Raw genomic sequence first — 115,343 nt, forward strand, 5'->3', positions numbered from 1 at the left:
AAGTTTATGCAATGCAAGTGGGTTTTGCGGTTCGATTTCCAGGAACCAAGCGATGCAAAATCGTCGGTTGCGGAGTCGTGATGAAGCATATGCACAATGGAATTGAGTACAGAGGAAGCGGGATTTTCAATTTTCAAGACAGGAAAGTCGGGCAGTGGTACTAAAGTCTTGATTATCCTCTTTGGTCTTTGTAATCTCTTTTCAAAACCAGTCTGTTTTTACTATCTTGCAGCCTTAATCGACCCCGTGAATAGCATTATATGGCTCAAGGAGAAAACGAGAACATCATACCCATTAATATTGAAGAGGAAATGCGTGGTGCCTACATCGATTATTCGATGTCGGTTATTGTTTCCAGAGCACTTCCTGATGTCCGTGACGGACTGAAGCCAGTTCACCGCAGAATCCTTTTTGGAATGCAGGAACTGGGAGTATTACATAACAAATCACATAAGAAATCTGCCAGAATTGTCGGTGAAGTACTTGGTAAGTATCACCCACACGGTGATTCTGCCGTGTACGAAACGATGGTTCGTATGGCGCAGCCTTGGTCTTTGAGATATCCTTTGGTGGATGGTCAGGGTAACTTTGGTTCTGTCGATGGAGATAATCCTGCAGCGATGCGATATACCGAAGCTAGACTGAAGCGTATCGCAGAGGAGCTTTTGGTGGATATCAATAAGGAGACTGTGGATTTCCAATTCAACTTCGATGATTCCCTCAAGGAGCCGATCGTATTGCCCGCCAAAGTACCAGCACTTCTATTGAATGGAGCTTCAGGAATTGCGGTAGGTATGGCTACAAATATGGCACCGCACAATCTGGGTGAAGTTATTGACGGTATTGTTGCATACATTGACAATAACGAAATCACTATTGCCGAATTGATGGAGCACATCATAGCTCCTGATTTCCCAACTGGCGGTATCATCTATGGTTATAATGGAGTGAAAGCTGCCTTTGAAACCGGTAGAGGTAGAGTGGTGATGCGCGGTAAAGCCAACGTGGAAATCAAAGATGGGGGTAGCAAGGAGATGATTATCATCACCGAGATTCCATATATGGTGAACAAGGCCAATATGGTAGAGAAAACCGCCGCGTTGATCAATGAAAAGAAAATCGATGGTATCTCTGCCATTCGCGATGAGTCTGATCGCTCAGGAATGCGGATTGTATATGAATTGAAGCGTGACGCTATATCCAGCGTAGTCTTAAATAACCTGTATAAGCATACTCAGCTACAGACTTCATTCTCTGTAAATAATGTGGCACTTGTCAAAGGCAGACCACAGACGCTGAATCTGAAGGATATGATCGTTCACTATGTCAATCACCGCCATGAAGTAGTGATTCGAAGAACGGAGTATGAATTAAGAGAAGCAGAAAAGAGAGCGCATATCCTCCAAGGTTATTTGATCGCATTGGATCATTTAGATGAAGTGATTTCTTTGATTAGAAGTTCTGCTGATCCGGAGACCGCTAGAAATGGTTTGATGGAGCGGTTTGAATTAAGTGAAATTCAGGCAAGAGCCATCCTCGACATGAGGTTGCAGCGATTGACTGGAATGGAGCGAGACAAAATTATCAATGAATATCAAGAGATCATGGCCTTGATCGAAGAGCTCAAAGAAATACTCGGCAACGAAGAGAAAAGAATGGAAATCATCAAAGAAGAGCTTTCAGAAATGAGAACTCGCTATGCTGATGACCGAAGAACTGAGATCGAGCATAATGCGGAAGATTTCAGCTATGAAGATATGATTCCAAATGAGGAGGTGATTATCACCGTATCTCATGAAGGATATGTTAAGCGTACTGCGCTTACAGAATATAGGACACAAGGTAGAGGTGGAATAGGGTCGCGCGGTGTGAGTACCAAGCAGGATGATTTCACAGAATATTTGTTTACTGCGTCCACCCATAATTACCTGTTGATATTTACAGATAAAGGGAAGTTATTTTGGTTGAAAACCTATGCTATTCCAGAAGGATCCAAGACTTCTAAAGGAAGACCGATTCAGAACTTAATTAGCATTGAACAGGATGATAGAATCCGTTCTATTATTCAGGTGGCAGATTTGAATGATCAGGATTATCTGAACAATCATTTCTTGGTGATGGTGACCAAGCAAGGCGTTATCAAAAAGACTACACTAGAACAGTATAGCCGTCCAAGAACCAATGGTATCATCGCCTTGAACATCCGGGAGGATGACCAATTGGTCAATGTGGAAATGACAAATGGCAGTCAGCATATAGTGATAGCGGCTAAATCCGGCAGAGCTATTCACTTCAATGAAACAGCAGTAAGGCCAATGGGGCGAACTGCTACAGGGGTGCGAGCTATCAGGTTAAATGATGATAAGGATTATGTGATTGGCATGGTATGTGCATCCGAGGAGAATGCAACGTTGCTGGTAGTTTCCGAAAAAGGTTACGGGAAGCGCTCTAAACTCGACGAATACAGAATCACCAATCGTGGAGGCAAAGGAGTAAAAGCAATGAGCGTGACTGAGAAAACAGGTCCGCTGGTCGCCATCAAAGAAGTAGTAGAAACAGACGATTTGATGATCATCAACAGGTCAGGAATCACCATTCGTATTTCTGTGGATGGGCTTCGTATCATGGGAAGAGCTACTCAAGGAGTAAGATTGATTAAAATCGGGGATCATGACGAGATTTCCTCCGTCGAGAAAATATCAAAAGAAGAAGTGGAAGCATTGGAAGATGCAACACTTGATACGGGTGAAAATCCTGAAATAACTACTGATGAATCCAAAACTGACGAAGCTGAGGATTCTTCAGATGAGTCAAATGAAATTAACGAATAACCAACCAAACACGAAAAATACGCTAAAATGAAGAAGCTAATTCTATCAATGGCCTTGATCGGTGCAACGACCTTGGCTTTTGGACAAAAAAAAGTAGTTCGCTCTGCAGAGAGGAACTTCAAGTCTGGAGACTTACCTGCAGCGATGGCTGATATAGTAGCTGCGAGCACTGATCCAGACACAGGAAGTGATCCAGCCACCTATCTTTTGAAAGCCCAAATTGAAACCAAGTTGTTTGGTTCAGACTCTTCTAATACAGCTGCTACTGTGGAAACAGGATATGCTGCATTAGCTACCTACAACAAGGCTTTTGAAATGGCCGGTAGCAATAAGCAAGATGGCGTAGGAGAAGAGGTTTATACCGAAGATTTGCCAGGCGTCCCTGATAATCTAAGACCATATTCTATTTTCACCCTTAAAAACTTTTCCTACGACAAAGCACTTGAAAGATACAATGCGGAGGACCAAGAAATGGCGTACGAGTTCTTTAATTTGGCAGGAGAAATAGACCTTACAGATACTACAGCTCATTACAATGCTGGTTTCATAGCACAAGAATTAGGTAATTTCGAAGATGCGAAAAAGCATTATGGATATTTACTTGATGTAGAGGAATACAATAAGTTGACTGTTTACTACTTAATGGTCCAGATCCTAAGTGGCGAGGATCAAAATCCTGAAGCAGCATACGATATAATCATGCAAGGTAGAGAGGACTATCCGGATGATAAAATACTTGCTGAGTATGAGATTCAATTGTTACTTCAACTGAATAAAATGGATGAAGCAATGGCATCTATCCAGGAAGCATTGAAAAATGACCCGAATAATGCCGGGATTCTATTGAGATCAGGCTACCTAAAGGAGCAAGCAGGCGATATACAAGGTGCTCTGGAAGATTACAAAAAGTCTGTGGTAGCAGATTCTGAATTCTATGATGGCAACTATTACACCGGGGCTCTTTTATTGGAAAAATCAAGGGAAATTCTTGCTGAATTAAATTCGCTTTCTGATGAAGAATGGGAAGCCAAATCAGAATCAATGGGTAAGCAGGCAAATCTTCACTACGCAGAAGCCGTACCTTATTTTGAGAAAGCATTGGAGATCAGACCTGAAAACACGAATCTAATGGCGATCTTATTTCGAGTTCATGCTCGCTTGAAAAACACTGCTGAAACTGAAAAATACAATAAAAGACTGATCGAATTGGAAGGGCCTAACTGGCAGGAAAAAGAATTTTAATACCTGATAGATCGGATTGAAAGCCTCTGAATTTGAATTCAGAGGCTTTTTTGTGACTTTAGCTTATCTGTCATAAAGTAATTAGTGAACTGACAAAATGAATAGAGTTTCCCTATTGGTTGGCTGGTTTTTACAATATTTCTATCTTTCCCTCCAGAAACCCCCAGGAATGATGCGATTGAAGCTAGTGCTGATTTTAGCTTATGTCTGTTTTAACTTATTGCCTTATCAAGTAGAGGCGCAATCGAAAAAATTCATTGAAGTTTCTTACGATAAAGGCCCCATCATTAGCAACAACAACGATTGGGCGAATGAACTAATTAATAAAATCGCCTATTCTGGTGTGGATGTTAGGTTTGGCTGGAGAAGTAGCAAGAATACCTACTACAATTACGTCAATAGGTATCCTAGCTATGGATTAGGCTTTACTTCTGCGGTTAATTATTACGAAGAAATTGGACGGCCAATGGGGATTTACGCGTTTGGAGAATTTCCAATTGGCAAGAATGATTTTGACAGGAAATTCAAGTTCAGTTACTATACTCAGATTGGTGTGGGATTCAATATGAACCCCTATGACTCAGAAACAAATGCGATTAATGGTTTCGTAGGTACGGCGGTCAATGCTCATATCCATTTTGGCTTAAAAGCTACCTATCAAATTTCTAATTCAATGGCTGTATTCACTTCTGTAGGCACCAAGCATTATTCCAATGGATCGATCAAAAAGCCCAATTCAGGGATCAATATTATTCCTGTTGCTATTGGCCTGCGAATCAATCTAGATCAAGAAGAATTCAATCCTGACATTAAACCTTTTTTTCCGCCCTTAGAGAAAAGAGGCTTTTGGAATATAGCAGCATATACCGGACTGAAAAGCTATGAGATAGGGGACAAAGCCTTTTTTAGAGGAGGGTTAGGTGTAAATTATCTTTGGGAACTTTCTTATAAATACCGAGCAGGGATAGGGCTGGATTGGTTTTATGGTGCCGGGGCAACCAAGCGTTATCCTGACCAAAGTATAACCTTTACAGATATCAACTCATTTGCTGTGGTGGGCTCATGGGAATGGAAATTAACGGAGAAGGTGTTTATGCCCATAGCTATCGGAATGTACTTGAGTAAAGCGGATTATAATCAGGAAATCACTAGGTTCTATGAGCGAATAGGTGTTCGCTACAGGATTAATAATAAGCTGTTTGCAGGAGTGCAGATCAAAGCTCACCTGGCAAAAGCTGATTTTTTTGAGTTTACTGTAGGATACACCATTCCTGGCAAAGTGAGAATAAATGCCAGTCGCTAAGCAGTTCTCCATCCATTAATCAAAAAATGTTTTTATTTCCATTGTGCTTGTTCTAGCTTGTAGAGATAAATTCCCCCAGTTATGACCAAGCTTATTTTGCTCAGATGTTTAGCATTTCTTTACCTTACGCTGAACAGTTTGATCTGTGTCTCACAATCACTTCCTTCCTCAGAGATTTACCACCGGCTACTTCAGCTCAAGGAGACCAAAAGAGTCCTCTATATTGCTGCCCACCCAGACGATGAAAATACGCAACTAATTGCCGCCTTAGGCAATGGTGAACATGCGCAGGTTGCTTATCTGAGTCTCACACGAGGTGATGGGGGGCAGAATTTACTCGGAAAAGAACTCGGGATTGAATTGGGTCAGATCCGAACTCAGGAATTACTTCGCGCCCGTGAGATAGATGGCGGAAGGCAGTTTTTTACCCGAGCAATAGATTTTGGCTATTCAAAGAATCCTGATGAAACCCTGCAAAATTGGGATAAACAAAAGGTGCTTTCTGATGTGGTGTGGGTGGTTAGAAATTTCAAGCCAGATATAATCATTACGCGATTCAATACCATACCTGGAGGTAATCATGGGCATCATACGACCTCAGCAATTTTGGCTCAAGAAGCATTTGACTTGGCTGCTGACGCAACAGCATTTCCAGAACAACTGAACTACGTAGAAACCTGGCAGCCTAGAAGAATCTTTTGGAACTCTTACAATTTCGGAGGTGAATTTAAACCAAAAGAAAATGAGAAATATGCAGTCTTTCCAGTAGGAGAGTACAATAGCTTGCTTGGAAAAACCTACAGTCAAATAGCAGCAAATAGCCGTACCATGCACAAATCTCAGGGTTTCGGTGCTACGCCAAGAGTAGGTGCTGCTGTCGATCATTTGCAATTTATCAAAGGAGAGCCTTTTGAAAATTCAGCTTTCGAGGGAATACCTGATCGCTGGACGGAGGTAGATGGTGGTCAGGAATTAGAGTCTATGATTCAAAGTGCCATCGAAAAATTCAACTTTCAAGATCCTGTAATCAACCTAAAGTCGTTGATGCAGATTCGGGTTAAACTTATGGCGCTTGACTCAAAAGCTTCTTGGCTTACTGAAAAAGCCCAGAAGTTGGATGAGCTGATTTTTGCACTATTAGGATTGAAAATGGAGCTTGTGACTAATCAAGAGCTAGGCTATGCAGGGCAAGAGATCAAAGCATACCTAGTGGTCAATAACCCCTCCGCTGTTTTGCTTACAGACATTTCATTGAAGCTTTATGACAGATACTATACCCCAGATAAAAAGGTAGTTGTTAATAATGAGCCAGTCCAAATCCCAGTGGATTTTCAGGTTCCTAAAAATGCTCCTCTGTCACAACCCTACTGGCTAGCAAATCCAGTTGTGGATGCGATCTACGATGTACGAGATCAGCAAATGATCGGTAAGCCATTCAATGATATGAAAGTGGGAGGTGACTTGACCTTTAAAATCAATGGGCAGGAAATCAAATCCTTCCTTCCCTTACAATATAAATACAACGATCAGGTGGATGGTGAAGTAAAGCAGCCCTTTACAATTGTTCCGGAAATCGACCTTGAAGTATCGGATCAAAATGTGTTTTTGATACCAGGCGTGAATCCGATTGTACGGGTTACAGTCAATTTCAAAGGTGAAGTGAAAGAAGGAGAATTGTCGTTTAAAAATCTTAAAAAGGCTGAATTTGAAATAGAGGGAGTAGAAAATAATTTAATTCAAAGAAAAAGAATATACCGGGTTTCTTTCCATCTGGATAAAAACGAAAAGAGAGAAGTGGTGGCTCAGTTTACCACTGAAGATGGAAAAAGATTTGACCAAGTAACCCATAGAATATCCTACAAGCATATTCCGAATTTGACATATTTTTCCCCGGTGGCCATGAATTTGATCCAGGAAGTCTGGAAAGTGTCTGGGGCTAAAATCGGGTATATCATGGGTGCAGGGGACGATGTGCCAGCGGTTCTTTCATCCTTAGGTTATCAAGTCACCGAAATCACCGATTATTCTTTAGCAAACCTGTCTCAATACAAAAGCATCGTGGTGGGAATCAGGGCATACAATACCAATTCAGATCTTGCCGCCAACCAACAAAACGTAATGGCGTATGTAGAAAACGGAGGTACTGTGGTGATGCAGTACAATGTGAGCCGACCACTACTTATTGACAATCTAGGGCCCTATCCTTTTGCTATAAGTAGAGACCGTGTGACAGTGGAAGATTCCCCGTTTACGGCCGATTGGGATCATCCGATTTTGGCAGGACCAAATAGGATAACTACAGCCGATTTTGATGGTTGGATTCAGGAAAGAGGTTTATATTTTGAGTCTGATATAGCTCCGGAATATTCCACTCCGCTCACTTTCCAGGACCCGAATGAAGACCCGCTGAACGGCTCATTAATTTATGCGAAATATGGTAAAGGGACATACATTTATACCGGAATCTCGTTCTTCAGAGAGCTGCCTGCTGGAGTTCCTGGTGCTACTAAATTATTCATCAACTTGATCGAGCAATAATTTTGGAGGAGAAACGTATTCGTTGGAAATACCTGTATGCAGGATTGATTGCATTTCTATTTTTGCTAATAGCCTTATTTTATTGGCTTAAAGTAGCCTACGCATGAGTACATTAGATTGGGTAGTACTCTTTGGTACCTTGGCACTCATAGCGACTTATGGGGTTTATAAAACTTACGGGCCAAAGAGTTTGGATTCCTATCTGCGGGGTAAAAATTCAATGAACTGGTGGTCAATAGGGTTGTCCATAATGGCCACCCAAGCTTCGGCTATCACCTTCTTGAGTACCCCAGGACAGGCTTATGAAGACGGAATGAGGTTCATTCAGTTTTACTTTGGTCTGCCGCTTGCGATGATTATCATCTCGGTGGTTTTTATTCCGATTTATTATCGACTGAAAGTTTACACGGCCTACGAGTTTCTCGAAAATCGCTTTGATCTCAAAACCCGGACACTTGCTGCGCTGCTTTTTATCATACAAAGGGGATTGGCCGCTGGTATTACCATCTATGCCCCAGCAATTATTCTATCCACGCTATTAGGCTGGAATTTGACATTCACTAATGTGCTGATAGGCTCGGTGGTGATTCTCTATACCGTCTCGGGCGGGACGGAAGCGGTGTCCATCACGCAAAAGCAGCAAATGGCTGTGATGATGGGAGGGATGATTTTGGCAGGAATTATAGTCATACAAATGCTCCCTATTTCCTTTCAAGAGGCCATGCATGTGGCAGGAAAGATGGATAAGCTGAATATGATCAACTTTGAGTTTGATATCTCCGATCGATACAATGTCTGGTCTGGAATGACTGCCGCAGTATTTCTTTTCCTTTCTTATTTTGGCACGGATCAAAGTCAGGTGCAGCGCTATCTATCAGGACAGACGCTTTCCCAAAGCCGCATGGGATTGATTATGAATGGTTTCCTGAAGATTCCAATGCAGTTCGTTATTCTCTTTATTGGAGTGATGGTTTTTGTGTTTTACCAATTTTTCCTTCCACCCGTAGTTTTCAACAAAGTGCAAACCGACAAACTTCGCCAAAGTGAATATGCGGGTGAATTTGAAGGATTGGAAGCGGAATATGCAGAAAATTTTGAGCTAAGTAAAACTTCCTATCTCGATATGCTCAATGCAATAGATCAGAAAGATCATGGTCGTGAAACTGAAATTCGCGAGAAATTAGCCGGCTTAAAAACTGAGCAGAAAGCTATTCGGGATGAGGTGAAGGAATTAATTGTAGTTAATGATCCAGCGGCTGAGACCAGGGATACGGATTACGTATTTATGCGCTTTGTGATGGATCATCTTCCGAAGGGCATCATAGGTTTGCTCTTCGCAGTGATTTTCTCAGCGGCCATGTCATCTACGGCTTCTGAGTTGAATGCCTTGGGTTCCACCACCACCATAGATTTATATAAGCGTTCGATCAAGAAACAAGGGAGCGATAAGCATTACCTGAGATCATCCAAGTTGTTTACAGCTTTCTGGGGACTAGGAGCCATTCTTTTTGCTACGTACGCCTCGTTGTTTGAGAATTTGATCCAAGCTGTCAATCTGTTGGGTTCACTATTTTACGGAACTATTCTTGGGATATTTTTAGTCGCTTTCTTTATGAAGTGGGTGAAAGGCCGGGCAGTTTTTATTGGTGCTTTGCTTTCTCAGGCACTGGTTTTATTTGTGCATTTCAGCAATGGTGATGCATTGGATGGCAAGCTTTGGGACATTGGATTTTTATGGTATAATCCTATTGGATGCCTAGCCGTAATGCTTTTTGCATCTTTGATTCAGCTTGTGATTCCACCGAGAAACTCCTAAGCAAACCAAACAAGAGAAGCCTCCCAGATCAGGAGGCTTCATTTGTTATGAAAATTTATAACCACGGAGTATTCGCAGAGAACTCAATTAATTATTTGATTTGTATGTTCACAAAAGTATCACGTGATCTGCTGTATTCAAGCATTTAGGCCACTTGGGTCTCTGATTTTCTGTCTTCACTGCCTACCGGAAAAGGCAGGCTTCCATCAAAACAAACAAAATAAGGTAACTGGCATTTTCGGACAATCATATTATTTCAGCGACTTTATCAGTCTTTCATTCAAACCTACATAATCCTGATTTCCAGCTTCTTCAGCCAGCTCAATAGCCTCTTCAGCTGATTCTACTGCCTCAGTTTTTTTGCCTAAAGCAGCTGCTATCTTAGCTTTAAGGTGCATTGTCCAATATTTAGGGTCACCTTCCACAGATTCGTTTATCCAGTCATACGCTTGGTTCATGTCCTTGCTGTTGGTGTAATAATAGCTCGCTGCAGAATATAATAGGCTGGGATCTGTACTTTCAGATTCGATTACGTATTCTTTGATCTGAGCCATTACCAGCGGATCTACTTCAGTTTCTATTCTGAAATCTACTTTTGTTTTTTCCCATTTTAAGGAAAGGTCTGAACCCGTATCCGTCATATTAGCAAAGCTGATTTCGAAGGTTTCGTTTCTCTTGCTAAGTTTTGCCGGCTGAGTGGTGAATCGTAATACATCCTCACTTGGATCGTAACCGATAGCTCCCCAAAGCTTGGTGTTTTTAGAAAGGATCATGGTCCATTCTGATTTGCCCGGAATTGCGTAAAGTGCGTATTGACCGGCAGGAATATTCTTGCCATCTATGAGCACATCTGTTGAAAAAGAAAGAACGGTAGCGCCATTTGCACCAGTTCTCCATACCTGTCCGTAAGGAACCAGTTCTCCAAAAATCTTTCTGTCCTTGGTGCTTGGCCTGCTGTAGTCCACCGTCACATCAGTCAAACCTACTTTCTGGGCAATCCTAGCCGATGGAGATGCCTGTGGCATTTGGATTTGCTGTGCAGTAGAAAAAAGACTACACAGTAATAAGGCTAAAGTGAATGCGATTTTTTGTTTCATTGAAATTGAATTTATAATTTGGTTTAAAGATACTTAAGCGTAAAATTTGATACTATGTTTTGAAATGATCTGCAATTTGATACTAATTAAGGCAATAGTATGAAGTGTATGACTGATTTTTTTGCAGAGACAATAACGTTTTCTAGTGTTTTTCATCTTCAATTAATATCCTCCGTATAGAACAATATGAGTTTAGCTATCATTAGTCCCGGCAAGAAACCGGATGTATGGATCAAAGAATTTAAAGTGTTGGCTCCTGAGCTTGCAATTGAAGTTTATCCTGAGATCACAGAGCCGGAGAAAGTAGAGTTCGTCTTTCTTTGGCAGCATCCGGAAGGAATTCTTTCAGACTTCCCTAATCTAAAATTGATTAGTTCCATGGGAGCGGGAGTCGATCATATTTTACGGGATAACTCGATTCCCCCCGCCATACCCATCGTGAGAATAGTGGATGAAAAGCTTACGTATTCTATGACCAACTATGTGGTGATGGCTGTGCTGAATTTTCACAGGCAGACAGCTCGCTATCAAATAAACCAGACAAGGAAAATTTGGGACATGAGTGTGCCGGAATTGGATGTAACCGTGGGAGTGATGGGAGTAGGAGCCTTAGGAAAAGATGTGATGGAAAAGCTCAATTCTATGGGTTTCCCAGTGGTAGGCTTTGGCTACTCAGAAAAAACTGATTTTCAATACCCGTATTATACCAAAGATGAATTGGACGAGTTTCTACGGGAAGTGAATGTGTTGGTTTGCTTGCTGCCACTTACTCCAGACACCGAAAATATTCTGAACGCAGGGCTGTTTGCAAAATGTAATCCAAATACTTATCTAATCAATGTAGCTAGGGGCAAGCATTTGGTAGAAGATGATTTGATTGAGGCTTTGGAAAGTGGCCAGCTATCCGGTGCCATGCTGGATGTGTACAGGCAAGAGCCTCTGCCGAAAAATCATCCTTTTTGGGAGAATCGAAAAATAACAATGACCCCGCACATAGCGAGTGTGACCAATCCACAAGCTGCAGCTCCACAGGTAATAGAAAATATCAAGCTGATCCGGGAAAACAGAGAGTTGATTAATGTTGTTAATCGAACCAGAGGTTACTGATACTATATATGGAACCAACTTTTAAAATATTGTGCCCCACGGATTTTTCTGAATGCTCATTGAATGCAATTGAGTATGCAACCAGATTAGGGGAAAAGTACAAGGCGGATCTTATACTCTTTCACGTGCTCAACCGAGCCGATTATGAAAAACTGTCTCCTACAGATGCCAGTGGAAAGTATCAAATGGACTTTATACTCGAAAAGCTGCATAATTTACAGAGCGCGGTCATCAAAGAAGGAATTCAGAATGGACTGGAAAGTTGTATTGCCGTGGTGAGAGAAGGTAGTATCGTCAAAGAAACCTTGACATACGCTGGGGAAATCAATGCTGGCCTGATCGTGGTTGGAACTGAGGGAGTGAATGATTTCAGAGAAAATATCATTGGCTCTCGTGCAAGTAGAATCGTGGAGCAATCAGACCGTGATATCCTCGTGGTTCCCCGAAAGGTTTATTTCAAAATTCCCCGCAAGCTTGTCTATGCGAGTGATTACCTAGAAGAGGATAAAATTGCCATCCGGAAAATCGTGGAAGTGGCCAAGTTTTTTAATTCTGAGATAGATGTAGTACACGTCAGCACCTCACACAAAGCCCTTGACAAATCTCTGCACCTGACGATGATAGAAGAGATAGAACCATTCATTAAATATGATAAAGTTAATTATGTACTGAAATCCTTCCGTGATGATATTGCACTGGGTTTGGAGAATTACTTACAGACTGCCAAGGGTGATATCTTGATTACGCTCAGTGAAAAGAAGTCATTCTTTGATCAGATTTTTTCGAAAAGTATCTCAAAAAAAATGGCCTATTTCATCAATAAGCCACTTTGGGTGATTAAGTCTTTTTAACAGCAAAGGGCACGGAGAAAGGCACAAAGTGCGCTGCTGATTTTCTTCAAGAGCAAGTCCGCGAAGTTGTCAAACCATGAATAGCCCCCAGTGAAACTGAGGGGCGCATAATGAAGATGAGTTTTATACAACTGCGAAGCTGTCGAACAAGAAATTATTCAACCCTTTCAGGGTTGGGGTGTGCTGTTTAATTCGTTTTTCTACGGGTTTCACCCATAATTATTCATGGTTAGTTCCCTTCAGGATCTTTGACCTAGGATAAATCCACCTTGCTAAAGGCATTTCGGTGTTATTTGTTTTTCTCTCCAAATATGCCTCTTAAATAACCGCCGAACTCTTTTCTTGCCTTAGCATCAGTGAAAACAGCTCCAAGTGTATTCATAAAATGGCCAAAGCTCATTTCTTTCTTTTGAGCTAGGATTACAGGTCTAGCTTTAACTTTTGAATCGATCTTAGGAAATTCTGAGCTTTCTTCCGCAGGCTTTGGACTGGGTGGTGCAGCTTCATTTGGTTTGTGACCGACCAAATCATCCGCTTTTTCAAAGCTTTTCTTGGACTTTTGCTGATAACCCAGTTTTTCCTCCACCATTCCTTTATTGTTATGAGAAACAGCATCCTCTGGATCTAGCTCTATGGCTTTCTCATAGTCTGCAATTGCCCCCTCCAAATCTCCGATTCTATCTTTTAAATAAGCCCGACTGCTGTAACGATAGGGATTTTTGGGATCGAGATTAGCTGCTCTGTTGAGTTCGGAGAGGGCTTCCTCATTTCTTTGGAGTAAGTGCAATACCACCGCTCGATCGGCAATAAAGTCTGTATTGTAAGGTTCCAGAGTGATAATCAGGTCAAATTCCACCAACGCCTCTGCAGTCCTTCCTAGTCTGGAAAGTATGCGCCCGCGACTAAGATGAAACTGCGGCTGATCTGGAGTAGCTTTCACCAATCCATCAAAAATGACCAAGGCCTCCTCAAATTTCCCTGATTTATATAATTCAATTCCTTTTTCGAAGCTCATAATATTTTTTTTTACCGCAGAGTACACAGAGGTCACGCAAAGGTCGCTGTGCATTTTTTAACCCCAAATGGAACATAGAAGTTTATTCAGAGGCCACTTTCAATAATTTTGTTGTTGTTTTTACCATTGCCCCGGCGGGGCTATCTATTGGAAGATATAATTTGTTGAGATGTGCTGCTGTGCCTTTAGGTACAGCTCTTATGATAATTTGATAAACTAGAGAGCAGAACCAAAAAGCACGGATTCACTACTTCCAACTTTTCACCTCTCACCACTTTCCAACCTTCCTACTTACAAAGACAAAGTTAAGCCTTGAATAGTTTAGCAAAGAATCTTTCCTTGGTTTTTGTAGGCAAATGGATAGGCCTGTTATCTTTATGGCCAGAGATTACTCCGAATTTATGCCCCAACAACCACAAGCTGTACTTAAAGATCTGAAAGCGAAAAAGTTTGCGCCCATCTACTTTTTGGATGGGGAAGAACCCTATTTTATTGATCAGATTACAGAATTCATAGAGAAGAATGCGATCGCCGAACACGAACGAGGATTTAATCAGGTGGTGCTTTATGGTAAAGATTCCAATGTCGGGGTAATCCTTAACAACGCCAGGAAATTTCCGATGATGGCTGATCGTCAGGTCGTGATCATCAAGGAAGCTCAAAGTCTTGCCGACTTGGGGAAGGAGGATATGCAAAAGCTCCTCATCAGCTACGTGCAAAACCCACTTCCGAGTACGATTTTGGTTTTTGCGCATAAGTATAAGAAGCTGGATGGCAGAACTGCCCTATACAAGGAACTTGATAAGAAGACAGTCTATGTGCGCTCAGACAAGGTCAAGGATTACAAGCTGACAGATTGGATAGAGGGATTTATCAAAGAAACTGAGCACTCCATTGACAATCGTGCAGCACAGCTTCTGGCAGATTCTATCGGGAATAACCTGGAAGTGCTATCGAATGAAATAGGGAAGATGCTGATCAATTTTCAGAAACCCACGAAGATCACCAACGAGCACATTTCCAAGTATATCGGCATCAATAAGGAGTACAACAACTTTGAGTTTCTGAAAGCAATAGGCTTCAAAGATGTAGTGAAGGCAAATAAGATCATTCATTACTTCATCCAAAATCCCAAGGCTAACCCGGTGATTCCTATGTTTTCGCTGATGTTCAACTATTTTACCAGAATCGCGCTGATTCATCAGGCGAAGAAATCAGGAGCAACAGAACAACAACTCGCCAGCCTTTTAGGACTACCTCCTTTTGTAGTCAAAGAATATCTGGTAGCATCCCGAAACTACAATTTGGGCAAGGTAATTGATGTGTTCGCATGCATCAAAGAGGCAGATCTTCGTTACAAAGGAGTTGACTCCGGAAGTCTAAGCGAAGCCGAAAACCTCCGAGAGCTTGTTTACAAGATTTTGCACTGATTTCCTAAGCACTCTATGAAATCGAGTATGACCGTAAGCTTCACACAGGTGGGTGTTTAATGCATGCGAGATTCCATCCCGTTTCCTACGTTACGGGACAGGTTATGGCCTTTGAAAGAAAATTATAAACACATGAAATATCACCTTGTGCTCCTTGCGAGCCTTGGACTTAGTTTGGAGGCGTATTCTCAGTCTAGCCTCTACCAGAGCAGTCCACAACAGAAGCTAGATCACAATCTGGAGCTTTTTGAGAAGCAGCTTTTTTCTGCAAGTATCTACGACAATACAAGGCTGCTAGAAAAACCTGTGAATTCAGGTCAAGCAAAAAATGCCGAGTTGAATCGTGCCATGGCTGCTTTACAGCTTGAAAGTCCTGATGGCGCAGGCTTGATGAAAAAGTACATTTATGAGCATGGGAATGATCCTTCGGTGACCACTGCAGGATTGTATCTGGGAGATCATTTTTTCTTCAAAAGGAATTTCGCAGAAGCAATCGATAGCTATAAATTAGTAAATACCGGTAAACTACCTATTGAAAGTCAAGCCGAAGTGCTTTTCAAGCAAGGCTATTCTCATTTTCAGCTCAATCAGTATGCGGAAGCAGCCCCCTTTTTTGATACAGGCAAAGCCCTAAACCAGCAGGCGAGTTTTGATTCATATTATTACAGTGGCTTTATCGCCATGGAAAGTGGGAACACTGCCAAAGCCATTTCAGATCTTCAGACTGCCTCACAATCTCCCTACTATGCCAACAAGGTTCCTTATCTATTGGCAGCCCTTTATTACAAGCAAGGCAGTTACGATCAGTTGATCAGTTTTGCTGAGCCAAAGTTATCCAATGGGCAAAATCTAGAGAAAAGAGAAGTAATCTATCTGTACCTAGCGGAAGCTTATTATGCGAATAAGAACTTTCCAAAAGCGGCAGAAAACTACGATGCTTACATCAACTCCCGCAAAGGGGAATTGGGAAGAGAGGAAATCTACAAGGCGGGTATTTCTCAGTTTGAAATCAAGAACTACCAACGAGCTACTGATTACCTAAAGGTGTCCGCATCAGCTACTGATGAGATCGGGCAAGCGTCCAGTTATTACTTAGCTCAGGCCTATCTGAAGCTGGAGAATTATCAGTTTGCTTCTACAAGTTTCCAGTCAGCAGCCAAATCTGACTTTAATCCAGCCATCAAGGAAGAATCCATATTCAATTATGCTAAGGTAAATCTTCAGAAAGGTAGTTTTCAGTCTGCCATTACTGCTTTGGATGAATATGTGGAAACTTATCCCTCTGGAAAATACAGGTCAGAAGCTGAGAACTTACTTTCAGAAGCCCTAGTAAATACCAACGATTACCTGCGTGCCATAGAGCAGATGGATAAAATCTCCAATAAGTCACCTAGAATTCAAGACGCTTATCAGAAAGTGGCTTTCTACCAGGCTATGGTGTATTACCGTGATCAAAAATGGAATCCTGCATTAGCTTATCTAGATAAATCGCTAATATACCCGGTTGACAAAAGCTTGGTTTTAGATTCATACTTCTGGAAAGGGGAAATCAATTCAGCTGCTGATAATTTGCCGCAGGCGATCAAAGCCTACGAATCAGTACTGAGCAATCGCCCTTCAGGCACCAATGGCACTGTCACAAAAACCCATTACGGACTTGGCTACGCATACTTCAACTCCCAGCAATATCCAAAAGCTGAGGAGCAATTCAGAAAATTTACCGAAAACAGACAGATCATTGCCAATAAGCAGCAATACGACGATGCGATTTTGCGATTAGGGGATTGCTATTATGTGCAGAAAAGATTTAGTGAAGCAGCTTCTACTTTCCAGCGAGCAATTAACGAGGGGAATTCGGGAGTAGATTATGCTTACTACAGATTGGCCGTGGTGCAGAATTTCCAGTCCAGAAATCAGGAAGCATTAGGCCAATTGGATGTGCTGATTTCACGGTATCCGAGCAGTTTGTATTTGGAAGATGCGCTTTATCAGCGTGGGCAGATCTATATGGAAGAGACTAGCTATCAGGCTGCTTCTGTTTCGTTCTCTGATCTGCTAAACACCAAACCCAATAGTCCATTCGTGCCCTATGCACTAGAAGGCAGAGCTGTGGCAAATTTCTCGCTTCAAAATTACGACCAAACAATTCAAGATTACAGTACGATCTTAAATAACCACCCGAATTCGGAAAACTCAGAGACTGCATTAAAAGGCCTCCAAGAAACACTTGCTCTTCAGGGAAGATCGGGTGAGTTTTCTGACTATTTGACCAAATATAAAGGATCCAATCCGAGCAGCGGAAGCGTGCAGTCCTTGGAGTTTGAGGCAGCAAAAGGGACCTATTTTGATAAGAATTTTACGCAGGCAATACGAGGGTTCGAAAATTACCTGAAGAATTACCCGCAGTCAGCACAACGGGCAGATGCACTTTATTTCCTGGGAGATAGCTACATGCAAGCCGGTGATACGGAAAAAGCCTTGGCACAATTCAAGACACTGGAAAGAGAGCCCGCTTCTCCACAGAGACTTCGTGCCATGCAGAAAATAGGCGTGATAGAATTAGAAAGAGGCAACTTTGCCCAAGCCATTCCTTACTTAGAAACCTCTGTGCAAAATGCCCGCAGCAAACCTGAGGAAGCAGAGGCTGTACAGGGATTGATGATTGCAAATTTTGAAACTAGGAAATATCAGCAGGCGATCACACAGGCTGAGCGTTTGGCTAGGCTGGATGGCGTTATTCCTGAATCTTCTCCCAAAGCCTTGCTTATCAAAGCAAAAGCTCAAGGTGAGTTGAATCAAAAGCCACAATCTGAATTGACTTTGACTGCTTTAGTGGCTGACTACAAAACTGTGCAGGGAGCCGAAGGGCTATACTTGTTGGCATTTGCCTTACAGGAAAAAGGTGAAGTGACTCAATCAAATGAGCTCATATTTGATCAGTCGGGGCCATTTGTCAATTACGACTATTGGTATGGGAGGATCTTTTTGCTTTTGGCAGACAACTACTTGAAAAGCGGGGAAGAATTCCAAGCTAAAGCAACTTTAGAATCTATCGTCGAGAATTCTACCAATGCTGAAATCAAAGAAATGGCACAATCCAAACTTCAAACCCTTAATTAAACCATGAAAAAGTTAGCTAAAACTATCCTTTTGACAGGGATTATCGGTTTGACATCCGGTTGGGCTTTTGCCCAAACCCAGCAGAGAGGAGCTGTCACCGATCAGGAATTTGTGATCCGAAAAGATCGCGTACTTACAGTACCGGTTCAGCCGAGGATGTATGAGAAATTGCCCGTGCTACCCAAGCCCACAGGGTTGAATGAATATAGCTATTTAGTGACGAGCTATCCTTTGAATCTGAAACCCTTGGATCTGAAAGCTGAGCCTTCACAGAAAGTCTATTCATCTGAGCGACTAGAGCTATATCCAGGTTATGTTCGAGTAGGTTATGGTAATTTTGCCTCTCCACTTTTGGAGGCTAGATACATGGGGACAGAGATCGCTGACTTCAATTATTCATTGCAGTTAAATCATCAGAGTTTTGGTAAAGGCCCTGTTTTAGCAGAGGAATCCAAGGAATCTCACACGAATCTTGGGTTTGACGGCAGCTACTTTACTGATTTTTTCGAGGTCTTTGGTGGAATTAAATGGGATCAGGATAGTTACCAGTTCTACGGTCTCGACCCAAAATTTGCAACAGATGAGAATGGAGAGTTTGCCGGATTTGATGGTAATGTGTTTCAGGCAATTGAGGTGAAAGCAGGAATTCGTGAACTTGAGAAAGTTGGGCCTTTTTCATATGAAGGCCAGTTGAGTTTTAGGAATTTTACGGACAGCTACTTAGCCAAAGAAAATCAACTTGGTGCGGAAGCAAGCTTGACATTCAGACCTACACAAGACTGGGCTGGAAAAGTTGGGTTGTCTTATTTTTCTACAAAGCCTGAGGATATGACATATTCTTTGGATAGAACTTATTTTGGTATCCGTCCTACGATTTCTTACAAATACGAAGCATTTAATTTCACAGCTGGTGTAAACCTTGTTTCAGAAAATGACTCATTAGAGAATAAATCAAGTGATTTCCATGTCTTCCCGGTGCTCAAAGCAAGCTATCAATTCGCTGAAGAGTTTGGCTTTTTTGGAGAGTTTTCCGGTGATGTGCAGCGCCATACTTATTACAGTTTTGTGAATGAAAATCCTTATTTGGGACCAAGTGAGCAATTGCTAAATACGGTTCAGAATTACAAAATAGAAGGTGGGATAGAAGGCCAGTTTCAAGGAGCATTCAGCTATCGTGCTGCTGCCAATGTGAGTCGATACAATCAGATGCACTTCTTTGTAAATAAGTACACCAATAATCTGGTGACTACTGATTCAGCAAGATTTAGCCTGGTATATGATGATAAGACCACGGTCTATAATATTAATGCTGAGCTCGGCTATAAGCTTTCCGACGTATTTTCACTTAACAGTAGATTAGATTTGTACCAATATGATCTGAGCACTCAGGCTGAAGCTTGGAATAGACCAATCTGGGAACTGAGCGTAAATAATCAGGTGACGCCTTTGGAGCGATTGATTGTGCAGGCAAATTTGAATTTGATGGGAGGGATAAAAGCCCGTGGTCATGACTTGAACGATATCCTTGGATACACTGGGCCTTATCCTGGACCTTATGAGGTAGTTAAATTAAAAACTATAGCTGAATTGCAATTGAAAGCAGATTACGGAATCACGGATAGAATCTCCATTTTTGCCGAAGGCAATAATCTCTTGAATGGTAAAAATATGCGTTGGCTGAATTATCCGGTAAGAGGTATTCAGTTTATAGGCGGAGCTTCTTTTAAATTCTAAGATTGTTTGAAGTGATGGGTTGGGGTTTAGGCTCAATTCATTTAGTTTCGTAACATTCCCCGAAAGCTATGACTGGTAAAACCACAGATAATAAGCATTGGACTGATTCTAAGGATTATGGGCTTCCATATGTAGAAATTGTTCCTTTCGCGCAGGCTGAACCCCCTAAGAAAGAAGAGGAAAAGACTGTTCCAATAGACGTAGCTGAAGTTAAAAGGAGGACTATACAGGCAACAAAACCTAAAATAGCCGAAGCGGAAAAGATTGTTTCTTCAAAACCTACATCCGAGGCTAAGAAATCCAGTAATTCCTGGGTTTGGCTTGTGGCGATGCTAGCTTTGGCGGTGGTCATAGTGATTATTTGGCAAATGAATAAATCGGTAGTTCCAAGGCAGGATTCTGGTGTGGTTATTTCTAAATCCACAGAAGACTTGCCAAGTGCGGAAACCGATAAAGTAGCCATCAATTCTACCCCAAGTGAAGAAACACAAATACCTGATGATCAGACAACTATTACAGATTCTATAAGTTCTGTTTCTTCTTCTCCTGAATCAGCCCAAACTGGTACAACTATTGCGTCTAAGGAGTCTGGGACTTTGGTTCGAGTTACAGAGAAAGCGGATCGACCTCAATTCTATATTGTAGTGGGAAGCCTTCCCAACGAAGCTCTGGCATTGGAGGAAGCAGAAAAATATAAGAATAGGGTGGAGACCATTTACCTGATTTTGCCATACGAAGATGTCACTAATTATCGTTTGGCTATAGGGACTTCAAGAGGCTGGACGGCCATCAATGAAGAACTTACTCGTGTCAAAGACCAGTACACGGAAGATTTATGGATTTTGAAATATTAATATGATTCTACTTCAAACGCTCTCTACAGATACACTTTCTGTAGCAGACAGCCTGGCGATGGGTGCCACCAAAGATAACATTGGACTTCTTGATCTTTTAATCAAAGGCGGATACATGATGGTTCCGCTTTATTTATTGTTCATTCTGGCAATTTTTATCTTTGTAGAACGATTGATCACGCTCAATAAGGCTTCTAAAACTTCCTCTTATCTAATGGATCAAGTGAAAGTATTGGTTCAAAGTGGTCAGACTGAAAAGGCGAAAATCCTTTGTGCCGGCGAGCATACACCTGTGGCTAATATGATTGCCAAAGGAGTAGATCGCATAGGTTCTCCGCTAAAGAATATAGAAGTGGCTATCGAGAACGTAGGTAAAATTGAGATTTATAAGTTGGAGAAAAACTTGAATCTCTTGGCAACTGTGTCTGGTGCAGCGCCTATGATTGGGTTTTTAGGAACCGTTGCAGGTATGATTCAGGCGTTTATAGCTATAGCCCAAGAGGAAGGGATGGTTTCGCCAAAGCTTCTTTCCGAAGGTATCTATGAAGCGATGATCACTACTGCCGCAGGTTTGGTGGTAGGTATTATTGCGTACTTAGGTTACAACTATTTAGTATCGAAGGTATCGAAGCTTGTTCATAATATGGAATATTCTTCGATAGAATTTATAGACTTGCTTCAAGACTAATACCATGGGACTTCAGGCTAAAAATAAAGTAGATCCGGCATTTAGCATGTCATCGATGACAGATATTATATTTCTGTTGTTGATATTCTTTATGCTAACTTCTTCCTTCATTACCCCTTCAGGTTTGCCTGTAAACCTACCTTCCAGCGAGACTTCGGACATCATTATGCAGGAAGTTAGCGTTACAATCACCAAGGATCTTAAGTATTCTGTCAATGACAAGATAGTCCCAAGGGAACAAATCAAGGGAGAATTGACTTCTTTACTTAAGGATAAGAAAGGTCAGGTAGTGTTGCACATTGATAAAGATGTTCCCGTAGAGTATTTAGTGGAGATCGGAGGAATTGCAGCAGGACTTGAGGCAAATGTATCTATAGCTACAAAACCATTCTAAGAAGAAATCGAGCATATCTCAAGCCTCAAACACTGGGATGGTCATAATGTGAGATTCCATTTGGCATTTAAAAGACAAATAATAATCAAATGAAATGGAATACTGGAATGCAGAGAAAATAGAGAGCGAAAGCAAAAAGAAATCGTGGATAATCACCATTATCTTTAACGTGTTGCTTTTGATTGCGCTCTATTTTATTGTGGTTTGGAAGCAACCCGTTCCTCCTTTACCTACATTTGGTTTGGAGCTTAATCTTGGTTTTACTCCGACTGGGTCTGGTGAAAGGAATAGTCCCGTAGCTCCTTCAGAAGTCATAACTCCAGTAGTGGAAGCAGCGGCTCCGGGAGAAATAGCCCCAGAAGTGACTAAGCCAGCCACTCCTGCACCAAGCCCAAAGACAGAGACAGCTAAACCTACCGCACAACCAAAGCCTTCCGTCAATAAAGCTGTAACTACCAAACCATCACCGATCAGAGGTGAGGAAACGGCTACAGAACAGACTAAAAAACCTGAACCAGTAAAGAAAGAAGTGGCCAAACCGGTAGAAACTCCAGCAAAAGCTGAAGAAAAAGAAACCGTACAGAAAGCACCTGAAAAGCCAAAAATTGATCAGAGAGCAATATTTGGAGCAGGCGGGACTTCAGGAAAAGGAACTACACCGGCCTCAGGCGGAGCCCAAGGTACTTCCAATGAAAAAGGTGACGAAGGCGACCCTAAAGGCACGGTAGATGGAAGAGCTATTATGGGTGTGGGCTCTGGAAAAGGAGCCAACTCCGGTGATGGATATAGTCTGGATCTTGCAGGTTGGGATTTTGCGCAGCGACCAAATATAAATGATAGAGTCTCTACCCGAAATGGTAAAATTGTTTTTAAAATCACCATTGATGATCTGGGGAGAGTGGTGCAGGCAGTTCCTTTGGAATATAATGTTTCGAATGATGTATTGGCTTATTATCGTCAGGTAGTAAACCAGATATCTTTTAAGAAACAAGGTGGCGCTGCCGCTGAGTTTTCAACAGGCAAAATCACGTTCGTCATTAAGGTAGATTAAGCAATGGTTTACCAGGAGACGCTGGAATATTTGTTTAATTCCCTTCCCATGTTTCAACGCGTGGGAGCTTCAGCTTTCAGGAAAGATCTCCGAAGTACTATTTTACTTTGTGATCATTTGGGAAACCCAGAGCGTAAATTCAAATCAATTCATGTGGCAGGAACCAATGGTAAAGGAAGTTCTTCCCATAGTTTAGCGGCTATTTTTCAAAGTGCTGGATATAAAACCGGACTTTACACCTCACCACATCTCAAATCATTTACAGAGAGAATCCGAATTAACGGACAGGAAATCAGCCCTGACCTGGTAGTTCAATTTGTGGCAGAAAATAAAAGCTTTTTGGATGAATTGAAACCTAGTTTCTTTGAAATGACGGTTGGTATGGCTTTTTGGCATTTTGTACAGGAGGAAGTGGATATGGCGATAGTGGAAGTAGGAATGGGCGGTAATTTTGATAGCACCAATATTATCACTCCCGAACTTTCATTGATCACCAATATCGGCTTGGATCATGTCCAATTTCTTGGAGATACTTTGCCAATGATCGCAGGGGAAAAAGCAGGCATCATCAAGGCGGATACTCCTGTGGTGATCAGCGAAACCCAAGAAGAAACCAGAGCCGTTTTCATCGAGAAGGCTAAAAAGATGAATGCCCCTATTACTTTTGCGGCTGAAATCTGGAAGGCTCATAAAGAATCTGAGGAAGACGGGAAAGCGAGTTTTAGCATTCAATCATTCAATCAATCAGATGGATTAAAGTGGTCTGTGAAGACACAGACCACGGCACACAATTCCTTTAAACTGACTTTTGGACTAAATGGAAATTATCAGAAATATAATCTCCCGGGCATTCTGGAATCAATTGCTCAAATGAGGAAAATGGGTTGGGATTTGCCACAGGAGGCTGTTTTAAAAGGATTATCGGACGTATCTGAATTGACAGGACTGAAAGGGAGATGGCAAACACTATCTTCAAATCCGACTGTAATCTGTGACACGGGCCACAATGAAGCTGGATTTCGTGAAATCCTTTCCCAACTGGAAACTTATACATTTTCAAGACTTTGGCTTGTGCTGGGGATGGTTCAGGATAAAGATATATCCAAAGTGCTGTCCATGCTTCCAAAATCCGCACACTATGTTTTTTGCGAAGCTAAACTTCCTAGAGCTTTGCCCGCAGATCAACTCGCGGAAAAAGCACGATTTTTCAATCTGAAATATGAAGTAATTCCTGATATAAATGAAGCTTTAGCATTTGCTAGAAAAAATGCAAGGGAAGATGACTTGATTTTTGTGGGAGGGAGTACTTTTGTAGTTGCAGAAATCGAAGAGCTTTAGATGAGTAGAAAGAAACTGGTTCGCTTCCAAGAAAACGAAGAGAACCCAAATGTAGTCCAGGCCGGCAAGCCAATTTTTGAAACAATCAAAGGAAACTGGAATGAAGTACAGTTTCAGAATCGAAACCCTATCGTTGTGGAACTGGCCTGCGGAAGAGGTGAATTCACAGTGGGCTTGGCACGTAATTTCCCTAACCAAAACTTCGTTGGAGTTGATATCAAAGGAAGTAGAATCTGGAAAGGCAGCTCAACGTCAACAGCCGAGGGAATTCACAATGTGGCATTTCTTAGAACGCAGATTGAGCTTTTGGATAAATACTTTGCTGAAGATGAAATCTCTGAATTATGGATCACATTTCCAGACCCATTTCCCAGAGAAGGAGACGAAAAGCGCAGATTGACCTCCCCACGCTTTTTGGATATGTACAAACCCATGCTTAAAAATGATGGTGTTTTACACTTTAAAACGGACAATACAGATCTTTTCAATTATTCGCTGGAGCTTTTTCAAACTAGGGAGGATATAGAAGTAATTGGGTTCACACATAATTTCTATCAAAGCGACTGGAAGGATAATCACTTTGGGATACTGACTCGCTACGAAAAGATGTTTTCTGATAAAGGAGAAAAAATCAAATACCTCAAGTGCAGGTTTATTTAAGATTGAGTAGATTTCCCGCAGAGTTTCGCAGATAAATTCCGCAGATTAGCCCAAATGACTCTGTGAATTCAACTTGATAGCGATGGAAAAATCTGCGATTATCAGCGATCCTTTTCAGCGTTGATCTGCGGGAAATTCAGGAGATTCAATAGTGTTGACTTTAAATTTCAAACATCCTAAATCCCAATAAATCATGAGCAAAAACAAGCATTTGGTAGTTCTCAGTGGTGCGGGGATTTCTGCTGAGAGTGGAATCAAGACTTTTAGGGACTCGGGCGGACTTTGGGAAGGACATGAGGTGATGGAAGTGGCCTCACCAGAGGGCTGGAGAAGAAATCGTCAACTCGTGCAGAATTTTTATAATCAGCGGAGAAAGCAATTACTTGAATGTGAGCCGAATAAGGCTCATTTAATTTTAGCTGGGATGGAAAAGGACTTTGATGTGTCTATCATCACTCAAAATGTCGATGATTTGCATGAGCGTGCAGGTTCTACCCACGTAATCCATCTTCATGGGGAATTGAAAAAGGCACAGAGTTCTGTAGATCCAAGCTTGGTTTATGACTTGAATCACTGGGAGATAAAAGAGGGCGATCTGTGCGAAAAAGGGAGCCAGCTTCGCCCGCATATCGTATGGTTTGGGGAGCAGGTTCCTATGATGGAAAAGGCTATGGAGATAGTTACTTCAGCTGATGTTTTGGTAGTGATTGGGACTTCCCTACAAGTTTATCCTGCTGCAGGTTTAGTGGATTTTGTTGCTGATGAAACCAGGATATATGTAATTGATCCAAAAAAACCAGAAGTAAATTTCAGAAAAAAGGTGTTTAATATCCTTGAAAACGCCACAAATGGGATGAAGACTTTGGAGAATTTATTAAAGTCTGAAATTTAATTTTTGTTCAGCGTGGAAAACCTATAAATTGAAAGATAAACTTTTATTTATGGCACCTAAAAAGAATTCTTGGCCTGTATTTCAATTCGAAGACAATAAGGACACCATTTATCTTTTGCATCAATGGGCACAGATTGTTGGTAAAGTTCGGCTCAAAAAATCACCGTGGCAAAATCATTCTTGGCATGTAGCACTTTATGTAGATTCTCATGGACTTACAACTGGTTTGATCCCCTATGAAAATGGAGTTTTTGATATCAAATTTGACTTCATTCATCATGAATTGAGAATAAAAACCAGTAATGGAGCCCGGGATAGATTTACTTTAGGTGGTCAAACTGTCGCCAGCTTCTATGAGCAATTGATGGAAAAGTTGAAGTTTTTGGGTATTGATTTGAAAATCCATTCGAGACCCAATGAAGTTCCTGACCCTATTCCGTTTGCTAAGAATAAGAAGCGCTTGATATATCAAGCCAATGCAGCTCAAAGCTTTTGGAAAGCACTGGTTCAAATCCAAAATGTATTTGGGGTTTTTAGAACGAAGTTTACTGGGAAAAATAGCCCTATACATTTCTTTTGGGGATCTTTTGATTTGGCATATACGCGCTTTTCAGGAAATAGAGCACCGCAATTCTCTGGTCAAGTCCCTAATATACCCGCTGCGGTCATGCAAGAGGCTTATTCTCATGAGGTATTCAGCGTAGGGTTTTGGCCTGGAAGTGAGGCATTCAAAACACCTGTTTTTTATGCTTATTGCTACCCCAATTATCCTGATTTTAAAAATGCCAAAATTTCTCCTGATAAAGCCTATTGGAACAATGACATGGGGGAATTTATGTTAAACTACGAGGAAGTTTGGAAGTCCTCAGCTCCCAATGAAATGCTGCTTGAATTTCTGCAGAGTGCCTATGAAGCTACTGCCACTACGGGAAATTGGAACCGGGAAAAACTGGATAGCGATTTTTCACATATGGATATTAGGTATGTTAAAATGAATAGGTTCTAATGCCATGGCAGTACCTAACTCTTGTTTTTATTCGATAATTCTTTGAAACAAAGACTAATTTGACTTTAAGTAGCTACATATATGAACAAGAAAATCAAAATTTTATTGACTGTTTTGGTTTTCTGGGTAGCAGTTTTTATAGGCTGGGAATGGTGGCATAGTTATCCCAAAGTCCGTTTTAATCCTATCACAGAAGCAACTTCGGAAAGCCTAGGCATTGATTCCATTTTACACCAAGCCTTGTCAACCTATTTATTACCAGGCATTTCTGTTGCCCTAGTAAAGAATGGCAAGGTGTCCTATTTGAATGCTTTTGGCTATGAAAACATGGAGACTAAGGACTCATTATCTATAGAAAGTAAAATCTTAGTTGCTTCTGTTTCCAAAATATTTACAGCTATAGGAGTGGCAAATGCTTTTCTGGCTAAAGGAATAAAGGCTAATGATTCTTTGTATTCACTTGGGTTGGGGGAGAATTTCAATTCATCTACTCTTGCCAAGATCCGCTTAGAAAGTCTTTTATCACATCAATCAGGTTTTCGGGATAAGAGTTTTACTGAAATGATTTTCTCTTTTTCAAAATCCAAAAAGTTGAATCAATGGGGAGCAGAGTTTTTGAGAAATCCCGCTACCTATCATTCAGATTCTACCAGCTATCACTATTCGGATTCTAATTTCGACTTCTTAGGGTTTTTGCTCAGCCAATCTGAAAACCTTGATTTCCAAACACTTATTCAAAGCCATGTATTAGAGTCTTCCGGTATGACAAGTTCTGAGTTTGTCACTTCCTGGCCTACGGATGAACATCGAATTACCGGATATCAGAAAACCTTTCTATGGAAAAGGATTGAGCCAAAAAGAATCAAATTTTCAATTCTTCCTTCTCCTTCCTCGGGTCTGATTACTACTACCAAAGACATGAGTTTGGCCTTGGTCCACTTGCTGCGAGGAGATTTGGGAGTATATCAACAGGCACTTGATTGGCTGGGAAATGAAGGTGATGTAGCTCCTCTTGGGTTTCAAAGGACTTCAATAAATGGCAATGAGTGGGTAGGACATTTTGGAGGACAGGCTGGATATTCTAGTCTTTTGTTTTATTCCAAAGAAGAGGAAACTGGAATTTTTCTATTTGCTAACTCAAGAGATAAAGTTGATTTTCGAATTAATATTGCTCGCCAGATAATATCCTATATTTCCCATAAACCTTATTTTTTTAAATGAAATTATCCTTCCCACATCCGATAATTATTCTTTTAGGGTTTATCCTTTTGGCAGCTTTGTCAAGCTATTTTGTACAATCAGGCAAGTATGATCGAGTATTAGATGCCGATACGGGAAGAGAAATAATTGTTCCGGGAAGCTTTCAGGTCATAGAAGATCAAAATGCTACTATCTATGATGTAGCCTTATCTATACCTGAAGGATTCATTCTCGGGGCTGATATTGTCGTGGTGATTTTGCTATTGGGAGGCGCTTTTTATGTTGTTGAGAAAACGGGTGCCCTTCAAGAAGGTATTGAAGCCCTTATTTATAATTTCAGGAATAGGCAATATTTGCTTTTATATTTTATAGGATTTGTCTTTGCTTTTTGCGGAAGTACCATTGCCATGCAGGAGGAACTCATTGCAATGGCTCCAGTTTTGGTGCTTTTAGCAAAGAAAATTAATTATGATGTGCGATCTATAATTGCGTTAGCCTTAGGTTCTGCCATTGTTGGAGCTAGTTTCTCACCTGTCAATCCATTTGGCTCCTTATTATCACAAACGATAGCCGAACTTGATTTCAATGAGGGTTTTGCCTATAGATTAGTGTTTTTAGTCTTGGCTGTAGTCTTCTGGTGCGGTTATCATATTAGGTACGGCAAGCTGAAAAAACCATCTTTGGAAACGTATGAAATGAAACCTGTGAAGATTTCATTTGAACATGCTTTGATCCTATTTTTGACTTTTGGTGGTGTGGCTGTGATGGCTTGGGGTATAATCTTTCATGATTGGGGCTATAATGAAATGAGTGCCTTGTTTTTTGTAGTAGGTATTAGCTGCGGTCTGATTGGAAAATTGGGTCTAAATGGCACAGCAAGAGCATATACTGCCGGTTTTAGTGAAATGATATTTGCTGGAGTGATCGTGGGGTTAGCGCGCAGTGTCTATTTGATTTTGCAGAATACAGCTATTATTGACCCGCTTATTCAAGCGATGTTTAAGCCACTGGAAAGTATGCCTGTACAATTTGCTGCTGTTGGGCTGTATATAAGCCAGGCCATCATTCACATTCCTGTTCCAAGTACTTCCGGGCAGGCGGTATTGACGACTCCTCTGGCAGTTCCTTTGATGGATTTGCTAGGAATCTCTCGACAAGTGGCCGTGCTGACGTATCAGTATGCCGGTGGATTAATGGATCTTATTACACCAACTAACGGTGGGATGATGGCGGTGATTGCCGCTGCAGGGATTAAATTTAATAACTGGATCGCCTATCTATGGAAAAGTTACCTACTTCTTATGGGGTTAGGTTTGATATCAGTTTTAATCGCTCTAATTTGGTTTGCTTAATCATACACTCAAACCTAAAAAAATGGATATCAACGATCATTCCCCACTTTTACCCTATCAGCCTGCCTCAGATCGCTATCATCAGATGAAGTACCGCAGATGTGGTAATAGTGGCTTAGTTTTACCCGAAATCAGTCTTGGGCTTTGGCACAATTTCGGTCACAATGCTGACTTTACTCTAGGCCGATCCATTCTCCGAAGAGCTTTTGACCTTGGAATTTGTCATTTTGACTTGGCAAATAACTATGGGCCTCCGTTTGGGTCTGCAGAAGAGAATTTTGGTAGAATAATGAAAAAAGACTTCTCCAACCTGCGAGATGAATTGATTATTTCTTCCAAAGCCGGCTGGGATATGTGGCCTGGACCTTATGGGAATTATGGTTCTAAAAAGTACTTGGTTGCCAGCTGTGACCAAAGCCTGAAGCGCATGGGATTGGACTATGTGGATATTTTCTATCATCATAGACCAGATCCAGATACTCCGCTAGAGGAGACAATGGGAGCACTTGATCTATTAGTAAGGCAAGGCAAAACATTATATGTGGGTATTTCTCAGTATTCTGCTGAAGATACTGCGAAAGCATACGCAATTTTAGAACGCTTGGGTACACCACTTTTGATCCACCAGCCGCGATACTCTATGATCGACCGCTGGGCAGAAGACGGCTTGATGGATGTGTTGGGCCAAAAAGGAGTAGGAAGTATTGCCTTCTCTCCATTGGAGCAAGGATTGCTTACTGATAAGTATCTGAAAGGAATTCCAAAAGATTCCCGTGCAGCTAAGGATGGTAGATACCTGAAGGCTGAGCAGATTTCTGATGAGAAGATCAGTATGATCTCAAAACTGAATGACATTGCTTTCGGTAGAGGGCAGACACTTGCTCAGATGGCAATAGCTTGGCTACTGAAGGATCAGCGAATTACTTCTGTGTTAGTCGGAGTCTCTAAACCAGCGCAATTGGATGATAATGTGGGCGCAGTGAAGAATTCTGTTTTCAGTGCTGAAGAAGTAACGACTATCCGCCGAATATTAGGAGCTTGAAAACTCAATTAACATCGCGAAGTGCCCTGATTTTGATCGTCATTGCTCAATTTTTTGGCACTTCGCTTTGGTTTGCAGGGAATGCAGTAGTCCCTGAAATCAGTCAACTCCTCCAAATACCTGGGATTTTAGCCAGTATCACTACGGTAGTTCAGTTGGGTTTTATATTGGGAACTTTGATTTTTGCTATTTTTTCTATTCCAGATCGATTTTCACCAAGCGATGTTTTCTTCTTTAGTTCTATTCTGGCGGCTTGTTTCAATCTATTGATTGTTATTCTGCCTATGCATTTGACCATGGTATTAGTTTGTCGGTTTATGGTTGGCTTTTTCCTCGCTGGAATATATCCTGTAGGAATGAAGATTGCTGCTGATTACTTTCAGAAAGGACTGGGTGCCGCCTTAGGTTTTTTGGTGGGCGCACTGGTTTTTGGGACAGCTTTTCCGCATCTGTTAAAAGGTCTTGATTTAAACTTCTCTTGGAAGCTAGTGCTATGGTGTACCTCTGGGTTAGCCATTTTAGGAGGGTTTATTATAGGGTTTTTTGTTCCAAATGGCCCCTTTCATAAAGTAAATTCCAAATTTGATCTCAGTTTATTGCCAAAACTAGCTAAGATAAGAGCGCTGAAAAGTGCGTCTGCGGGATATTTTGGGCATATGTGGGAGCTTTATACTTTTTGGGCTTTTGTCCCGATTTTGATTGTTTTTTTCAAAGGAAATGAGGCGATGCAATCCCATGACAGTTTACTTACTTTTTTTGTAATAAGCATAGGAGGAGTCTCTTGCGCTGTGGGTGGTGTGATAGCCAGGCGACTCGGGAGTAAGAAGGTTGCACAAGTGGCTCTAGCGGGTTCTGGGATTTGTTGTCTAGTGGTCTTGTTTGTTGGCGGCTTATCAAGCTGGATTTGGATAGGATTGCTGCTCGTTTGGGGGATATTTATTACCGCTGATTCTCCCCAGTTTTCTACGCTTGTCGCTCAGAGTGTTCCTGCAGAATATAGAGGTACTGCGTTGACTTTGGTTAATTCATTGGGCTTCACTCTTTCGATTATAAGTATTCAGCTTGCGCAATATTTACTCAATTGGATTCAAATCAACCAAGTGTTGGCATTGCTATTTATTGGTCCAGTGGTAGGACTGCTGCTTTTTAGGTTCTATGATCGATGGTTAGCTTTTTAACCCGCATTATACATTAGCAATTCTATGCCACGGCCCACAAGTTATTGCGGTCTTTAATTGCTTCAAAATCAGCCACTAAGTTACTGTTTTCGACTTCTCCATATCCGCCGCGGCGGACTGAGTCTCCAAGCAGCCTGATTTTCTTGCAATTACATATCTCATTATGAAACTTATTACATAATTCGAGTTTAGCCACAAAGATAGAATGTGTAATAAATGCCAATAAAAAACTGGAAAGTGACCTTTTCGATTATAAAACAAAAAAAGAGGCTTCCCTCGAAGCCTCTCCACGTATGTTGCAACCGGACTATCGAACTACGTTTTCTAATGTTGCCAGATAAACCCATTTTTGGTCTCTAGAGTTTAACCCTTCATTTACAGCTTCTCGCTGAGCGGCTGTTTGATTCATGTCTTCATAGGATTGAGCATTGAAAAACTGCATATAATCTTTGTAAACATTCATGGTCAAGTGTGTGGATTTGGCTTCTGATCCCAAAGGCAGTGCAGTTCTCAACAAACTCCAATGTCCCATCATGCCTTGATCTACAAATTTTTGGTGAATAGGCTTGAAAACCTCTGATTCAGCTTTTTCATAGATGTCAAACTGACCTTCATTTGCTTTCATCAAATCAAAAGAAGCCAATACACCAGGTTTCATCTGAAAATTGTCATTAGTTTCTGCAATTTCCTTCATATACAACCTCATAGGCATATCACGCATCTTAAGAGACTCTTGGAATAGTTTGCCTACTTGAATACTATTGAGATGTGGATAGGCGATTTTGGTGTACTCTATCATTGATTTCTGATCCAGGCCATTCATCATTTGGACTGGATCATTGTAGTAGGTGACCATGATGTACTGGAAGTCGGAGTGATCTCCACCAGATTGCAAAGACCAAAAGTCCCAGCCTTTGATTCGCTGATCGTTAAGTGCTTGCCTGTACACTTTCTCCATTAGATCTTTGAACTCGATATAATCGAAAAGCTGTTCGTTTTCAACTTTGACAAATTCGAATACCATGTACTGCGTTTGCTGAGCCTTGAGACTGCTTACCCAAAGCATCCCACAAACCAAGAAAAATAATAGCTTTTTCATGAATATTAGGGTTTAGGGTTAATTTTCGCTTTTGTTTAATTTAAAAAAATATTTTGTTGATATCGATATTTAAGAGAGATAATTTTAAATTTTTAGGAATAACCTGATAAAAGCTAATTTTAATAAAGGGTTGAATAAAATGCTGTTTTTACAAGTCAAGGGCAAAAAGCTTAGCGTTTTGTCAAATAAACAGATGAATAATCAAAGGATTTGCAAGATACTTGGTGCTAAAATAGTATGTATTTTAGCTTTACTTTTAGTGATAAAGTTTGATTTCAGTTATGTTTTGAATAAAAGATGATGATAGATAGGGATTTACTTTTGGAAAATGATAGGATACTGCTCCGAGCGATCACCAAGGAGGATTTGCCAAGTTTAATGCTTTTGACAAATGACTCCAGTCTCTGGAAATATTTCACCTATGATCTGAGCATTCCAGATGAGTTCAAAGAATGGGCAAAGCCAGCGCTAGCGAGCCAGCGCTTACAATTCGTAGTTTGGGACAAAAGGATAAACCAAGTAGTAGGAAGCACTGCTTTCGGGAATTACTCAACGAGAGATGAGCGTATAGAAATAGGTTGGACATGGCTTGGAAGACAGTTTCACGGCAAAGGCATCAATCAGTCGATGAAGCTACTGATGCTGAAGTATTGCTTTGAGACGCTTAAGTTGAAGCGGGTAGAATTCAAAACAGATGTGCTGAATATACCAGCCCGAAAAGCTCTGTTGAAATTTGGTGCGGTGGAAGAGGGGATTTTGAGAAGTCACACCTTGCTTACCCACGGAAGACGACGTGATACTATCTATTATAGTGTGCTAGAGAATGAGTGGGGGGCAATTCATAGAGAAATATAAAATTTTACTTTTATTCAATATACTAATATTAGTAGCTGATCGAATATGCCTGCACTTGATCAAGAGCCTAGGGTAGAGTAAATGCAACTGTCCTGTATTTATTCTAACTAATCTCATTATAGTGCGAGTTTTAAAAATTGAAATTTCAGGTGATTATAATTTGTTTCTTATAGGTCACAACCTGTCCCGTGACGAAGGAAACGGGATGGAATCTCGCATATTTGATAATCATCCCTCTACGTGATGCTTGAGTCATGCTCGATTTCATATCGAGACATTCATATCGAGACAACGGAGGCTTATTTCCAATAGCAAGTATTAGATCTTTATCCTTTAAACCTTTTATTTCCATTTCAGACATTAATGAACTCAGGTGGGCAAATAGCGTAGTGCTGCTTTTCGTGTTTTCAGGTTAAAAACATACCTTTTTAAAGGTTGCATTTTTAATCAATCTCTGAAGGTAGAAGCCAAACTGTTCTTTAAATAACTTTCTGAAATGCGTGGTACTGCTAAAGTCTACTTCAAAGGCAGCTTAAGCTACACCTATTTGCTCATCTTTTATCAGTGAAGCCGCTTTGACTACTTTGGCCGTGCGTATGTACTGGTTGATATTTTGGCCGGTAAGTGCTTTTAAATGTTCCAAACCTAAAGTTACTGGTTGCCTATTCCTAGATCTGAAATATTGGCTTCCAATAATCAACTGGAACAAAATCCAGGTTATTGATGAATTATAAGGGAAAATTTTAAGTTTCCCTTATTTTAGAAACCTTTGTTAGTAAGAAGCAAAATAATCACCATGCAAAAGCCCATTTACAAATCAATTCTTTTTGCACTGAGCGGATTGCTCATTGCCTGCCAGAGCTCAGGGCAGGTAAAACAACTAGATCAACCAGTGACTGAAATAATAAAAGTCAATGCCCTCAGCAATGAATCCCATCAGGTTATAGCACATTTTGGGGCTTCCGACGCTTGGTCTACACAGTTTGTTGGGCTTTGGCCAGATCAAAAGAAAAATGCAATCGCCGAGCTGCTTTTTAGCAGTGAAGCTAACGAAGACGGAAACCCTAAAGGAATAGGATTGTCCTTATGGAGATTTAATGTTGGCGCGGGAAGTGCTGAGCAAGGTGAGGAGAGCGGCATTCGGGATGAGTGGAGACGGGCTGAGTCTTTTTTATCTCCTGATGGAACCTATGACTGGAGCAAACAGGCAGGGCAGATATGGTTTGCCAAAGCTGCAAAGAAGTTTGGAGTGGAAAAACTGTTGATTTTCCCAAATAGCCCCCCGGTATCCATTACCAAAACAGGAAAGGCATATGCCGCTAATGGGAAGTCAAATCTCGCTGAAGGCAACTTTGATGCATTTGGTGGGTACCTCTCTGAAGTTATCAAAGGACTAGAAGTAAAAGGACTTAGGGTGGATTATGTCAGCCCTGTAAATGAACCTCAGTGGGATTGGTCAGATGGAGGACAGGAGGGAACACCTTTTTGGAATGATGAAATTTCCAGCATAATAAAAGCGGTGGACCAAGCATTGGATAAAAATAACCTAACCACAAAGATAGATGTAGCTGAAGCAGGAAAGATCAATTACCTCTATGAGCAGGCAGATAAAGAGGGGAGAGGGAGACAGGTTAATGAATTCTTCAATCCGGAATCCTCAAACTATATTGGTGATCTGTCGCATGTCAGCCCAACCATTTCTGCACATAGTTATTTTACCACATCCCCGTATGAATCAGCTGTACAACAGCGGGCAAGTCTTTTTTCAGAAATTAAGTCTGTGGAAGGCTTAAGTTATTGGATGAGTGAATACTGTATCTTGGGTGATAACGGAGGTGAAATAAACGGAAGTGGCAGAGACTTGGGAATTGACCCGGCACTTTATATGGCGCGAGTGATCCACAATGACCTTACCGTATCCAATGCAAGTGCTTGGCATTGGTGGTTGGCTATTTCACCTTATGATTACAAGGATGGCCTTATTTATATTGATAAGAACAAGGAAGACGGTAATCTATATGAAAGCAAAATGCTTTGGGCTTTGGGCAATTACAGTAGATTTATCAGACCGGGTTACCAACGTATAGCTGTAGAGATTGACAAACAAAGACAACAGACACCGGATATTTTGGTTTCTGCATACCAGTCAACAGACAAGCAAGAACTAGTATATGTCCTTGTCAATTCCGGAATTAAAGAGGTGATGGTGAGTTTGAGTGAAAACGATCTTCTTAACGCTATCCAGGGAGTTTATTCAACCTCCAAGGATACGAATCTGGAATCTGTTGCAGTTGAATCTACCGATTCTACTTTCCAGGTTCCCGCAAGGTCTATTGTCACCGTGGTGACCAAACGCTAAAGGCTATGTTGAGCCTATGTTTTGTCTATTAGTTATTTCTCAGGAAGTTTTGAGTAAGAATTGAACGGCATATGTGCTGGATGTTAGCTTTTATCGCGGAAATTTACTGAATTTAAAATCGATTAATTTGATTGCAAATTGCATTCAAATGGAATTTAGCCCGTACAATTTTCTTAGCAGCAGTGATTCAGAAGCAGTAAGCCGGGTTGTTACAACCTTTGAGGTTGATAAAATTATATCTTACAAGCCTCCTCAACGGGTTACACCCATATATGAAATTGTGAAAGGTGCAGTCAGAATCGGGACTTATTCTTCCAGTGGAAATGAAGTGTACTATGATATTCTAAGGCTGGAGAATTCTTTGGAAATCTCCGATATCTAATCCACCTCCGAAACTACCGATAAATTAAAAGCATAACTGTACTTGTGCAGGGCTCGCTTAACATACTTACTCTCTCTTGTTCTTCGTTCTAAACATTACGTATTTTATAACGCTATTTCAGGACGGGACACCTATTATAGAAAAAACCCGGAGGAGGCTCCGGGTTTTTTGTTACTGGTTGAATCCTCTCAGTTTGATCTGAGTAAGTTTCCGTTTGGTATCCAGAGGAAAATCACCTCGCATCATCCAATCGTAGAATCCAGGCTCATCTTTGAGCACCTTAGTGACTGGAGTCCCTTTTTGCTTTCCGAAGTTGAATACTTCTACACCCTCATTATTGAACACAAACCTGCCCGCCAGATCTACCATTTTTTCATTGAGCATATCATGAAGCTTTTTCATATCATTTTCGAAGACTCCCATTTTATTCCCTTGAAGATCTTCCATTTCCTCACCCAGATAGCGCTCTACCTGTGCTTTAAACACATCTAGCGTAGCAAAAGTGTCCGCCTCTGCACTATGTGCATTTTCCAGATTTTTTCCGCAATAGAACTTATAAGCTGCAGTTAGGTTGCGCTTTTCCATCATGAAAAATATCTTCTGAGCATCCAGTAAGTTGCGCTTATCCAGGTCAAACTCAATTCCTGCCCGCAGAAATTCCTCTACTAATAAGGGGATATCATATTTCAAGACGTTGAATCCTGCCAAGTCGGACTGACCGATAAATTGGAAAATATCCTTTGCCAAATCCTTAAATGTATTCTCTTCTTTGACATCCTTGTCATAGATGCCATGAATTAGGGAAGATTCCAGCGGAATAGGGATGGTAGGATTGATTTTTTTGGTATAGATGTCTTGACCTCCATCAGGATGCACTTTTACGATGGAAATCTCCACGATTCGGTCTGTTGAGATATTGATGCCAGTAGCTTCCAGATCAAAAAAGGCAATAGAATTCTTTAAGTTTAATTTCATGTGATTATAATTGTTTTTCAAAGATCATAACCTGTCCCGTGACGTAGGAAACGGGATGGAATCTCGCATGTGTTTTTATCATCCCTCTGTGTGACGCTTTCGTCATGCTCGATTTCATAGTTATTTAAATTTAGCTTTAATCGGCTCTAGATCCATTTTGTCATAGGATCCCGAACTCATCAAAAGTAAGTTGGAATTGGTATAGTCTTGGGCCAAAAGGAATTCCTTCAGCCTATTGCTATCCGTAAATAATTTTAAATCGGGTCTTTGAAAGCCTGCTCTCAAAGTTTCTTCATCCATCAGCGCTAATTTTTTCAGCGCTACGGCATGAGGATCAAGGTACACAATCGCTAGATCCGCAGCTTCCATTGTCTTGGCATAATTTGGTAAAAACTCCTTGTTCAGAGATGAATAAGTGTGCAATTCCTGTACCGCTATTAGTTTTCTGTTTGGGAATTGAGTTTTGACAGCGGATACAGTCGCCTTTAATTTGGATGGAGCGTGAGCAAAATCCCTAAATAGACTGGAATTTTCAGTTTGAGCCAAAAGCTCCTGACGTTTAGCTGCGCCTTTGAAAGTCTGTATGCTTTCATAAAACTGCTCTTTTGTTAAGCCTAGTGACAAGCAAATATCCATAGCACCCTGTAGGTTTTGCAGATTATGCTCTCCAAATATGTAAATAGGAATAAAGCCATTTTCAGTCTCTAGAAATGTCTTTCCATCCTTAATAATGGCCGGATGAGCTTTGTATGGAGTTTTCTTTGCAGCAATCTTACTTTTCTCAGCGGCTTCTTTTACCAAAGGATCTGCTTCGCAGTAGATCAATTCACCTGAGTCTGGAGTCAAATTCATCAAATTGCTAAACTGCGCTTTGTATTCCTCAAAGTCTGGGAAAACGTTGTAATGATCCCAGGCGATCCCACTGATCAAGGCGATATCATGCTTGTAATGGAAGAATTTCGGAGTTCTGTCCAGAGGAGAAGTCAGGTATTCGTCCCCTTCGATGATGATCACTGGAGCGTCGGACAGCTTTACCATCAACTCAAAACCTTCAATCTGTGCACCTACCAGGTAATCAAAATCCACCGCCTGGTCTTTCAGCACATGTAAAATCACCGAAGTAATGGAAGTCTTGCCATGGGAACCTGCGACAATTACCCGCTTCTTATTCTGGCTTTGATTGAAAATAAATTCTGGAAAGGAGTAAACTGGAATTCCCAATTCCTGAGCTCTGACGAGTTCGGGGTTATCAATTCTGGCATGCATTCCCAGGATAATTCCATCCAGATCCTTGGTTATTTTCCCAGGATACCAACCATAGTCAGCTGGCAAAATCCCGGCTTTTTCCAATCTCGTTCGAGATGGTTCGTATATTTCATCGTCAGAACCGGTTACCTGATAGCCTTTTTCTACTAGAGCCAAAGCCAGATTGTGCATCACAGCTCCTCCGACGGCTATAAAGTGATATTTGTTCATGTGGATTATTAAAACAGTTGGAAATCTGCTTCAAACTTAAAAATAATAATCGGCTGCTTGGAATCCAGACGATTCTAATTCAAAATATTTTTCAGGGAGGCATAATTTATCTTTCCCATTCAAAGCAATTTTGTGGCTCATAACTCTAAATAGGCAACTTTCTGAGAAGCTTTGGTAAGTTGATAGCTTAGGGTTTGCAGCGTAGTTTCAGTAAAATAAATGGAGTTAGTTTGTACTTGATTTTCCTTTCAGGCTTGGTTATTGACCCCTTTCAAATGTTGATAACTTTGGCAAAAGTTGTTTAAAACTCTTGCCTTTTTCCCAATACATTTGTTCTATGACCGAGAAAAGTAGCAATCCCCGAATCACCCGGAACAAGCCCACGCATCAAAATACCAGTATGCTTGGTAAAATGCCTCCTCAAGCCATTGATCTTGAAGAAGCTGTGCTAGGCGCCTTGATGCTGGAGAAAGATGCGCTGACGAATGTGATTGATATTTTGAAGGTGGAGAGCTTTTACAAGGATTCTCATCAGGTTATTTTCCAGGCTATCCTGGACCTTTTTACAGAAAGCCAGCCTATAGACTTGCTTACTGTCACTGCTCAGCTGCGCAAAAGTGGAGATTTGGAGATTGCCGGTGGTGCTTTCTATGTAACCGAACTTACATCTAAAGTGGCTTCTGCTGCGAATATTGAATACCATACAAGGATCATTACTGAGCAATCTATCAAGCGAGAGATGATCAAAATAGCGTCTGATATTCAAAAAGATGCTTACGAGGAAACCACTGACGTATTCGAGTTATTGGATAAAATGGAGCAGAATCTTTTTGAGATATCTGAAAAGAATATCCGGAAGAATTATTCCGATATGAAGTCCATTATGCGGGAAGCAATTATTGAATTGGAAGCCAGAAAAGGCCAAAAAGACGGATTGACTGGAGTTCCCTCTGGACTGACTGCCTTGGATCGAGTGACCTCAGGTTGGCAAAAATCAGACTTGGTAATTATTGCGGCTAGACCTGCGATGGGTAAGACGGCATTTGTGCTTTCTGTCTTACGAAATGCAGCTGTGGATCATAACAGACCAGTGGCTATTTTCTCGTTGGAGATGTCTTCCATTCAGCTGGTGAATCGATTGATTTCTGCGGAAGCTGAACTTGACTCTGAGAAAATCAAAAAAGGAACACTTGCAGAGCACGAATGGGCTCAACTAGTACATAAGACTGCGAAGCTTTCAAAAGCACCGCTCTTCGTAGATGATACTCCCGCACTGTCTATTTTGGAGCTCCGGGCAAAATGTAGAAAACTTAAGGCTCAGCACGATATTCAAATGATAGTGGTTGATTACTTGCAGCTGATGTCTGGGGACTCTAAAAATGGAGGAGGTGGAAACCGAGAGCAGGAAATTGCGAGTATTTCCAGGGCCTTGAAGAAAATTGCTAAGGAACTGGAAGTTCCGGTAATTGCGCTTTCTCAGCTTTCCAGAGCAGTGGAGACTAGGGGTGGAGATAAACGGCCACAGCTTTCTGATTTGAGAGAATCAGGAGCCATCGAGCAAGATGCTGATATGGTTATGTTCCTTTACCGTCCTGAATATTATGGAATCACCGAAGATGAGGATGGTAATTCTACTCAAGGAGTAGGAGAAGTGATTATTGCCAAGCACAGAAATGGTTCATTAGATAATGTGAAGCTACGTTTTATCGGCAGATACACTAAGTTTCAGGATTTGGATGGCTTCGGGAATATGCAAGATCCTCAGGGTGGAAATGCCCTTTATAGACCAACATTTGCAGCACAATCGAGTGGCGTATCTGAGTTTGATTCTGGTAATACGATCAAGCTACAAAGCAAAGCCAATAGCGATGATGGAGATGATCTATTGAATAGAAATGATTCAGAAGACGCTTTTTAATAAGTATGAGAGCAATCACATTAAATAGAAATAGAGAATCCAAACTGCTTCTGACTGATGTTCAATCGCGGACTTTACTTCCAGGGGAAGTAAGAGTTTTGATTAAAGCTGCTGCTTTGAATCACCGTGATGAATGGTGTAGGCAAGGTCTTTATCCAACTAGTAAAGACGGGGTAGTTCTAGGTTCTGATGGAGCTGGAGTAGTCACAGAGATAGGAGAGGGAGTGGATTATGATTGGTTGCAAAAGGAAGTGATCATCAATCCCGCATTAAACTGGGGAGAAAATCAAAAAGTGCAAAGTGCTTCTTTTGAGATATTAGGAATGCCTCGAAATGGTACCCTTGCTGAGTCAGTGATAATACCCGCGGATAGACTTCATGCTAAGCCCCTTCACATGACTTGGGAGGAAGCTGCGGCTTTGCCACTTGCTGGTTTGACGGCATTTCGGGCGCTAACTTATCAGGGGAATATCCAATCGGGAGAAAATCTGCTGGTCACCGGGTTTGGTGGAGGTGTAGCTCAATTTGCAGTCCAATTCGGTATGGCGCTAGGTGCTAAGGTATCCACAAGTAGTAGTAGTCCTGAGAAGTTGAAAATAGCTAAAGCATTGGGTGTGTCCCATACGTTTAATTATTTGGATCACAATTGGATATCAACTTCAGTAGAAGAAACCAATGGGTTTGATTTGATCCTTGATGGTGCTGTAGGTGATACGTTAAATCACCTGATTCAAGTAGTAAAACCTGGAGGGAAGATAGTGTTCTATGGAGCTACTCTTGGTAATCCCAGCAAACTAGAAGCGCGAAAAATCTTTTGGAATCAGTTGAAAATAATGGGTACTACCATGGGTTCTGACTTGGACTTTAAGGATATGGTTTCTTTAGTCTGTGGACATAAAATCACACCCGTTTTAGATCAGGTTTTCAAATTTGAAGATGCAGAAAAGGCTTTTGATAGAATGCGTGATGGAAAGCAAACAGGCAAAATTATATTGGTGCCTTAGATTTCCACATAGGTTTCACCAAACTCCTTTTTGGCAATTCTATAGATTTCATCTTTTTCAGGAGGAACGACCAGCATGTCACCGGGTTTTACGATCATGGTATCCTTCCATGGTGCCTGGAATTCCAATATTTCTGTTGAACCAAGGGCTTCTAAGTGGGTTTTATTCACTCTTAGTCCTGATGTTTCACCTTTTGGTTGATAGCAACCCCAGCCCTTTTCCAGGGATTGAACCAGCGAATATTTCTTCAGAAAAGTCTCGGCTTTTACCAAGTATTGCTCACTACTACTGGTTTGATTTTCTACCAGCCAATCTCCAGGCTCTGCTGTATTTTTCGTCTCATCTCCATCGGACGTCTTGGTCACTACCACTAGTCCTGGCTGAGCTTTTTTGGCGCGAACCATAGTTTTCTTTTTATAGCGTTTGCCGCTTTTTTCTAAAATTGGAAGAAAATGAGCCAGCATTTCTTTTTGGGTGATCATAGAAGAAATAGATTATTGCAATGAGAGATTAGGATGGTTAAGTTAAGAAATACATGGTATCAAGTAGTTTAGAACTTCAGGATTTTTAGCCTTATTTATTGACCGTCAGGCGAATCAATCCAGATCATTTTCGAAGAGAAAATTCTGATAGGCATTCTGTAATTCTTGCAAAGCTTTCATATCTTTTTGTTCGCGTGCCAATGAAATGCCATTTTCAAAAATCGCTTTGGATTGGCCTATTTCACCCATTTCTGCATATAAATGAGCAGCTGGGAAGTAGGTCGCGAGGTAAGTAGGATGTTCGCTCAGTAATTTAGCAAAGAGACTATATGCTTCCTCTTGATCTGATTCTCGAAATTCTATTGCCAAAGCATACCAATTGAAGGGATTTCCCGGTTCTTCTTGGGTAAATTGTCTTAGTAGCTGAATCCTTTCCAGATTGCTCATCAATAGTTTTTTTAATTAAGTGCTTACTGTTATTTTCACGAGAAATAAATCTAAACTAATCTAATTCTAAACCAATGAAGATTCTTGTTTGTATCACCCACGTACCCGATACTACCTCCAAGATTCAGTTTACAGCCGACAATACCAAGTTTGATTCTACGGGAGTTCAATATATTATTGGCCCCTACGATGATTATGCCTTGGCTAGAGCTGTAGAACTTAGAGATGAAGCGAGTGGAAAGTTAACTGTTTTGAATGTAGGAGAGGCGGATTCAGAGCCGACTTTAAGAAAAGCTCTAGCAATAGGTGCTGATGAAGCTATAAGAGTAAATGCAGCGCCTAAGGATTCCTATTTTGTAGCTCAGCAAATTGCGCATTATGCAAAAGAAGGCGCTTATGATTTGGTTTTGATGGGCAGAGAATCCATTGATTTCAATGGTGGAATGGTTCATGGCATGGTAGGAGAATTGTTGGGAATTCCTTCCTTTTCACCTGTGATGAGACTTGACGTAAAAGGATCTACAGTGAAAATGGCTAGAGAAATCGAAGGAGGCAAGGAAATGCTGGAAGCAAGTCTTCCACTGATTGCTGGCTGCCAGGAGCCTATCGCAGAATGGAAAATCCCGAATATGCGTGGAATCATGTCTGCAAGAACGAAACCGTTGAATGTAGTAGAACCAATTTCCCAGGAAACTCAAGCTGAAGCAAGTAAATATGAACTTCCTCCGGCTAAAGGTGCTGTGAAATTAGTGGATAAAGATAATGTGGCAGAGCTGGTAAAGCTTTTGAAAAACGAAGCTAAGGTGCTTTAATAAATCTAAATAACTTATTATAAATCAAGATATTATGTCAATTTTAGTATATATAGAACAGTCCGAAGGTAAGGTGAAAAAGACTAGTCTTGAGGCGGTCTCTTTTGCAAATGCCTTAGCCGCACAGACTGGGGAGGGAGATGTGGTTGCAGTAGCTCTTGGTACCATCGGTAAGGAAGAATTAGCAGCAATAGGAAAAGCTGGTGCAGCAAAAGTACTTCATTGCTCAAACAGCAAATTAGATGCAGGAGTAATACAAGCGCATGCTTCCGCTGTAGCTCAGGCTTTCAATCTTATCGGAGCTAAAACTTTAGTATTGGCAAAATCTTCCTTAGGAGATGCGGTAGCCGCTAGGTTAGCCATCAAATTGAAGGCTGGTTTGGTTTCCAATGTGGTTGAATTACCGAAAACTGATGCTGAGTATCTAGTGAAGAGAAGCATCTATACAGGAAAGGCATTTGCAGAAACTATTGTAACTACTGAAAATAAAATTCTCGCAATCAAAAAGAATGCGATTGATTTGAAGTTGGATGGAGTAGATGCACAAGTTGAAGAATTCGATGTAGCACTGGAAGAAGCAGATTTTGCATCTAAGATCACTTCCACTGAACGTGCTACCGGAGATGTCTTGCTACCTGAGGCAGATATCGTCGTGTCAGGCGGTAGAGGCTTGAAAGGCCCAGAAAATTGGGGAATGCTAGAAGAAATGGCGAAAATTCTGGGAGCTGCTACGGCATGTTCTAAACCAGTTTCTGATCTTGGATGGAGACCTCATCATGAGCACGTAGGACAAACAGGTATTAAAGTTGCCCCAACTTTGTACCTAGCGATAGGAATTTCAGGAGCTATTCAACATCTTGCAGGGGTCAACTCTTCAAAGTGTATCGTGGTCATCAATAAAGACCCAGATGCGCCTTTTTTCAAAGCTGCGGATTACGGAATTGTAGGCGATGCTTTCGAGGTTGTACCCAAATTAAACGAAGCATTAAAAGCTGAATTATAAATTTTTGTGGAAAAACTCATAGAACTTGAGATTTTAGGACTTTCGTCCAATCATTCCCAGTCAGGGTCATTTACCTTGGTGCTAGGGGAAGTTGGTGGAGCTAGACGTTTGCCGATCGTGATCGGTATGTTTGAAGCCCAGGCGATAGCTCTAGAAATCGAAAAGATTATTCCTAATCGTCCCATGACACATGATTTGTTTAAATCATTTGCTGCCGGGTTCAATTTTGACATAGAAAAAATCGTAATCACAGATATGAAAGAAGGAGTCTATTATGCTAAAATTCAGTGTAAAGGCGACCAATTAGAATCTGATGTAGATGCGCGCCCTTCTGATGCCATAGCGATTGCGATACGATTTGGAAGTCCTGTTTTTTGTACTGAAAAGGCTATGTCCGAAGGGGCAGTCGAGCATTATGAAGTAGAAAAGAAGGATGATAAAAAGGATCCGAAACCTTCTACACAAAAATTCACGACTAAAAAAGAGCCTTCATTGAAGGATTTTAGTTTGGATAAACTCAATCAAATGCTTGATAAAGCGATAACAAATGAGGATTATGAGCGAGCTGCGCGGATTCGTGACGAAATCAATAAAAGAAACTGATACAATTTAAGGCCCGAGCTATCTTGGGCTTTTTTTATGCTTTTTTTCCGCGGTGGTCGCAGAGTTTTTTGCAGAGGACGCAGCTGAATTGGTTTATCGTTTGAGTCAGAATGCTGTCTATTTTTGCGGCTGAGCACTGACCTACTTTCCTGAATTTAAATGATTTCGATATTCAGGAACTGCGACTGAACACTGATCACTTTTTAACTTATTATTTGCCCTCTAACTCTCATTTTCTCTTTCATCCTCTTAATTCATGATTGCTTTATGAGCATGCGTTCCTTATTTTTAGACCTAATTCTGCACTAATTATTGAATGGATTACTTAAGAGGAGTTTTTGGTCTAGCAGTCATCGTTTTGGTGGCTTTTATTTTTTCAAGCAATAGAAAGAAAATTGACTGGAGATTAGTTGGAATTGGAATTTTGCTTCAACTGGTATTTGGTTTTTTGATCACTCAAGTTCCCTTTGTAGAAAGTGCCTTCGCAATGGTTAGTAGAGGCTTTGTGAAGTTTCTGAGCTTTAGCCGAGATGGAGCTGCGTTTATATTTGGAGATTTGGCAGGAGACAGCTATGGTTTCATTTTCGCTTTCCAAGTGCTTCCTACAATTATCTTCTTCTCTACAGTTTCTGCCGGATTATATTATTTAGGAGTTCTTCAGAAAGTAGTTTTTGGTATTGCCTGGGTGATGGCAAGAACTATGAGGCTTTCAGGTCCAGAAAGTTTGTCAGCTGCTGGAAATATCTTTCTCGGCCAGACTGAAGCACCATTGCTAGTCAGACCTTTTATTCCCCAGATGAGTAAATCCGAGCTGATGTGCCTCATGACTGGGGGAATGGCGACCATTGCAGGTGGAGTTTTGGCGGGGTATGTGGCATTTCTAGGAGGGGATAGTCTGGAGGAGCAAAGTAGATTTGCAGCATATCTTCTGGGAGCCAGTATTATGAATGCTCCAGCTGCCATAGTAATGTCCAAGATGTTTATTCCTGAAGTAGAAAAAGAGCGATTAGATAATAAGCTTGAAGTGAATGAAGAAGCAATGGGAGTAAACCTTATTGATGCAATGTCAATCGGAGCTTCAGAAGGTTTGAAGCTGGCGCTAAATGTTGGTGCCATGCTTTTGGCATTTATAGCGGTGATTGCCGCGTGTAACTACCTATTGATGGGTATTTTTGGAGAATTTACAGGACTCAATGAATTTGTAATAAATAGCACAGGGGGGCAGTTTGAGGGCTTTTCTTTAGAGTATCTATTTGGACAAGTCTTCCGGGTATTTGCCTGGGTGATAGGAGTGGATTGGGTGGATACACTTCAGGTCGGAAGTTTGCTGGGGCAGAAAACCGTTATCAATGAGTTTGTAGCTTACCTGAGTCTATCTGAAATGAAGGAAATGGGGAGTCTTAGTCCCAAGTCAATTGTGATTGCAACGTACGCTTTGTGCGGTTTCTCTAACTTCAGTTCTATCGCAATTCAGCTAGGGGGTATCGCCATTATTGCTCCAAATCAACAAGCAAATATTAGCAGATTGGGTCTTAAGTCACTATTAGCTGCTTCCCTTGCTTGTCTGATGACGGCTACGATTGCCGGGATGTTATTTGGGTGATTTTAGAGTAGCAAGTACCAAGTATTTAGACACAAGATAGTAGAATCGAGAGCCAGGTAGCATCAAGATACTTTCTAGTTTCTTCATTTTTATATCCTTCTACACATTTAGGGCATTCAGAGATATCTACCATATTTTGGACAGCCAGAATCCTGCTATGTAGATCTAATCAAAAAAAACTAAACCGAAATAAGCTTAAAATGATAGTTGGATTCTTCTTTCTTGTTCCAGGTGATTTCTTTGCTTAAGTGATAAAATGCCTCAAGTAGGGTAGCATTGGTCATTTTTCCTGCGTCAATGGCTTTGAAACCAATTAGCTCAATTAACCTTTTTACACGAATTTTTTCCAGATTTGCATCGCCGCAGAAATATGTTTCCTTCACTATTCCCAAAACATCAGAATTAGGATAGTCCAAACCAAGGTTATTGAAAGCTTTAAAAATCAATGCATTTGGTGCAGATTTTCGAATAAGTAGCGAATTGCAGTTACTTAGTTTATTATCATAATTACTGTTGGTGCAATCGATGATTATCTTGTCTTCTAGGTCTGTCTCTTTAAGAGATTGGCATATTTTGCGCAAATGATCATTTTCGCAACAAATTAAAATAATCTCGGCTTGATTGATAGCGGATTCATAAGGACAAAGCCGATCATAGAAGCGATTTAAAACTTTCCATTCTGCTTCATCAACATTGAAGTCTGGGCAAACTCCAAAAACCACCGAAAGTCCTGCCTCAATGTATTTTTTACCTAAAGACTTGGCAAGGTTTGTTCCTCCTAAAATTCCTAGCTTCATATAGTTTAATTTTAATTTTCGCAAGTGATTTTTATGCCTTGGTTCTACACAAGCACTTTATACTTGGATCAGTATATCATGGATATCAAGTTCATTTCCGAATGTTTTTATTTAGTGAAATGCTTCGAAAATTTCCATCTGCTACTTTCCTTTAATTGACGGAGGAATAGTAATTATTCTCTGATAATCAGCAGGAACTGTTGGAAACTAATCTAAAGGTCTTAATAATCAAAATATTATTTTGATAATAATTCAAAAACAATACACGTTCCAAAAGTGGCTATTTGAAAGTCAAAAAAGTGAATTTGAAAATTCTACCGTTTGGGAATATTTTGTCCCATCTTCTCAGTTTTGAAGTGTACAGAATAGTTTAGAAGTTGTTTAGTTTAGTGTTTTGGATTGAAAAATTAGATTCTTTAGGCCAAATCGTACGACTTACCTAATTCACTCCTTATCCCCGTAAAGAGCCTTTCCCGCTTCTTCATATTTATCACCGGCGATCCAGATAGGTTGATTTGCAGCGTTTGCAATTTTCTGGGCAGCTAGGATATAGGATTTCCAGAAAAGTGTCACATAATCCAAATCAACAGAATCTATTTCATCTGCTGCCTTATGATAATATTTATTGATCTCGTCATCAAACGCTGTAAATCCAAGACTAAAAGTAGGAGCGGGAATTCCTACTTTGGCGAAGTTTACATTGTCGGATCTATCGTAAAGTCCCTGCTCAGGAGCTGGATCTGCCAAAGCTTTCAAGCCGAAATCTTCTACTGCTTCAATCACCAAATCATCACCTGTTGTTCTTCCCAGACCAATCACCGTAATAATTGAAGTGTCATTGTAACCTGCTCCGTCGATATTCAGATTGTAAATGATCTGACTGAGCGGTATCAATGGATTCTCTGCAAAATACCTACTACCTAGAAGTCCTTTTTCCTCTGCTGTCCACAGGGCGATTAGTATAGACCTTTTAGGAGGGTTGTTGGCAAAAAACTTGGCCGCATTCATCACAGCCACAGTTCCTATGGCATTGTCGCGCGTTCCGTTATATATAGAATCACCAGTTTCATCCGGGCGACCGATTCCCACGTGATCATAGTGAGCTGAAAGCATCACATATTCATTTTTCAAATCTTTGTCCGTTCCCTCAATCCAGGCAATTACATTTCTCCCATCAATTGGAGTGGTGGTTTTCCCCTCGATTTCCAAAGCCGCCGATTTAGCCGCTCCAACCGCTATTTCTTTGGCCAGCGTATTCGATAGATCTTTCACCCAGATATAAGGCAATTTGCTGGATTCACCTTTGTCAATAGCCATTTGAGAGCGATTCAGGTAGTTAGCAATCAATTGCCACGGAATAGATGGGATGTTAAACCTTTCGATCAAAGCTATTGCTCCTTGTTTTTTAGCATTAGCGGTTTTTTCGCTACCAAGCGAAAATAGATCAGCAGGACCCATTTTATCCGGTGCGCCCACACTGCTTACAGCGATCTTTCCGGTCAGATCTTTTCCTTCAAAATCTTCAGGAGTACCAAATCCCACATCAACCAATTCATAGGTTCCGCTGAGTGATTCACCATCTAGTACAAGTAAGTTTACACCTTGACTAAAGGTAGAATCACCGATAGTTAAGTTTCCTTTGGATGGAGGTATTGAAAGACGGAAAGGGATATTCTGAAAATAGCCATCAGCACCTGCTACTTGTTTAGCGCCAGCATCTTCGAGTTGCAACGCAATGTAATTGTAGGCCATTGCCATTTCTGGGGTAGCAGGATCTCTGCCTTTAAGCGCATCTGATGCTAAGAAAGTTAGATCAGCAACGGCTGCTATCTCATCAAATTTTTTATCAATTTTCTTCTTTTGTGCTTCAGCTACAAAAGTGATAGACACAAACAGGCTCAGGACTAAAAGTGATTTTTTCATCTGTTTATATTTTTTTTAATGGTCACGCCGATTAGTCGGGGCAGGCTATGGAATCTCGCATTACGGATAATCATTCCTCTGTGTGTCGCCTACGACATGCTTGATTTCATAAGGGTTTCTAAATTGTACTTTCTAAAGTAATTCAAATTTAGTAAAAGGATACGCTTATTCCTTTAAATGAAATTCAGACCAACCGAGATCATTAATTGTCTTTTGAAAATGAGATGGAAGTGGAGCCAAAACCACGATGGTTTTGGTTGATATCGGGTGGGTAAACTCAAGTTGCCGTGCATGCAAAAGCAAATTATTCAATCGAAACTGACGTTCAAAAAACTGGTTTTGCTTATTGTCTCCGTGTTTTTTGTCTCCTAGGATATAATGCCTCAAATGTGCCAAATGCCTTCTTATTTGATGTGTACGGCCTGTTTCCGGTTTCAATTCCAGCAAACTATACCGACTGGTAGGATATCTTCCTGTGGTATCAAATGGAATTTCCGCTTCGGCAAGTACCTGATAAGAGGTTTGGGCTTCCTGCATTCTTCCAGAACGCTCACTTCTCAATGGGTGATCAATCAGATCTGATTTGATTTCTGGTATTCCCCGCACGATAGCCAGATAAGTTTTTTGAACAGATCGATCAGCAAACTGCCCTTTTAGCAAGGGTAGAATTTCTTCTTTTTTGGAGAAAAGCAAAACACCACTTGTTGGTCTGTCCAAGCGGTGAACGGGAGATACATGCTGGCCAATCTGATCTCTGAGCAGTTGCAAAGCAAAGACTGTTTCATCTGCTGCTATGGAAGTGCGGTGAACAAGCAAGCCAGAAGGCTTATTTATACCAATAAGGTATTCATCTTCGAAAAGGATATCTAAAAACAATTTAAAATGATTGAATTGAAAATTCAGAATGTCTGTCTCTAGTGAAAGAGGCTAATAAATATGAAGGTTTTATGGTTTATAAGGCTTGTAAATCGTAAAATCGAAGTTCTCAAATCCTTAAAATATCGTTCCCGAACCAATACATTCCTCTCCATCGTACCATGCTACAAATTGTCCTGAAGCCACACCTTTTTGAGGTTGATCAAAGATGACGTAGAGGCCATTTTCTCTCTGGATCAGTGTAGCTCCGCTGAGCGGTTGACGATATCGGATACGGGCTTCGTATCTGGCCGCCTCACCCATAGCAAGTTTTAAGTCTTCACGAATCCAGTGGATTTCTTCTGTTTTGACAAATAGTCCGTCACGTAGTAGTCCAGGATGTGTTTCTCCCAAACCTGTATAAATCACATTTTCAGTAGTATCGGTAGAAATCACAAATAATGGTTTTCCTGTGCCACCTACATGAAGACCTTTTCTTTGTCCTACGGTAAAGTAATGCGCGCCATTATGCTCTCCCAGTACATTTCCCTGATCTTGAGAATAATGAGTGGGTAGTGAAATGGCATCTAATGTCTCTTGATCGTAATCTTCCGGAGCTATTCCAGCTGGGATTAGGAGTTTTTGGTAAATTGGAAGCTCTTCGGAAATTTGGATGATTTTTCCTTTCTTAGGCTTTAGCTGTTGCTGTAGAAATTCCGGAAGTCTCACTTTCCCAATAAAGCATAACCCCTGACTGTCTTTTTTATCTGCAGTAATTAGGTTCATTTCTTTTGCTTTTTTCCTTACATCGGGCTTTTGCATGTGACCGATTGGGAAAAGCGCTTTGCTCAACTGACTTTGATTCAATTGACATAGGAAATAACTTTGGTCCTTGTTTGGATCAGCTCCTGCAAGCAATCGATAGGATGTTTTTTCATCAGACCCCACAGTTTCGCCTTTCTGGCAATAATGTCCTGTAGCCACAAAATCTGCTTTTAGCTTTTCCGCTGCTTTCAGGAAAATATCAAATTTGATTTCTCTATTGCAAAGAATATCCGGATTGGGAGTTCTGCCTGCTTTGTATTCAGCAAACATATAATCCACGATTCTATCCTTGTATTCCTCACTGAGGTCAATCGCCTGAAAGGGAATGCCTAATTTCTCTGCCACCAGCATCGCATCGGTGGAATCTTCCATCCATGGACACTCATTGGAAATCGTGACGGATTCATCGTGCCAGTTCTTCATGAACATCCCGATGACTTCGTAGCCTTGCTCGATAAGTAGGTGAGCGGCCACGGAACTATCGACCCCTCCGGAGAGGCCGACTACTACTCTTGGTCTTGTCTTCATGTGCTGTAATATGTAATGGATTCAAGGTCCATTAGGTTACAATGTGCTCAGAACAGTAATTCTTGTGAAATTGGTTCTGAATGGGACAAAGTTAAAAGAAATCTAGTTGGATTCTGCTGGCTGGTATTTGCCATATACTGCATCCTTAAACTTTTGGTGAAGCTTAATTTGATCGTAAGGAAAAAGCTGGACAAAGAGTACTGCACTGATCTCATTCACGGGATCTACCCAGAATAATGTACTGGCGGCTCCATCCCAAAAGAATTCTCCAACTACACCATTCATCTCTTCGGAACTTGAAGGCGGAGCAACTCGCACTGCGAAATCAATCCCAAACCCAACATTTCCTTTACTTGGAAGCCAAGATCTTTCGGTTACTGAATCAGGAAGCTGGTTGGTGCTCATAAGGTCTACAGTTTCTGGCTTGAGAATTCTTGCTCCTCCAAATTCCCCCTTGTGCACCAGCATTCTGGCAAAAGTCATATAATCATCCAAAGTCGAGGTCAGTCCGAAACCACCAGGAGTCAAAGGATATTCATTAATATTGAAATCATGAGCTTCTTCATTTGGGATTTTTTCCAGCTGTCCTTCTCCAGTTCTTCTATAGGAGGATGCCATACGTGCTCTGTCAGCTTCGGGTACGAAATACCTGGTTTCATTCATTTTCAAAGGATCCAGTACATGTTCTTGCATATATTCCTTATAGGGTATTCCAGCTATTCTTTCCACCAAAAAAGCTTGCACATCCACGGATTGAGCATATTCCCACTGCGTTCCCGGCTGAAACCAAAGTGGAATCTCTCCAATTCGTTTGGCCATTTCGGATAAGGTAATCTTAAAACTTCTTGGATCTTTTTCTTCTAGAATTTCGCTCAATCTCGGAATATCAGCCCTATTGGGAAAGCCAGCTGTATGACGGGTAAGGTCTCGAATGGTGACAGGCCGGTCAGCATCTACGAGTTTGATATTACCGGTTTCATCTACCCCATCATAAACTCTCATATTGGCAAATTCAGGGGCATATTTTGCCAAAGAATCATCCAATTGAAATTTTCCGTCTTCATATAGTGTCATCAAAGCAACACCTGTAATGGGTTTGGTCATGGAATAAATCTGCACAATCGTATTTCTATCCATTTTGACCTGATTTTCCCGATCAGCATAGCCAAAAGCATTGTAATACACTTCCTGGTCCTTTTCAAAAATCAATGCTGAAACTCCGGCAATATTTCCGCTTTCCACAAAGCTTGAAAGTGTAGAGTCAATTCTTGCCCTAACTACATCATTTACTAAGAGGGTTTCAGCGGTCTCTTGCTTTTCTTGGCAGCTACTTGAAAAGACAAGTATCGCTAAAGCATACAGAAATGGTCGTAGCATAGGTATGCAATTTGGGTGGAGGAAACTAAGTTGATCTCTAAATTCAATCAGACTTGAGAACTACATGAAAATATTAGATTGATTATGTCTAAAGAATTAGATTTTAAAATCTTCCTCCCAGAATCGGAATCCTCCCTTGAAGGCATTTTGATTGGTGCCTAATCTACATCCTTCTGGAAGTTCAGTCAGTAATTTTGAGTTTCCCCCTCCAAGTAAGATGTCATCTGGTTGGAAAGCTGCTCTAAAGTACTCTACTGCTTTCAGTATATTCTTTTCCCATCTTTTCGAACCGCTTTTAGCCAGGTATTCCTTCCCCACATATTCTTCAAATGTTTTCTTTTTGAAGGGGAGATGTCCACCTTCTATCGGAACAATTGTATTGTGAAGCACCATGGCTGTTCCAAGTCCGGTTCCTATTCCAAGAAAAAGCAACTTTTTTCCTTCATACCCGCCCAATGCCTGCATGGCAGCGTCATTTATAATTTTAAGTGGCATATTGAAGGCTGAATGGAAGTCGAATTCATTCCAGCCTGATCCTAGATTCACTGGCTCAGTGATTATTTTATTGTTTTTTACTACCCCAGGAAAGCCCATTGTAATCATGTCATATTCCCAATCAGAAGCATTTTCTTTCACTAGATCCACCATCTGCCCGGGAGAAAAATCAGATCCAGAGGGTATTTTTATTCTTTCTTCAGCTCCTGTAGCCAGGATTTTCACATTTGAACCCCCGATATCGATTACAAGGATTTTCTTTTTGTTTTTTTCCATCCATTGAAACTAAATAGAAATGTTTACTTACTGAAACATAAATGTATCATTTATGATATTTTGATTAAATAAGGCATGCGCCTATTGCTTCATTAAATGTGAAGGGAGGAGATTTTTCTTTGGACAAATGCTGTAATCTCACGTTACTTACTTTAAATTACAAAGTAAACTCGCAACCCAAATACCCCAAATCCTTATTTTCCAGGTAATGATTTGATCCTTTTTGAAACAGAATTTTCAACCTAGCTTATGTCTATTAAAGTTGCTATACGGCACTATACCAAGTATGATTACGATCACCACATTAGTTTGGGTCCTCAAGTGATTCGATTGCGTCCTGCTCCGCACTCGCGCACCCATGTCAAGGGCTATTCACTTAACATCAAACCTGAAAATCACTTTATCAATTGGCAGCAAGATCCATTTGGTAATTACCTCGCCCGGGTAGTTTTTCCAGAGAAAATCAAGTTTTTTGAGATTGACGTGGAAGTAATCGCCGATATGGTGGTGATCAATCCTTTTGATTTTTTTGTGGAGGACTATGCAGATATATTTCCCTTTAATTACGACGAGAGCGTAGAGAAGCAGCTTAGTCCCTATTTAGAAATCAAGGAAGCAGATCCTTTGCTGATGAATTTGGTCGAAAAGGCTAAATCTTTGATTACAGAAGGTATTCTCACAGTTGATTACCTGGTGGCGATCAATGCCATGATCAATCAGGAGCTACGCTATAATTTGCGGATGGAGCCTGGTGTTCAATCTTGCGAGGAGACACTCACCATAGGATCTGGCTCTTGTCGCGACTTTGCCTGGCTGATGGTGCAGGTTTTACGGCATGTAGGACTTGCCTCAAGATTCGCCTCTGGATATTTGGTTCAATTGAAATCTGATGAAAAATCTCTGGATGGACCATCTGGGCCTGAAGAAGACTTTACGGATTTGCATGCATGGACAGAGGTTTATGTACCGGGAGCCGGCTGGATAGGTTTGGATTCTACTTCAGGTTTGTTTGCGGGCGAAGGTCACATTCCTCTAGCATGCACACCTAGTCCACAGGACGCTGCACCTATTACTGGAACGTCTGAACCTGCCGAGACCGAGTTTTTCTTTATCAATGAAGTGACCAGAATAGAAGAAACACCTCGGGTGACCAAACCCTATTCTGAAGAACAGTGGGAGAAAATTCTGGCTGTAGGCGACCTTGTTGATGTGGATTTAGTAGCCAATGATGTGAGACTGACCATGGGAGGAGAGCCTACTTTTGTATCTGTGGACAATCAAGATGCGCCTGAGTGGAATACCGACGCTGACGGTGAGCATAAGCGAAGTCTCTCCAATACGCTTTTTCATAAACTAAAAGGAGAATTTGGCTCCGGTGCGCTCATGCAATATGGCCAAGGAAAATGGTATCCGGGCGAACAATTACCACGATGGAAATTAGCTTGTTTCTGGAGAAAAGACGGGAGGCCAATTTGGCACAATGATGCCTTAATGGCTGATTTATCCAAGGATTATGGAATGGGCGACAAGGATGCTGAAAAGTTTATGTCGGAATTGGTCTCGCAGCTCAATCTTGACAAAACTAATCTGACACCCTTATATGAAGATCCCTTCTATTTTATTTGGCAGGAAGGGAAAGTTCCAATAAACATCGATCCCTATAAATATGATCTCAAATCGCCTCTTGAGCGTCAAAAACTTGCTAAGTTGCTTAATGAAGGTCTGGATAAACCAGTTGCATTTTCGATTCCACTAGAATGGGATTTGGAAGATAGAGTATGGCAAAGTTGTCGTTGGAAATTTAGAAGAAAGGATTTGTTTTTGATGCCTGGAAATTCTCCAGCTGGTTTAAGATTACCGCTCGACTCCATAGAGTTTACGCCGCCGGAAGAAGAGCCTATGAATCTAGAAACGGACCTATTTTCTGAAGTACCAGCCTTACCGGATTCAAAACTTAAATCAACAGTATTTACACATCCGCCGAAGAATTCTGAGCGAATTTTCAAGACTTCCTTAGTAGTGGAAGTAAGAGAAGGGAAGTTGTTTGTCTTTTTTCCTCCGCTCAATCTCATTGAGAATTACCTGGATTTGGTGAGTGCGGTAGAACGTACTGCGGAAAAATTGGAATTGCCGATTTTAATAGAAGGATATGATCCACCTGCAGATAAGCGTATAGAAAAGATGATGATTACGCCTGACCCAGGTGTGATTGAAGTTAACATTCAGCCGGCAAAAAGCTGGAAGGAAATCACCACTAATTATAAAATACTTTATGAAAAAGCCCGTGAATCCCGTCTGATCAGTGAGAAGTTTAATGTGGATGGAAAGCATACCGGGACAGGTGGTGGAAATCATATTACCCTAGGTGGCTCCTCACCCGAAAATAGCCCTTTGCTAAGAAGACCTGACGTCTTAAAGAGTTTTATCACCTATTGGCAGCATCACCCTGCTTTGTCTTATTTGTTTTCTACACAATTCATCGGGCCAACCAGTCAAGCCCCTAGAGTGGATGAGGGAAGAGATGATATGCTGTATGAACTGGAATTGGCGTTTCAGCAGGTTCCAAATGGTAAGGAAAATGAGATTCCATTTTGGATGGTCGATCGTATCTTCAGGAACTTGCTAGTTGATATTACTGGCAATACACATAGAGCTGAGTTTTGTATCGATAAGCTTTACTCACCGGATTCCAGCAGTGGACGCTTGGGGATTCTGGAATTCCGTGGCTTTGACATGCCACCTCATTATAGAATGAGCATGGTTCAGCTCCTGTTAATTCGGGCATTGATGAGTTGGTTTTGGAAAAAGCCTTATGATCATAACCTCGTACGGTGGGGAACTTCCTTGCATGATAAGTTCTTGCTTCCGCATTATTGTGAAAAAGACATGCTCGAAGTGGTAAATGACTTGAAAGGGGTAGGGTATGATTTTGATTTAGCCTGGTTTGATCCTTTTTTCTCTTTCCGTTTTCCTTTTATAGGTGAGCTACAAGTAGATGATATTCATATTGATATGAAAATGGCAATTGAGCCATGGCATGTATTGGGTGAAGAAATTTCTAGTACCGGAACGGCTCGTTATGTAGATTCTTCCTTAGAGAGACTTCAGGTGAAAATCTCCGGATTGACAGATTCCCGTTATCATTTGCTATGCAATGAACATAGGATTCCATTGAAGAATACTGGAGTGCAGGGTGAGTATGTAGCGGGTATTCGATATAGGGCTTGGCAGCCTTATTCTGCTTTGCATCCTACTATCGGTACTGATACGCCTTTGGTGATTGATTTGTATGATACTTGGACCAAGAGATCGGTAGCAGCATGCCAATATCATGTCGTTCACCCGGGTGGCAGGAGCTATGATAGTTTCCCAATTAATAGCAATGAAGCTGAGTCCCGTAGGATTTCACGGTTTTTTGACTTTGGCCACACGATAACTCCTTCCGCTAGTGCAACTAAAACTGTGCAGGATGAGCAAAAATCAGGTAGATATATCACTAAGGTGAATGTAAAAACCACTTATAATGACACGCCTGAGATGCTGAACCCTGAGTTTCCCTATACCATGGACCTTAGACGATATAAAAAATGATGATTCTATATTATTTCAAGGTTATTTAGTTCAATTTTGAGCTATGATTGAGTCTTATCTTATTGACAAAATGTTCAATAATGCGCCGTTTCTGGATGAAATGGCCACCGACCAAGGTAAAATACATCCGCACTGGGAAAAATTGGCCAAATACTACGAGCAGATAGGCTCAGATCGTATGGGGCAATTTCATGAGGAGGTAGGTCGGCAATTGCGTGAAAATGGAGTGACTTACAATGTCTATGGCGATCCCAATGGGATGAATAGACCTTGGATTTTAGATCCTGTTCCGATGGTTTTTAGTAGCGGAGAATGGGAGGGGATTGAGCAAGGCTTGCTTCAGCGAACGGAGTTGTTGAATCTGATTTTAAGTGATCTATATGGAGAGCAGACCTTGATCAAAGAGGGTCACATTCCATTTGAATTGATTTACAATCACCGAGGGTTTCTCAGACAAGCCCACAATATCAAGTTGGATGGAGATCAGCAGCTGATTCAATACTCTTCCGATTTGGCACGCGGCCCAAATGGGAAAATGTGGGTGCTCCATGATCGCACCGATGCTCCATCCGGAGCCGGCTATACATTCGAAAATAGAGCTGCGATGACGCGGGTGTTTCCCGAGTTGATCCGTGAGAATCACGCCCGTAAAATCACTTCTTATTATCAGACTTTTAAAAGCACACTAAGCAACCTAACTACTAACAACAAGGAAAATCCAAGGGTGGTCTTACTTTCTCCCGGCCCAACGAATGAGACCTTTTTTGAGCATGCCTACATCTCTTCTTTTATGGGATTTACGCTGGCTTTTGGGGAAGATCTCACCGTAAGTGACGGGTATGTTTGGCTGAAAACCATCAAAGGACTTGCAAAAGTAGATGTGATTATTCGTCGGGTAGATGATGTCTTTTGTGATCCATTGGAATATAAAAACGATTCACATCTAGGTGTGGTAGGTCTGATGGAAGCAGTGAGGCAACGGAAAGTACTGGTAATTAACCCGTTGGGATGCAGGGTATTAGAGAATCCGGGTTTAATGGCTTTTTTGCCTAAAATCAGCAAGCACTTTCTAGGTGAAGATTTGATTCTCCCTTCTGTAGCTACTTGGTGGTGCGGTCAGCCTAATGAAATGAAATATGTTTTTGAGAATATTGACTCCTTAGTGATCCGCAATATCTATCGTGGTACACAAAAGAAATCGGTTTTTGGAGGAGATTTATCAAAAACTGAAATAGAGGCCTTGAAGCGGGAGATTCGTCGAAGCCCTTACATGTATGTAGGTCAGGAAATGGTAGAATTTTCGACTACGCCTTCCTGGATCAATAATAAACTGGAGGCTAGAAATGCTGTATTCAGAAGCTATGTAGTCGCTGATTCGGAAAATAAAAGCTATAAAGTAATGCCTGGTGGATTATCGAGAAGCTCTCCTGAGAAGGGGGCTTTCTTAGTGTCAAATCAAACCGGTGGCATTAGCAAGGATACTTGGGTTCTTGGCAAGGGAAAAGATGTTTCATCAATTGTTACTAAACCCGCAAAAATTCAGCCTCTGGTGCGAAATGTGCTTCCTAGCCGGACCGGAGAGCGTTTATTTTGGTTGGGAAGGTATCTGGAGCGATCGGCATATGCAGTGCGTCTGATGAGGATGACTTTGCTTTCTTACAATGAAGCGGACGAGGATATACATATTCATGAAAATGCTGTATTAAGCACTTTACTGCAGACGCTGACAGTGATGACAGGGACTTTGCCGGGGTTTACGGTGAAGAAGAATCTGAAAAATCCAGAAGTTGAATTGCTTGCATTGGTTCATAATGTAGCTAAAACCGGTAGTTTAGCTTATTCCATACAGTCCTTTTTGACCAATGCTTATTCTGTTCGCGATAGATTAAGCTTGGATACCTGGAGGATTTTGGACAGTATTTCTGAGGAACTCGCGAGAATGAGGAAATCCGATACCACGCTGATGCAAGCGTATCAAAGCTTAGATAATATGGTGGTGAAATTGATGGCTTTTTATGGGCTGAATATTGACAACATGACTCGTGAGCCTACTTGGCATTTGTTGAATATTGGAAGGTTTATTGAATCCGCATCTAACAATTGTTTGATTTTGAAAGGAATGCTTAGTAAGTCATTTGATGCTGAGTCCAATAAGGAGCTGATGGAAGATACCTTACGATGCAATGAAAGCTTGGTTACTTATCGCTATCGCTATCGATCCAATCTGGAGATGCACGGTGTATTGAGCTTATTGATATTGCACGAAGACAATCCTAGATCGCTGATTTTCCAAATATTGGAGATTGATAATCATTTGAAAACACTCCCCAACCAAGATGAAAAGGAGTTTTTCAGTGTAGAGCGTAAGAAATTGCTGGAAGCTATCACCAAAATCAGGTTATGCGATATTGATGTGATTTCAATTCCAAATGTGCTCACTAATGAATTTGATGAATTGACATCACTTTTGGATCAAATTATTGGGCTTTTACATGAGACTTCCGATTCGATTTATGAGAAATATTTTAGTCATACTGATTCAAGATATAGCATGATTCAATCCTCTGTAATTCCTGAGATATGACATCGAGCATGACGAGAACGTTACACAAGGGGAAGATTATTTACAATGCGATATTCTCCCGATCCGCCGCGGCGGACGGGACAGGCTATCCCGTTTCCTTCGTCACGGGACAGGTTATGACCTTTGAAAATCAAAATATAAACTCATGAAATACAAAGTCACGCATATCACAGATTATATCTATGAGTTTCCAGCGACATTATGTCACAATTTGATGTTTCAGATTCCGCCGAATTTACCATTTCAAAATGTGGAGGAATACACTTGCGAAATTAGTCCTAAACCAAGTTCTGAGATTGAACGGACTGATTTTTTCGGAAATAAGTACCTGTACTTTTCCATAGAAAGATCGCATAAGAACTTGACTGTGAGCTCTAAAAGTGTTGTACAACTTACTGTTCCGCCGTGGATTTCGGTGAAACCTTCCGAAACAATTCCTTGGGAGAAAGTTGTTGATTTGCTTCATTCTACGAAGACTTCCACTGATATCCGGCAATTTTACTTGGAGTCGAATCATGTTCAATTTGTGGATGGAATAAGTGCCTATGCATTGAAATCTTTTACTCCTGGCCGTCCGATCATGGCAGCAATGCTTGATTTGAATACCCGGATTTTCAAAGATTTCACATTTACACCGGGCTTCACAGATATCAGTACTCCGCTAGAGAAAGTTTTCCAGCACAGAAAAGGTGTCTGTCAGGACTTTGCACATTTTTCACTTGCTTGTTTAAGAGTAATCGGCTTGGCTGCACGATATGTGAGTGGTTATCTGGAGACTTTGCCGCCTCCAGGCAAGCCAAAAATGATAGGAGCAGATGCTTCTCATGCATGGATTGCTATATATATTCCAGGGCATGATTGGGTGGAGTTTGATGCTACGAATAATCTACTGGTGAATGATAAACATATCCGAGTAGCCGTAGGGCGTGATTTTGCTGATGTGACGCCTTTGAAAGGAATCGTTTATAGCGGAAGCGAGCAGGAGATGAAGGTAAGTGTGGATGTGAGGGATTTGGAGCTAGATTAAACCTGCATTATGCATTAGCAAATCTACTACGGCTTCAAACCGCTTCAAAATCAGTCGCTATGCTTCACTTTTCGCTCTCACCGTAGCGGTGCTACGACTCGATCTCCAAAGTGACTGATTTTCTTGCAGTTTGAACCCTCGTTACGAATCCTAATGCATAGTCCGGGTTAAAGGAAATGTTCAAGGTGAACTAGCTAGTCCCTCAATCTTACATTCATTTCAATAAAATAATCATTACCGACCCAGCGATCATAATAACAGAACCTATGATTTTTTTACGAATATCTTTTTCCTGAAAAATTCTGTACCCCAATAGTACACTGACTATGATGGAGAGTTGAAAAAGTGAGAGTGCATATCCTACGGCCATTTTTTCAAATACATAATTTGTGGTAAGCTGCATAGTGCCAATGCAGACCAGTAATAAAATCAACTTGCCCAAAATGTCTATCCTTAGATTTGAAAGTTCACGCTTCAAACTGACTCGAAAGGCTAGTAGGATTATAAATGAAAAGATGGTTCCAAAAATACACCAGGAAATGAAGGCAATGGCAGGAGAGGAGGCAAGAATTACTTTCTTCACAAAAACTGCTTCAATCGCTGTGAGCATCATTGCCCCGATTCGAAATTGAATGTCCTTGTTTCTCAGTAGTGCCGGAGTAAAGCGCTCTTCTGTCGTATCAAGTACCAAATAGCTCCCATAGATGATAATCCCAATTCCAATAATTCCCCATAGGTTTGGGATTTCTCCCAACAGAAATACCCCGAAAATCACCCCAACTATTGATTTGAAAGAGTTAATTGGGCCAAGTATCGAAAGATTGCCTTTTTGGAGTGCCTTGATCAGAAGCGCATTTCCCATGGCACTGAAAATACCGCCAATAATAGAGTAGAACCAAAAGTCTTTACCTAGCTCTCTAATTTCTAAGAAACTTAGTCCTAAAAGACAAATACAAGCAAGAAGAAAGTAAGTGAGAAAATTGACCCAAAGTGGGTGTAAACCTTGAAGGGTTAATTGCTTTTGGAAGACATTTCCCAGGGGATTTGACATCACTCGAAGCAAAACGGCAAAGGAAATAAATAGAATCTCGTTCAAAAAACAACAGTTTAAATTAAGTTCTCAGATTTCTATTTTAAAATGAGGAGGCTCTGATCCAAGCTCTGAAAATTTGTATTTAAGATCAGGTTTCTCAATAGGTCTATATCTTCCCGTAAAGGGTGTTCAGGTAGGTTTAGGAATGCTGTGGCCTGAGCATTTAATTTCATCGAGCTAACCAATTAGAAATAGTAAGTTGATAATAATCGACATCGATGGCACTTCATCCACCAGACTTCTTTGCCTTATATCCGGCTGTATGAAGTACCTGAACTACTTTGTCCCGGTGATCACCTTGGATCAAAATTTCACCATTTTTTGCCGATCCACCTACACCGCATTTATTCTTTAGCAATTTTCCCAATTCTTTAAGATCATCGTCGCTTCCGACGAAACCTTCTATTAGGGTTACCTTCTTGCCTGCACGGGCTTTTTTGTCCAGCATTACTTTTAGGTTTTGCTGATTGGTAGCTAAAGTTTCTTCATTTTCCTCATTCCCAGTTTGATAGTCAAAATCATTGCTCGTGGAAAACACCACTCCATCCCGCTTTTTCCAATCGTTGTTTTTTTTTGCCATGATTAAAATGAAAAAGCCTACTCAAAAGAGTAGGCGTGGTTATTCTATTAGTAGATTTATTTAGTCTTAAATGTCCAAACAGGACGTTTTGCATGATTTACGACATCCTCCGCGATAGATCCTGTAAACAGGTGAACTAAACCTGTTCTGCCATGTGTAGCCATCGCTATCAGATCTGCTTTAATATCTTCTGCAAACTCCACAATTCCAGCTTCCTCAGAATTTGAATTGTAAATCTCAGCAACGGCATGTTTGATTTGATACTTATTAACGAACAATTTGATTCTGTTGGCTGATTCCCGTGTAGTTTCAAAAGTTCCTGGCGTATTGATGATCACTAGGTAAAGATCTGCATCAAACCATTTTTGAAGGGTTTTTACTCGATTAGCCAGCTCGTCTTGGCCTTCACGGAAATCACTTGCAAATACGATTTTCTTGAATTTACGTGGATCTGTGTATGCCTTGACCGTGACCACTGGGCAACTAGCCGTACGTACTACTTTTTCAGTATTGCTTCCGACCAAGATCTCCTCGATACCGCTGGTTCCTTTGGATCCCATGATCACCAAATCAGGGCCTTCTTCTTCGATCGCAGATGAAATACTTTGGAAGGCATTACCCAAAACTATTTTTGTGCTGAATGCATAGCTATTTCCGGCATACTTACTTTCCATTTCTTTGAACTGTTCCTTGCGGCGGTTAATCAGTTCGATGATAAAGATCTGGTCATCCATAGCAGGCATTACATCGCCTCCACCCATAGTGCCCATTCCAGAACTAGAAGGGATTTCTACCACGTTTAAAACGGAAATTTCTACAGTGTCAAAGCTACTGGCAAGGGCAATTGCGAAGTCAAGTGCATTTTGAGCTTGCTCAGAGAAATCGAAGGGGACGAGTACTTTAGTCATAATTGCTGTATAATGGTTTATGCCAAATTACCCCTATTTACATGATTAGTAAAGGAATATTTTCAGCTTTTTCCTAAAAAAACCAAACCGATTCCAAAAAGAACAACCCAAATTAAGGTACTTATTGCCATTTTTTTCAGATTAGGATCAATAGCCTGGGAATCTTTGCCTTTTTGTACACTTATTCCAATTTGGACCATGAATGGAAAATTGGCCAAGGCAAGTAGCGATGTCCATTCTTCAGTAAGAAAAGCAAAGATGACCAAACAATAATTTCCTCCCAAAATCAAAAACCAGTTGTAACCAATCGCTGCCTTCTTCCCAATTCTCACGGGGATAGACTTCTTTCCCGCAAATTGATCGGATTCTATATCTCGGATGTTATTAATGTTCAGCACAGCAGCGCTGAAAAGACCTAAGGCAATTCCTATCCAAATGACTGAATTATCCCAAGTTAAACTGTGCAGGTAGTATGTGCCATATACACCGAGTAAACCAAAGAAGATAAACACGGAAATATCACCAAAACCTGCATAGCCATATGGATTACTCCCGGAAGTATAGGAAATAGAAGCCCAAATAGCTGCCAGACCTAAGCCTAAAAATAGTCCAAAAAGAGCCCAATCCTGAATGGCCAAATAGAGTAGGGACAAACCGGCGATTAGCGCCAAAATACCAAAAAGATACATTGCCCTTTTCATTTCAGGCAAAGAAATCAACCCTGATTGTACGGCTCTCATGGGGCCTTGGCGGTCAGAGTGATCAGCCCCATTGACGGTGTCACCATAGTCATTGGAGAGGTTGGAGAGTATTTGTAGAAATATAGTGGTAAATGATGCCAGTAATAAGATTTCCCATCGGAAAACGTCTTTGTATGCTGCCAAAAAAGATCCTGCAAAAATGCTTGCCAGCGCCAGTGGTAACGTACGAAGCCTGACCGCATGCAGCCAGGCTTCGTTTTTTGATTGAATAGTTTGTTTCACTCAGTCGAAAAGGTTCTGATTAAGCGTTGATGATATCGATGATTTCTTTGTCTAGAGGATCTACCTTGGAAGGAAAAAATTTAATCAATTCACCTTTTTCATCTAAAATATATTTGCAGAAGTTCCAGGCAGGTTCCTCATTGTTCCATCCGTTCAATTCTGCATCTGAAAGCCATCTGTAGATTGGGTGCTTGTCGAAGCCTTTTACAGATATCTTCTCAAACATAGGGAAGGTTACCCCATAATTTTCTGAACAGAAGGACTTGATTTCGTCATTTGAACCCGGTTCCTGTCCTCCGAAATTGTTGGCAGGAAAGCCTAAAATGACAAGATTTTTACTATTTTCAGAATATAGCTTTTGCAAAGCTTCATACTGAGGAGTGTAGCCGCATTTGGAAGCTACATTTACCACCATGATTTTTTTACCTTTGAAAGAACTGAAGTCAACGTCTTTTCCTTCCAGGTCTTTCATGGTGAATTCGTAGAAAGATTTTTCCATGGTGTTTTCAGCTATAGAAGTAGCTTTTGACTTATGAGTTTTGCTTATGGTGTATGCGCTTACGAGTAAGAGAAGACAGCCTAGAAATAATAAGTTTTTCATCTGTTTATAATTTGTTTTTTATAGGCCACATAGCCTGTCCCGAACTCGATTCGGGAGAATCTCGCATGGTTGATAATGATCTCACTGGGTGATGGATACATGCTTGATTTCATGATTACATTCGTTCAGGTACAGTGATTCCTAGTAGTCGCATTCCTTTTTTGAGAGTTTTGGCGGTGTGTGCCGAAAGCGCTACGCGGAAAGAAAGAACAGTTGGGTCATTTTCCAGAAATATAGGAAGATCTGCATAGAATCTATTGTATTCCTTAGCTAAATCGAAAAGGTATTGTGCTAATATAGCAGGGGAATAATCCAACCCAGCTTGAGATATTTTTTTTTCAAAATCATTAAGCAAGTAAATCAGGCTCGACTCTGATTCTTCAATTTTGGTAAGCTTGTAAAAATCAGCTTGCTTATAATCCACTCCGATTTGCTCTGCTTTTCTCAAAATAGAGGCGATGCGAGCATGTGAATATTGGATAAAGGGTCCTGTGTTTCCCTGAAATTCGATAGATTCCTGAGGATTGAAAAGCATACGTTTTTTGGGATCTACTTTCAGCAAGAAGTATTTCAAAGCGCCCATTCCAAGTATCTCGTAAAGCTCTGTGGCTTGTACTTCAGTAAACCCATCGATTTTGCCAAGCTCTTTAGTATGCTGAGCCGCAGTATCTATCATCTCCTGCATCAGCTCATCTGCATCTACCACTGTTCCCTCACGTGATTTCATTTTCCCAGTCGGCAAATCTACCATGCCATAAGACAAATGGGAAAGTCCTTCTCCGTAAGGTCTGCCCAGTTTTCGCATGATCTTAAATAAAACATCAAAGTGGTAATCCTGCTCATTTCCAACTACATATACTGATTTGCTGATCCCGAAATCATCGTATTTCAAATCAGCAGTTCCCATATCTTGGGTGATGTAAACGGAGGTGCCATCACCCCGTAGTACAAGCTTTTCATCCAGTCCCTCATTAGTGAGATCCACCCAAACTGAGCCATTTTCTTTCTTAAAGAAAACTTCTTTTTCCAGGCCTTCAGCTACAATATCCTTCCCTAATAAATAAGTGCCTGATTCGTAGTAAAACTTGTCAAAACTAACCCCCATACGTTGGTAGGTTTTTTCAAACCCAGCATATACCCACTCATTCATTTGCTTCCACAGAGTGACAACTTCCTCATCATTTGCTTCCCATTTGCGAAGCATTTCTTGTGCTTCCATCAACAATGGAGCATTCTTTTTTGCTTTATCTTCGGTCTGCCCTTTTTCTTTCAGTTCAGCAATTTGCTTTTTGTACTCCTGATCAAAAATCACATAGTATTTGCCCGCCAGGTGATCGCCTTTCAGGCCGGAAGTTTCCGGAGTTTCTCCATTTCCAAAGTGCTGATAGGCTACCATGGATTTACAAATGTGGATTCCTCGGTCGTTGACAAGATTAGCTTTGATGACTTCATAGCCATTTGCTTCTAGGATGTTTGCCACAGAGAAGCCCAAGAAGTTATTTCTCAGGTGTCCAAGATGTAGCGGTTTGTTAGTGTTGGGGGAGGAATATTCCACCATCACTTTTTGACCGTTGGATGGAAGCTGACCTATATTTTCATTGGTAAAAAGCTTTTGAAATACGCCCACCCAGATCATGTTGTCCAGTTCCAAATTCAGAAAACCCTTCACCACATTGAATCCTGCCACTTTATCGACATTTTTTTTGAGATATTCACCGATCAGATTGGCGGTAGCCTCAGGCGTTGCTTTGGAAACTTTCAGATAAGGAAAAACAACAAAAGTGTAAGTGCCTTCAAATTCCTTTCGCGTAGGAGCGAGGCTGATTTGATCCAGCGACAGGTCGTGATTGAAGATATTCTGAAAGGCAAGCTGAATGCCGTGGTGTATTGATTCTTGTATGTTCATGATTTTTTTAACCGCAGTGGGCACAGAGGTTTCGCAGAGGGCGCTGTGAATTTATAATTGCAATTATTTAGTACTAATTACTCTTCTAATCCCAAGCTTGAGTCTGGGCACATTGAAATTTATTAAGAGTCCTAATCTGAATTTACCAAGCTTGACGTAATTGAGTGTTTGGGCAAAATGAATATCTGTAGTTCTTTCAACAGCTTTCAGTTCCAAAACTAGCTTTCTTTCCACTAAAATATCAATGCAATAGCCATTTTCTAATTCTACTCCGTCAATAAGCAATGGCATTTTTTTTTCTACTTCGATAGCAAACCCCGCATTTTTGAGTTTGAAAGCTAAGGCTTGTTTGTAAGCATTTTCTAATAAACCAGGCCCTAATTGTGTGGGAACTTCCATAGCGATTCCTATCACTTTGGTGGCGAGGTCATTTTCGAAAGCCAAATTATAGCTGTCCCTCATTTGAGCTGAAATTTTTAAATAATCAGTAAATTTTTACTAGGAAAGTTAGGTATAATTATTCATTGCGCTCTCCGTGCTACCCTCTGTGGTCTCTGTAGTTTCAAACTTAGAAATTATCCACCAAGCTTTTTACAGTTGCTTCGAGAACTTCGAAAGCATTCTCTGCCATCAAATTCTCTGAATCAAGCGTTGGGTTTACTTCCACAATTTCCCAGCAGCAGACACGCTTGTCTTGGATGAGTTTCACGTTTAATTCAATGGCTTCCTGCACACTCAGTCCATCTGCAACCGGAGTACCTGTTCCTACAGAAATGGAACTATCCAGACTATCCACATCAAATGAAATATAGAGTTGATCGCAGTCTTTCAATGTTTCTAAAGCTTCTGTGGCAATCTGCTCTATTCCCCTTGACCGAACATCTCGGGTGCTAAAGTTTTTTATTCCGTAATTTTTGATTAAATGATCCTCCGGAGCTTCAGTGTCTCGTACTGTGATAAAAACGATGTTTCTTGGGTCAATTTTAGGAAAGTCGCCACCAAGGGTTTTTATCTTTTTCCAAATAGCCATAGTCTCCTCAGATGGCTCGTTCACTTGACAATCCAAGTTGTCAAGCTGAGATACCATCGCCAATGGCATTCCGTGCATATTTCCTGAAGGAGTAGTGAAAGGAGTATGCAAATCTGCATGGGCGTCTATCCAGATTACACCTAATCTCTTGTCAGGGTCTGCCGCTTTTATGCCCATTATTGTTCCCGCTGCGGTACTGTGATCACCTGCCAAAACGATTGGGAATTTCTTCTCCTTCCTCAATGATTCGATGGTGGAATAGACATTTTTCAGAACCTGATATACTCCATCAATGTACTTGGCATGAGGGAAACTATTGCCTTTCCAGAGGTAACTATTGGCATCAGGTACGTTGATCGGATCAAACTGTGTGAAGAAATTAGACTTCTTATCCAAACTAGCAATCTTCAAGGCATCAATTCCCATGCTTGCCCCACGGGTGCCAGCGGCTATTTCTGAACGTACTTCTACTAATGTTATATCACGCATTCTTGGGAGGAGTTTTAAGTTATATTGGGTAGCATAAAGCGTCGCAAAAGTAGTCAAAAATGCCTTTAAATGGTCAATTTTCAATGAGCAACCCTCAAAAATGTAAAAGAGAAAAATATTTTAAATTTAAATTTTCCCGCTGATGGTTGCAGATGACTATTGCAGATTTTTGCAGATCCGATAATCCATTTTGAAAAGAAACTCTACTTAAAAAATCAGCGTCTATCTGAGAACTTTTTCAGTGGAGATTTGCGGGAAATGAAGATTTTTCCTCACTTAATTATAATGCTTGTATTACGATTCATGTCTCAAAATCAATAGTTTTGAACTATGTCTATTTCATCCAAACTTCCCAATGTTGGGACGACGATTTTCACGGTTATGTCGAAACTCGCAACTGATTGTGGGGCAATTAATCTCTCTCAGGGTTTTCCTGGTTTTGATTCTGATCCTGCATTGCTCGATTTGGTGACTAAGTACCTGAAAGCAGGATTCAATCAATATGCACCGATGAGCGGAGTACTGGTTTTGCGTGAGAGGATTGCAGAGAAGACCAAATTGGTTTATGGCGTAGAACTAGATTCAGAAAGCGAAGTAACAGTAGTCTCTGGAGCTACAGAGGCATTGTATGCTGCCGTGACAGCCGTGGTGACAGCTGGTGATGAAGTTATCCTCTTTGATCCAGCGTATGATTCTTATGCTCCCGCTATAGAATTAAATGGAGGAAGGCCAATTTTTATTCCCTTAGAATTGCCTCACTTTTCTGTGAATTGGGAAAAAGTGAAAGCTGCCATCACTGACAAAACACGGCTGATCATGGTGAATACCCCACACAACCCAAGCGGGTATGTGTGGACTCAAAATGATCTAAAAACACTGGCAGAACTGATTCATAACAAAGATATTTTTGTTGTGAGTGATGAAGTTTATGAGCACATCACCTTTGATGGGCGTGCGCATCTATCCCTGTTGACTCATCCGGTTTTAAGAGAACGAACATTTATTTGCTGCTCATTTGGCAAGACTTTTCATGTGACTGGATGGAAAATTGGCTATTGTTTAGCTCCGCCCAAGCTCACAGAAGAATTCAGAAAAATTCATCAATTTTTGACATTCAGTACGGCTACTCCCTTGCAATATGCTTTGGCAGATTATCTCTCAGATCCTTCGCGTTATTTAGCTCTTCCTGATTTCTATCAGAAGAAAAGAGATCTATTCTGTGAAGGACTTAGAGCTACTCCTTTTGAATTCATCCCTGCCCAAGGAAGTTTCTTTCAGATGGTATCCTATGCACATCTTTCTCAGGAATCAGATTATAAGCTGGCCGTACGTTTGACAGAGGAAATGGGGGTTGCGAGTATTCCAATTTCAGTTTTTTTCTCTGATAAAAGGGATCATAAGATTCTTAGATTTTGCTTTGCTAAGAATGATTTAGAATTATATAAAGCTTTAGAAAAACTTAATGGTGTAAATCTATAGATCTGAAAAACAGTACTTTAAATAAGTATTCCTAATTTTCGCTTCAATTACCCTATTAAAATTATAGGGAATATGGGATTATAATAAAAACTCTTTTACATTTGACACGTTGTTACTTATAAATCTCAAATAAAAAATGAGCGCATTATCGCATACAGATCCTTCATCCATTGATTCGGAGAATAGTTTAGCCATTGGCATTTCTAAAGTTTCCGTTAACCAGCAGGAGATCGTAAAGATTTTTAATCAGAAATCTGATAGAGTTATGCAGGGGATGTGCAAGTTTGAAGAAAAGTTCGATTTTCTTTATCCACTGTTCAGAGGATTAAGTGAAGCTGGAAAGCCAAAGAGCTTGAAATTGAGATTTTCTTCCTCAGATAAAGCAGCGTACTTTCATTACCCAGAATCAAGTCAGTCCGAAGTCTCTGTATTTTTTTCACAATTGATTTTGCATTTGCAAAACGAAGTAAAATTCAAACAAGTATTGAAAAAAGTAATTACCAACAGAATGCATTTCAATTCTGAACAATTCTTGCTTCAAAATGCAATGTTGGGTTCTGGAGGAAATTAAGAAATCATTTCGTTTTTCTAATATTGGGACAGTCCTTGGGGATTTGTCCCTTTTTCGTTTGAATTCCCCTGAGAAAAAGCAATTTTTGCAGGGCTTTAACACCTACTACCTAGCTAATGAATACCTACAAAGATCTGATTGAGCAGACTTTTGATTTTCCTACCAAAGAATTCAAAGTAGAAAACAATGAACTGCATTTCAATGGAGTAAATATGATGGAGATCATAGAGACCTATGGCACTCCGCTCAAGCTTACGTACTTACCCAAAATATCCGAGAGTATTCAGAATGCCAAGACCTATTTCAAGAATGCAATGGAGCAGCATGACTACAAGGGCAAGTACACCTATTGCTATTGCACTAAGTCATCTCACTTCAGCTTTGTGCTCAATGAGGCGCTGAAAAACGATATTCATATTGAGACATCTTCGACTTTTGATATTCCTTTGGTCAGAAGTCTCTATGCCAAGGGCAAAATCACAAAAGATACTTTCATCGTGTGTAATGGTTTTAAGCGGGAGTTGTACAAGCAGTATATTACCGAATTGCTAAATGACGGCTTTGTGAACTGTGTGCCGATTTTGGATAATTTGGCTGAAATCGATTATTACTTGGAGCATGTGAAAGTACCCTTCCAAGTAGGGATCCGAATCGCTGCTGATGAAGAGCCAAAGTTTGGTTTTTACACCTCTAGACTAGGTGTGAGATACAATGATATCATCCAGCTGTACGAGGATAAGATCAAGGATAATCCGCATGTAAGCCTGAAAATGCTGCATTTCTTTATCAATTCAGGGATCAGAGATACTGCGTATTATTGGTCAGAATTGACTCGATTTATCCAGAAATATGTAGATCTGAAAAAGATAGCTCCTTCACTGGATACCATGGATATTGGAGGTGGGTGGCCGATCAAAACAAATGTCTTTTTCGACTATGATTATCAATACATGGCAGATCAAATCGTGAAAAACATCAAATGGATGTGTGGCAAAAACAATACAGATGAGCCAAATATTTTCACGGAATTTGGAAGCTATACAGTAGGAGAGAGTGGGGCGGTGCTTTATTCTGTCTTGGAAGAAAAGCTCCAAAATGACAAAGAGCTTTGGTATATGATCGATGGGTCATTTATTACACAATTGCCTGATAGCTGGGGTCTTAACCAGAAATATATCATGCTTGCAGTAAATAACTGGGATGAAGGATATCACAATATCAACCTCGGTGGCCTGACCTGCGACAGTATGGATTATTACAACTCTGAAGCTCACCAGTACAATATTTACCTTCCCAAGCCAGAGAAGAAAGTCCAATATCTAGGTTTCTTCCATACGGGAGCTTATCAAGAATCTCTTGGCGGATATGGTGGTATCCAACATTGTCTGATCCCAGCGCCAAAGCATGTATTGATAGATAAAGATGAAGATGGGAATGTTACTCATCGGCTCTTTGCGAAAGACCAGACTGAGGAAAGTATGTTAAAAACTCTTGGATATTAATAATTGAAGCCGCTCATAAACGAGCGGCTTTTTTAACCGAGGAGGTTGATGCAGTGGACAAAGATTAATGTAAAAGGGTCCTTTATTCTTTTAAAGTCAAAATCCCTCAAGCTCTGAAACGTATGTATTTGAGAGTTGAGGGATTGACTAAAGACGGATTGGCTTTTGAGAAAACTTTTGAAATAGATGTTAAATAAGGAAAAGTCTATTTAGGCAATCTACTTCTTAGCATATTTATCTGCCCCATGTGGTTGGCCTGATGCTCCATAACGTGAAACCATGCCCAGTGATTGTCAGTCTGCCCACCTTTTGCTAAAGTAGCAAACCATTTATCATCCTTGGTTTTGAGTGTATCTATTGTCTTTTGACGGACTTCAGCCCAGATATCTAAATAATATTGAATAGGCTTACCGACAAACTCAGATCTAGCTTCATCGCCCAAGTTCAAAGCAGTTTCCCATATCTCTTTTTCCTCTTCATTATAACTTCTTCCTTCAAATGTGTAAGCCTGATAATAAACTTCAGTCGCAGCCAAATGCATAATCATTGCACCGATCCGATTGGCTTTATCATCCAATAAAAAATCTGTTTGATTCTGATTTAGATTTCGGGTACTCATGATTATCCTTGTTCTGAGGTTTTCCAACATGGACACCATAGTTCCAATATCATGATCATAACCCTTTGGAGGAGTCATTGTGTTTTGTCCGTAGGTACAGGCAGAAATAGACAAAATTAAAATAAGGAGTAGAGGGGATTTAATGTTGTTTTCCATTTGTGAGAAAAATTTGTGGACTAGTAAATTGCTTATAAAATGAGAAAATGCTTAGTCAAACTTTGTTAATTACTCACCAGACTTAAAAATTCTATTCAATAGTACCCACTTTTCACCAGGTTTTGCCCATGGGATCGGCTGCTGATACTTCCACATAAATGCTTCCCATTCTGCAATTTTTGGATTAGAGGCATCGAACTTTGCCTTTTCTTCGAAGTCGAATTCATCTACCGTTTCCAGAAGCATAAACATGCGATTTCCTGTGCGAAATATCTCAATATTGAGAATTCCAGCATCTATATCATGTTGGGTAACTTCTGGCCAAGCAGCACCTTTGGCATGATGCTGCTCGTATTCTCTGATAGATTTCTCGTCATCAATAAGGTCTAGTGTAAGTGCAAAACGTTTCATTTTTAAGTATCAAGTGGATAGGTAGATGTTAGAATCAAGACATTAGATTTCAGAAGCTATAGCAAAGAAGTGATATACTTCATGCTAAAATACGGTTCACTTGAAAATTCATGGGTTGGAGAACCTAGAAATCTCGTAAATCGTCAATCGTATTTCGTACATCAATTAAACCATTTTCTAAATTCTTGAATAGTCTGCTCAGCTGCAGCGTCGGGATCTGGGTAGGGGAAAGCTTCCGCTGATGCATAGCCTAAGTAGCCAATTGTTTTAAGCGCTTCTGCTATTCCTTTCATGGGAGTATGTCCAAAACCCATAGGTCTTCTGTTGCTATCCGCAAAATGTACGTGGCCGATGCTTTTCCCCCAGTTCAAAATGCTTTCTTCCAAATTGCCTTCTTCAATATTCATGTGGAATAAATCTGCCAAAAGCTTCACTGACTTGGTTTCTAAAGAATCCAGGAATTTTGACCCAGCTTCTATTGTGTTGAGTAAATTCGTTTCGTAGCGATTTAGAGGTTCATAAATCAGTGTCACTCCTTTTGATTCAGCATGCATTCCCAATTGATTCAATCCTTTCGCAAGCCAAGACATAGTTTCTTCCCGATCTTTTCCAGGAAGTACATTTCCCTGCATGGAGCCGATAATTGCCGGAGCTCCGAAAGCAGCACCAAAGTCAATCATATCTGAGATGAAGGATATAGCTTTTTTACGAATTTCTGAATCAGTGTCAGTAAGTGTTACGCCATGAATGACCTTACCAGCACCCGTTCCAACAGCCGCGAGTTTAAGGGAATATTTATCCAATAGTTCTTTGAGTCTCTGGATTTCAATTGCATCAGCTGAAGCTGTGAAAAGCTCTATCGCATCAAAGCCAAGATTGGAAGCTTTTGCCATCCCAGCTTCTAGGTCTTCCCAAAAAATCCAAGGGCCAGTTTTAATTTGAGGTACTAGAGCGATTGTTACGCAGGACTTTATCATTTCGTTAGTTGTCAAAATCAATCATTATTTTAATTATACCCTGCTGATCATCAGCCCAATCTGCAAGTGCCTTTTCGGACTCATCTAGGGTCACTACTTTGCTGATCACTTCATTTACAGGAAATTTTCCCTGCTCCAGATAGCTGATCACTTCAGGGAATTCTGTGGTGCAGTTTCTCGATCCCAGGATTTCTATTTCCTTTTGCACAAAGAGGGAAGTATTGAATTCCACAGGCGCTTTTGCATAGCCTATGCAAACAACTCTTCCCGTGAAGGCCACTTCTTCTACGGCCTGGCGATAAGTAATCGGACTACCCACCGCTTCAATAATTACGTCAGGACCATCGTTGGTAGTCATTTCTTGGAGAGCCTGATGCAGATCTACGTTCTTTGGGTTAATGGTATGCTTAACTCCGATTTTCTTCGCGATCTCTAGTTTGGCGTCATCAAGATCAATGGCTATTACTTCCGCACCCCGATCTACTGCTGCAGCTACAGCACCCAATCCTACAATTCCACATCCTATTATTGCTACACGATCCTGAGAAGTGACTTTAGCACGGTTCACAGAGTGAAAACCAACTGTAAGAGGCTCTGTCAGAGCTAGTTCACGGAGCGATAATTTCTCCGAGGGAAATACATCCTGCCAAGGCAAAGCAATGTATCTACACATAGCTCCTGGACGACGTACACCCATGGTCTTATTTTCTTTGCAGGCATTACGCGCGCCTTTGCGGCAGGCGATGCATTTTCCACAATTCAAATATGGATAAACCGTTACTTTCATACCGACTTTGATATCAGCAGGAACATCCTTACCTAATCCCTCAATCGTGCCACCAACTTCATGGCCTAGAATATTCGGATATTCTTGCAGTGGAAAAAGACCTCGGTAACTATTCAGATCCCCACCGCAAAAGCCCACCATTCCAACTTTAAGGAGAACTTCTTCCGATTTTGGAGTTGGTTTTTCGATTTCTCGGAGTTCTGTTTTACCGATATCAGTTAGAACTAGTGCTTTCATAAGGTTTGAGTTATTGTTTGTTTATTTTGATTTCTACTTCTTTGCTAGCTGTAGATAAATTGACTATAGGATTTGGTAAGCACTGGTGAATAGGCTACTTCTGTCTCCCGTCTCCTGTCTTCCTTCTTTTTCTTAAATATTATTCTCTGGCTTGCCTTCATACCACATTTGGTTTTTGACAGGAGCTACCAGTGTTTGGATTTCTTCTAGCAATCCGACAGGAATTCGGAAATCAAGCACCCTTACATTTTGAGTGATGGTTGCCAGATCACACATACCCACTATCGTGGTCGTAATATCGGGATGATCCATTGCATAGCGTATGGCCACGTCACTTAGTTTTACGCCATAGTTCGCACAAAGCTTAAGCAATTCTGATTGCATTGCTTTCATTGCCGGTGGAGATCGGTGCCACTCTGGCAACTCCCCATCTGAGAGTATGCGTTGCATCAAAGGAGCAGCATTCATCAAGCCAAAGCCTTTTTCTTTAGAAAGTGGCACTAGTTCCCGATTGATTTCGTCTTCTAATAAATTATAATGAGCCCATGATAACACCGAGTCCACATCGATATTTCTCGTGATTTCAGCTAGATAGTTTACTGGAAGTCCTGTGATGCCAATGAATCGGGCTTTTCCAGACTCTTTGAGTTTAAGCAGCGTTGGCCAAGCTTCATTCAGAATCTGTTCTTTGTCTACAAATTCGATGTCATGAAGCTGAAGTAAGTCAACGTAATCTGTTTTCAGTCTATCAAGAGACTCCTCTACACTTTCCAGAATCCGCTTTTCAGAAAAATCGAATTCCTGCAGATCATAACGTCCACATTTGGTAGCCAAAATAACTTGGTCACGCTTTCCTTCGAGTGCATTTCCAAGTCGCTTTTCCGCTAAAGTAAGACCATAAAAAGGAGAAACATCGAAGAGATTCACACCATGATCTATCGCATAGTGAACGGCTCGGTAACCGTCTTTTTCGTCAGAAACATTAAAAACGTCACCCATGGGTGATGCACCAAAACCAAGAATTGACAATTCCATTCCGGTGTTTCCTAACTTTCGGTATTCCATAAAAAGGGTAATTGAGGAATGTTACTTGATCTTATTCACATCGATTTTGAATAATTCAGCGGCATTTTGCCAAAGGATCATTTCTTTCTTATCATCTGGCAAATCCAGATTTTTCATAAAATTCAAGTAGGATTTCATTGAAGAAATAGGCCAGTCAGTCCCGTAAAGCAAATACTTTGGATTGCCGGCATAGGTGATCATCTGCTCCAATTCTGTTTTCATAAATCGCTCAAACTTCTCGGAGAAATTTCCCAGTACCAAGCCAGAAAAATCAGCATGAACATTCGTGTTTTTGTAAGTGACTTCCATGCAGTCTTTGATCCAGGGATTACCCACATGGCAGATGACAATTTTTAAGTCAGGAAAATCTACCGCCAGATCATCAATGTGGATCGGGTGGGAATATTTTACCCTTCCTGTGGGAGAATAAGTGTCTCCGGAATGAAACATCACTGGAACATCATATTCTATTGCCATATCATAGACTACCTTCATCCGCATATCATTTGGGTAAAAAGGTTCGTATCCGGGATAGAATTTAAGTCCTTTGATCAGCCCGGATTCCAGGTATTCTGCGATTTCCCGCAAGTCTCGATGGTTATAATTCAGGTAGCTGATCCCAGCTACAACACCAAGATTTTTCCTGTTTGCAATCGCCTCAACCACCTTTTTGGTGCTTGGTCTGTGTTCATTTACTTTGTAAGAAGTAAGCACAAGTGAATAATCCACTTGATTTTCCTCCATAGTTTCGGTCAATTTATTCAGGCAGTCTTCCAGCGAAACGACCCGCTCTTCATGGTAGTTATTGATGTGGGTATGTACGTCTATTATCATGTGCTAACTATTAGTTCTAGGATAATGTAACAATTATTTGACCAAGGGGAGAAAATTCTTACTCCACCACCTTCACCAATAACTTCTCACAGACTTTTTCAGAGAGTGTTTCACTGGGATGATCAGAATAACTGACAACAATGCTGTGATCGTAAGCTTCCTTGGAGCGAATCGTCAGTTCGGTACCTAAACTGAGACTTCTTCCATTAAGAAACTCTAAGAATTCAGTGGAAGAATTGGTAAGAGCAGCCAGTATTACGGTTTGTCCGGCTTTGGCTTTAGAGAGACTGAGGTAGTTGATCTCTTGCATGCGACCTTGTTTGTCGGGAATAGGTGAGCCGTGTGGGTCGATGGTAGGAAAGCTCATCATTTCATCCATTCGCTCGAAGAACTTGGGAGAATGGATGTGTTCCACCTGCTCAGCGATTTCATGAACTTCCTCCCAGCCAAATCCCATTTTATTTACCAAAAACATCTCCGTAAGCCGGTGCTTTCGGATAATCAGAGCAGCCTCCTTTTTTCCTTTTGTAGTGAGTGTGACAGGTTTATATTTTTCATAGATCAACCAATCATGTTTTTGTAAGGTCTTTACCATGCTATTCACTGTCGGCATGCTGACTTGCATCTGTGTAGCCAGCTCTGAGATATTTACCTCATTCTTTTCATTCGCTAAGTTGAAAAGTGATTTCAAGTAGTTCTCTTCCGTCTGTGATGCCATATCTATTGATTTAATAATCAAATATCTTGAATTATTGGGTAAAACAAATAGGTTAAAAAATGCTAATCTGATTATCAGATTTAAGTCCAATACACTTAATTACTATGCTTTTCGTAATGGAAGGCTTTAGACTAGAAACCACAGGTAGGAAAGCTTGCTCAGGGGAAATGTTGTTTTTTTTGGCTAAAATTCAGATTACTAGTTAGGGATTTGGAGGAATTTACTTTTTGCCCGAATCAGTCTCAAAGTACAAATGATAGTGCTTGCTGCAACCTGGATTGAAAGCAGCTGTGCAGTTAGGGCAGGTATTTCCGCTGGCCTGATATTCCGAAATTGTCAATTCTGTGCCACATACTCCACAGAGAATCGACTTGCTGTCAAACTCAGTTTTTGGCCAAACTTCTGATTTGTGGTCAGCTTCCTCCTCATGACAAGAAAAACAAGGATAGTACTTATCGCAACACTTGAATTTAATAGCAATGATATCCAGATCCGAATGCCAGTGTTGACATCGGGTCTGGTTATCGACCGTTTTTCCGTAGATATTGATTCCTTTTATGCTTGATTTCACGATGGGTAAAGCTACGTTTTGTTGTGCTAAAAGACCTCCTGAAAAGAGCAGGATTCCAGAGATGAATGCGAGTTTTAGAAATGACTTCATTCGGTGAATTTCAGAAATTATTCTGGTTTTGCTATAAAGCCAGCTTTCAAGACAGTTTTAAATACTTCATCAGGCGAGATGTCTTCAGATTCTACAGTTAGAATTCTGTCTTCACTTTGCAAATCCACCTCCCAGGATTTGATCTTAGGTTCTGCATCTAAAATAGGAGTGACCTTTGCCAGGCAATTGCCACAATTGATGTTGGTTTTGAATTTTTGAGTTTTCATTTTATTTTAATTTTAAAGTTTTTATGTTTTAGCTGTCACCCTGAGCTGTGTCGAAGGGTTATATCCGGTTTAGATTCTTGATACTAGCTACTTGATACTTCTTTTTCTTGGTTCTTGTCTCTTGGCATTAATATCAAATGATGAATGTTCAATGTCGAATAAAGAAGTTTAAATACGTTTGCTTTTCAGCCTAAGGCTATTTAATACCACCGACACGGAGCTAAAGGCCATAGCCGCACCGGCGATCATGGGATCGAGCAGGAATCCATTGATTGGATAAAGAACGCCTGCGGCAATTGGGATACCGATAAGATTATAAATAAATGCCCAGAATAGGTTCTCCTTTATTCCCCGAACAGTTTGACCGGATAAATTCAATGCTTTCGGAATGACCTCCAAATCGGAGGAGATGATGGTCATTTTGGCCACATCCATTGCAATGTCCGAACCGTGTCCCATTGCTATGCTGACATCAGCTTGTGCCAACGCTTCCGAATCATTGATTCCATCCCCGACCATGGCTACAATTTTGCCTTGCGCCTGAAGATCTTTCACGAAATCAGACTTGTCTGATGGCATTACTTCTGCTTTGAAATCAGTCAAACCGACTTGCTTTGCAACTGCACTGGCGGTCTGCTGATTATCGCCAGTTAGCATGTAAACATCAATTCCCTTTTCTTTTAGCTTTTGAATAGCTGATTTGGAGCTAGGTTTGATTTCATCGGAAATTGCTAATACAGCAAGCACAGATTTTTCATTAGCAAAGAAAATGACTGTTTTTGCTTCTTTACTCCATGTATTGGCAAGGGTGTCCAATTCAGAATTCATCGAGATTCCATGTGACTGGATCAGTTTGGAATTCCCAATAAAGAAGGATTCTCCAGCTAGATTTTTCGCTTGTACTCCTCTTCCTGTTAAGCTTTGAAAATCTTCGATTGCTTCAGATTTAACTCCTTCTTCGATAAGTTTTTTGCCTACCGCATCTGCCAAAGGATGTTCTGACTTAGATTCAATGGCGAGTAGGACTGGAGCAAACTGGCTTTTTATCTCTTCGCTTTCCCAGTTGATGTTGGATACAGTTGGTTTTCCGGCGGTAATAGTTCCTGTTTTATCCAGAATAATCGTATTGACTCGATGAGCTATTTCCAGACTTTCCGCGTCTTTGATCAGAATGTTGTTTTCAGCTCCTTTGCCAATTCCAACCATAATAGCAGTTGGGGTGGCCAATCCCAGCGCACAGGGGCAAGCAATTACCAGTACGGCAACAGCGTTAAGGATCGCATGTGATAATGCATCTTCACCACCAACAAACATCCAAACCGCAAAAGTCAAAATTGATATCCCAATGACTATTGGGACGAAAATTGAAGCAATTTTATCAACCAGTTTTTGGACGGGAGCTTTGCTGCCCTGGGCTTCTTGAACTCGTTTGATTATTTGGGACAGGAGAGTTTCACTACCAACTTTCTCAGCCTTGAAATGGAAGCTTCCCTTTTGATTGATAGTACCTGCGAAAACTTTATCTTTTTCTGATTTCTCCACTGCAAGAGGTTCACCACTGATCATGCTTTCATTCACAAAGGAATTACCGGAAAGCACTTTCCCATCCACTGGTATTTTTTCCCCCGGACGCACGATGATTTCATATCCTTTTTGCACTTCGGAGATTAGGATTTCTTTTTCCTGACCATCAACAATTACTTTCAATGTTTTTGGCTGAAGCCCCATTAGATTTTTGAGTGCAGAGGAAGTTTTGGACTTCGCTTTTTCTTCCAGCATTTTCCCAAACAGGATAAAGGTGATAATTACCGTGGCCGCTTCGTAATAGACATGAGGTTCAAAACCCCTGCTCACCCAAAACTCTGGAAATAGAGTGTTGAAAAGACTGAAAATAAACGCTATTCCAGTACTGAGAGCCACCAGTGTGTCCATGTTTACACTTTTATGAGTAGCCTGTTTCCACGCACTGATAAAAAATCTTCTTCCAAAAACCGATAGTACTGGGATGGCTAAGGCAAGCGAAATCCACGTTCCCGGCTTCCAGTGCATGAAAAACATTCCTATAATGAAAATAGGAAGGGTTAAAATAGCCGCTCCGATTGTATGTCTTTTTAGTTTTTGGTAATGTTCAGCTAGGTTGGTTGAGACAGTTTCATCCGTATTTTCTGTCTCCGTGATCAGACCATATCCAATTGCTGAAAGCGCTTCGTTCAGGCCTTCTGGATTTACTATATCCGAGTACTCTACTAAAACAGTACTTGAAGCGAAATTGACTTGGGCAGATTTCACACCATCTGTATGTGCAAGGATGGTTTCCACACTGGATGCACAAGCTGCGCAAGTCATGCCGGTGACAGGAAAAGTTTGTTTGTGTAATGTTTGAGTTTGTTCTGCCATGGGTTGTTTGACTTTATTTGACATTACAAACTTAGAAAGACTCAGGGAGGGTAGTGTTATGGAATTGGGTGGAAAAGTTATAAGATTTTGGAGTTAACCACAAAGTGCACAGAGTTTCTCACAGAGAGCGCTAATTATTGGCTTATCATGGTCTTAAAGGCTATAATTTAAAAGCCCGATTTTGAGTATGAGGATTGTAGATTAATTCTATGAGTTCCATGATTCTATATGGTTTATAAAAAAGTATTTTAGATTATTCTTAACAACATAGTCACATAGACATACATAGAAAAGGGATGGCTCAAGGAAATCTATTTCCCATATAAAGCTTTGCGAACCTTCGTGTTCTTGGTGGCAAAAACCGAAAAAAGGCCTAGCGAAATAAATCACTAAGCCTTTTCAATAATCTATAGGCTGAACTGATTTTTATCTCAATGAATTAATCCATTTTGCGATTTTCATTGCATCTTCTTTGGATACTTGAGCCATAGGAGGCATTTCAGTAGGATAATCGGGCCAGTTCTGAGGCTGAGGATTATAGATCAGTTCGACGATTTTTTCGTCTGAATATCTTCTTTTAGCTACCTCTGTGTAGGGCGGGCCAATTACCTTTTTGTCTTGTTGATGACAAGCTGAGCAGGTGTTTTTAGCCAAGATTGATTTGATCTCTGCATCTGTAGGAATTGCTGAAGTGACCGTTTTCGCAGGAGCTGGTTTCGTGGCATCTTGTTTTGCTGCCGCTTCCTTCACTGGCTCTGAAGCAGGTGTTTTGATTACCATTTTAGCTCCGGAAGGAATGCTATTTAACGTGTAATAAGCATCTGGGTGTACCAAAGAGAAGCTTCCATCCACCGCTCTCACTCCATTAAGACTGATTTTGTGAACGAAATAAGGTCTCAAACCTTCCACTGCAATTCTTGCAGACATACCATCTGTAGCGACTTCCACGCCTAATACTTTTAGTGTTTTATTGTCCACAGGTGGGCTACCGTAAACAGGATGGTACTTGTAGGTAAAGCTTTCCACGGTGTAAGAAGTTAAATCTTCAGCTGAAGCTCTGTCCACCGGTTTGGTGAATTCGATTAGGAATCCGTCAGGTTGAGCTTTTACAGTTCTCATCTCGAATGGAATGTTATTATTCCAGACTAGACGTTGCAAACCTTCATTTGCCTCACCTGCTGAACCCCAACCGCGGTTTGTCTCGCCAATAAATAGGGACTTGTCGGGCGCCCACGCCATTCTCAAGATACCTGATTGGAAGCCAGATCTGAAATCGATGGAAGCACCTTGCATCACACCATTCACTTCTTCCAGGAAGAGACGCATGATTTTACTTTGACCTTGGTCACCTACCAAAACCTGACCTCCAAAAGGACCAAAATTTCCTTCTGGTATTAGTATTGGCTCAGAGTTAGAAATACCTTGGATACCATGAGGCAACCAAACAGCAGGAAGCTTTAAATCAGGAAGTTCTTCCTTGGCTTGTGCCATGGTGATGTAAGGTGCGTCCATTACATTCTCAGGTTTTTCAAATCCACCAGTTCCATTAGGTACTTTCTGTGGATCAACGACTTTATTGAATTCCTCAGTTGTCAATTTCAATGGAGAATCTGGAAGGCCAGTCCATGCTAAACCTGCTGGGTGTCCAGTAAAATCACCTTTGTCGATGAACCATAGCCCACCTGACCCCATGTAATCACCTTGATTTTCGGTATAGACCAATTTGTCGCCAAGCATACCCAAACCGGCCGGAGATCTCATTCCCGTGGCATAAGGCTCCATGCTCCCGTCACGGTTGATCTTCATGATCCAGCCTCTGTAAGGCACACGGCTTTCGCCTCTCCACCATTCCTGATCGCCGAAAGCGACATTGGCAGATACGAAGAACGAGCCATCAGACCCTACCTTTGGGCCGAAGCTATATTCGTGATAGTGAGCGGAAATAGGCCAGGCATAAACTGTTTCATACAAGTCTGCTGTACCGTCTTGATCTGTATCGACCAATTTGGTTAGCTCACCTCTTTGTGCCATGTAGAATGCTCCATCTTCATAATGAAGTCCTAGAATCTCATGAAGTCCAGAAGCAAACTTTCTGAAGAAAGGCTTTGGGCTGGTAGGGTTTTCTACAATAAACACATCTCCTCTACGAGTGGCTACGCCGAGGTCGCCATTTGGCAAAACGGTCAAACCACCAACTTCCAAAAGAGTGCCTTCCGGAGCTGTTACTCGCATGATTTTGAAGAAATCCTCCTCTTTTGGAGATTCCTGTGCTTCGACTTGCCCTGGCAGGAGCTGAATTACTGCAGCTAGTCCAAAGGCAATTTTTGTGAATTTATTCTTTAGTAATGTTTTCATGTGTTTATATTTTTCAAAGGTCACATGGAATCTCGCATGGTTAATTATCATCCCACTGTGTGTCGTTCTTCGTCATGCTCGATTTCCTCTTTGCGCTGTCCTTGGATTAAAAGAGAAGATTGTAAACGATGTTTCCTTTTGCAGGCAAGAAAATACCCTCGCCGCCAGCAGTGGCGTGAGTCACAGGAGCACCATAAGTTGCTTCATCGTATTCCAGGTACAAACCTGTGTCAGGAAGCAGGTAAAAACCTTTTTTGATCTTTTTGATCTCTGTTCCTGCCGCTACTTTGTAAAAACCAGTGCCAATGCCGGAAACCATTCTGTTGATTCCTTTACCGGATTCCAATACGTTGATTTGATCTTGTACAGTTTGACCGGCAAGTTGATAGGTGAAAACAATATCTTCCGGGCCATTCTTTAGCTGGTAGCCCTTTGTTCTGAATTCTTCTGAGGCGCTGAAGTTGCTGTTTACAGCGTTTACTGCCGGAGAATTTATATTGATCACTGCGCCACGTGGTACAGAAACACCATTTCCACGGCTATTCCACATAGGGGTAGCATCCAAAAACTCACCTCTCCACACTTGGATCAGCGTACCTGTTTCCATGTCAAAGGCATAATTCACCTGTTCTTTGCTGGCTACAGATACGACATGACTTAATCTTTTGAAATTTGGAATATCCCGGAAGCTCCGCAAAATCGGAGTCTCATCAGCATCTACCAAAATTGGATCTGTTTCTTGGTAAGCTCCAGCTTCTGAAACCAAAAGATCTGTGTTTCTAAGACCAGATCCAGAGATAGAAAGATTGAATCCATCTACTGACCAGTTTCTGTTTTTGGAAGCTATGATCTGGATTGGATTGTTACCAGCTGATAATTGCTTTTTGACTCTCACTCCTCTATTGGAAAGATTTGAAATGCTTTCACTCCCAACTGCAAAGCCTGCCATTCCTCCTGGAACCTGAAGTGTGATTTCATATTCGCCAGCTTCAGCTATGTTTAGATTTGCTGTGTATTTGGTCAAGTTGACATCTGAAACGGAGGCAGGAACTTCTTTCAATGAACCAACACTTCCTTTAGCAGCAACAGTCTTTCCTGCTAACTCTTCCAAACTGTTGAATGAACCTTGGTAAGTTTCATAGCTCACATTAGATACGGTTGGATCTGTGGCATCGAATGGAGTGATTTCGATGTTTCTAAAAGCAACCGCACCGTGATCTCCTTGGATTCTAAGTGGACCTTCAGCCACATCTTCAGCGGTTATTGATCCACGGGTAGGACCGTAGACCTCTAGATTTTCGTGGATGGTCACACCGTTAAGTTTCACTGATAGAAAACGTGCATTTTCGATTTTTTTGCCTGAGGCATCAAATTTTGGAGCTTGAAAAGAGACTTCGAGCTTTTGCCAAACGCCAGGTGCTTTGCTGGCATTTTGACGTGGAGCATATCCTTGGTAGCCTTTTTGGCCTTCAGGCTTACTTTCGTCCCAGCGTTGGTAGATTCCACCATTGTCACCCGGCTTGGTGGTGGAGGTAGTCCAGCTATCCAGAATTTGAACTTCATAGTTTCCTTGAAGGTAAACACCTGAGTTGGACCCCGGAGCGACCAAGTACTCTAAAGAGAGGTCTACATCTCCGAATTTCTCTTTGGAAATAATGTCAACTCCTGGTTTTTTCTTCGAAGGTAGATTTGCCATAACTCCAGATCCATCTGAGGATTGAAGTTCATTAGGAACTGCTGGATCAGCCCAGACTTTTCCTACTTCTGACCAGCTACTTTTATTTCCTTCGAAGGATTTAAGATCTAGCTTGACAGGATTTTGCTGTGCTTGCACGATACTTAGCTGGAGAGCTAATGCAGCGGTGAGCAAGCCTACATGTTTGTTCAAAATCATGTGAATTTGAGGGTTAATTGATAGAATGAGGTTTATTAGAAAAATGAAGAATATTAAAAACTCTATGAATATCTTACCTGTATTGGAAATAAAGTGATTTAAAATTTCTGTTAATGATTTTGATAAGTCTAACCAGTGAATTTTTCTTTCTGACCCAAAGATAAACGCTCGAGATCTTTCTACAAGTAAATTTCATTTGATACAGCATAAGCTCAGTGGTGCCTTTAATCTGTCTCAATACTTTAAAAAATAACTAAGAATGTACACTTTCCTATTAAACCTTAGATCTGGTCCAAGCTTTTTCGTTGGGGTTGAGCTTGATTTTTAAAAGCTGATGGGGTCATTCCAGTCTCTTTTTTGAACTGGGAAGAAAGATATGCCACGCTGCTGTAGCCAAGTTGATCAGCGATTTCAGAAAGGTTTTTATTTTTGTAAAAAATCAATTCTTTCACTCGCTCGATTTTCAATTTGGTGATAAACTTCTCAATAGTTATGCCTTCTACTTGAGAAAAAAGTTTACTCAGATAAGTGTATTCGTAATTGAGCTTTTCTGAGATAAATGTCGAATAGTTTTCAGATAAAGGTTCATCAGAATACTGAATTTGTTTGATTAGTGCACTTTTAATCTGGGAGATTAAAGTAGATTTTCCTTCTTCCAAGAGTTCAAAACCACGATCCTCCAGCATCTTTGCCAATTGATTTTTCTGAGGAATGCTCGGTGAAGAGTCCAGTGTTATTTTTCCCAACTCTAGAGTAGAGTAGGAGAGTTGCAGCTGATCCAACGCTTCCTTCACCGAAGTGATGCATCGTGGACAGACCATATTTTTGACGTATATCAGGGGCATACTAGTAGGATTGCTACGAGTACAAAGGTATTCAACCATGCGAAAGTTCTTGGCAGGAAGAAGATATAAGTAAAAAGCATCCTAAATCTACATCCAGAATGCTTTTATAAGGAAGAGTTTTCTTAACCGATTTTTGAAAGAAATACCCTGGAAGTGGCAAGCATAGCCAATATGGAGTGACAATCACAGTAGAATAATCTTTGGAGACGACTTATTGAGAGAGCCAGTGAATAAGGATCATTTGGCGTAAGCTAGAGCAATATTTCGATTATATAGTACAGGAGTGAAGGGCAAAGCAAACAGCCCAAACCTGTATAAAATGTGGCAGTTACAGCTCCATAAGGGACGAGTTTGGGATCGGTAGCCGCCAATCCTGCGGCGACTCCGCTTGATGTCCCCATGATCCCTCCGAAAGCCATTGCTGATCCAGGGTCATTTAAGCTGATTTTTTCTGCCAAGATAGGTGTGAAAATAGTCACAGCTATAGTCTTGACCACTCCAGCGGCTATGCTAAGAGCAATCACCTCCGAACTTGCTCCCAAAGCAGCTCCTGTGACAGGACCAACAATATATGTGCATGCGCCTGCACCGATTGTAGCTAAGCTTACTGCATCTCGATACCCCCATAGCCAAGCCATGGCTACTCCTGATATGAAAAATAGCAGAATTCCAAAAATCAGAGAGATAAGTCCTAACAAACCAGACTTCTTGATGAGTAAAAAACTTGCACCCATTGCCGTAGCTACGATTGCAAAATCCCGGAACATAGAACCTCCCAATATTCCAACTCCACGGAAAATTGGAATGTCAGCCAATCCCTGTTCCCCACCTGTAAAAATTCCTCCCACATATCCCAAAACCAATCCCAAAAAGATGGCAATAGCAGATCCTGGAATTCTGCCATTCAATACTTTTTTAGAAAATAAATCCGAAAGATAGGCGAGCAATCCAATGGCAAGAAAGCCTACTATCAATGCATTTTTATCAAACACCTTTAGCAATTCATCCATTTCAGTTTTGCTTAAATGCTTTCATGAGAAATGGGAAAAATACAAAGGCGAGAATTACTGGAATTATTCCAACAACAATGGCCAAGTTTCCACTGGAGATAGCTGCCTTTACATTTAAGCTGGCAGCCATGGCAATCACGACAGGGATGTACAATTTATTCCAAAAATCAATTCCGGAGATCATTTCATGCTTCCACCAGCCCTTTCTCTCAAATAATTCTTTGAGAAGCATCAGAATGATCATGGCAAAACCGACTCCACCGACATTGGAATTAATGCCGATGAGTTTACCAAGGAGCTCTCCAAGCCACTGACCGATGAGGTAGGAAAAGGAGAGAAGTGCTACACCATATATGAGCATATCAGAAAAGTTTTTTCAAGTCATTCTTGGTTACTTTTCCCATCGCATTTCGTGGTAAATCTTCTATGAAAATATAGTTGCGGGGAGTTTTATAGGAAGGCATTCTTTCTCGCATCCACTGATTAAGTTCCTCTAGATCGGGGTGATCTTCACACACCAAAGCTGCTACGACAAGTTCTCCCCATTCTTCATTTGGGATTCCTACTACGCCACAGTCTTGGATTTGAGTATGCTTTCGCAAAACTTCCTCAATCTCTAAAGCTGAGATTTTATACCCGCCAGATTTAATAATGTCAATGGAATCACGACCGAGAATTCGATAATAACCATCTTCCATTACCGCGATATCTCCAGTCATGAACCATCCGTCTTCTGTAAAGCTTTTTGCTGTTGCCTCGGCCTTGCCCCAATATTCTTTAAATACGCAAGGGCCTTTTACTTGTATCTCTCCAGGTTCGCCATCTGGGACAATATTGTTATCCTCATCCACAGTTCTTATTTCTACATTGGGCAGAGGTTGACCTATGTGACCAGCTCTCCGTTCTCCAGTATATGGGTTACTGATTGCCATGCCTATTTCTGTCATTCCGTAGCGCTCCAGCAAGTAATGTCCAGAGATTTCTTTCCATTTTTCCATTACAGAAACCGGTAAAGCAGCAGATCCAGAGACCATCAGTCTAAACCTTGCCAGTGCCGCAGATAGATTTTTTTGCTCATTGATTGGAAGTCTCTCGAATTCAGAAATCAATTTGAAATAGATTGTAGGCACTGCCATGAAAACATTGAGTTTGCCCTCTTCGAAAATCGTGAAAACCGCTTTAGCATGGAATGGGTTAAGAAATTGCACTGTGGCACCAGACCATAGCGCGCAGCAAAGCACATTGATAATTCCGTGGACATGATGAAGCGGGAGTATTTCTAGGATATGATCACCAGAAGACCAATTCCAAGCTTTCACAAGCGTACTGATCTGTGCCTCTATAATTTCATGTGTAGTTAATACTCCTTTTGGCAGTGCAGTCGTGCCAGAAGTGTAAAGAATCATAGCGCCCCGGTCCTTGCTGATCTCTGGCAGGTCGATTTTTCCTGTCTGAAAAACCGAGTTTATTTCAATGAATTGTATGTTTGAATCTGTTTTATATTTTTCCAGAATGGAGACATATTCAGGGCTTACGATTAAATATTCTGCATGCGTATCTTCGATGACATAAGCCAATGAAGGCAGGGGATAAGTAATACAAAGTGGAACTGCAATGCCTCCAGCTCTCCAGATGCCCCAATGCGCAGCTGCATAATCTATTCCGGGAGACACCATAAAAGCTACCCTAGCTTCATTTAGATCAGGTCGATCGCGTAGTAAAACATCGCAGATTCCATGGCTTCTATCCAGCAAATCTTGGTAGGAATAGCTGTTGTCAGAATCTATAATTGCAGTTTTGGAAAGAGACTGTTTGGAATTTTCTATAAGTTGGAGCATGAAAGAATACTAGTGCGGTTTTATTTTTTCGGTAAGTTAAAAGCTATTGTTTACAAAGGAAATAATAGCCTAATGATTTCTTTGATTGTGGGTTCTGCGGTCATTTTTCAATTTTCTCAAAACCCCGTACATAAAAAAAACACTATTCTTTGTTCTGTATTTGCAGAACCAACTGAACTTTATATATATTTGTCCCGTTATCAGCGCATAACCCAAATTTATTAAAGATGATATTGACCGAAAGACATAAGGAACTGATCGAGCGAATTGGTGTATTCCATGAGCATAAAGGGATGCAGCCTTTGGTTGGTAGAATTATCGGATTACTTTTAGTTCACGAAGAAGGGGAAGTTTCTTTCGATGAGATTGTTGAGAATTTGGGTGTAAGTAAAAGTGCGGTAAGTAATGCATTGACTTTCCTCCAGGCCAAAGGTAGATGTGTTTATTCCACACGTTCTGGTGATAGAAAGAGATATTTTGCATTAAAAGTAAGTGACTGGAGAGAAGACTTTGCCCAAGAACTTGAAAACATCGCCGAGATTCAAAAGTTTATCGATGAAGTATTAGAAGTGAGAACAGACAAAAACCCTGAGTTTAATTGTAAAATGAGAGACTTCTCCAATTTCTTATGCTTTTTCAAAAAGGAAATTCCGGCCCTGTTTGAACGATTTAAAAAACAACAAGGGTAAAAAAATTTGATTATTTAGTTCATTAAAAAAAGAACCTACTATATATTTTATAACCAACTATTATTCAATAACATGCTTAAAAAGTATTTAACGTATGCATTTTTCTTGTGGGCTCCGACGGTGGCTATCGGACAAGAAGCTAGGCAGGAATTCAATCTCCCCGATTCGCTCACTTTTAAAGAGAGTATCCAGATCGGTTTGGAAAATAACAGAACACTGAAAAAAGCCATTCTGGATGAAGAAAAGGCTAAGTATCAGAGAAATGAAATCAGAGGTGCTGGTCTCCCGCAGTTCTCTGCTTATGGGCAATACAACAACTTCCTGGATGTATTTCCTCAGGCTGTACCAGGAGGGATTTTTGGTGGTGACCCGAGCGAGATTCAGGTAATTTCTCTAGGGGTGCCACAGTCACTAAAAGCGGGTTTCGAATTGAACCAGTTGATTTTCAGCAACTCATATCTGATCGGTTTGAAAGCTGCAAAGACTGGAGAGGAATTTTATCGAATTCTCGCACAGCAATCTGAGGAGGATGTAATACATGAAATATCTATGAATTTCTTAGGAGTGATTCAATTGGAACTTCAGAAGGAGAATTTGCAGGCAAATATCGATCAGCTGGAAAGCCTGGAAAAAATCCTTCAGTCTCAATACGATAATGATTTGGCACGTAAAGTTGATCTAAATCGAGTGAAGGTGAACTTAACATCTATTAAAAGTGAACTTGAAAACCTAGAGATATCTATCTATCAACAAGAAGGTTATCTGAAGTTATTAATGGGAATTCCAGTGGACACTGAGTTTAATCTAGATCAGTCCATCACCGATATGGATCAGTTGATTCAGGACTTTCAGATCCAAGACTTAAGTATTTCAGATCGGAAAGACATTCAGGTGTTGGGAGTTCAGAAGCAATTGTATGAATATGAATACAAAAACATCAAGGCGGAAAATCAGCCTCAATTGGTCGGATTTGCTGATTTCAACAAGAATGCTTTCTCAGAGGACTTTGACTTTATGAGCCAAAATAAAGTGTGGTATCAAGGCTTTTTGATAGGGTTGAAACTTCAAATCCCAATTTTTGACGGAATGCAAACTAAATACAAAGCAGCACAATCTAGGGTGACTTCACAGCAACTGGATCTGGATCGCCTACAAGCAGTAGATGCTGCTGAATTGGAGTACAAAAATGCACTTAATAAGTATTACAACTCCATAAGTACACTTAAGTCACTGGACGGTAATCTGGATCTCGCCAATGATGTATTAAAAGAATCCACATTACTCTACAAAGAAGGACTAAGTCCACTGACTGACTTGTTGGATGCAGAAACTACCCAGAGAGCGGCACAGGCAAATTTCAACAATCAAATTATTCAGGTTCGTATCGCTCAATTGGAAATACTGAACTCAACTGGAAAAATCACTAATCTTTTACTGTAATAGAAAATTCATACCAACGATGAAATCGAGCATGTCGCAGGCGATACACGCTGTGATGATTATCAACTATGCGAGGTTCCATAGCCTGCCCCGACTAATCGGGGTGGCCATTCAAAACAATTATAAACAGATGAAAAAATTAATAATCATAGCGCTTCTTTTGGTCAGTGTAGGGGCAGTAGCTTTCACCCTTTACAATAACAAGCAGGAAATGAACGAGGCTGCCACCCTGGCAATGAAGTCCAGCGAGTATATCTCTGTGACGGTGGAGAAAGTGGAAGAGAAAACTGTAAACCGCAACTTTGAATCAAACGGAATATTTGAACCTGCCCAGGAATTAAAACTGATGGCGGAGACTTCTGGAGCTATCGTCAAAATACAGCGAAGAAAAGGGGATAACGTGCGTAAGGGCGATCTTCTTGTTCAGATTGACGATCGATTGATCAATTCTGAATACACAATTGCCAAGCTAACCAGAGACCAAGCTGAGAAAGACCTGAAGCGATTTGAAAATCTTGCCACAACTGACGCAATTACCAAAAAGCAGTTGGAGGAAAATGAAAATGCCTTCAAAATTGCCGATGCACAGTTGGCAGCCTTGAAGAAGCGTTTGGATGACACCAAAGTAACTGCACCGATATCAGGATTCATCAATGAAGATTATTACGAGATGGGGACATTGGTGAGTCCAGGTATGCCTTTGGCAGATATTATCAATAAGAATCCTTTGAAATTATCGGTGAAAGTCACTGAAAGTGAAATCGCCAAAGTGAAGAAAGGCGAAGAGATCGCAGTGAGAGTAAATGCTATGTCCAATCAGGGATTTACAGGCAAAGTGCATTTCATCTCTGACAAAGCTGATGCTTCCTTCAAATATGAAGTGGAACTGATCATGAATAGTAAGAATCAGGATCAAATCAAGCCAGGTATGTTTGGAACAGCTCAGTTCAAATTTTCTCAGGAAGAGAAAGTTCTGAAGATTGACAGAAAGTCGATTGCAGGAAGTCTAAAAGATCCAGGAGTTTACTTGATCAAAGATGGCGTGGCCGTATATCAGCCAGTGAAAATCAATCCACTTTCTGATGGATCTGTAGAGGTTCTTGAAGGCTTGAAAGCAGGTGACGAAGTAATTGCTTCTGGTCTGATAAACGTGCAAGAAGGAACAAAAGTCAAAGTTCAGTAAACTATGCAAATCACTAAAATATCGATACAACGGTCGACCATGGTGGTTGTACTGTTCACCGTACTGACTTTGTTGGGGATTTTTTCCTACACACAACTGTCATACGAGCTATTGCCAAAAATGGAAACCAATGTGGTGACCATCTCTACTATCTATCCCGGCGCAGCACCATCAGAAGTGGAAACTTCGGTGACGAAGAAGATCGAGGATGCGGTTGCTTCCTTGGAAGGAATCAAATCGATGAATTCCATTTCGCAGGAGAGTATCTCCATCATCACTATCGAATTGGAGGCAGGGGAAGACGTGGATTATTCCATGCAGGATGCACAGCGTAAAATCAATGCGATCTTGGGAGATCTTCCTGATGATGCAGATCCACCGAGTCTGGGCAAGTTTGATTTGGATGATTTGCCGATCATGCAATTGGCAGTTTATTCCAATCTGAATCCATCTGATTTTTATGATTTGATCAAAAACAAGATTCAACCATCATTGGCTCAGATCAAAGGTGTAGCCCAAGTGAATATGCTAGGTGGTACCGAGCGTGAGATCAAAGTAAACTTGGATAGAAATAAGCTTGATGGTTACGGGATATCGCCGATCACAGTCGCGCAGACTATTAATTCGAGTAACCTGGATTTTCCTACAGGTCGATTGAAAAATAATGAAGGTCAGGTATTGATCCGCCTGGCGGGTAAATTCCAAAATATCCAGGAGATAGAAAACCTGGTGATTGCCTACCGTGAAGATGAATCTCCGATTCAACTAAAGGAAGTGGCAGAGGTAGTCGATTCATATAAAGATGAGGACATTCTCACGAGACTAAATGGTAAATCAGCAATCGGTCTGACAGTGCAGAAGCAATCTGATGCCAACGCAGTGGAGGTTTCGGAGGTTTTGGAGCATGAGCTTCAGAATATAGAGCAGACCTATACTTCTGAGGGGATTTCTTTCCAGATTTCTCAAAACACCTCTGAGTTTACATTGGAAGCAGCGAATCACGTAATCACGGATTTGATTATTGCAATTGTGTTGGTGGCCTTAATTATGCTGTTGTTCCTACATAGTATCAGAAATGCGGTCATTGTAATGGTGGCGGTGCCAGCTTCCATTATTGCGACATTTACAGTGATGTTCTTGGCTGGCTTTACGCTGAATCTGATGTCATTGCTAGCTCTATCACTTGTGGTAGGTATCCTGGTGGATGATGCCATTGTGGTGATTGAGAATATTTACCGTCACCTGGAAATGGGCAAAACCATTGCTCAGGCTTCTTACGATGGTATCAGAGAAATCGGATCGACTGTTGTTTCCATTACCTTGGTAATTATTGTTGTTTTCGTACCGCTAGCTATGACGGGCGGGTTGATTGGAGGTATTTTAGCTCAGTTTAGTATCACAGTTGCTACAGCTACCCTAATAAGTTTGCTAGTGGCATTTACACTAATTCCGCTGCTCACCTCTAGGTTTTCGAAGCTGGAGCATTTGGACAAGAATTCCTTTTTCGGAAAAATCGTTTATGGCTTTGAAGCTGGGTTGGATGCTTTTGTGGATTGGTTGATCAGAATTTTAAGATGGGGATTTGCGCATAAGTTTGCTTTGCTCACAATTACTTTCCTGCTTTTCATATCTTCTTTCTTTTTGGTAATCAAAGGGTTTATAGGTTCTGAGTTTGTCTCCGAAGGAGATAGAGGGGAATTCTTGCTTAGGCTGGAGCTTCCAAAAGATGCCACACTTGAGCAAACTAACTTCAAAACGCGAGAAGTAGAAGATTACCTAAGAACTCTCCCTGAAGTCACTGAGGTATTTACCACAGTAGGTGTAGCCAGTGGACAGTTTACAGGTTCTCAATCTTCTCCCTTTACATCTGAGATTTTGGTGAAACTGGTGGAACCTGAATTTAGATCAATGACAGGTCCTGATTATGCTAGAACCCTGGAAAATTACCTAGAAGAGCATATCACTGGGGCTGAATACACTGGCGTTCCAATCTCAATTATGGGTACTGCGAATGATGCACCTATTCAAGTGATTGTTTCCGGACCTGACAAGGATTCAATTCGTATCGTGTCTGAGAAGATAGAAGCTATTCTCGCAGGATTGAAAGGTACCCGGAAAATTGAAAGCTCTCTAGAGGATGGGAACCCTGAAATCCGTGTAGAAGTGGATCGCTATAAAATGAATGAGCTGGGTCTTTCCATGGATATGGTAGGTGGGGCTCTGCAGGTAGCATTCAACGGAAACGATGATTCCAACTATACGGAAGGTGATTATGAGTATGATATTCTGGTGAAACTGAATGAATTTGACCGAAAGTCGATTTCCGATGTTCAAAAATTAACGTTTCTAAATAGAAGTGGAAACCTAGTGAAGCTAGAGCAGTTTGCGACAGTCAACCAATCAGAAGGACCTACCAAATTGGAAAGGAGGGATCGTGTTTCCTCCGTTAAAATTACTTCACAAGTAGCCGGTGTTCCTTCAGGTACTGTCGGTGCTGAGTTGACTGCGGCGATTGATCAGATGGATCTTCCACAGCAGGTGCAGGTCAATTACGACGGTGACATGAAGAACCAATCGGAAGGTTTTGGTTCACTGGGAATCGCGCTTTTGGCCTCAATGATTTTGATCTACTTGATCATGGTAGCATTGTATGACTCTTACATATACCCGCTGGTGGTGATGTTCTCACTTCCTATGGCGTTGATCGGTTCCCTGCTTGCCTTGGCACTTACCAAAGGTACGCTAAGTATCTTCTCTATCATGGGTCTAATCATGCTCATGGGTCTGGTAGCTAAGAATGCGATCTTATTGGTTGATTTCACCAACCAGCTGAAAGAGGCTGGAGTTGAGGTGATAGAAGCATTAGAGAAAGCTGTGAAGATTCGTTTCCGTCCGATTTTGATGACTACAATTGCGATGGTGATTGGAATGATGCCGATTGCTTTGGCTACTGGTGCAGGAGCAGAGTGGAAAAACAGTCTGGCATGGGTAATCATCGGTGGTTTGCTTTCCTCCATGTTCCTGACCTTGGTTGTCGTTCCGGTGATTTACTATCTGTTTTACAGATTTATGGTAAAAATAGGCAAAGCGGAGAAGAAGCATATCGAACTCGAAGAGACGAATGTGGAGGAATTTGAATCCGAAGCAGCTGCCTACGTGTAGTTAATAAATGAAAAAGCTTCCCTCGCTGAATTGCAAGTTTGGCAAGAGATATAACTAAATACCCAATGAAAAATTATACTGATTTACGCAAAATCTCAAAGGTTTTCCACCAATATGGAATAGACTTGACAGGAAAAAGAAAGTACGCTTCATTTGAAAGCGACCTAAGAATGGATAAGGTATTTGTCTCTGGTTTGATCTTCGAACTAGAATACGAATTGAGAAAACAAATAGCTGATGACAAGGTTGAAGGTGTGCAAGCGCCCGCCCAGCTTATTGAATTGTTGATGAGTTAATTATTGAAAAAAGAGTCCCGCATGTGCAGGACTCTTTTTTTATCAAGATTTTTTACCCGCAGTGCGCACAAAGTTTTTCGCAGAGGGCTCAAATGTTTATTCACCATGCCCAAACCTGAAGACTATGACTTGTATTATACATTTTTTAGATAGTAACTTTCTTTGCCTGGAATGTTTTTTCGAATCTAAAGCCTTAATGATTTAGCTGTACATATGCGCTGGAATAATACAAAGCAATGCTGAAATGGCTTTAGCATCCTTAGCTTGATATTCTATTAAGATAAAAAAAATGGCTGATCGTATGACCAGCCATGATGCCTTCTTCAAACAAATTCTATTCTTCCAGAAGCGTAGAATTAAACAACTTCAAAATCCGCTTGTATTCATCCGTCCAGGAGCTTGGCTCTACGAATCCATGGTCTTCCACGGGATAGATGGCCATTTCCCAGTTGTCTTTTCCTAGTTCAATAAAGCGCTGCGAAAGCCTTACTACATCCTGGAAATGTACATTCACATCCACCATACCATGAGCCATCAGTAAGTTTCCTTTGAGTCCTTCTGCAAAGTAAATAGGAGAGGAACGACGGTAGGCGATAGGGTCTTCTTCGGGGCTATTCAATATGTTGGCGGTGTAGCCATGATTATAATGTGCCCAGTCAGTTACAGAGCGAAGCGCAGCTCCTGATTTGAATGTTTCAGAAGCATTAAAAAGCGCCATCAAAGTGATAAAACCGCCGTAACTACCGCCATATAAACCTACACGGTCTGCATCTATTCCATGAGAATCTACCAGGAATTTTACTCCATCAACTTGATCAGATAAGTCTTTTCCTCCCATGTGGCGATAGATTCCTGTTCTCCAATCACGCCCATATCCAGCGGATCCACGGTAGTCAATATCCAAAACCGTGTATCCTAAGTCTGTCAAGAGGTTATGAAACATGTATTCTCTAAAGTAGCTGCTCCACCATTTATGTACGTTCTGTAAATAGCCTGCACCATGGACGAAAACTATAGCAGCACCATTCTTTTTGGCTGGGTCTGGGGAGTAGAGTCTTGCTGGAACTTGTGCTCCATCTTTTGCAGTGAATCTTACAATTTCTGGTTCTCGCCAATCGTAAGCTTTGAATTCTTCGCTTTGACCTGAGGTCAGTTGCTCGGCTGTTGCACCTACTTTATTGTTTTGGAGATAAAGCTCTGCAGGCTTATTACTGTAGGAATAGATTATGGCGAGCTTTTTTTCATCTGGAGAAAGTGATACATCATTATTTCCAGTCATGGAAGTAAGCTTTTCCATTTTCCCACCCATCAATGGCATCCGGTAGAAATGACGCTCTCCTGGATCTACTTCCGATGTAGTGAGATACCAGGATTTTTTGTCCTTAGAGAGAAAAGGATTGAACACCTCATAGCTACCAGAAGTAAGTGTTTTCTTTTCACCTGTTGTTACATCCAGTAAATAAAGATGAGAATACCCACTTTCCTCAGACTGGAAGTAGATGTGTTTGTTGTCTGGGAGCCATCCCATCGTGCCTCCTGAGAATGAATATCCAATTCCTGGACCTGATATCCATGCTTCGTCTCGTTGTCTATCTAGTGTGTTTAGCTTTCCTGTTTCTAAATCTAGGGAAGCAATCCATCGATCTTTATTGTCATTTGATCGAATGTTGATAATAGCCTTTTTACCATCTGGAGAAAAATATGGACTGGAGAAAAGCACATCTCTTTCTTTTTCTTCCCATGTTTTATCAGGGTAATCAGTTACGTAGTCCGGTAAATCTTTGATGCCGGGGAGCTCAGAAGCGCTGATAAAATAAACGGTATCACGCTGCAAATCATAAATCCCAACCTCAGCTTTTGTTGGAGTAGTGCCGACTTTAGCCCGAGTATTGAGATCTACAGTATATCCTGATGCGTCCACATAATCCGGAACTTTGGTATTCTTATTACTAGAAGAGGTATAGATGGTGAATGTGGCATAATTGCCATCTGGGGACAATTGCAAGTTTACCGGGCTTTTTCCCTCCGTATAATATGTAAACTCTTCTTCTCCGGAATCACGGAAAGCTTCCCGGTAATCTTGGCGCATTTTAGCCTTCTCTTTTCGTTCTTTCACCACGCCCAAAAGTTCCAGGTTTTCGGATTCCAGCCATTCTACTTTTTCATCCTCATTTTTGGATTTTTCTTTTGGCTTTGATTCAGTGGAAATGTTGGTGACTTTTCTTATTGCTTTGGTAGCGCTATTGAAGACATAGATATTGCTTTTGGAGGTAAATGAGACCTCGATTTGATTTGCTAGAAATTTTGGGTCAGAAAAGTTTTCCGGCCATTCTAAGAGCAAGCTTGAAGTACCTGAAGACATATCTTCAAGCATCAATTTCTTATCTAGCTGATATACAAGGAGTGATTTGTCTGCATTGTAGTCCTGCTCACTACGCTCGTTGGCCTTTATTTCTTTCCAACTTACTTTTGAAATCGAATCACGATCAGCTAAGCTCAGTTTATACAAAGAATCAGCAGGATCATTTGCAAGATTGTATTGGAAGTAAATTTTCTGAGAATCATCACTCCAAGACGCTGAAGAAGGGAAGGTCCCCATCCACAGAGGATCGCGCATGATGTGTTCTACGCTTAAAGTTGACTGGGCATTAGCTTGCAAAAGGGCAATGCATAGCAAGGGCAGAAACAGTAGGTTTCGCTGCATTTTCGTATGGGTTTGTTTATTCTGATTTTAATTGAGTGTTTTCAGAAACTGGTTCAGCTCAGTTTCTATTTCGATCAGCTGGGCTTGAAGCCTTGCATTTAGATTTTGATAATCATCAAGGCCTTTTTCAATTTCTTCCAATATTTTCCGTGTTTTTTGAGCTCCTATGTAGCTCATGCTCGGTTTAGCTTTATGACAGCGCTTTTTGATGCTAGTGAAGTCATTTTGCTCGTAAAATTGGTCCAAATCTTTTAAATCCTTTATGTTAGAGTCCAGAATTATTTGGATCATCTCTCTAATCATATCCGGCTCGTCTTCGCCAAAATAATGATAAATCGATTGCTCACTTATGAGTTGATACATAGCTGGATGAAACAGGAATTAAACTGTAAAAAGTAGATGTCAGGCCACCTTCATAAAATTAAGCACATTTTTTAATAAGTGTACTTTTTAGTGATGCTCCTTCAATATTTCATGATCATTGGTCTCAGATTTCCTTTGATTGGTTATTTTTGTGTGAAATCAAGCCAAATTTATATCAAATGCCTAGGAATAAGAAGATATTTTTGATCCTGTTTGTGATTTTCATGTTGATTATGTGTTGGATCGGATATGACATATCTCAGCGAACCACCTTCCCAGGCTCCAAAGGGAATTTGGAGCAACGAATAGGAGATGATCTAGCAAAGGATGGAAAATAGGTTCCTATTTTCTTAATTGCAGATAGGATTACATACACTCAGCAGTGAAGCTGAGTTAAAACCAACTCAATGGATAACTTAATGACCCGCCAGATTGACCTTATTTTACGTGAGGGCGAAGTGGATTTTGAGCGGGATTTTGAATTAGAATTAGTGCCAAACTATTTAGATAAAAAGGGGCAAAATTGGTTTGAAGAAATCTATGAGGATTTAGGTGGTATAGGAGATTTTCCATTGCTAGAAAAACTTAGATTTGACTTTAAAATTGGCCGCAATTTATTTCTATATGATGAAGAATTTCACTTCAATAGGTATCGTCTAACTACCTTTAGATCAGATCTTTATTCTGAATTAAATTTCCCATTTCTGGAAATTCAAAAAAGATTGTGTAGAAGCTATGAGAAGGAGTGCCTGAAGATAGGAATGCAGCTAAGAATCTGGAATGGAGCGCCTATAGCGAAGCATAGTTTTGGGGAAGCCAGTGAGCCGGGGGATTTCACAGGTAATGGTGCATCAGGATGGAAGCTCACTGCCTACAATGATGCTCAAGTTGATTTGCAGACAAGAATTCATGGGTTTAAGCTTTTCCGTATCACTCCCTATGAGACGCTGATGACGGGAGGTTCCTTAAAGCGATTGGATCAATTGCTTATCAACCCCAAGGAGGAGCAGCGGGCGATGCTATTGAGCTGGTTTATTCGAAAATATCAATCTTAATAATCAAAAAGGGAAGTGAAACCACTGCCTCTTTTGATTGTATAGCTTTTGGAAGATTAGGAGAATAACCCAAAAATCTCTCGCTCCACCTTTTCCAGCACCAAAGCAAAATCACCCGGATTTTCCACAAAATCAAGGTTATTCACATCTACGATCAATAGTTTACCTTCTTTGTAGCCGGCTATCCATTCTTCGTAATGGGTGTTGAGGTTTTTCAAGTAATCTATGCGCATGGTAGTCTCATAGTTTCTGCCACGCTTTTCTATTTGTCCAACCAACTTGGGAATATCGGCTTTCAGGTATATCAAAAGGTCAGGAGCTCTCACATGAGCTATCATACTAGAAAACAAGCTCTGGTAGCTTTCATAATCACGCTCAGTCAGTAACTTACTTTTATAAAGATTGGCTGCAAAAATATACGCGTCTTCATAGATCGTTCTATCCTGAATCGTTGGGGTGTTATTCTCTTGAATCTTCTTGAGTTGATTGAAACGCGAGTTAAGAAAATAGACTTGAAGATGAAAGGCCCATCTTTTCATATCATCATAGAAATCAGGAAGATATGGATTGTTATCTACAGCTTCGAATTCAGCCTTCCAGCCGTAATGTTTTGCTAATTTTTCGGTCAGTGTGGTCTTCCCACTACCAATATTGCCAGATACAGCGATGTGCATATTTTCTTATTTGCTAAAGCGAGGAGATATTACAGAATCTTTGCTTCCAGCAGTGTATTTGTAAAAACCTTCTCCGGATTTTACTCCTTTAAAACCAGCTTGAACCATGTTGACGAGCAGAGGACAAGGAGCATATTTTGGGTTGCCAAAGCCATCATGTAGAACTCTTAGAATGGAAAGGCACACGTCCAATCCAATGAAATCCGCTAGCTGCAATGGCCCCATCGGATGTGCCATGCCGAGCTTCATCACAGTGTCGATTTCATGCACACCAGCCACTCCCTCAAAAAGAGTGTAGATGGCCTCGTTGATCATTGGCATCAGAATTCTATTTGCTACAAAGCCCGGATAATCATTGGCTTCCACAGGATCTTTCGACAGACCAGTGGCAAGGTTCATTATCTTCGCTGTCACTTCATCAGAAGTAGAATAGCCACGAATTACTTCTACCAGCTTCATTACAGGCACTGGATTCATGAAGTGCATGCCGATTACCTGTTCTGGTCTTTTGGTAACTGCTGCTATTTTGGTGATGGAAATAGAGGAAGTATTACTAGCCATAATTGCTTCTTTTGGACTGTATTGATCTAATTGACGAAAAAGATCAAGCTTAATATCCATATTTTCGGTGGCTGCCTCTATCACCAAATCCGCGGATTTGACCCCAGCGTCCAAAGCGGTAAACGTATGAATTCTACTCAGAGCAGCTATTTTCTCATCTTCTGAAATCAACCCTTTTCCAACTTGCCTGTCAAGATTTTTGGTAATCGTAGCAAGTGCTTTATCTAAAAATTCTTGCTTGAGGTCGATCAAACTGACAATATAGCCATGCTGTGCAACTACATGAGCAATGCCATTTCCCATGGTACCAGAACCAATGACAGAGATGTTTTTCATAAGGAAGCGATTAAAATTGTAGTAAGGATTTGGGTCTATTTCTATGGTTATAGCCATTGAGAAAGACCAAAGCTAATCCTGCCGTAGGCCAAATCCAATTATTTAACTTTCGATTCCTGACTTTGTTTGTCACAAAAGTTCAGTTTCAAACTCCGATTATTGCCTACCTTTGGGACATGAATGAACTTGGTCTAATTTCAAAATTATCCATTAATAGATTTACAGATTTCGGGGCTTACTTGGCCTTGAGTTCTGGAGAAGAACTATTACTTCCGAAAGGATACCTTAACGGAGCGGAAAAGGAAGGCGACGAGATCGAGGTATTTGTCTATACGGATAGTGAGGATCGCCCAGTGGCAGTGACACAAAAGCCCTTAGCACTCTTGGATGAATTTGCTGTGTTGGAGGCCAAAGAAGTTACTTCTTTCGGTGCATTTGTGGACTGGGGACTACCGAAGGATCTTTTTGTACCAAAATCTGAAATGGGTAAAAACATGGAGGCAGGCCAGAAATACCTGGTTAAAGTCTGTGTGGATTTCAAAACCAATAGATTAATAGGAGTCAATAAATACCGTGATTTCTTGCGTTTAGCACCTATTGATTGGGAAGAGGGGAAAGAACTTACAGGGATGATTTTCGAAGAAACAGAGCTTGGATTCAAAGTATTGATCGACAATGAATACGAGGGTTTACTTTTCAAAAACGAAGTATTTCAGCCTCTGGAGCTGGGTGAAATCCGTAAAGTCTATGTGAAAAAGAACCGCGAGGACGGTAAGTTGGATTTGCAACTCTTGCCTCCCGGGCGAGTGAAGTATGACGAGGGGTCAGAGAAAATCCTATTTATCTTAGAATCCAAAGGCTTTTTGCCCCTGCATGATAAATCAGCCCCTGAGGAGATTCAGGAGCAATTGAGTATGAGTAAGAAACATTTCAAGCAATGCATCGGGCAACTGTACAAGGCTAGAATGATCCAAATCGAAGCCGATGGGATCAGACTAAATGCATCGAATTGAGTTTTAAAATATCGGTAGGGGTGATACAAAGTACTGCACTGCTGCGAAGACTGGCGATTGGTGCCTTAATCAAATTGGGAGATTTGATTAGGATATTCAGCCAGCTTTCCTCATCCCAGTTTTTGCCAGCAATAAATCGCTGATAGTCTGGATGAGCTCTATTAAGCAAATCCTTAGCGCGGAGATTTAGTTTGAGTAGAAGACTATGCCACTGCGTAGGGGTCAGCTTTTGTTTGCTAAGATCAATCGTATTGATAAACTGTGAAATTGATTTAGCATAAGCTAGTGTCTGCTTATCTACCACCTGGGTCGGAGAATGATAGAAATACAGTTCTGAGGGATGAGTTTTCATAGCCAGTAGGGTTTATGTTCTTCATAAGATACTGAAAATCTATGTTTTATAAAAGAATTTATTTTCTCAAAAAACAGAAAAGCATTATTTAACTTTTAGAGATTATGGAAATCGACCTTGATAATTTTAATAAAGAGAGTAAATCAGAATATTCTTCTAATCAAAAATTGAAGAGTAGGCTTAGAAAAATACGCCCCAAAGTTTTGGATGAAAGATTTGAGGAACTGCATGCGGAGGCTTTCAGCGAAATTGAATGCCTGACATGTGCGAATTGTTGTAAGACGACAAGTCCTATTTTTTTGAATACAGATATTGATCGTCTGGCGAAAGTATTTCGAATGAAAAGTAGTGCATTCATTGCTGACTATTTACATCAGGATGAGGAGGGTGATTTTGTCTTGAATTCTTCTCCCTGTACATTTCTAGGTTCAGATAATAAATGTATGGTCTATAGAGATCGACCGAGAGCCTGCCGAGAGTATCCACACACCAATCGTAAAAAAATGCATGGTATTTTGGAGCTTTCGCTTAAAAATACGCTCGTTTGTCCGGCAGTTTTCAAAATTTTCAAGCAGATTGGGAAGGATTATAGGAAGTAATCCTTTTCTTTTGCTTTTTTGAAACCGTAAACCTATTAATAATACTATGCAAAATCAGGAAGCACATTTCCTTGGAGTGGATGTGGGGGGGACTCACTTGAAAATTGGCCTTGTAGATAGAGAAGGCCATATTTTAGACTTTGTCAAAGAGGATACCACTTCTTACCGTGATCATTCTGAAGGTTTTGGTCCTGCATTTATTGCAGGTTTGGAAAAATATTTCATCAAATACCCCCAAGTAAGAAATGTAGGAATTGGACTTCCGGGGATGATTTCAAAGGATAGAACCACCGCTTTGGAGATACCTGCAATCCCGACTTTGAACGGGTTCAATCTAAAAGGAAACTTGGAAGCAAAGTATCCTAAATATGAGTTTTCCTTAGAAAACGACGCCGCGGCAGCAGCCATTGGTGAGTTTTATTTTGGGAAGGACGATCCTGCCCAAAATTTTCTTTTTATCACAATGGGTACTGGGATCGGAAGTGCATTAGTATTGGACGGACAAGTCTTCAAAGGATCCAGAGGCAATGCCATGGAAATGGGTCACATGCTTTCAAAAGGAGCGGCAAGACTGGAGACACTCATCGGACGACAAGGAATCTTAAATATCACGTCCCGACTCATAGATGCATATCCAGAAAAGGCCGGGGTTTTAGTAGGAGCTGAGCTAGGAACGCATCTGCTTGTGGATACTGCCAAAGCAGGCAATCCAGTTTCTCTGATGGTTTTTGAAGAAGTAGCTAGAATACTGGGAGAAGCGATTGTGTCTGCTATCCGTATTCTAGATGTGACTGACGTGTATTTTGGGGGCGGAATTTCGGCAGGTCTGGAATTTATGATGCCTACATTGGATCGTACGATCAAACAGTATCTGACGCAATATTATGGCAAGGATTTGATTTTGAAGAAAGCTACTCTGGAAAATAACGCAGGGACACTGGGTGCTGCCGCGCTGTGTTTTATGGGTTCTGGGTTGTAATCGTGACTTCAGATACCTTACTCAAAGCATTCAATCGAAAAAGGACTCTTAGGGGTTCTTTTTCTATTTCTATCCCATCACAGCTGCCGCTGGGCTCCAGAAAGTAGAAGAAAAAAGTCTGGCTCTTGTCCACCAATTCTACTCTGTCAGGACGTCCAAATGTTTTGATCAAGGCTTGATTATCTACACCCAAAAATGAGTGTTTCAGACGCTCTAGTTCTTCTACATCCTGCATTCTTAAGCTTTTGCAGCCGTAGTGATCTGATTTCCAGTTTTCCATATTCATGCTTCCGGTGTCTCTTTTTGAGCTGCATGAAAAAACAATGGAAAGCAATAGGGCTGAAAAAAGCAGAAGGATTCTATTCATAATCTAAAGGGAAATGGAAGGTATTTGGGATTTGAGCTGCTGATTTTTCCAGAGCCAAAAGAAGGAGCAAAGGCAATAGATACTTAATACGCCTACCAGAATCGGCAAAGGTAAAAGAGATTGAATTAGGAAAAAGACAACAGCTGCAAAAGCTAGGATTCTTATAAGTTCTTGGGGTAGATACCAACTTCTTTTTTCAAATACTCCTGAAAAGCTGATTGTAGTCCATATGATTAATATGCTTACGAGTACTTTTGGTAGCCAAGGAAAGGTATCTACCTTGAAGAGGAAGAACCCAGTCAGTACTAAAAGGAAGATGTACTGAATGAATACATACCAGTTTAGAGAAGTTGGGACTACGGTATCAAATTTCTGGAAATTAGCTTCCACCTCTTTAGGGGTTCTATATCCGCCTAAGTAGTCAGGAAGCCAGCCTGGTTTGTAGAATAAGTACTTTAAGCGATCAGACCAGTTTGGGATCATTTGGAGTTCTACTTTCATATTGGCATAGTGAGCTAGGTTCACCCAGATAGGATTCCAGCTTTTGACCGCAGTAGTAATGCCATACGTAGGTTTTTCCTCTTCTTCCTGAAATGTACCGAACCATTTATCGAAAATAATGAAAGTGCCTGCATGGTTTTTATCAATGTATTTGGGATTTCTGCCATGATGGACGCGATGATGAGATGGTGTATTCATAAATTTCTCAAAAAATCCCATTCTGTCTATTGCTTCGGTATGAATCCAGAACTGATACAACAAGTTGATCCCTGAAGCCAGAATCAGCATAAGTGGGTCGAATCCCAACAGGGCTAGCGGGAAATAGAAGAAGAAAGTCCAAATGGTCTGCGTACTACTTTGACGAAGCGCAACCGAGAGATTATACTCTTCGCTGGAGTGATGCACCACATGGCCTCCCCAGAACAAATTGATCTCATGACTCATACGATGAGCCCAATAGTAACAAAAATCATAAAGGAAGAACAAGAGTAAAAATGTCCAGACGTTGTTTGGTACTTGAAAAAATGCGAAGTGCTGATAGATTAAGGTATAAATCCCGATAGATAGAATTTTGATAAAGACTCCGGAGACCTGTGAAATCACGCCACAATTGATGTTTGTAATCGCATCATTGAGTCTGTAGCCGGGATGTTTTTGAAATCTGAGTGCTATCATTTCTATAGCCATCAAAATGAAATACATCGGGATTGCGATCACTACTGGGCTGAGGTTCATTATTTTGGGTGTTTTTGCGAAGCTACCTGTCAAAGATAATGATAAAAGGAACATCGAGAAGACAGATTCTGTTTGTTCAAATCCTTTATATTAGCAAATTCAATTCCCCATTATTATGTATTACCGATTCGGAAAAGCCTTTTATTTCCTCAGTGTTGCACTCTTCATCTTCTTCCTGCTTTATTTCTATTCGGCACTGCCAGAAAAAGTTAGTTACAATTTCAATGAAAATGGATTATCGGCCGAGAAACTGAGCAAGGGCACGTTCTTCTATGGAATGATCGCCATTTTTATTATAATGAATGTAATTGTGCTGCTACCGCCCAAGTTACTTGAAACCAAAAATCATAAAGGTTTGATCCGAGTTTTCCCGATTGGAGATAAGTTTCGAGATTACTATTTGGGTTGGTTTTATTCCTTTGGAGGCATACTTAATATGAGTTTAGGTATGCTGGTATTCTATACCCATGCTATTAACAATCAGGATGTAATCGCGGCGAGTCAGTTTAATTTCTTTTTCTATCTCATTCCTGGGCTTTTCGTCGTCTGGGTAATTGGATTGTTTGCGATCCTAGTGGGAAAATTCAATCAAGTGAAAAATAAATCTTGAGCAAAATTAGCATCAATTAGAATATGGCTGAAGAAGTAAAATATACAGAAGACAGCATAAAGTCTCTTGATTGGAGAGAGCATATCCGACTCAGGCCAGGTATGTATATCGGAAAATTAGGAGATGGAAGTGCACAGGACGATGGTATCTATGTACTTGTTAAAGAAGTGCTTGACAATTCCATAGATGAGCATATGATGGGTTATGGGAGGACTATAGATGTCAAAATCTCCGAACACAAAGTAGAAGTCAGGGATTATGGGCGAGGCATTCCGCTGGGAAAAGTGATAGACTGTGTTTCCAAAATCAACACTGGAGGCAAATACGATTCCGGAGCTTTTCAGAAGTCTGTAGGTCTAAACGGTGTCGGTACCAAGGCGGTGAATGCTTTGTCTGATTTCTTCAAGGTACAAGCGTATCGAGAAGGAGAAACCAAAGTAGCGGAATTCGAAAAAGGCATATTGGTAAGTGATCCGCCCATCATTAAATCCTCTGATCGTAATGGAACCAAGGTAGTTTTTTCACCAGATGCGGGAATTTTCAAAAACTACCACTTTATTCCCGAATACTTAGAAAATCAGATCTGGAACTATGCTTACTTGAATGCTGGTCTCACGATCAATTATAATGGAAAGAAGTATTTCTCTGACCGAGGGCTGTATGACCTGCTTTCAAATAAAATAGATGAAGAAAGTTCTCGATATCCTATCATTCATTTGAAAGGAAATGATATCGAAATGGCTCTCACTCACTCCAATCAATACGGTGAGGAGTATTATTCCTTTGTCAATGGACAATATACTACGCAAGGTGGTACGCATTTGGCGGCATTTCGGGAGGCATTAGTAAGGACGGTACGGGAGTTTTTCAAGAAAGATTACGATGCTTCAGACATTCGCCAAAGTGTGGTTGCGGCTATTTCCATTCGAGTTCTTGAGCCAGTTTTCGAGTCGCAAACCAAGACAAAATTGGGCTCTCAGTCTATTGGACCTGATGGGCCGACTGTCCGTACGTTTATCAATGACTTTCTGAAGACTGATCTGGATAATTACCTCCATAAAAATCCAGCAGTAGCAGATGCGCTTCTGAAGAGAATACTTCAATCTGAGCGTGAAAGAAAGGAGATTTCCGGTATTAAAAAACTGGCCAATGAGCGAGCGAAAAAAGCTAATCTTCATAATAAGAAATTGCGGGATTGCCGCGTCCATTACGACGATCCAAAAGCGAATGAGGATGTGAAAGCCAATACCATGCTGTTCCTTACCGAAGGTGATTCAGCTTCTGGGTCTATCACCAAGTCCCGTGATGTGCAGACTCAAGCAGTGTTTTCTCTCAGGGGAAAGCCGCTGAACTGTTTTGGGATGACCAAGAAAGTGGTGTACGAGAATGAGGAATTCAATCTGCTCCAGCATGCGCTGAATATTGAAGATGGGATAGAAAATCTACGCTATAGAAAAATTGTAATCGCGACGGATGCCGATGTAGATGGCATGCACATTCGCTTACTGATAATGACTTATTTCTTGCAATTTTTCCCTGATTTGGTGAAAAATGGTCATTTGTTCATTCTGGACACACCGCTTTTCCGCGTGCGAAATAAGAAGGAAACTATTTATTGCTACACAGATGAAGAGCGCCAAAGAGCTATTCATAAATTGGGAAACAAGCCCGAAATCACCCGATTCAAGGGTTTGGGAGAGATTTCACCAGAGGAGTTTGGCGGATTTATCGGGGAAGATATACGCTTGGAGCCTATTATTCTCAATAAGGAAACCAAAATTGCTGACTTGCTGACCTTCTACATGGGTAAAAACACTCCTAATCGTCAGAATTTTATCATTAAAAATCTGAAGATCGAGAAGGACTTGGCCCTTGATGATCCAAAAGCTACTTCAGAAACAGAAGAAGAAAGTGAAGCAGCTTAATGTCGCATAATAATGCTATAATACCTGAACAATTATGGATCAAATCGCCCGATGTGGATGGGAATCCTAGTCCGAATATTCAGATATCTCTGCCTTAGTAGCAGTGTTTGCCATGGGCTGACATTATTTGGTGCTTTGAAAAGCGGCACGCGAATCAAAGTGATGAAAAAAAATTCAAATGACTATTTCCTGGTAGGAAATGTGATTTCTGTTGGACTGGTTTTATTGACTACCCAACTTTATAAATACTGGACTATAACATGAGTGACGAAAACAATTTGGCTAACAATGGAGATGAATCCCTGCATACTTCTGTCCCCGTGACAGGAATGTACAAGGAATGGTTTCTAGATTATGCTTCTTATGTAATTCTAGAACGGGCTGTGCCGGCTATCGAGGATGGACTGAAACCTGTGCAAAGGAGAATCATGCACGCAATGAAGGAAATGGACGATGGGCGATTTAATAAGGTCGCCAACATCATCGGTCAATCCATGCAGTTTCACCCGCATGGTGATGCTTCCATTGGTGATGCTATCGTAAATCTTGGTCAAAAGGAGCTGCTGATAGAAACTCAGGGTAACTGGGGCGATGTACGTACAGGTGACCGCGCTGCAGCTGCCAGATACATAGAAGCCAGACTTTCCAAGTTTGCACTTGATGTGTTATTTAATGCACAGACTACCGAATGGCAACTTTCCTATGACGGTAGAAAAAGAGAGCCAGTCACGCTGCCAGTTAAATTCCCTCTTTTGCTAGCCCAGGGCGTAGAGGGTATCGCGGTAGGCCTTTCTACCAAAATACTTCCTCACAACTTCTGTGAACTTATTTTAGCTTCCATTGAAATTCTGAATGGAAATAAACCCAATGTTCTTCCGGATTTTATCACAGGTGGATTTGCGGATTTTTCTGAATACAATGAAGGCCTGAGAGGTGGAAAAGTAAAGGTTAGAGCAAGAATAGAGGAGGAGGATAGTAAAACCCTTTTAATTAAGGATATACCCTACGGTGTAACTACAGATACATTGATTGATTCTATCCTGAAAGCAAATGATAAGGGCAAGATTAAGATCAAGAAAGTAGTCGATAATACAGCCAAAGATGTAGAGATCGCAATTCAGTTGGCCTCTGGAGTTTCTCCAGACGTCACGATTGATGCGCTGTACGCATTCACGGATTGTGAAGTCTCCATTTCGCCAAATGCTTGTGTGATTATCAAGGATACGCCAGTATTCCTTACTGTAAATGACATCCTTGAATATAATACCAAGCAGACTAAATCGCTACTGAAGCGAGAGTTGGAAATTCGCAAAGGTGAATTGATGGAGAAGTTGCTATTCTCCTCATTGGAAAAAATATTTATAGAAAATAGAATCTACCGAGACATAGAAGAGTGCACGACTTGGGATGATGTCTTAAAGGCGATCGATCAAGGTTTGGATCCTTATAAGCCAGATTTTTATAGAGAGATTACTACAGATGATTTGGTTCGTTTGACTGAGATTAAGATTAAGCGTATTTCCAAATTTGATACGTTCAAGGCAGATGAGCTGATGAAACGTCTACAGGATGAACTCAAGGAAGTGAACCATCACCTGAGACATCTGACGGATTATGCAATTGCTTACTATGAAAACCTGCTCACGAAATATGGCAAAGGTCGGGAACGCAAGACTGAAATCAGGACTTTTGATGCCATACAGGCGAATACAGTAGCGGCAAGCAATGCTAAATTATACGTGAACCGTGCTGACGGATTTGTAGGATACAGTCTCAAAAAGGATGAGTTTGTCTGTGATTGTTCCGATTTGGACGATATCATCGTGATTCGGAAGGATGGCGTTTGTATGGTTTCCAAGATCCAAGAAAAGAATTTCATGGGCAAGGATATCTTGCATGTGGCAGTATTCCGAAAAGGTGATGAGCGGATGGTTTACAATTTCATCTATTTAGATGGGGCAACTGGCCGTGCGATGGTGAAGCGTTTCCAAGTATTAGCTGTCACTAGGGACAAAGAATATTTGCTTACCAAAGGAACAAAAGGCAGTAAGCATCTTTATCTGACAGCAAATCCCAATGGTGAAGCTGAAATTATCACGGTGTACTTGACACAAGGAGCAAAAGCCAGAGTGAAGGTTTTTGATTTCGATTTCTCTACCATTGATATCAAAGGAAGAGGAGCAGGAGGAAATATTCTCACTCGCTATCCGATACGGAAAATCCAGTTGAAAATGGAGGGGGTCTCTACCCTAGGAGGACTGAATATCTACTACGACTCCATCGTAGGTAGATTGAATACTGATGAGCGCGGGCAATTGATTGGTAATTTCTTAGGAGATGACCGGGTTTTAGTTTGTTACAAAAGTGGTGACTATGAGTTAACCACCTTCGAATTGACCAATAGATATGATGCCCCAAATGTGGTATTGATAGAGAAATTTAATCCGGATAAAGTACTGTCAGCCATTTACTTTGATGGAGCTAGCAAAACCTATTATATCAAACGTTTCCAAATCGAAACGACTACGCTGAATAAAAATTTCAACTTTATTTCAGACCACAAGCAGTCTTATCTGAAGCTTGTTTCCACCGAAAAACAACCTCAAGCGCGGGTCACTTTGGTCAAAGGTAAGGAGGAGGAAGTGATGGAGTATGATTTGGATATGCTGATTGATATCAAAGGTTGGAAAGCTGTTGGCAATAAGTTAAGTACCTATCCAGTGAAAGACCTGAGCTTGATAGAAACAAAAAAAACTGAGGTAACCAAAGAAACTGAAACAGAAGAAGAGGAAGCAGAATCGGATTCGGATGACGATCTGGAAATTGGATCTACGATAGATCTGTCATTGAAAAAGGACGATGAAGAACAACTGGGCTTATTTTAATAGGCCATTTTTTTAAATGGAAGAAGAAAAATATTTGGATACTATTGACCAAGGTTGGCTGGATTATTTAAGCCAATACATCACTGCGCATAAGAAATCAGTGATGGAGAAAGTACTCGCCCAAAGAACCCGGTTTATGACCGTAGTCTTGGAGGATATTTTTAAGCCTCATAATGCCAGTGCGGTCTTGCGAACTTGTGATTGTTTTGGGATTCAGGATGTACATGTCATCGAGAAGAGGAATGTTTATAAAATCAATCCTTTTGTGACCCGAGGAGCTTCACAGTGGCTTGATCTTCATAAATATCACAACAAACAAGGTTCTGCTGTCCAAGATTGCTTCACTAACCTTAAAGAAAAAGGGTATAAAATCTACGGGACTAGTCCATTGCCCGGTTCTATTTCAATTTATGATTTGGAACCTGCTGAAAAGATTGCGCTGGTATTTGGCAATGAACACGAAGGAATAAGCGAAGAAGTACAGGAAAAAGTAGATGGCTTGATGCATATTCCTATGCTGGGCTTCACAGAGAGTTTCAATATTTCTGTGGCGGCGTCAATTTCCTTATATGAACTTGTGAAAAAAGTCAAAACCTATGATCCTCCGGATTTCTATTTGACGGAGTATGAGAAGCAGCTTTTGAGAATGAAGTGGTTTAGATCAGTGGTAAATAAGCCTGATTTGCACGAAAAGGCCTATCTGAGGTCAAAATCGTTTAATTCTACTTCTGAAAAATAGCGTTGATCTTTTCATTTAGAGGTACTTTTTTCGATTTGTTTTTGGCTTTTTGTCGTTGTCTTTGCTTTTTCTTTTGCTCTTTGCTTTTCACCAAAACCATACGGGCAGAGATACCCACTTGCCCTCTATAGAATTCTTCTCGGCCTACCAGATTGATGTTGGGCTTGTAATCCAGAGAAATCACCGTATTAAGAAGTGTAAGTTCCAGACCACCTATCAAATCCAAGCCTGCTGTGGTATTGCCATAGGTATGTAAGATTTGCTTACTTCCTTCGGATTTGACAAAGCTTTCTTCCACTCCAAATGAGGGCCCAATTCCATAGTAATAATTAAAGCGTTTGGAGATAATGGGATGATGTTTTTCTATCAGCGCCGAAAAAGTAGTGTTAAGTTTGAAATCTGACTGAAGCATTGCTTCAATTGAAATCTGCTTGGTAATCCGCTGCTGAGCAGTCAGCCCTACCGTCCTGTACAGGTTACTATTTCCAAATCTAAGGCCTACTGCAGTCCCATATCGCTGAGCCTGAGCAATAGAAAGTGTAGAGAAGATAAGGAGGGTAAGAAGAGTAAGGCGTGATTTCATAGGCTATTCCAAAAAGGAATGACCATTGTTCAATAACTATTCCAACCTTTGAGTTTTATTTGATTAATACGAAAAAATGCCCTCATCAGCAATTGGCTAATGAGGGCATTTCTAACTTGAAAATGCTATGCTTAGGATTCAGATACTATGATTTTTTCGATTTTGTCTCCTGCTTTTATTTCATCGATCACGTCCAAGCCTTCTACTACTTTACCGAAGCAGGTGTGATTTCTGTCCAAATGCGCTGTATTGTCTCTGCTATGGCAAATAAAGAATTGAGAACCGCCTGTATTTCTGCCGGCATGCGCCATAGAAAGTACGCCACGGTCATGGTATTGATTTTCACCGTCTAGTTCACATTTGATGTGATAGCCAGGTCCACCCGTTCCATTTCCCTTAGGACAACCTCCCTGTATCACAAAGTTTGGAATAACTCTATGGAAAGTCAATCCATCGTAAAATCCTTTATTAGCAAGGTCAATGAAATTTTGAACGGCAATAGGGGCGTCCTTTTCATAAAACTCCACTTTCATTGTTCCTTTTTCTGTAATAAATTCTGCTGTCTTCATTTTTTCAGGCTTTTGTTAGTTTCCTCTCAGGAGTTTTCAATTTTTAGCTGCGCAAAACTATAATAATTAATATAAGATTTGGCACATTAATAATACAATGTGTGAATTTAAGGACTCATATTTACTTCAATAGTATCACATTGGAATTGTGTCCAGAGGGACTTGTTTTTTTAAATCACTTGTAATCAAGATGTAATGTCAGATTTGTTGATTGCTATGCAAATTATTGGAAGCAAGGCATATTATTCAGTAAGTGGGGCGCCTTCCAAAATGTCACGGGATGAGAACTCTTGGAATTTCTCAAAATTTGTCTTGAATGCGTTTGCCAATTTCTTTGCTTGTGTATCATACGCATCCCTATCCTTCCATGTGAATCTAGGATTGAGTATTCCAGCGGGTACGTTTGGACATTCTTGAGGAATTTGAAACCCAAAAACCTGATGTTTCCTGTATTCGACTTGATCTAAACTCCCTTGGAGCGCAGCTGTAATCATAGCTCGAGTGTAGGCTAATTTCATTCTGGACCCTACTCCATACGGCCCGCCTGTCCAACCTGTATTGAGCAACCAAACATTGGTCTCATATTTCTCCATTTTTTCACCAAATAGGGTAGCATACTTTGTAGGATGTAGGGGCAGGAATGCAGCTCCGAAGCAGGCTGAAAAGGTCAATTTTGGCTCTGATACACCCATTTCGGTGCCTGCTACTTTTGCAGTGTATCCTGAAATGAAATGGTACATGGCCTGACTTGTATTTAACCTGGAAATAGGAGGGATTACTCCAAAAGCATCAGCAGTTAGGAAGAATATATTCTTAGGAATTCCACCTACAGATGGTTCCATTACATTTGGAATAAAATTTATAGGATAGGCGGTTCTGGTATTTTCAGTGACAGACTTATTGGTAAAATCTACCTCTCTGGAATTTTCTTTAAATCGTGTGTTTTCGACGATCGAACCAAATCTAATTGCATCCCAGATTTCGGGTTCTTTCTCTCTGCTCAAGTCAATGACTTTTGCATAACAACCGCCTTCGAAGTTGAATACTCCCTTTTTGGTCCAGCCATGCTCATCGTCTCCAATTAAGTTTCTATTGGGATCAGCTGATAGGGTGGTTTTGCCTGTGCCTGAAAGCCCAAAGAAAATAGCTGTATCTCCCTCGGATCCCACATTCGCAGAGCAATGCATGGAAAGCACCTTCTTTTCATGAGGTAGGATGAAATTAAGCACTGAGAAAATGCCTTTTTTGATCTCGCCTGCATAGCCAGTACCTCCGATCAAAATGATCTGGTCTGTGAGGTTGATAATTACAAAATTGGGATTTTTAGTACCATCTGACACCGGGTTAGCTTCGAATTCAGGTGCACAAATGATAGTGAAATCTTCTTGAAAATCAACTAATTCAGTTTCAGATGGCCTGAGAAACATGTTATAGCAGAAGAGGTTGTGCCATGCTTTGGTGTTGATTACTTTCAATTTGATTCGGTGATCTGCATCTGCACCAGCATAAGCATCTCTCACAAAAAGCTCTTGATCAGCAAGAAAAGCCTTCATTTTTTCCAAAAGCAAATTGAATTTTTCAGAATCAAAGGGAATGTTGATATCTCCCCACCAGACCGAGTCTTTGGTTTTATCGTCCAAGACAATGAATCTGTCTTTAGGGGACCTTCCGGTGAATTTACCGGTGTCGGACATTAGGGCGCCAGTAGATGTGAGTTTCCCTTCCTTTCGCGCTAAAGCAATTTCCACCAGTTCTGCTGGTGGAAGATTGAAGTGAACTTTTCTGAAAGCTGTGGGACTGAGAAAAGCCAGGTGA

At 40.9% G+C, this 115,343-nt stretch carries 101 protein-coding genes (2 of these 101 cut by a window edge); 53 read left to right on the forward strand and 48 right to left on the reverse strand.

What is annotated here, in order from left to right:
- The 6 genes from U3A58_RS01950 to U3A58_RS01975 all read left to right on the forward strand — a co-directional run.
- Positions 1–164 carry the end of a hypothetical protein gene (locus U3A58_RS01950; RefSeq protein ID WP_323821698.1) on the forward strand. 859 nt of this gene lie to the left of the window's left edge, so the window shows 164 of its 1,023 coding nt (coding positions 860–1,023); the start codon falls outside the window, past its left edge; its stop codon occupies positions 162–164.
- Between the two features lie 96 nt (positions 165–260).
- Positions 261–2,831, forward strand: a complete 2,571-nt coding sequence (gene gyrA / locus U3A58_RS01955; RefSeq protein WP_323821699.1) for a DNA gyrase subunit A — start codon at positions 261–263, stop codon at positions 2,829–2,831.
- 27 nt (positions 2,832–2,858) lie between these two features.
- Positions 2,859–4,073, forward strand: a complete 1,215-nt coding sequence (locus tag U3A58_RS01960) for a tetratricopeptide repeat protein (RefSeq protein WP_323821700.1) — start codon at positions 2,859–2,861, stop codon at positions 4,071–4,073.
- 97 nt (positions 4,074–4,170) lie between these two features.
- The gene (locus tag U3A58_RS01965; protein ID WP_323821701.1) at positions 4,171–5,376 is read left to right on the forward strand and encodes an acyloxyacyl hydrolase; all 1,206 of its coding nucleotides are present in this window, start codon (positions 4,171–4,173) and stop codon (positions 5,374–5,376) included.
- A gap of 81 nt (positions 5,377–5,457) precedes the next feature.
- Positions 5,458–7,914: a PIG-L family deacetylase gene (locus U3A58_RS01970; protein ID WP_323821702.1), complete on the forward strand. Its 2,457-nt coding sequence runs from the start codon at positions 5,458–5,460 to the stop codon at positions 7,912–7,914.
- A gap of 103 nt (positions 7,915–8,017) precedes the next feature.
- Entirely contained in the window at positions 8,018–9,730 is a 1,713-nt protein-coding gene (locus U3A58_RS01975) for a sodium:solute symporter family protein (RefSeq protein WP_323821703.1), read from the forward strand.
- A gap of 251 nt (positions 9,731–9,981) precedes the next feature.
- Here the strand turns inward: U3A58_RS01975 and U3A58_RS01980 are convergent, their stop codons facing one another.
- Positions 9,982–10,827, reverse strand: coding sequence for a DUF2911 domain-containing protein (locus tag U3A58_RS01980; RefSeq protein WP_323821704.1), 846 nt, complete (start codon positions 10,825–10,827; stop codon positions 9,982–9,984).
- Between the two features lie 186 nt (positions 10,828–11,013).
- On the opposite strand from U3A58_RS01980, the gene U3A58_RS01985 reads away from it, so the two are divergent.
- Positions 11,014–11,934, forward strand: coding sequence for a 2-hydroxyacid dehydrogenase (locus U3A58_RS01985; RefSeq protein ID WP_323821705.1), 921 nt, complete (start codon positions 11,014–11,016; stop codon positions 11,932–11,934).
- An 8-nt stretch (positions 11,935–11,942) separates the two neighbouring features.
- Complete coding sequence (locus tag U3A58_RS01990) at positions 11,943–12,785, forward strand: universal stress protein (RefSeq protein ID WP_323821706.1); 843 nt, start codon at positions 11,943–11,945, stop codon at positions 12,783–12,785.
- A 289-nt stretch (positions 12,786–13,074) separates the two neighbouring features.
- Here the strand turns inward: U3A58_RS01990 and U3A58_RS01995 are convergent, their stop codons facing one another.
- Positions 13,075–13,800, reverse strand: coding sequence for a tetratricopeptide repeat protein (locus U3A58_RS01995; RefSeq protein WP_323821707.1), 726 nt, complete (start codon positions 13,798–13,800; stop codon positions 13,075–13,077).
- Between the two features lie 401 nt (positions 13,801–14,201).
- Between U3A58_RS01995 and holA the strand changes: the two genes are divergently transcribed.
- The 15 genes from holA to U3A58_RS02070 all read left to right on the forward strand — a co-directional run bounded on the left by holA (position 14,202) and on the right by U3A58_RS02070 (position 31,739).
- Positions 14,202–15,230 (forward strand): DNA polymerase III subunit delta, encoded by a 1,029-nt coding sequence (gene holA / locus U3A58_RS02000; protein WP_323821708.1) that lies wholly within the window; start codon positions 14,202–14,204, stop codon positions 15,228–15,230.
- Positions 15,231–15,362: 132 nt separating this feature from the next.
- Positions 15,363–18,350: a tetratricopeptide repeat protein gene (locus tag U3A58_RS02005; RefSeq protein WP_323821709.1), complete on the forward strand. Its 2,988-nt coding sequence runs from the start codon at positions 15,363–15,365 to the stop codon at positions 18,348–18,350.
- Positions 18,351–18,353: 3 nt separating this feature from the next.
- On the forward strand, positions 18,354–20,084 hold the full coding sequence (locus U3A58_RS02010) for a TonB-dependent receptor (RefSeq protein WP_323821710.1): 1,731 nt from the start codon (positions 18,354–18,356) through the stop codon (positions 20,082–20,084).
- Between the two features lie 68 nt (positions 20,085–20,152).
- Positions 20,153–20,938, forward strand: a complete 786-nt coding sequence (locus tag U3A58_RS02015) for a hypothetical protein (protein ID WP_323821711.1) — start codon at positions 20,153–20,155, stop codon at positions 20,936–20,938.
- 1 nt (position 20,939) lies between these two features.
- Positions 20,940–21,626, forward strand: a complete 687-nt coding sequence (locus U3A58_RS02020; protein WP_323821712.1) for a MotA/TolQ/ExbB proton channel family protein — start codon at positions 20,940–20,942, stop codon at positions 21,624–21,626.
- Between the two features lie 4 nt (positions 21,627–21,630).
- Positions 21,631–22,020 (forward strand): ExbD/TolR family protein, encoded by a 390-nt coding sequence (locus U3A58_RS02025; RefSeq protein ID WP_092898692.1) that lies wholly within the window; start codon positions 21,631–21,633, stop codon positions 22,018–22,020.
- Positions 22,021–22,114: 94 nt separating this feature from the next.
- On the forward strand, positions 22,115–23,071 hold the full coding sequence (locus tag U3A58_RS02030; protein ID WP_323821713.1) for an energy transducer TonB: 957 nt from the start codon (positions 22,115–22,117) through the stop codon (positions 23,069–23,071).
- A gap of 3 nt (positions 23,072–23,074) precedes the next feature.
- Positions 23,075–24,409, forward strand: coding sequence for a bifunctional folylpolyglutamate synthase/dihydrofolate synthase (locus U3A58_RS02035; RefSeq protein ID WP_323821714.1), 1,335 nt, complete (start codon positions 23,075–23,077; stop codon positions 24,407–24,409).
- Positions 24,410–25,069 carry a tRNA (guanosine(46)-N7)-methyltransferase TrmB gene (gene trmB, locus U3A58_RS02040; protein WP_323821715.1) on the forward strand — a complete coding sequence of 220 codons (660 nt, stop codon included), beginning with the start codon at positions 24,410–24,412 and terminating at the stop codon, positions 25,067–25,069.
- Positions 25,070–25,262: 193 nt separating this feature from the next.
- On the forward strand, positions 25,263–25,961 hold the full coding sequence (locus U3A58_RS02045) for an SIR2 family NAD-dependent protein deacylase (RefSeq protein WP_323821716.1): 699 nt from the start codon (positions 25,263–25,265) through the stop codon (positions 25,959–25,961).
- A gap of 49 nt (positions 25,962–26,010) precedes the next feature.
- Positions 26,011–26,967 (forward strand): DUF5996 family protein, encoded by a 957-nt coding sequence (locus tag U3A58_RS02050; RefSeq protein WP_323821717.1) that lies wholly within the window; start codon positions 26,011–26,013, stop codon positions 26,965–26,967.
- 81 nt (positions 26,968–27,048) lie between these two features.
- Positions 27,049–28,188, forward strand: a complete 1,140-nt coding sequence (locus U3A58_RS02055) for a serine hydrolase domain-containing protein (protein ID WP_323821718.1) — start codon at positions 27,049–27,051, stop codon at positions 28,186–28,188.
- Complete coding sequence (locus U3A58_RS02060; protein ID WP_323821719.1) at positions 28,185–29,519, forward strand: YfcC family protein; 1,335 nt, start codon at positions 28,185–28,187, stop codon at positions 29,517–29,519. Before U3A58_RS02055 ends, U3A58_RS02060 begins: the two co-directional genes overlap by 4 nt.
- A gap of 22 nt (positions 29,520–29,541) precedes the next feature.
- On the forward strand, positions 29,542–30,561 hold the full coding sequence (gene mgrA / locus U3A58_RS02065; RefSeq protein ID WP_323821720.1) for an L-glyceraldehyde 3-phosphate reductase: 1,020 nt from the start codon (positions 29,542–29,544) through the stop codon (positions 30,559–30,561).
- Positions 30,558–31,739: an MFS transporter gene (locus tag U3A58_RS02070; RefSeq protein ID WP_323821721.1), complete on the forward strand. Its 1,182-nt coding sequence runs from the start codon at positions 30,558–30,560 to the stop codon at positions 31,737–31,739. Before mgrA ends, U3A58_RS02070 begins: the two co-directional genes overlap by 4 nt.
- Before the next feature lie 307 nt (positions 31,740–32,046).
- On the opposite strand, the gene U3A58_RS02075 is transcribed toward U3A58_RS02070, so the two are convergent.
- On the reverse strand, positions 32,047–32,838 hold the full coding sequence (locus tag U3A58_RS02075) for a hypothetical protein (protein WP_323821722.1): 792 nt from the start codon (positions 32,836–32,838) through the stop codon (positions 32,047–32,049).
- 297 nt (positions 32,839–33,135) lie between these two features.
- Here U3A58_RS02075 and U3A58_RS02080 point away from each other — a divergent pair, with 297 nt between their 5' ends.
- Positions 33,136–33,693 carry a GNAT family N-acetyltransferase gene (locus U3A58_RS02080; RefSeq protein WP_323821723.1) on the forward strand — a complete coding sequence of 186 codons (558 nt, stop codon included), beginning with the start codon at positions 33,136–33,138 and terminating at the stop codon, positions 33,691–33,693.
- A gap of 145 nt (positions 33,694–33,838) precedes the next feature.
- On the opposite strand, the gene U3A58_RS02085 is transcribed toward U3A58_RS02080, so the two are convergent.
- Positions 33,839–33,961, reverse strand: a complete 123-nt coding sequence (locus tag U3A58_RS02085; RefSeq protein WP_323821724.1) for a hypothetical protein — start codon at positions 33,959–33,961, stop codon at positions 33,839–33,841.
- 528 nt (positions 33,962–34,489) lie between these two features.
- Between U3A58_RS02085 and U3A58_RS02090 the strand changes: the two genes are divergently transcribed.
- The gene (locus U3A58_RS02090) at positions 34,490–36,052 is read left to right on the forward strand and encodes a glycoside hydrolase (protein WP_323821725.1); all 1,563 of its coding nucleotides are present in this window, start codon (positions 34,490–34,492) and stop codon (positions 36,050–36,052) included.
- A gap of 148 nt (positions 36,053–36,200) precedes the next feature.
- Positions 36,201–36,434, forward strand: coding sequence for a hypothetical protein (locus tag U3A58_RS02095; RefSeq protein WP_323821726.1), 234 nt, complete (start codon positions 36,201–36,203; stop codon positions 36,432–36,434).
- 171 nt (positions 36,435–36,605) lie between these two features.
- Here the strand turns inward: U3A58_RS02095 and U3A58_RS02100 are convergent, their stop codons facing one another.
- Together U3A58_RS02100 and U3A58_RS02105 are read right to left on the reverse strand one after the other, a co-directional pair.
- A complete protein-coding gene (locus U3A58_RS02100) occupies positions 36,606–37,409 on the reverse strand; it encodes a 3'-5' exonuclease (protein WP_323821727.1) in 804 nt (267 codons plus the stop codon).
- A gap of 120 nt (positions 37,410–37,529) precedes the next feature.
- A complete protein-coding gene (locus tag U3A58_RS02105; protein ID WP_323821728.1) occupies positions 37,530–38,885 on the reverse strand; it encodes a UDP-N-acetylmuramate--L-alanine ligase in 1,356 nt (451 codons plus the stop codon).
- Between the two features lie 337 nt (positions 38,886–39,222).
- Between U3A58_RS02105 and dnaB the strand changes: the two genes are divergently transcribed.
- Both dnaB and U3A58_RS02115 read left to right on the forward strand, forming a co-directional pair.
- Positions 39,223–40,803: a replicative DNA helicase gene (dnaB, locus tag U3A58_RS02110; RefSeq protein WP_323821729.1), complete on the forward strand. Its 1,581-nt coding sequence runs from the start codon at positions 39,223–39,225 to the stop codon at positions 40,801–40,803.
- Between the two features lie 5 nt (positions 40,804–40,808).
- Positions 40,809–41,807: a quinone oxidoreductase family protein gene (locus tag U3A58_RS02115; protein ID WP_323821730.1), complete on the forward strand. Its 999-nt coding sequence runs from the start codon at positions 40,809–40,811 to the stop codon at positions 41,805–41,807.
- Here U3A58_RS02115 and U3A58_RS02120 read toward each other — a convergent pair.
- Both U3A58_RS02120 and U3A58_RS02125 read right to left on the reverse strand, forming a co-directional pair.
- The gene (locus tag U3A58_RS02120) at positions 41,804–42,289 is read right to left on the reverse strand and encodes a hypothetical protein (RefSeq protein ID WP_323821731.1); all 486 of its coding nucleotides are present in this window, start codon (positions 42,287–42,289) and stop codon (positions 41,804–41,806) included. The genes U3A58_RS02115 and U3A58_RS02120 overlap by 4 nt on opposite strands.
- A gap of 114 nt (positions 42,290–42,403) precedes the next feature.
- Positions 42,404–42,736 carry a tetratricopeptide repeat protein gene (locus U3A58_RS02125; RefSeq protein ID WP_323821732.1) on the reverse strand — a complete coding sequence of 111 codons (333 nt, stop codon included), beginning with the start codon at positions 42,734–42,736 and terminating at the stop codon, positions 42,404–42,406.
- 74 nt (positions 42,737–42,810) lie between these two features.
- On the opposite strand from U3A58_RS02125, the gene U3A58_RS02130 reads away from it, so the two are divergent.
- The 4 genes from U3A58_RS02130 to U3A58_RS02145 all read left to right on the forward strand — a co-directional run bounded on the left by U3A58_RS02130 (position 42,811) and on the right by U3A58_RS02145 (position 46,757).
- Positions 42,811–43,548 (forward strand): electron transfer flavoprotein subunit beta/FixA family protein, encoded by a 738-nt coding sequence (locus U3A58_RS02130; RefSeq protein WP_323821733.1) that lies wholly within the window; start codon positions 42,811–42,813, stop codon positions 43,546–43,548.
- A gap of 34 nt (positions 43,549–43,582) precedes the next feature.
- Entirely contained in the window at positions 43,583–44,551 is a 969-nt protein-coding gene (locus U3A58_RS02135) for an electron transfer flavoprotein subunit alpha/FixB family protein (protein ID WP_323821734.1), read from the forward strand.
- Positions 44,552–44,557: 6 nt separating this feature from the next.
- The gene (locus U3A58_RS02140; RefSeq protein WP_323821735.1) at positions 44,558–45,154 is read left to right on the forward strand and encodes a bifunctional nuclease family protein; all 597 of its coding nucleotides are present in this window, start codon (positions 44,558–44,560) and stop codon (positions 45,152–45,154) included.
- A 316-nt stretch (positions 45,155–45,470) separates the two neighbouring features.
- Complete coding sequence (locus U3A58_RS02145; protein ID WP_323821736.1) at positions 45,471–46,757, forward strand: NupC/NupG family nucleoside CNT transporter; 1,287 nt, start codon at positions 45,471–45,473, stop codon at positions 46,755–46,757.
- Positions 46,758–46,936: 179 nt separating this feature from the next.
- On the opposite strand, the gene U3A58_RS02150 is transcribed toward U3A58_RS02145, so the two are convergent.
- From U3A58_RS02150 to U3A58_RS02175, 6 genes are all read right to left on the reverse strand, one after another.
- Positions 46,937–47,554 (reverse strand): NADPH-dependent F420 reductase, encoded by a 618-nt coding sequence (locus U3A58_RS02150; RefSeq protein ID WP_323821737.1) that lies wholly within the window; start codon positions 47,552–47,554, stop codon positions 46,937–46,939.
- Between the two features lie 444 nt (positions 47,555–47,998).
- Positions 47,999–49,477: a M28 family peptidase gene (locus tag U3A58_RS02155; RefSeq protein WP_323821738.1), complete on the reverse strand. Its 1,479-nt coding sequence runs from the start codon at positions 49,475–49,477 to the stop codon at positions 47,999–48,001.
- A 165-nt stretch (positions 49,478–49,642) separates the two neighbouring features.
- On the reverse strand, positions 49,643–50,353 hold the full coding sequence (locus U3A58_RS02160) for a pseudouridine synthase (protein ID WP_323821739.1): 711 nt from the start codon (positions 50,351–50,353) through the stop codon (positions 49,643–49,645).
- A gap of 117 nt (positions 50,354–50,470) precedes the next feature.
- Positions 50,471–51,685, reverse strand: coding sequence for a tRNA 2-thiouridine(34) synthase MnmA (mnmA, locus tag U3A58_RS02165; RefSeq protein WP_323821740.1), 1,215 nt, complete (start codon positions 51,683–51,685; stop codon positions 50,471–50,473).
- A 102-nt stretch (positions 51,686–51,787) separates the two neighbouring features.
- Complete coding sequence (locus U3A58_RS02170; protein WP_323821741.1) at positions 51,788–53,062, reverse strand: serine hydrolase domain-containing protein; 1,275 nt, start codon at positions 53,060–53,062, stop codon at positions 51,788–51,790.
- A gap of 96 nt (positions 53,063–53,158) precedes the next feature.
- The gene (locus U3A58_RS02175) at positions 53,159–53,833 is read right to left on the reverse strand and encodes an ROK family protein (protein ID WP_323821742.1); all 675 of its coding nucleotides are present in this window, start codon (positions 53,831–53,833) and stop codon (positions 53,159–53,161) included.
- A gap of 249 nt (positions 53,834–54,082) precedes the next feature.
- Between U3A58_RS02175 and U3A58_RS02180 the strand changes: the two genes are divergently transcribed.
- Genes U3A58_RS02180 through U3A58_RS02195 form a run of 4 tightly spaced genes read left to right on the forward strand, consistent with a single transcriptional unit; the run spans position 54,083 to position 61,035 of the window.
- On the forward strand, positions 54,083–57,424 hold the full coding sequence (locus U3A58_RS02180; protein ID WP_323821743.1) for a transglutaminase family protein: 3,342 nt from the start codon (positions 54,083–54,085) through the stop codon (positions 57,422–57,424).
- A 43-nt stretch (positions 57,425–57,467) separates the two neighbouring features.
- Positions 57,468–60,008 (forward strand): circularly permuted type 2 ATP-grasp protein, encoded by a 2,541-nt coding sequence (locus U3A58_RS02185; RefSeq protein ID WP_323821744.1) that lies wholly within the window; start codon positions 57,468–57,470, stop codon positions 60,006–60,008.
- Positions 60,005–60,157, forward strand: coding sequence for a hypothetical protein (locus U3A58_RS02190; protein ID WP_323821745.1), 153 nt, complete (start codon positions 60,005–60,007; stop codon positions 60,155–60,157). The genes U3A58_RS02185 and U3A58_RS02190 overlap by 4 nt, the downstream gene beginning before the upstream one ends.
- Positions 60,154–61,035 (forward strand): transglutaminase family protein, encoded by an 882-nt coding sequence (locus tag U3A58_RS02195; RefSeq protein ID WP_323821746.1) that lies wholly within the window; start codon positions 60,154–60,156, stop codon positions 61,033–61,035. The genes U3A58_RS02190 and U3A58_RS02195 overlap by 4 nt, the downstream gene beginning before the upstream one ends.
- A 214-nt stretch (positions 61,036–61,249) precedes the next feature.
- Here U3A58_RS02195 and U3A58_RS02200 read toward each other — a convergent pair whose 3' ends face one another.
- The 8 genes from U3A58_RS02200 to U3A58_RS02235 form a co-directional block, all read right to left on the reverse strand.
- Positions 61,250–62,131, reverse strand: coding sequence for a DMT family transporter (locus U3A58_RS02200; protein ID WP_323821747.1), 882 nt, complete (start codon positions 62,129–62,131; stop codon positions 61,250–61,252).
- Between the two features lie 223 nt (positions 62,132–62,354).
- On the reverse strand, positions 62,355–62,708 hold the full coding sequence (locus U3A58_RS02205) for a translation initiation factor (protein WP_323821748.1): 354 nt from the start codon (positions 62,706–62,708) through the stop codon (positions 62,355–62,357).
- Positions 62,709–62,764: 56 nt separating this feature from the next.
- Positions 62,765–63,616, reverse strand: coding sequence for a universal stress protein (locus tag U3A58_RS02210; protein ID WP_323821749.1), 852 nt, complete (start codon positions 63,614–63,616; stop codon positions 62,765–62,767).
- 62 nt (positions 63,617–63,678) lie between these two features.
- The gene (locus U3A58_RS02215; protein WP_323821750.1) at positions 63,679–64,599 is read right to left on the reverse strand and encodes a 1,4-dihydroxy-2-naphthoate polyprenyltransferase; all 921 of its coding nucleotides are present in this window, start codon (positions 64,597–64,599) and stop codon (positions 63,679–63,681) included.
- A gap of 19 nt (positions 64,600–64,618) precedes the next feature.
- Positions 64,619–65,200: a glutathione peroxidase gene (locus U3A58_RS02220; RefSeq protein WP_323821751.1), complete on the reverse strand. Its 582-nt coding sequence runs from the start codon at positions 65,198–65,200 to the stop codon at positions 64,619–64,621.
- A gap of 115 nt (positions 65,201–65,315) precedes the next feature.
- A complete protein-coding gene (gene argS / locus U3A58_RS02225) occupies positions 65,316–67,106 on the reverse strand; it encodes an arginine--tRNA ligase (RefSeq protein ID WP_323821752.1) in 1,791 nt (596 codons plus the stop codon).
- A 63-nt stretch (positions 67,107–67,169) separates the two neighbouring features.
- The gene (locus U3A58_RS02230) at positions 67,170–67,568 is read right to left on the reverse strand and encodes a GxxExxY protein (RefSeq protein WP_323821753.1); all 399 of its coding nucleotides are present in this window, start codon (positions 67,566–67,568) and stop codon (positions 67,170–67,172) included.
- 106 nt (positions 67,569–67,674) lie between these two features.
- Positions 67,675–68,625: an arginase gene (locus tag U3A58_RS02235; RefSeq protein ID WP_323821754.1), complete on the reverse strand. Its 951-nt coding sequence runs from the start codon at positions 68,623–68,625 to the stop codon at positions 67,675–67,677.
- Positions 68,626–68,955: 330 nt separating this feature from the next.
- Here U3A58_RS02235 and U3A58_RS02240 point away from each other — a divergent pair, with 330 nt between their 5' ends.
- The 3 genes from U3A58_RS02240 to U3A58_RS02250 all read left to right on the forward strand — a co-directional run bounded on the left by U3A58_RS02240 (position 68,956) and on the right by U3A58_RS02250 (position 72,177).
- Positions 68,956–70,104 (forward strand): methionine aminotransferase, encoded by a 1,149-nt coding sequence (locus U3A58_RS02240; protein WP_323821755.1) that lies wholly within the window; start codon positions 68,956–68,958, stop codon positions 70,102–70,104.
- A gap of 136 nt (positions 70,105–70,240) precedes the next feature.
- Positions 70,241–70,675 (forward strand): hypothetical protein, encoded by a 435-nt coding sequence (locus tag U3A58_RS02245; protein WP_323821756.1) that lies wholly within the window; start codon positions 70,241–70,243, stop codon positions 70,673–70,675.
- 116 nt (positions 70,676–70,791) lie between these two features.
- Complete coding sequence (locus U3A58_RS02250) at positions 70,792–72,177, forward strand: arginine decarboxylase (RefSeq protein WP_323821757.1); 1,386 nt, start codon at positions 70,792–70,794, stop codon at positions 72,175–72,177.
- Between the two features lie 205 nt (positions 72,178–72,382).
- On the opposite strand, the gene U3A58_RS02255 is transcribed toward U3A58_RS02250, so the two are convergent.
- The 16 genes from U3A58_RS02255 to U3A58_RS02330 all read right to left on the reverse strand — a co-directional run bounded on the left by U3A58_RS02255 (position 72,383) and on the right by U3A58_RS02330 (position 89,208).
- A complete protein-coding gene (locus U3A58_RS02255; protein ID WP_323821758.1) occupies positions 72,383–72,952 on the reverse strand; it encodes a mycothiol transferase in 570 nt (189 codons plus the stop codon).
- Positions 72,953–73,021: 69 nt separating this feature from the next.
- Positions 73,022–73,363, reverse strand: coding sequence for an L-rhamnose mutarotase (locus U3A58_RS02260; RefSeq protein ID WP_323821759.1), 342 nt, complete (start codon positions 73,361–73,363; stop codon positions 73,022–73,024).
- A 161-nt stretch (positions 73,364–73,524) separates the two neighbouring features.
- Positions 73,525–74,340, reverse strand: coding sequence for a sugar phosphate isomerase/epimerase family protein (locus tag U3A58_RS02265; RefSeq protein ID WP_323821760.1), 816 nt, complete (start codon positions 74,338–74,340; stop codon positions 73,525–73,527).
- Between the two features lie 4 nt (positions 74,341–74,344).
- Positions 74,345–75,364: a zinc-binding alcohol dehydrogenase family protein gene (locus U3A58_RS02270; protein WP_323821761.1), complete on the reverse strand. Its 1,020-nt coding sequence runs from the start codon at positions 75,362–75,364 to the stop codon at positions 74,345–74,347.
- Positions 75,365–75,496: 132 nt separating this feature from the next.
- Positions 75,497–76,429 (reverse strand): aldo/keto reductase, encoded by a 933-nt coding sequence (locus U3A58_RS02275; RefSeq protein WP_323821762.1) that lies wholly within the window; start codon positions 76,427–76,429, stop codon positions 75,497–75,499.
- 21 nt (positions 76,430–76,450) lie between these two features.
- Positions 76,451–77,263 (reverse strand): amidohydrolase family protein, encoded by an 813-nt coding sequence (locus tag U3A58_RS02280; protein WP_323821763.1) that lies wholly within the window; start codon positions 77,261–77,263, stop codon positions 76,451–76,453.
- A gap of 58 nt (positions 77,264–77,321) precedes the next feature.
- Positions 77,322–77,981, reverse strand: a complete 660-nt coding sequence (locus U3A58_RS02285; protein WP_323821764.1) for a metal-dependent transcriptional regulator — start codon at positions 77,979–77,981, stop codon at positions 77,322–77,324.
- A 220-nt stretch (positions 77,982–78,201) separates the two neighbouring features.
- Positions 78,202–78,642, reverse strand: a complete 441-nt coding sequence (locus tag U3A58_RS02290) for a CHY zinc finger protein (RefSeq protein ID WP_323821765.1) — start codon at positions 78,640–78,642, stop codon at positions 78,202–78,204.
- 17 nt (positions 78,643–78,659) lie between these two features.
- Complete coding sequence (locus U3A58_RS02295; RefSeq protein WP_323821766.1) at positions 78,660–78,869, reverse strand: heavy-metal-associated domain-containing protein; 210 nt, start codon at positions 78,867–78,869, stop codon at positions 78,660–78,662.
- Between the two features lie 168 nt (positions 78,870–79,037).
- A complete protein-coding gene (locus U3A58_RS02300; RefSeq protein ID WP_323821767.1) occupies positions 79,038–81,266 on the reverse strand; it encodes a heavy metal translocating P-type ATPase in 2,229 nt (742 codons plus the stop codon).
- A gap of 426 nt (positions 81,267–81,692) precedes the next feature.
- Positions 81,693–83,621, reverse strand: coding sequence for a c-type cytochrome (locus tag U3A58_RS02305; RefSeq protein WP_323821768.1), 1,929 nt, complete (start codon positions 83,619–83,621; stop codon positions 81,693–81,695).
- Between the two features lie 106 nt (positions 83,622–83,727).
- Positions 83,728–85,515 (reverse strand): 3-keto-disaccharide hydrolase, encoded by a 1,788-nt coding sequence (locus U3A58_RS02310; protein ID WP_323821769.1) that lies wholly within the window; start codon positions 85,513–85,515, stop codon positions 83,728–83,730.
- A 281-nt stretch (positions 85,516–85,796) separates the two neighbouring features.
- Entirely contained in the window at positions 85,797–86,360 is a 564-nt protein-coding gene (locus U3A58_RS02315) for an AraC family transcriptional regulator (protein ID WP_323821770.1), read from the reverse strand.
- A gap of 251 nt (positions 86,361–86,611) precedes the next feature.
- Positions 86,612–87,370, reverse strand: coding sequence for a malonate transporter subunit MadM (gene madM / locus U3A58_RS02320; protein ID WP_323821771.1), 759 nt, complete (start codon positions 87,368–87,370; stop codon positions 86,612–86,614).
- Between the two features lies 1 nt (position 87,371).
- Complete coding sequence (gene madL / locus U3A58_RS02325) at positions 87,372–87,731, reverse strand: malonate transporter subunit MadL (protein ID WP_323821772.1); 360 nt, start codon at positions 87,729–87,731, stop codon at positions 87,372–87,374.
- A gap of 1 nt (position 87,732) precedes the next feature.
- On the reverse strand, positions 87,733–89,208 hold the full coding sequence (locus U3A58_RS02330; protein WP_323821773.1) for an acyl-CoA synthetase: 1,476 nt from the start codon (positions 89,206–89,208) through the stop codon (positions 87,733–87,735).
- Between the two features lie 227 nt (positions 89,209–89,435).
- Between U3A58_RS02330 and U3A58_RS02335 the strand changes: the two genes are divergently transcribed.
- The 5 genes from U3A58_RS02335 (at position 89,436) to U3A58_RS02355 (ending at position 95,978) form a co-directional block, all read left to right on the forward strand.
- On the forward strand, positions 89,436–89,897 hold the full coding sequence (locus U3A58_RS02335) for a GbsR/MarR family transcriptional regulator (RefSeq protein WP_323821774.1): 462 nt from the start codon (positions 89,436–89,438) through the stop codon (positions 89,895–89,897).
- Between the two features lie 72 nt (positions 89,898–89,969).
- On the forward strand, positions 89,970–91,337 hold the full coding sequence (locus tag U3A58_RS02340; RefSeq protein ID WP_323821775.1) for a TolC family protein: 1,368 nt from the start codon (positions 89,970–89,972) through the stop codon (positions 91,335–91,337).
- 19 nt (positions 91,338–91,356) lie between these two features.
- The gene (locus U3A58_RS02345) at positions 91,357–92,520 is read left to right on the forward strand and encodes an efflux RND transporter periplasmic adaptor subunit (RefSeq protein WP_323821776.1); all 1,164 of its coding nucleotides are present in this window, start codon (positions 91,357–91,359) and stop codon (positions 92,518–92,520) included.
- Between the two features lie 3 nt (positions 92,521–92,523).
- Entirely contained in the window at positions 92,524–95,682 is a 3,159-nt protein-coding gene (locus U3A58_RS02350) for an efflux RND transporter permease subunit (protein ID WP_323821777.1), read from the forward strand.
- Positions 95,683–95,747: 65 nt separating this feature from the next.
- Entirely contained in the window at positions 95,748–95,978 is a 231-nt protein-coding gene (locus tag U3A58_RS02355; protein ID WP_323821778.1) for an acyl carrier protein, read from the forward strand.
- 334 nt (positions 95,979–96,312) lie between these two features.
- Here the strand turns inward: U3A58_RS02355 and U3A58_RS02360 are convergent, their stop codons facing one another.
- Positions 96,313–98,682 carry a S9 family peptidase gene (locus U3A58_RS02360; RefSeq protein WP_323821779.1) on the reverse strand — a complete coding sequence of 790 codons (2,370 nt, stop codon included), beginning with the start codon at positions 98,680–98,682 and terminating at the stop codon, positions 96,313–96,315.
- A 27-nt stretch (positions 98,683–98,709) separates the two neighbouring features.
- Positions 98,710–99,045: an Hpt domain-containing protein gene (locus tag U3A58_RS02365; protein WP_323821780.1), complete on the reverse strand. Its 336-nt coding sequence runs from the start codon at positions 99,043–99,045 to the stop codon at positions 98,710–98,712.
- A gap of 179 nt (positions 99,046–99,224) precedes the next feature.
- Here U3A58_RS02365 and U3A58_RS02370 point away from each other — a divergent pair, with 179 nt between their 5' ends.
- Together U3A58_RS02370 and U3A58_RS02375 are read left to right on the forward strand one after the other, a co-directional pair.
- Positions 99,225–99,383 (forward strand): hypothetical protein, encoded by a 159-nt coding sequence (locus U3A58_RS02370; RefSeq protein ID WP_323821781.1) that lies wholly within the window; start codon positions 99,225–99,227, stop codon positions 99,381–99,383.
- 69 nt (positions 99,384–99,452) lie between these two features.
- Positions 99,453–100,100 carry a DUF7255 family protein gene (locus U3A58_RS02375; RefSeq protein WP_323821782.1) on the forward strand — a complete coding sequence of 216 codons (648 nt, stop codon included), beginning with the start codon at positions 99,453–99,455 and terminating at the stop codon, positions 100,098–100,100.
- Between the two features lie 56 nt (positions 100,101–100,156).
- Here the strand turns inward: U3A58_RS02375 and U3A58_RS02380 are convergent, their stop codons facing one another.
- Together U3A58_RS02380 and U3A58_RS02385 are read right to left on the reverse strand one after the other, a co-directional pair.
- The gene (locus U3A58_RS02380; RefSeq protein ID WP_323821783.1) at positions 100,157–100,774 is read right to left on the reverse strand and encodes a deoxynucleoside kinase; all 618 of its coding nucleotides are present in this window, start codon (positions 100,772–100,774) and stop codon (positions 100,157–100,159) included.
- 6 nt (positions 100,775–100,780) lie between these two features.
- A complete protein-coding gene (locus tag U3A58_RS02385; RefSeq protein WP_323821784.1) occupies positions 100,781–101,671 on the reverse strand; it encodes a 3-hydroxybutyryl-CoA dehydrogenase in 891 nt (296 codons plus the stop codon).
- Between the two features lie 176 nt (positions 101,672–101,847).
- On the opposite strand from U3A58_RS02385, the gene U3A58_RS02390 reads away from it, so the two are divergent.
- Positions 101,848–102,684 (forward strand): CvfB family protein, encoded by an 837-nt coding sequence (locus U3A58_RS02390; RefSeq protein WP_323821896.1) that lies wholly within the window; start codon positions 101,848–101,850, stop codon positions 102,682–102,684.
- Here U3A58_RS02390 and U3A58_RS02395 read toward each other — a convergent pair.
- Positions 102,662–103,036, reverse strand: a complete 375-nt coding sequence (locus U3A58_RS02395; protein ID WP_323821785.1) for an arsenate reductase family protein — start codon at positions 103,034–103,036, stop codon at positions 102,662–102,664. The genes U3A58_RS02390 and U3A58_RS02395 overlap by 23 nt on opposite strands.
- 104 nt (positions 103,037–103,140) lie before the next feature.
- Here U3A58_RS02395 and U3A58_RS02400 point away from each other — a divergent pair, with 104 nt between their 5' ends.
- Positions 103,141–103,635 carry a YkgJ family cysteine cluster protein gene (locus U3A58_RS02400; RefSeq protein WP_323821786.1) on the forward strand — a complete coding sequence of 165 codons (495 nt, stop codon included), beginning with the start codon at positions 103,141–103,143 and terminating at the stop codon, positions 103,633–103,635.
- 46 nt (positions 103,636–103,681) lie between these two features.
- Positions 103,682–104,614: an ROK family protein gene (locus tag U3A58_RS02405; RefSeq protein ID WP_323821787.1), complete on the forward strand. Its 933-nt coding sequence runs from the start codon at positions 103,682–103,684 to the stop codon at positions 104,612–104,614.
- Here the strand turns inward: U3A58_RS02405 and U3A58_RS02410 are convergent.
- Both U3A58_RS02410 and U3A58_RS02415 read right to left on the reverse strand, forming a co-directional pair.
- A complete protein-coding gene (locus tag U3A58_RS02410; RefSeq protein WP_323821788.1) occupies positions 104,595–104,981 on the reverse strand; it encodes a hypothetical protein in 387 nt (128 codons plus the stop codon). The genes U3A58_RS02405 and U3A58_RS02410 overlap by 20 nt on opposite strands.
- A 3-nt stretch (positions 104,982–104,984) precedes the next feature.
- Complete coding sequence (locus tag U3A58_RS02415) at positions 104,985–106,217, reverse strand: sterol desaturase family protein (protein ID WP_323821789.1); 1,233 nt, start codon at positions 106,215–106,217, stop codon at positions 104,985–104,987.
- Between the two features lie 115 nt (positions 106,218–106,332).
- Between U3A58_RS02415 and U3A58_RS02420 the strand changes: the two genes are divergently transcribed.
- The 4 genes from U3A58_RS02420 (at position 106,333) to U3A58_RS02435 (ending at position 112,376) form a co-directional block, all read left to right on the forward strand.
- A complete protein-coding gene (locus U3A58_RS02420) occupies positions 106,333–106,827 on the forward strand; it encodes a DNA topoisomerase IV (RefSeq protein WP_323821790.1) in 495 nt (164 codons plus the stop codon).
- A gap of 23 nt (positions 106,828–106,850) precedes the next feature.
- Positions 106,851–108,752, forward strand: a complete 1,902-nt coding sequence (locus tag U3A58_RS02425; protein WP_323821791.1) for a DNA topoisomerase IV subunit B — start codon at positions 106,851–106,853, stop codon at positions 108,750–108,752.
- A 260-nt stretch (positions 108,753–109,012) separates the two neighbouring features.
- Positions 109,013–111,637, forward strand: coding sequence for a DNA gyrase/topoisomerase IV subunit A (locus U3A58_RS02430; RefSeq protein ID WP_323821792.1), 2,625 nt, complete (start codon positions 109,013–109,015; stop codon positions 111,635–111,637).
- Positions 111,638–111,653: 16 nt separating this feature from the next.
- Positions 111,654–112,376 (forward strand): TrmH family RNA methyltransferase, encoded by a 723-nt coding sequence (locus tag U3A58_RS02435; protein WP_323821793.1) that lies wholly within the window; start codon positions 111,654–111,656, stop codon positions 112,374–112,376.
- Here the strand turns inward: U3A58_RS02435 and U3A58_RS02440 are convergent.
- The 3 genes from U3A58_RS02440 to pckA all read right to left on the reverse strand — a co-directional run.
- Positions 112,360–112,959, reverse strand: coding sequence for a hypothetical protein (locus U3A58_RS02440; protein WP_323821794.1), 600 nt, complete (start codon positions 112,957–112,959; stop codon positions 112,360–112,362). The genes U3A58_RS02435 and U3A58_RS02440 overlap by 17 nt on opposite strands.
- A gap of 131 nt (positions 112,960–113,090) precedes the next feature.
- On the reverse strand, positions 113,091–113,528 hold the full coding sequence (locus U3A58_RS02445; RefSeq protein ID WP_323821795.1) for a peptidylprolyl isomerase: 438 nt from the start codon (positions 113,526–113,528) through the stop codon (positions 113,091–113,093).
- A gap of 242 nt (positions 113,529–113,770) precedes the next feature.
- Positions 113,771–115,343 carry the 3' portion of a phosphoenolpyruvate carboxykinase (ATP) gene (gene pckA, locus U3A58_RS02450; protein ID WP_323821796.1) on the reverse strand. It continues 32 nt past the right edge of the window, so 1,573 of the gene's 1,605 nt are visible here — the last part of the coding sequence; the start codon falls outside the window, past its right edge; it ends in the stop codon at positions 113,771–113,773.

Origin of the sequence: Algoriphagus persicinus, assembly GCF_035156415.1 — a bacterium.
Lineage (GTDB): Bacteria > Bacteroidota > Bacteroidia > Cytophagales > Cyclobacteriaceae > Algoriphagus > Algoriphagus persicinus.

Bases quoted from the DNA above. Each gene is read 5' to 3' on its own strand.
- U3A58_RS02105 (WP_323821728.1), bottom strand. From the start codon at position 38,885: ATGAACAAATATCACTTTATAGCCGTCGGAGGAGCTGTGATGCACAAT.
- U3A58_RS02425 (WP_323821791.1), top strand. From the start codon at position 106,851: ATGGCTGAAGAAGTAAAATATACAGAAGACAGCATAAAGTCTCTTGAT.
- U3A58_RS02145 (WP_323821736.1), top strand. From the start codon at position 45,471: ATGGATTACTTAAGAGGAGTTTTTGGTCTAGCAGTCATCGTTTTGGTG.
- U3A58_RS02315 (WP_323821770.1), bottom strand. From the start codon at position 86,360: ATGCCCCTGATATACGTCAAAAATATGGTCTGTCCACGATGCATCACT.
- U3A58_RS02235 (WP_323821754.1), bottom strand. From the start codon at position 68,625: ATGCGTGATATAACATTAGTAGAAGTACGTTCAGAAATAGCCGCTGGC.
- madL (WP_323821772.1), bottom strand. From the start codon at position 87,731: ATGCTCATATATGGTGTAGCACTTCTCTCCTTTTCCTACCTCATCGGT.
- holA (WP_323821708.1), top strand. From the start codon at position 14,202: ATGCCCCAACAACCACAAGCTGTACTTAAAGATCTGAAAGCGAAAAAG.
- U3A58_RS02350 (WP_323821777.1), top strand. From the start codon at position 92,524: ATGCAAATCACTAAAATATCGATACAACGGTCGACCATGGTGGTTGTA.
- U3A58_RS02050 (WP_323821717.1), top strand. From the start codon at position 26,011: ATGGCACCTAAAAAGAATTCTTGGCCTGTATTTCAATTCGAAGACAAT.
- U3A58_RS02230 (WP_323821753.1), bottom strand. From the start codon at position 67,568: ATGAGGGACAGCTATAATTTGGCTTTCGAAAATGACCTCGCCACCAAA.
- U3A58_RS02360 (WP_323821779.1), bottom strand. From the start codon at position 98,682: ATGCAGCGAAACCTACTGTTTCTGCCCTTGCTATGCATTGCCCTTTTG.
- U3A58_RS02120 (WP_323821731.1), bottom strand. From the start codon at position 42,289: ATGATCACCCAAAAAGAAATGCTGGCTCATTTTCTTCCAATTTTAGAA.
- gyrA (WP_323821699.1), top strand. From the start codon at position 261: ATGGCTCAAGGAGAAAACGAGAACATCATACCCATTAATATTGAAGAG.
- madM (WP_323821771.1), bottom strand. From the start codon at position 87,370: ATGGATGAATTGCTAAAGGTGTTTGATAAAAATGCATTGATAGTAGGC.
- U3A58_RS02080 (WP_323821723.1), top strand. From the start codon at position 33,136: ATGATGATAGATAGGGATTTACTTTTGGAAAATGATAGGATACTGCTC.
- U3A58_RS02280 (WP_323821763.1), bottom strand. From the start codon at position 77,263: ATGATAATAGACGTACATACCCACATCAATAACTACCATGAAGAGCGG.
- U3A58_RS02095 (WP_323821726.1), top strand. From the start codon at position 36,201: ATGGAATTTAGCCCGTACAATTTTCTTAGCAGCAGTGATTCAGAAGCA.
- U3A58_RS02410 (WP_323821788.1), bottom strand. From the start codon at position 104,981: ATGAATAGAATCCTTCTGCTTTTTTCAGCCCTATTGCTTTCCATTGTT.
- U3A58_RS01980 (WP_323821704.1), bottom strand. From the start codon at position 10,827: ATGAAACAAAAAATCGCATTCACTTTAGCCTTATTACTGTGTAGTCTT.
- mnmA (WP_323821740.1), bottom strand. From the start codon at position 51,685: ATGAAGACAAGACCAAGAGTAGTAGTCGGCCTCTCCGGAGGGGTCGAT.
- dnaB (WP_323821729.1), top strand. From the start codon at position 39,223: ATGACCGAGAAAAGTAGCAATCCCCGAATCACCCGGAACAAGCCCACG.
- U3A58_RS02340 (WP_323821775.1), top strand. From the start codon at position 89,970: ATGCTTAAAAAGTATTTAACGTATGCATTTTTCTTGTGGGCTCCGACG.
- U3A58_RS02220 (WP_323821751.1), bottom strand. From the start codon at position 65,200: ATGAAAAACTTATTATTTCTAGGCTGTCTTCTCTTACTCGTAAGCGCA.
- U3A58_RS01975 (WP_323821703.1), top strand. From the start codon at position 8,018: ATGAGTACATTAGATTGGGTAGTACTCTTTGGTACCTTGGCACTCATA.
- U3A58_RS02195 (WP_323821746.1), top strand. From the start codon at position 60,154: ATGAAATACAAAGTCACGCATATCACAGATTATATCTATGAGTTTCCA.
- U3A58_RS02330 (WP_323821773.1), bottom strand. From the start codon at position 89,208: ATGCTCCAACTTATAGAAAATTCCAAACAGTCTCTTTCCAAAACTGCA.
- U3A58_RS02255 (WP_323821758.1), bottom strand. From the start codon at position 72,952: ATGGAAAACAACATTAAATCCCCTCTACTCCTTATTTTAATTTTGTCT.
- U3A58_RS02185 (WP_323821744.1), top strand. From the start codon at position 57,468: ATGATTGAGTCTTATCTTATTGACAAAATGTTCAATAATGCGCCGTTT.
- U3A58_RS02125 (WP_323821732.1), bottom strand. From the start codon at position 42,736: ATGAGCAATCTGGAAAGGATTCAGCTACTAAGACAATTTACCCAAGAA.
- U3A58_RS02345 (WP_323821776.1), top strand. From the start codon at position 91,357: ATGAAATCGAGCATGTCGCAGGCGATACACGCTGTGATGATTATCAAC.
- U3A58_RS02210 (WP_323821749.1), bottom strand. From the start codon at position 63,616: ATGACTAAAGTACTCGTCCCCTTCGATTTCTCTGAGCAAGCTCAAAAT.
- U3A58_RS02025 (WP_092898692.1), top strand. From the start codon at position 21,631: ATGGGACTTCAGGCTAAAAATAAAGTAGATCCGGCATTTAGCATGTCA.
- U3A58_RS02035 (WP_323821714.1), top strand. From the start codon at position 23,075: ATGGTTTACCAGGAGACGCTGGAATATTTGTTTAATTCCCTTCCCATG.
- U3A58_RS02250 (WP_323821757.1), top strand. From the start codon at position 70,792: ATGAATACCTACAAAGATCTGATTGAGCAGACTTTTGATTTTCCTACC.
- U3A58_RS02085 (WP_323821724.1), bottom strand. From the start codon at position 33,961: ATGAAATCGAGCATGACTCAAGCATCACGTAGAGGGATGATTATCAAA.
- U3A58_RS02290 (WP_323821765.1), bottom strand. From the start codon at position 78,642: ATGAAGTCATTTCTAAAACTCGCATTCATCTCTGGAATCCTGCTCTTT.
- U3A58_RS02365 (WP_323821780.1), bottom strand. From the start codon at position 99,045: ATGTATCAACTCATAAGTGAGCAATCGATTTATCATTATTTTGGCGAA.
- U3A58_RS02150 (WP_323821737.1), bottom strand. From the start codon at position 47,554: ATGAAGCTAGGAATTTTAGGAGGAACAAACCTTGCCAAGTCTTTAGGT.
- U3A58_RS02275 (WP_323821762.1), bottom strand. From the start codon at position 76,429: ATGGAATACCGAAAGTTAGGAAACACCGGAATGGAATTGTCAATTCTT.
- U3A58_RS02400 (WP_323821786.1), top strand. From the start codon at position 103,141: ATGGAAATCGACCTTGATAATTTTAATAAAGAGAGTAAATCAGAATAT.
- U3A58_RS02175 (WP_323821742.1), bottom strand. From the start codon at position 53,833: ATGGAAAAAAACAAAAAGAAAATCCTTGTAATCGATATCGGGGGTTCA.
- U3A58_RS01960 (WP_323821700.1), top strand. From the start codon at position 2,859: ATGAAGAAGCTAATTCTATCAATGGCCTTGATCGGTGCAACGACCTTG.
- U3A58_RS01995 (WP_323821707.1), bottom strand. From the start codon at position 13,800: ATGAGCTTCGAAAAAGGAATTGAATTATATAAATCAGGGAAATTTGAG.
- U3A58_RS02060 (WP_323821719.1), top strand. From the start codon at position 28,185: ATGAAATTATCCTTCCCACATCCGATAATTATTCTTTTAGGGTTTATC.
- U3A58_RS02415 (WP_323821789.1), bottom strand. From the start codon at position 106,217: ATGAACCTCAGCCCAGTAGTGATCGCAATCCCGATGTATTTCATTTTG.
- U3A58_RS02005 (WP_323821709.1), top strand. From the start codon at position 15,363: ATGAAATATCACCTTGTGCTCCTTGCGAGCCTTGGACTTAGTTTGGAG.
- U3A58_RS02375 (WP_323821782.1), top strand. From the start codon at position 99,453: ATGGATAACTTAATGACCCGCCAGATTGACCTTATTTTACGTGAGGGC.
- U3A58_RS02420 (WP_323821790.1), top strand. From the start codon at position 106,333: ATGTATTACCGATTCGGAAAAGCCTTTTATTTCCTCAGTGTTGCACTC.
- U3A58_RS02020 (WP_323821712.1), top strand. From the start codon at position 20,940: ATGATTCTACTTCAAACGCTCTCTACAGATACACTTTCTGTAGCAGAC.
- U3A58_RS02445 (WP_323821795.1), bottom strand. From the start codon at position 113,528: ATGAAGACAGCAGAATTTATTACAGAAAAAGGAACAATGAAAGTGGAG.
- U3A58_RS02170 (WP_323821741.1), bottom strand. From the start codon at position 53,062: ATGCTACGACCATTTCTGTATGCTTTAGCGATACTTGTCTTTTCAAGT.
- U3A58_RS02310 (WP_323821769.1), bottom strand. From the start codon at position 85,515: ATGATTTTGAACAAACATGTAGGCTTGCTCACCGCTGCATTAGCTCTC.
- U3A58_RS02285 (WP_323821764.1), bottom strand. From the start codon at position 77,981: ATGGCATCACAGACGGAAGAGAACTACTTGAAATCACTTTTCAACTTA.
- U3A58_RS02305 (WP_323821768.1), bottom strand. From the start codon at position 83,621: ATGAAAACATTACTAAAGAATAAATTCACAAAAATTGCCTTTGGACTA.
- U3A58_RS02045 (WP_323821716.1), top strand. From the start codon at position 25,263: ATGAGCAAAAACAAGCATTTGGTAGTTCTCAGTGGTGCGGGGATTTCT.
- U3A58_RS02135 (WP_323821734.1), top strand. From the start codon at position 43,583: ATGTCAATTTTAGTATATATAGAACAGTCCGAAGGTAAGGTGAAAAAG.
- U3A58_RS02295 (WP_323821766.1), bottom strand. From the start codon at position 78,869: ATGAAAACTCAAAAATTCAAAACCAACATCAATTGTGGCAATTGCCTG.
- U3A58_RS02335 (WP_323821774.1), top strand. From the start codon at position 89,436: ATGATATTGACCGAAAGACATAAGGAACTGATCGAGCGAATTGGTGTA.
- U3A58_RS02405 (WP_323821787.1), top strand. From the start codon at position 103,682: ATGCAAAATCAGGAAGCACATTTCCTTGGAGTGGATGTGGGGGGGACT.
- U3A58_RS02440 (WP_323821794.1), bottom strand. From the start codon at position 112,959: ATGAAATCACGCCTTACTCTTCTTACCCTCCTTATCTTCTCTACACTT.
- U3A58_RS02390 (WP_323821896.1), top strand. From the start codon at position 101,848: ATGAATGAACTTGGTCTAATTTCAAAATTATCCATTAATAGATTTACA.
- U3A58_RS02395 (WP_323821785.1), bottom strand. From the start codon at position 103,036: ATGAAAACTCATCCCTCAGAACTGTATTTCTATCATTCTCCGACCCAG.
- U3A58_RS01990 (WP_323821706.1), top strand. From the start codon at position 11,943: ATGGAACCAACTTTTAAAATATTGTGCCCCACGGATTTTTCTGAATGC.
- U3A58_RS02030 (WP_323821713.1), top strand. From the start codon at position 22,115: ATGGAATACTGGAATGCAGAGAAAATAGAGAGCGAAAGCAAAAAGAAA.
- U3A58_RS02190 (WP_323821745.1), top strand. From the start codon at position 60,005: ATGACATCGAGCATGACGAGAACGTTACACAAGGGGAAGATTATTTAC.
- U3A58_RS02100 (WP_323821727.1), bottom strand. From the start codon at position 37,409: ATGAAATTAAACTTAAAGAATTCTATTGCCTTTTTTGATCTGGAAGCT.
- U3A58_RS02385 (WP_323821784.1), bottom strand. From the start codon at position 101,671: ATGAAAAACATCTCTGTCATTGGTTCTGGTACCATGGGAAATGGCATT.
- U3A58_RS01985 (WP_323821705.1), top strand. From the start codon at position 11,014: ATGAGTTTAGCTATCATTAGTCCCGGCAAGAAACCGGATGTATGGATC.
- U3A58_RS02240 (WP_323821755.1), top strand. From the start codon at position 68,956: ATGTCTATTTCATCCAAACTTCCCAATGTTGGGACGACGATTTTCACG.
- U3A58_RS02265 (WP_323821760.1), bottom strand. From the start codon at position 74,340: ATGATAAAGTCCTGCGTAACAATCGCTCTAGTACCTCAAATTAAAACT.
- U3A58_RS02010 (WP_323821710.1), top strand. From the start codon at position 18,354: ATGAAAAAGTTAGCTAAAACTATCCTTTTGACAGGGATTATCGGTTTG.
- U3A58_RS02075 (WP_323821722.1), bottom strand. From the start codon at position 32,838: ATGAAAAAGCTATTATTTTTCTTGGTTTGTGGGATGCTTTGGGTAAGC.
- U3A58_RS02180 (WP_323821743.1), top strand. From the start codon at position 54,083: ATGTCTATTAAAGTTGCTATACGGCACTATACCAAGTATGATTACGAT.
- argS (WP_323821752.1), bottom strand. From the start codon at position 67,106: ATGAACATACAAGAATCAATACACCACGGCATTCAGCTTGCCTTTCAG.
- U3A58_RS02300 (WP_323821767.1), bottom strand. From the start codon at position 81,266: ATGGCAGAACAAACTCAAACATTACACAAACAAACTTTTCCTGTCACC.
- U3A58_RS02015 (WP_323821711.1), top strand. From the start codon at position 20,153: ATGACTGGTAAAACCACAGATAATAAGCATTGGACTGATTCTAAGGAT.
- U3A58_RS01970 (WP_323821702.1), top strand. From the start codon at position 5,458: ATGACCAAGCTTATTTTGCTCAGATGTTTAGCATTTCTTTACCTTACG.
- U3A58_RS02355 (WP_323821778.1), top strand. From the start codon at position 95,748: ATGAAAAATTATACTGATTTACGCAAAATCTCAAAGGTTTTCCACCAA.
- U3A58_RS02155 (WP_323821738.1), bottom strand. From the start codon at position 49,477: ATGAAAAAATCACTTTTAGTCCTGAGCCTGTTTGTGTCTATCACTTTT.
- U3A58_RS02130 (WP_323821733.1), top strand. From the start codon at position 42,811: ATGAAGATTCTTGTTTGTATCACCCACGTACCCGATACTACCTCCAAG.
- mgrA (WP_323821720.1), top strand. From the start codon at position 29,542: ATGGATATCAACGATCATTCCCCACTTTTACCCTATCAGCCTGCCTCA.
- U3A58_RS02055 (WP_323821718.1), top strand. From the start codon at position 27,049: ATGAACAAGAAAATCAAAATTTTATTGACTGTTTTGGTTTTCTGGGTA.
- U3A58_RS02090 (WP_323821725.1), top strand. From the start codon at position 34,490: ATGCAAAAGCCCATTTACAAATCAATTCTTTTTGCACTGAGCGGATTG.
- U3A58_RS02245 (WP_323821756.1), top strand. From the start codon at position 70,241: ATGAGCGCATTATCGCATACAGATCCTTCATCCATTGATTCGGAGAAT.
- U3A58_RS02370 (WP_323821781.1), top strand. From the start codon at position 99,225: ATGCCTAGGAATAAGAAGATATTTTTGATCCTGTTTGTGATTTTCATG.
- U3A58_RS02380 (WP_323821783.1), bottom strand. From the start codon at position 100,774: ATGCACATCGCTGTATCTGGCAATATTGGTAGTGGGAAGACCACACTG.
- U3A58_RS02205 (WP_323821748.1), bottom strand. From the start codon at position 62,708: ATGGCAAAAAAAAACAACGATTGGAAAAAGCGGGATGGAGTGGTGTTT.
- U3A58_RS01965 (WP_323821701.1), top strand. From the start codon at position 4,171: ATGAATAGAGTTTCCCTATTGGTTGGCTGGTTTTTACAATATTTCTAT.
- U3A58_RS02260 (WP_323821759.1), bottom strand. From the start codon at position 73,363: ATGAAACGTTTTGCACTTACACTAGACCTTATTGATGACGAGAAATCT.
- U3A58_RS02435 (WP_323821793.1), top strand. From the start codon at position 111,654: ATGGAAGAAGAAAAATATTTGGATACTATTGACCAAGGTTGGCTGGAT.
- U3A58_RS02270 (WP_323821761.1), bottom strand. From the start codon at position 75,364: ATGAAAGCACTAGTTCTAACTGATATCGGTAAAACAGAACTCCGAGAA.
- U3A58_RS02430 (WP_323821792.1), top strand. From the start codon at position 109,013: ATGAGTGACGAAAACAATTTGGCTAACAATGGAGATGAATCCCTGCAT.
- U3A58_RS02115 (WP_323821730.1), top strand. From the start codon at position 40,809: ATGAGAGCAATCACATTAAATAGAAATAGAGAATCCAAACTGCTTCTG.
- trmB (WP_323821715.1), top strand. From the start codon at position 24,410: ATGAGTAGAAAGAAACTGGTTCGCTTCCAAGAAAACGAAGAGAACCCA.